The sequence below is a fragment of the Rhodococcus sp. 14-2470-1b genome, from assembly GCF_002259415.1.
In the GTDB taxonomy this organism is placed as follows: Bacteria; Actinomycetota; Actinomycetes; order Mycobacteriales; family Mycobacteriaceae; genus Rhodococcoides.
Window position 1 is genome coordinate 1 of the sequence record NZ_NPFY01000035.1, and the last position, 115,343, is coordinate 115,343.

Sequence of the window (115,343 nt, forward strand, 5' to 3'; positions counted from 1 at the left end):
GGCGGCGTCGCCACCGGTCACCACGACCTGCAGATCGTCCAGTCCAGCGGGATCCACCGAAGCCAACGCCGCAGGCGTCACGAACGCATGGGTCACCGACTCCCCCGACAACACCGCAGCCAACTCGGAGCCGCCGTACACATCCGTCGGCGCAATCACCAGCGTGCCGGCGCCGCCGAACGCCAGCAGCAATTCGAGCACCGAGGCATCGAAGCTCGTCGACGCGAACGCGAGAACACGCGAGTCGGTGGTGACCCGGAAGCGGGTCCGCTCCTCCTCGACGAAGTCGCCGAGTCCGCGGTGCGTGACCACCACGCCCTTCGGCACACCTGTCGATCCCGAGGTGTAGATCAGGTACGCCGCATCGTCCAGCGACGGAACGGGACTCGACTCGGTCGGACCGGAAACATGGTCTACGACAGCGACAGTGGTTTCGTCCGGCACCACCCAGTCCACCGAGGATCCGGCTTCGGTCAGCACGTCGACGTACTCCGTTGTCGACACACCTACCGTGACAGCGGAATCCGACAGCATGTGTGCAAGTCGATCGACCGGGTACGACGGATCCACCGGTACGAATGCACCGCCGGCCTTGGCCACCGCCCACACAGCAACGACGTACTCCACCGACCGACGCAATCCGACGGCCACGAACGAACCGACACCGACACCGCGTGCGACCAACGATTCAGCCAACGCAGACGACCGAGAATCCAGCTCTCCGTAGGTCACGGGTGCACCCGAACCCGCAACCACCAAAGCCTCGGCGCTCACCCCCGCAGCTTCTACCGCGGAGGCGAAGATCTCCGACAACAACTGCCCGTCCACCGACGACACACCCCGGACAGGGACGAGCGCAGCCCGCTCGGCATCCGTGAGAATATCGACGTCGCCGACCGAACCGGCCGGATCGGTAGCCGCACTGCGCAGCAACGTCACGAGCCTGTCGACATGCGCCTGCGCCGTGCTGTCGTCCGCTTCCGAATCATGGACGAACTGGATCGACATACCGGCGGGAACGCCGAGTGCATCGAACGTCTCGTGCGCGGTGATCACGACGTCGACCACATCGAGATCGTCGCCCAGGTCCTCGACTCCGAACGACAGAAGTACGCGGATCAAGTCCGCTTTCGTGGACCCCGCCGAGTTGACCGTCGCACCGACCGACTCCAACGTGGCGCCCGCGTGAGCCAGTGCAGCCGAATCGATGTCACGCAGCCGAGCACCGAGATCGGAGAACGACTCCGCTGCGTCGACCGCCGAGCGGAGGACGACCACGTTGCCGTCGGTCGATCGCGTACGCACGCCGATCGAGATGTCGGCTTCGTCGGCCAGTCGTGACAGCAGCACGGCCAACGCCGAGTGAACAGACACCAGCACGCTGGCGTTCTGGTGGTTGGCCGCCGACAACAGGCCCCGGTGGGTGGCGGCGTCGATCGACGCGGATGCTGTCCTTCGCGTCGGAGCGCCCGTCCGTTCCCCGTCGGATTCTGCGCTGCCGAAACCGGCGAAGCCGACGGGGCTGGGCGCGTCGGAGAGAACCGAGGTCCAGTAGTCGAGTTCGGAACGCTCGGCGCGCCGAATCCTTCCCACGTCCGCACTCGGCTGATGAACGGTATCGACCGCGTCGTGCGGGCTCGCTTCGACGAACGCGTCGACGACCTCGACGAACGTCCGGTGGTGACGGACGAGGTCCTCGTCGACGTAGCGATTCGGGTTTCCGCGAAAGTCCACGAACGTCTTTGCCGGGCTACCACTCTGGTAGATGTTGACCAGGAGGTCCTCGACCGGACCGGAGGTGACGATATTGAATTCGCCTGCAATGGAACCGAGTTGGATCTGCTGGTGGAACAGCATCACATTGACCATCGGACCCGTGAGGTCGGCGTCCCGGCCGCGCGTCGCGAGTTCGCGCCGAATGTCTTCGAGGCTGAATCTCTGGTGGCGCAACGCACCCATCAGTTCCAGCTGCACCTGCTGGACGAGGTCGCCCACGGTGCCGTCGGGATCCACGCGAATCGACAACGGTGCAACGTTGACGAGCATGCCGCCCGAGCGACGGAGCAACGCCGTGGTTCTCGCCGACACTGGAATGTTGACGAGGACCTCCTCGCGGCCGGTGACCCTGGCGAGGTAGCACGCGAACGCGGCGATGACGACGGCCGCGGACGTCGCGCCCTTGGTCGCGTCCGATGCTTCGAGAGCGTCGACGATCTCGGTGCGCAACGCTTCGCTCGACAGTGTGCTTGCCGCGACAGTCGCGCCGGGGGTGTTGGCGAGGGAAGCACCACCACGCGCATGACCGACGTGTTCGATCCAGTAATCGCGATCCGATTCGAATCGACCGGAGGAACGGTACTCCTGGTCGAGCTGGTACAGCTTCTGCAGCTCGGCCGCTTTTGCCGGTGGTGGCTGCCTGCCTTCCTGCTCCGCGGTGTAGAGCTCCGCCGTCCGGTTCACCATCGTCATGGCGCCGTAGCCGTCGAGCGCAACGTGGTGGATCTTGCTGTACCAGAGGTACCGGTCGTCCTCGACGTGGAGAATCCAGACGTCCACCAGGCGATCGGTGGTCACGTCGACCGGAGCGGTGTAGTTGCGATCGATCCACGTCTTCGCCGCGGTCATGGGATCGTCCTCGGACCGCAGATCGAGGTAGTCGACCGAGTCGTCGATGCTGTGATCGATCACCTGCATCGGTTCGCCATCGACCTCGAACAGACGGATGAAGGCGGATTGAAACTCGTGACCGGCCTGACGCGTCGACTTCCTCAACAACTCCAGGTCGAGGTCGCCCCGCAAGTCCACGTACTGGGCGATGCAGACGGGCACCGACGGCGCCAACTGCTGCGCGAACCACATTCCACGCTGAGCCGACGACAACGGGAACGGCTCCGACGCACCTCCCTCGGGAGGAAGTGATCCATGGGACTCGCCTGAGACCGCGGCGCGCATTCAGACACCTTTCCGAGTCGACGTCGAAAGAGACGACGAACGCAGCGAAGAATTGTCGGGGACAGTTGCCGAGGCACTAGCAGTCAACAGTCATTTCCGTTCCGAGCGTGGTTCAGCAACTGGGCCCTGGTCGAGTACAGGTCTATCGGTACGGCTATCCGCCTGCCCGACCGTTCACAGTTGGTTCGTTGCGCGCTACGGTCGGGATTGGGTGCGGAAAGAAGTCGAAAAAAGGCTCGATGACGGTTTTCGAGGCTCTCGACGAGCCTGAGGATCGATTCGGAACAATTAGTTGAATTCGATAGTCGAGCAACGCACACACCATCGACGACCCCTCCCGTACGTACACGTCACCGACCGCGCAATTGTGGGGAATTGCGCGCCAACGATCAGTTGCGATCCAGGGACCACAGCGGTCTACAAACATACAATAAGAACCCGCCGGTTTTGTAGCGGATCACTATTGAAGAATCGAGCCTACGTCACGATTCGTTACACGAATCGCGCTCTCGAACAGGCCGACCACGAATCCTCCGTCCGAATGACAGTTCAACATTCTCGAGAACTGTTTACGTGCGAGTATCAGAATTCAAGCCTGTTTATCGTGCATTTTCGGACATCGAGTTCTTTTTTCGGTTGACCACTGCAGCGCCGATCACGAACACCCCGGCCAGCACGCTCAGCAGATATTCCGGCCACTGCCCTACTGCGGTGGCAACCGTCGTGTCGGTCCGAAGAGCAACACGTTGAACGAGAACCTCCGGTACGAACAGATCGCTCGCTTGTTGGACGTCGCCCCGGGGAGACACTGTCGCACTGATTCCGCTCGTCGCGGCGACAACGACCTCCCGGCCGTGCTCGACCGCGCGAATGCGGGACATCGCCAACTGCTGATACGTCATCTCGGTGTCACCGAAGGTCGCGTTGTTCGTGGGGATTGCGATGAACTCCGCACCCGATCGAACGGACTCGGTCAACGCTCGGTCGAACGCCACCTCGTAACAGGTCGCGATTCCGACCGCCACGTCTGCGGCATGGACGACACCGTTGCCTGTGCCGGGCACGAAATACCCGGCACGATCGGCATATTCGGAGAACAAACGAAAGAAACTTCGGTAGGGCAAGTACTCACCGAAAGGTTGAATGATCTTCTTGTCGTGACGTTCACCCGGACCGTCGGCGCCGTCCCAGGCGATGACCGAATTGGTGGTGGTCCGGTCATCGTTGACCAGAACGGAACCGACCAGAATCGGAGCACCGACGGCCTCCGACGCCTCGGTGATCAGTGCCGCCGCGTCCGCGTTTCGCAACGGATCTATGTCCGAAGCGTTCTCGGGCCACACGACGATGTCCGGTGCGGCCGCTCTGCCCGCCGCCACGTCGTCGGCCAGGCGTAACGTCTCGCGGACATGGTTGTCCAACACCGCTCGTCGCTGCGCGTTGAAGTCCAGGCCCAACCGAGGAACACTCCCCTGCACGGCCGCTACGGTGATGGATCGTTCGTCACCGGACTCCTGAGCAGGCGCCAGAGTCGGTAACAGTGCGAGCGCGGCAACCGACGCGACCACGGTGGTAGCCGTGGCGGTCGCCCATCGGCCACGCGAACGTGGCCCGAGGATGCACGCCACGAGCGCTGCGATTCCGCACCCTGTCAGCGCCACACCGAAACTCAGCAGCGGCGCTCCACCGACACTCGCCAATGGAAGCAGAAATCCGTCCGGCTGGCCGAACGCGAGCCTGCCCCAAGGAAATCCGCCGAACGGAAACGACGATCGCGCCCACTCGACGAGACTCCACGCCAGCGCAATCGACAACGGCCACCACCGAGACCTCGCGAGGACAGCTGCCAGGACGCCGAAGATTCCGATGAACACGGACTCGGCGACGGCGAGAGCCAACCACGGTAACGGCCCGACGTACACCCCGATCCAGGGAAGCAGCGGGACGAAGAAGCCGAGGCCCGCCACGAACCCGTACCCGAAGCCGGCCTTCTTCGACTGGCGATGCGGTGATCCGATGCCCAGCACGACCCCGACGAGGATCGCGATCCCGACCGGGGCGAGGAACCACAGGTGCCGAGGCGGAAAGCTCGCGAACAGCAGTAGGCCGGCCCCGGCGGCGATGACGGTGGAAACACCGACGCGCAGGATCGCGCGCGGATCACGCTTCATGGATCACTCGTCCGCGATGCACCGTGCGCAGGCACCGAGGACTCGGCGACAGCGGATCGAGCGCCGGCAGCGGGGGTACTCCGGCCCTCGGATCGGTCGACCACCGCGCAACCGAATCGGCGGGTGCTCGTACCACCAGCTCGTCGGCATCCCAGACGGCGTAGCTCGCGGGGGCGCCAGGAAGCAACGTGCCTGCCAGACCGTCGCGCACTCCGCCTGCTCGCCACGCACCTCTGGTGGCGGCCGAGAATGCCGCCCGTGGTGACACCGCGCTCCCGGGTGTGCGATGTCCGACTGCGCATCGGAGAACGCCCCACGGATCGACGGTCGTCACCGGGGCGTCCGATCCGAACGCGAGGGACACACCTCTCGATGCGAGCGACGCGAACGGGTTGAGCGCCCGCGCCCGGTCCACACCGAGTCTGGATGCATACAAAGCATCGTCACCACCCCACAACCCGTCGAAGGCCGGTTGCATGCTGGCGATGACCCCGAGGGATGCGAGAACGTCCGCCTGAGCGTCCGACACCATCTCGAGATGCTCGATCCGGTGCCCGAGCGCAGCTACCGCCGGACCGCCGAACACCTCGGCGGTCCGGAGCAACGCCGAGGTGACTGCGGCGACGGCGCCGTCTCCGATCGCATGGAATCCTGCCTGAATGCCGGCTTCCGTGCACGCGGACAGATGCGCGGTGATGGACTCGACGTCCTGAAAGGCGATGCCGGTGCCGGTGTGATCGGCGTAGGGCTCGGTCAGCCACGCAGTGTGGGAGCCGATGGATCCATCGACGAACAGGTCTCCACCCAGCGCGGCCGCGCCCGTCGACGAAAGCAGGTCGCGGGCGTGCTCGGCGCTGGTGGCCAGTTCGCCCCAGTAGCCGCGCACCTCGACTCCGTGTTCCGTAGCCGACAACTCGGCGAAGTCGGTCGAGCCCGAGATGTCCGGGCCGGCACACTCGTGGACCGCGCAGACACCCTGGGCCGCATACAGATTCAACGCCGCAAGCCGGGCCCGGGCGCGCAGGGGCGATCCGATCAACGCCCGCGCCGTGGACCGGACCGCGTGGTGGGCGTCTGCCGTCACGGGCTGCTGCGGGTGGAACCCCAACTGCGAGCCGGTGATGCCGCTCGCAGCTCGAAGTGGCGTCGAGCAGGCGGCCGAATGTGCATCGATCCGCGACAGATACACGTTCCTGCCCGGCGCGATCGCATCCAGATCGGCAGTCGTCAGAGCACCACCATCGCTCCACGCGGAATCATCCCAACCTTGTCCCCACACGACGTCGTCGGACGTCCGCTCGACATACCGACGGATTCGATCCAGGCAGTCCGCCCGGGACACAGCTTCCGTCAGATCCAGTCCGACGACGGACAACCCGAGCGCCGTCGTGTGCACGTGCGAATCGACGAACGCAGGCGCGACGAACGCGCCTGCGAGATCGATTTCCTCGGCTCCCGGATGCAGAGCTCTGCCGGTGCGATCCTCGCCGGTCCATGTCACGACACCGTCGGTGACGGCCATCGCCGTTGCGTCGGGTGCCGTCGGGCTGTAGATCCGTCCACCGAGGAGCAGTTGGGTACTCACGACAGACCAGTCTGCCCTCAGCGAGTCGGCTTCTGGAAATCCTGGGGCTGCGCTTCGATGATCAAACCGGACGGCCGCGGGCTCGTCGATTCCGGGACGACCTCGCCGTCGATGACCGTCGGTCGCATCCGCGCCGTGGTCGCGGCGACAGTGGGCATCCACCGTGCGGCGGCGAGCAGGACCAACGGCCGCAGCGCCCACCTCGTGAACGGCAACAGGAGCAGGATGCCGAAGAGCGACGTCACCAGACCGGGCACGAACATAGCCACTGCACCTATGGCGAACAGCACACCGTCCGCGACTGCGACACCGGGCGCGCGCTCACCACGTCCGGCGGCGCGCAAGCCGTCCATCACCCGTCGACCCTGAGACCGGACCAGAATCAGGCCGACAGCCGATCCCGCCAGCAACAGCAGCACGGTCCACAGCACACCGATGGCGCTTCCTACTGCGACCAGGGCCGCTACCTCCACGATCACGTACAGAAGAAAGAGAGCAAACACCGTCGTTCCTTTCGTTGCCTGTAGCGACAACGAACGAAGTGGTCTGGAATACTCCCGAACCCTGCGAGATCTTCGTCTTTTATCAGAAACCGGGGCGCCTCTACGACCCCGGACGAACGAGTCCGGTCTCGTAGGCGAGGACCACAGCCTGCACCCGGTCACGCAGACCGAGTTTCGTGAACATGCGACCGACGTGGGTCTTGACCGTCGCCTCGGACAAGCTGAGTCGCTGCGCGATCTCGGCGTTCGACAATCCCGTCGCCAGCAGCTCGAGGACTTCGCGCTCGCGGTCCGTCAGAGCGTCGAGCATCGCGGGATCACGTAACGGGGTGGCCTCGTCTGCGACCAATCTCGTCAGCAACCGCTTGGTGACCTTGGGCGAGACGACGGCATCGCCCCCGGCGATGCTGCGAATGGCGGACACCAGATCGTCCGGTGGAGTGTCCTTGAGAAGGAACCCGCTGGCACCGGCACGGATCGCGCCCAGCACATGCTCGTCCAGATCGAAAGTCGTCATCACCAGCACCCGCGAATGCGACGCCGAGGACGTGATCTGCTCGGTGGCCTCCACACCGTCGATGCCGGGCATCCGAACGTCCATGAGAACGACGTCGGGCTGCAAGTCGGCCACCGCCTCCAACGCCGCTGTGCCGTCGGCGGCCTCACCGACGACGTCGATATCGTCCTGCGCGTCGAGCACCATCGTCAGTCCCATACGCATGAGTTCCTGGTCGTCGACGATGAGAACGGAAATCGGCACCTGCACAACCTATCTTCACTCGAGCGGTAGCTCCGCTCGAACTCGCCACCGACCGTCCGAAATCCTGCCCGCCTCCAGCGTTCCCTGCAGAACTGCGACGCGCTCCCGCATACCCAGCAAGCCGTTTCCGGTCCCTTCGACGGCGATGGGCTGGGCACCGACACCACTGTTGAGAATCTCGACGAGCACGTCCTCGTCGCGACGGACCACCGACACCGACGCCTTCGGGGCATGTCCACCGTGCCGAAGCACGTTCGTCAGCGATTCCTGGACCAGCCGGTGGACACCCAGGCTGATCGCCGGACTGATGTCGTCGAGATTGCCGGTCTGTTCCAGCTCCACGTTCAAGCCGGCCCTCGACATCATGTCCACCACCTTCGCCAGGCCCGCAGTGCCGTACATCGGCATGTCGTCCGCATGCGGGTTGGTGCGCAGCAGCGCAACCGTGCGCCGCAGTTCGGCGAGAGCAGCGCGCCCCGTCGCGGAAATGTTCGCCACTGCCTGCTCGGCACGCTCGGGGTCCTTGCGGATCGCATACGACGCACCGTCCGCTTGGACGACCATCACGCTCACTCCGTGGGCGATCACGTCGTGTAACTCTCGGGCGATCCGTGTGCGCTCCATCGCCACCGCGTCCTCCGCGCGTCGATCACGGTCGTACTCCGCAACGGCGAGCCTCGCCTCGACCGCCTCGTCGTAGGCCCGCCGCGCGCCGAGGAACTCTGCCGCCAGCCAGGCCAGCGCATACATCAGCACCGTGAACAGAATCGATGTGAACGGGTCCTGATCCAGGAAGACCAACGACACCACCCCGTCGATCGCCACGGCAACGAGGTAGATCGCACCGTCGCGCCGACCGACATACGCCACCAGCGTGTACAGCATGATCGGAAGCGCGAGCAGCGACGGATGCAGACTGGTTGTGTCCCCCACCGCATGCCCGGTCAGAACACTCAGGATGGACACGATCAGTACTGCTCCGGACACCGTTCGCGGGTGACGCCTGCGCCACGCCACCGGAGCCGACACGGCCACTGCTACCAGCACGAACAACGGCCACTGCACATCGGTGGCCGAGCCGACGAACACGATGGCGTCCATCAGGAACAACGCGCAGGCCAGGAGAGAATCCGCGACGAAGGGCTTGCCCCTGAGCCACAGGCTGAATCTGCGCATGTGATTGAGTTTGCCGTATGACGGCTGCCGACTGGGGATTGCTCATGGTCGCCGCGTTCAGCGCCGGGTGGGTCGATGCCGTCGTCGGAGGCGGCGGCCTCATTCTGCTTCCGGCACTGCTCGTCGTCGCCCCTGGATTGTCCGCACAAGCCGCTTTGGCGACGAACAAGATGACCGCAGTGTTCGGAACGTGCGCAGCCGTCGTCACCTTCGCTCGCAAGATAAAGATCGAATGGCGAGTGATGGCGCCTGCAGGCCTTGCCGCAGCCGTCACGTCGGCATGCGGTGCGGCCGCAGTCTCTCTCATCGACCGCGACCTGTTCATTCCGATCATCATGGTCGTCCTCGTGGGAGTCGCCATCCTGGTGACGGCGCGGCCGACGATCGGCACTGTGGCAGCCCACAATCCACCGAGTCGACGCAAGTTTCTCGTGGTGGTCTTCCTGGCGGCGGGTGCATTCGGCTTCTACGACGGAATCCTCGGACCGGGCACCGGCACGTTCTTCATCATCGCGTTCGCCACCCTGCTCGGTACCGAGTTCGTCCGCAGTGCGGCGATGGCGAAAGTGCTGAACCTCGGTTCCAACGTCGGCGCTTTGGCCTTCTTCGCGATCACTGGCCACGTGCTGTGGCAATTGGGTGCTGCGATGGCCGTGTGCAATGTGATCGGCGCGCTGCTCGGGTCGAGGACCGCACTGTCGAGGGGATCGGGTTTCGTCCGAATCGTGCTGTTGGTGGTGGTGATCGGCATGGTTGTCCGCCTGGGATGGCAACAGTTCGGCTAATCTCCATCCCTGTGACCCTGCCTCCGCACACGCACGCACGCACCGTCGATGCGGATTTTCTCGAACTCCCTCTGAAAGCACTGGCCGGTGCCGCACTGGACGCGGCGAGGCGAGCCGGGGCATCCCACGCGGACTTCCGAGTCCACCGGTTGGTCACCCAGTCACTGAACATGCGCGACAGCATCGTTCAGTCGGCGGTGGACAGTTCGGAGATCGGTCTTGCGGTCCGTGTGGTCGTCGACGGAACGTGGGGGTTCGCTTCCGAATCCGAGCTGTCGGAAGCGTCTGCCGCACACGCAGCGCAGTCCGCAGTCTCGGTGGCACGGGCACTGCGCTCGCTCAACCGCGAATCCGTCGAACTGGCCGACGAACCTGTGTACCGCGACGCGGCGTGGGTGTCCCCCTACACCGTCGATCCGTTCTCGGTCCCGACGACGGAGAAAGTAGAGCTTCTCGCCGCCTACTCGGATTCCCTCCGCACCGCCGAGGGCATCGATCACGTCACCGCGTCCGTCCTGCAGGTCAAGGAGCAGACGTTCTACGCCGATCTCGCCGGCAGCTCCATCACCCAGCAGCGGATTCGCCTGCACCCACAGTTCGAGGCCACCACGGTCGACCACGAGGCAGGCGCGTTCGAGACGATGCGTACGTTGGCACCTCCCACCAGTCGCGGATGGGAGTATCTCGGCGCCGGCAGCACATGGGACTGGTCCGACGAACTGGAGCGGATTCCTTACTGGTTGTCGGAGAAAGTGAAGTCTCCGACGGTCACCCCCGGCAATCTGGACCTGGTCATCGACCCGACCAACCTGTGGCTCACCATCCACGAATCGATCGGCCATGCAACCGAATACGATCGTGCCATCGGATACGAGGCCGCCTACGCGGGCACTTCGTTCGCCACGCCGGACAAGTTGGGGACGCTGAAGTACGGCAGTGACCACATGCACGTCACTGCGGATCGCACCGAACAGCACGGACTCGCAAGCATCGGATACGACGACGACGGCGTCGCCGCGCAGCAGTGGGACCTGGTCAAGGACGGCGTACTCGTCGGCTACCAGCTCGACCGCGTGTTCGCCCCCAGGCTCGGCCTGCCTCGTTCGAACGGCTGCTCGTACGCCGACTCGCCGCACCACGTACCGATCCAACGCATGGCCAACGTGTCGCTTCGACCGGACCCCGACATCGACCGCACAGTCGACGATCTCGTAGCCGAAGTCGAGGACGGCATCTACATCGTCGGCGACAAGTCCTGGTCCATCGACATGCAGCGGTACAACTTCCAGTTCACCGGCCAACGCTTCTTCAGGATCCGGAACGGCCGGCTCGACGGCCAGGTTCGCGACGTCGCGTATCAGGCGACGACAACCGACTTCTGGGGTTCGATGGAACTGGTCGGCGGCAAATCCACGAGGCGGCTCGGCGGTGCGTTCAACTGCGGCAAGGCACAACCCGGGCAAGTGGCGGCGGTCAGCCACGGATGTCCGGCTGCACTGTTCCGCGGAGTCAACGTGCTCAACACTCGATCGGAGGCAGGCCGATGATCGCCGGACACGAGGTTATCGAACGTGCACTGACCGCGGCGACGGTCGACGAGACGATCGTGATCGTCACCGATTCCAGCGAAGCCTCGCTTCGCTGGGCAGGCAACTCGATGACCACCAACGGCATCTCGACGCTTCGACGCTGGACTGTTGTCTCGATCGTCCGCACCGACGCAGGCGCCCGCGTCGCGACCGTGTCCTCCACGTCGGTCGAACCCGCGGACATCGCAGGCGTCGTCGCCGCATCGGAACGAGCAGCACGCGCGGCCGGTGTCGCCGAGGATTCGATGCCGCTTCTGACGGGCACGAGCGTGCCGGACGGCTGGGAGGCACCGTCGCAGCGAACGAACATCGATGTGTTCGGTTCGCTCACCGGGGACCTGTCGACGGGGTTCGACGGCACGGACCAGCTCTACGGATTCGCACACCACCAGGTGGAGACGGTGTGGCTGGGAAGTTCGACCGGGCTTCGCAACCGATACACCCAACCGACAGGATCGGTCGAGATCAACGGCAAACGGGGTGACGCCAGCGCGTGGGTCGGCACCGGAACCACGCGATTCGACGACGTCGCGGTGGACTCACTGCTGGCCGATCTCTCCACGCGCCTCGACTGGGCCGAGACGCGCGTCGACCTCCCCGCAGGGCGGTACGAGACGATCCTTCCCCCGTCGGCAGTCGCAGATCTGATGATCTATCTGATGTGGACGATGGAGGGGCGGGGCGCGCAGGAAGGACGAACCGCCTTGTCGCGAGCGGGTGGCACTCGGATCGGCGAGAAACTGGGCACTCTCGACCTGACGTTGTTCTCCGATCCAGCTGTACAGGGACTCGAGTACTCGCCGTTTCTGGCAACTGGATCGTCCAACGACTCGGTGTCCCTGTTCGACAACGGTCTCCCGACCTCACGCGTCGACTGGATCGATCACGGCGTCATCAACGCCCTCGCCTATCCGCGCTTCGCAGCCGAGGAGTATTCGGCTCCGGTGACCGTGCCCGGCGACAACTTGATCCTGACCGGTGGCGTCACGTCCATGGAGGACATGATCGCCGACACCGAACGTGGCCTGCTTCTGACGACTCTGTGGTACATCCGCGAAGTCGATCCCACGTCGTTGCTGCTGACCGGCTTGACACGAGACGGCGTGTACCTCGTCGAGGACGGCGAAGTCGTCGGATCGACGAACAACTTCCGTTTCAACGAAAGCCCGCTCGACCTGCTCCGACGAGCAAGCCAAGCGGGCATCAGTTCGCCGACACTACCTCGGGAATGGAAGGACTGGTTCACGCGAACGGCGATGCCGCCGTTGCGCATTCCGGACTTTCACATGTCCTCGGTCAGCGCTGCTCAGTAGTATCAGCGCGGCCCAGTAGTCGTCGACACCTACTCGGCCGGTCCCGAGACCTCGAGTGCGATGTTGTCGGGGTCGCGGAACTCGAGGATCGCGAGGCCGGGGCCTCCGCTCTTGATTCCCTCGTGCGCGATACCCAATCGGTCGAGAGTGTCCACCGCATCCTGCAGCGCCTGACGACTGTCCACGCCGAAACTCAGGTGATCGAGCCCTGCACGATCCGCGTCGAAGTTGTCGTCGTCCGGTGCGACGGGACGGAGACCGAACAATCCGCCGGGAAACTGATAGATGACTCCACCGAACAGAAACCACAGGGATTTCTTGGTCTCCTCATCGGCATTCGGGTCGTACTCGAACGCCACATCGAAACCGAACACGTCGTCGTAGAACTTTCGCGAGACGTCGATGTCGCTGACCGTGAGTCGGACATGGTGGAAATCCGTAGCTGCAATAGGCACGGTGCTTCTCCGCTCTGGTGGCCTCTGCCACCCGTTGTTCGTCCTCTATCCGACACCGCCCTGCCTTGTCGTCCGCAGGCCGCCGATCTACATGTACCCACTTGCGCATATCGGAATCAGACAGAATCCGACCGAATGACAACGCGTCACGCGGACCCGTCGTACACCTGCACACCGCCCAGATAGGTCGCGAGAACGTCCAGGTCCGCGATGGTCTCCGGTGGGACGTCACGGGGGTCGGCGGACAGAACGACGAAGTCCGCGTACTTGCCGACCTCGATCGATCCGATGACGTCGTCGGAGAACAACTGCCAGGCGGCATCGATGGTCTGCGCGCGGATGGCCTGATCGACCGTCAGGCACTCTTCCGGGGCGGACACCGATCCGCTGGGCGTCGTTCTGGTCACCGCCACGGCGATGTTGCGCAGCGGTTCCTCTGGTGTGACCGGCGGGTCGTTGTGCAGCGAAATCCTCATGCCTGCTGCGACGGCAGACCCGGCAGGCATCCAACGGCTACCGTGCTCGGGACCGAACAGTCCGTCCACCAGGACGTCTCCCCAATAGTGGATCTGATCGACGAACAGACTGCACGTGACACCGAGAGCCACAGCACGCCTCAACTGATCCTGCCGGATCGCGCCGACGTGTTCGAGCCGCAGCCGGTGATCGGAACGAGGATGACGGCGAAGCACACTGTCGTAGACATCGAGAATCGTGTCGATCCCGTTGTCTCCCATCACGTGACACGCGATCGGCCAGCCGCGCGGGAAGTAGGCGTCGACGATCTCGGTCAGTTGTGCGCGGGTGTAGTTGGCGTGTCCGCAGGACCCGGGTTCGACGCCGATGCTGCGGGTCGCGTCGGTGTCCAGGTACGGGAACGACAGATCTATGTTGCCGATCCACGGCGAGCCGTCCACCCAGATCTTGATTCCGGTGTGCCTGATCATGTCGTCCCCAGCCCCAGGATCGGTGCTCGCCGTCATCGCCGGATTCGACATCTCGTAGGTCCGGAGCCGGACGGTCAACGCTCCGGATTCCTCGAACCCGGCCACCAGCGGCCCGAATTTCGGGTCGTACGCCATCTCGGAACACGTCGTCAGGCCGGCACGGTTCAGCCGTGCACATTCAGCGGCAAGCATGGCCGGATAACCCCCTGCGGTCATCGCACCCGCGACGAGCGGAAACACCGCTCCGGTCTCCCGCGCGGTCCCGTCCAGCTCGCCGTCGACGTCTCGGCCGTACGCCGCGCCTTTGGGGTCGGGGGTGTCTCGATCCAGACCCAGGCTCCGTGCTGCTGCCGAATTGAAGAACGCGAGATGCCCGGAATTGTGCAGAACGACCAGAGGTGTTGCCGGCGCGATCGAGTCCAGCCAGTCCAGTGTTGGATCGGGAAGTCCGTGCTGCAACAGTGCATCCCAGCCGCTGAGGAACGCTCCGTCGTCACCGCGTCTGACGACTTCGCTCCGTATCGCGTCCAGGATTTGCGTCGGATCGGTCATCGTCACCGGGCGGATGTCGACCATCCGATCCGAGAGCACCAACGCTTCCATGAGCGGATGACCGTGGGCCTCGACCAACCCCGGCAGCACGCATCCGTCGCCGACGTCGATCACCCGGGTGGCGGGCCCGACGAGACGTTCTGTTTCGGACCGAGAGCCGACGGCCACGATTCGGCCGCCTCTCACACCGACGGCTTCGGCGGTGGGACAGGACGGATCGACCGTCAGAATGCGGCCGAGAAGTACCAGGTCTGCGTCACCGAAGTCCGACATGAGCGCCAGTATCGCTCCCGACCGGGCCGGTCAGCGTGGAATCAGCGCGACGGCGCCCCATGACCACCGCATCTCACCCGATCATGATGGGACGACGGAAATGCCGACCGTCCCCGATTTGCCACGACGCAGTGAACTGCCCTTCACCGTCAGCCACCCGAGGATGCCGTACTTCGACGCGATCGCCGCACGTGCCTGCTCGGTACCTGCCGCATCGAGGATCTCGGCGACGCCGTCCACCGCCGCACCTTCGACCTTGCCACGCGCAGTGCACGGCGCAACCGTCACCTTCGCGTTTCTCTTGATCCGCTTGACCTTCCACGAGTCCGTCGTCGTCCACACCAGCAGCCGGTCGCCGTCGCGCGCCCCCCACAGCGGCGTCGCGACGGGCGTGCCGTCCTTCTTGAACGTGGTGAGCGACACGTACTTGCCGTCGGCGATCTCCTGGAACGTGGCCATGCCGACCAGGATACGGCTATTCGCCCTCGAGGTCGCCTTCCGTTTCCAGGTAGACCTGGCGCAACCCATCGAGGATGTGCTGGTCCGGTTCCGCCCACATCTTGCGTTCCACGGCCTCGAGCAGCCTTTCGGCGATACCGTGCAGCGCCCACGGGTTGGACTGCTGCATGAACTTCTGATTCTGCTCGTCCAACACGTACGTCTCGGCCAGCTTCTCGTACATCCAGTCCGCGACGACGTCGGTGGTGGCGTCGTACCCGAACAGATAATCGACGGTCGCCGCCATTTCGAATGCGCCCTTGTATCCGTGCCGACGCATCGCCTCCAGCCACCGCGGGTTGACGACGCGTGCACGGAACACGCGTGCCGTCTCCTCCGACAACGTGCGGGTCCGCACCGATTCCGGCCGCGTGCTGTCGCCGATGTATGCCTCGGGCGACTTCCCCGTCAGCGCGCGGACGGTGGCGACCATGCCGCCGTGGTACTGGAAGTAGTCGTCGGAATCGGCGATGTCGTGCTCACGCGTGTCGGTGTTCTTGGCAGCGACGGCAATTCGTTTGTACGCCGTACGCATGTCGTCCGACGCAGGAACGCCGTCGAGTCCGCGTCCGTACGCGAACCCACCCCAGGTCGTGTAGACCTGGGCCAGATCCTCGTCGCTCCGCCAGGTCTTGCTGTCGATCAGCTGTAGCAGCCCTGCACCGTAGGTGCCCGGCTTCGAACCGAAAATGCGCGTCGTGGAACGACGTTCGTCACCGTGCTCGGCGAGGTCCGCCTGCGCGTGCGCACGTACGTAGTTCTGCTCCGCCGGCTCGTCCAACGCAGCCACCAGACGAACCGCGTCGTCGAGCAACGCCAGAACGTGTGGGAAGGCGTCACGGAAGAACCCACTGATGCGAACGGTCACGTCGATGCGCGGCCTACCGAGTTCTTCGAGGTCGATGACCGCAAGCGTGGTGACACGCCGCGACGCTTCGTCCCACACCGGCGACACACCGAGGAGCGCGAAGACCTCGGCCACATCGTCGCCCGACGTGCGCATCGCCGACGTGCCCCACACCGACAACCCGACCGATTTCGGCCACTCGCCGTGATCCTTCCGGTACCGAGCCAGCAGCGACTCCGCCATCGCCTGCCCGGTTTCCCAGGCCAGCTTCGACGGCACGGCCTTGGGGTCGACCGAATAGAAGTTGCGCCCGGTGGGGAGCACGTTGATCAAGCCGCGCAACGGCGAACCGCTGGGGCCCGCAGGGATGAATCCACCGTCGAGGGCGTGCAGAACCTGCTCGATCTCGCGCGAGGTACCGCGCAGACGCGGGACCACCTCGGCCGCGGCGAACTTGAGGATCTCGGCGACCGTGTGGCCGTGCTCCCCGGCGACTTCCTCGGCTCGGGAGGGATCCCACTGCGTGAGCTGCATCGCCGCGACCAAACCGTGAGCGATCGCCTCGACCTCGTCGACCCGGACGCGCTCCTCGTCGCCGTCCTCGCTGAGGCCGAGAGCCTCGCGCAAGCCGGGAACCGACTGCTCACCGCCCCACATCTGACGGGCGCGGAGCATGGCCAGCACGAGCTCGACCTCGGCGTCGCCGACGGGTTCGGAACCGAGCACGTGGAGACCGTCGCGAATCTGCACGTCCTTGATCTCGCACAGCCACCCATCGACATGCAGGAGCATGTCGTCGAACACTTCTTCGTCGGGTCGTTCCTCGAGCCCCAGATCGTGGTGCATCTGAGCGGCCGTCATGAGCGTCCAGATCTGCTGGCGAATCGCAGGCAACTTCGCTGGATCCAGCGCCGAGATGTTCGCGTGCTCGTCGAGCAGTTGCTCGAGACGTGAGATGTCGCCGTAGCTTTCCGCGCGGGCCATCGGAGGAATCAGATGGTCGACGAGGGTGGCGTGCGCACGCCGCTTCGCCTGAGTGCCCTCGCCCGGATCGTTGACGAGAAAGGGGTAGATCAGCGGGAGGTCGCCGAGAGCTGCGTCGGTTCCGCAGGAGGCGGACATGCCGAGTGTCTTCCCGGGTAGCCATTCGAGGTTGCCGTGCTTGCCGAGGTGCACCATCGCGTCGGCTCCGAATCCGCCGTTCTCCGCGGAGGCCTGAATCCAGCGATACGCCGCCAGATAGTGATGGCTCGGAGGCAGGTCCGGGTCGTGGTAGATGGCAACAGGCTTCTCCCCGAATCCACGAGGCGGCTGAACCATGATGACGACGTTGCCGAACTGCATTGCGGCAATGACGATCTCGCCTTCGGGATCGACCGACCGGTCCACGTACATCTCGCCCGGAGCGGGACCCCAATGTTCCTCGACTGCCGACGTGAGATCCTCGGGTAGTTCCTCGAACCACGTCCGGTACTGCGCGGCCGAGATACGGATGGGGTTGCCCTCGAGCTGCTCGGAGGTGAGCCAGTCCGGATCCTGACCGCCGCGCGCGATCAGCGCGTGGATCAGAGCGTCACCGTCACGCGCTGCGAGACCCGGAATGGAGTCGGGACCGTCCAGTGGACCCAGATCGTAACCTGCGGTCCGCATCTCGGACATCAAGGCGATCGCACTGGCCGGAGTGTCGAGGCCGACGGCATTGCCGATCCGGGCGTGCTTGGTCGGGTACGCCGAGAACATCAGCGCGATCCGCCGGTCCGCCGCCGGGATATGGCGAAGCCTCGCGTGACGTACGGCGATACCCGCGACGCGCGCCGCTCGTTCGTGATCGGGAACGTACGTGGTGAGCCCGTCGTCGTCGATCTCCTTGAACGAGAACGGAACGGTGATGAGTCGGCCGTCGAACTCGGGAACGGCCACCTGGGTGGCGACGTCGAGCGGCGAGAGGCCGTCGTCGTTCTCCTCCCACGTCGCGCGACTGCTCGTCAGACACAGTCCTTGCAGAATGGGAACGTCGAGGGCGGCGAGTTTGGCGACGTCCCACGCCTCGTCGTCTCCGCCTGCCGACGCACCTGCGGGTTTGGTGCCGCCGGCCGCCAACACGGTCACGATCATCGCGTCGGCGGACTTCAGAGTGTCGAGCAGCGCGGGGGCGGCGGTGCGCAACGACGCGCAGAAGATGGGAAGCGCGCGGCCACCCTTGGCTTCGACAGCCGCGCTCAGAGCTTCGATGTACGCCGTGTTCCCGGCGAGATGCTGGGCGCGGTAGTACAAGATCGCAACGACAGGAGCGGAGCCTGCGGAGTGACCAGGAGAGACAGGAGCGGAGCCTGCGGAGTGACCAGGAGAGACAGGACTTGAATTTGTGTCGTGGCTGGGTTGCCGGTCGAGGGTGCCCCAGGTGGGGGTGTGCATCGGCGCCGCGAATCCGTGTCCGGTCAGCAGCACGGTGTCGGAGAGAAATGCGAAGAGCTGTGCGAGGTTGTCCCGCCCGCCTTCGGCGAGGTAGTTGTGGGCCTGCGCGGCGACGTTGCCGGGAACGGTGGACAGTTCCATGAGTTCGGCGTCGGGTGCCTGTTCGCCGCCGAGAACGACGACCGGGAGTCCAGTCGCGAGGACTGCGTCCACGCCTTCTTCCCACGATCTCTTCGATCCGAGGATGCGGAGCACGATCAGATCTGCGCCGTCGGCCAGGATCGGGACGTCGCCGGCGAGGAGCCGTGACGGGTTGCCCCACCGGTAGTCGACCCCGCTGGCGCGCGCCGACAGCAGATCGGTATCCGACGTGGACAGCAACAAGATCACGGGTAACACCCTCCTGGGGTTTTCGCGCCCCTGGTCGTTCTACGTGGCAGCTTCGGAGAGGGTCTGGCTGTGACAGTGGCGCGACCGCACCGGACTTGCACCGGATTTCCTCTCGGCCGAAGCCTTCTGGTGGGGAATGCTACCGAAGTGAATCCGCTGCCGTGTCCACCCGTTCGCTCGTAGCATCGAACGATGGATGCACGGGACATACGCAGCGCGTACCTGCAGTTCTTCGCCGACCGTGGCCATCGGGCGATCGAACGAGCGTCGCTGGTGCCCGTGGGCGACCCGACGACCCTGTTCAACGGCAGCGGTATGCAGCAGCTACTCCCCTATCTACTGGGGGCCGAGCACCCCGAGGGGACGCGTCTGACCGACAGTCAGCCGTGCGTTCGCGTGCAGGACATCGAAGAGGTCGGCGACAACCGGCACACGACGTTCTTCGAGATGCTCGGCAACTGGAGTCTCGGCGACTACTTCAAGGAACAGCAGATTCCGTGGTTCTGGGAGTTCCTCACCGGTGTCGTCGGCCTCGATCCCGCCCGGATCTTCGTGTCGTGTTTCGCCGGCGACGAGCGGTATTCGATACCGAAGGACACCGAGAGCGCCGACGTGTGGATGTCGATGTTCGCCGCAGCGGGCATCGACGCGGGTCGTGTCGATCTCGGCACGGAGGAACACGGCGGCCGAGTCGGTAGCAACGGGGCCAGGATCGCGTTCTACGGCGCGAAGAACTGGTGGTGCCGCGCGGGCTCGGCCGATGCGATGCCGGTCGGGGAACCCGGCGGCCCGGATTCCGAGGTGTTCTACCTCTATCCCGACGTTCCTCACGACACTGCATACGGCGAGTTCTGCCACCAGAACTGCGATTGCGGGCGCTACATCGAACTCGGCAACTCGGTGTTCATGCAGTACGTGCGGACCCCGGACGGATTCGACACGCTGCCGCGCCGCAACGTCGATTACGGAGGTGGACTCGAACGCATCGCGGCCGCGGCGATCGACAGTCCCGACGTGTTCCGTAGCTCTCTGCTGTGGCCGATAGTCGAAAAATTGGAAGCTCTGACCGGTGCGACGTACGCCTCCCACACCGCGGCCATGCGGGTGGTGGCCGATCACCTGCGCGGTGCCGTGTTTCTCGCAGTGGACGGCGTGCGTCCCGGCAACAAGGAGCAGGGGTACGTGATGCGCCGGTTGATTCGGCGCGCCGTTCGATTCGCTTTCGACCTCGGCGTGGAGCAGAACTTCGTGCAGGACGTGGTCCCGACGATCGCCGGGTTGTACCGCAGTGCGTATCCCGAGGTGGACCGGCGTCACGACGAGATCATCGCAGTGCTCGTCAAGGAGGAGAAGGCCTTTCGGCAGACACTGCGTCGGGGGCTGCGGGAACTGGCCAGAATGGCAGACGGACCCGTCACCGGGGAGGAACTGTTCGTCCTCTACGACACCTACGGGTTTCCGGTCGAACTCGGCGTCGAGGAAGCCAGGACGCGTGGTCTGACCGTCAGTGCTCGGTGGCGTACGGAGTTCGACGCGAAGATGCGCGAGCAGCGCGAACGCTCCCGCGCCGCCAACAAGATGCACTTGTAGCCTGAAGAAGTGAGTTCGACCGATCCCCGAGCCGTCCCGGACAAATGCCCGGGCGCCCTGTCCATGCACCAGGCTGCCGACGGTTCGCTGGCTCGCGTGCGCCTACCGGGCGGAATGGTCACTCCAGCGCAGATGCTCGTTCTGGCCGGCGCTGCGACCGATCTGGGCAACGGCTCGATGGAGTTGACGTCGAGAGGCAACGTTCAATTTCGCGCTGTGTCCGACGGAGACGAGCTCGCACGCCGGCTGTCCGATGCGGGTCTGTTGCCGTCGCCGACGCACGAACGAGTGCGCAACATCCTCGCATCGCCACTGACCGGTCGAGTCGGGGGAATCGCAGACGTACGCGACTCGATCGGCCGACTCGACGCCGCCCTGTGTGCGCGGCCGGCACTGGCCGAACTTCCGGGCCGCACACTGTTCGCACTGGACGACGGCCGAGGCGACGTTCTCACGGCGCGCCCGGATTTCGCGGCAGCAGCCGTATCCCCCGAACACCACCTTCCCGGCGATCCAGCGGACGAGGAAGCCCACTACGCGCTGGTTCTCGCGGGTCGGGACACGGGTGTACGCATTGGCGAAGGCGATGTCGTCGACGTACTGCTGGCGTCAGCTCAGGCGTTCGTGGACCTGCGAACTTCCGAATGGCGGTTGAGCGAGCTCGACGACGGACCCGAACGAGTGCTTGCGGCACTCGGCTCGACTCCGACGGACGCGAACCGCCTCGAGGTGGGGACGTCCTCGACTCCCCCCGTCGGTTGGCTACCGCAGGACGACGGCCGGGTAGCGCTCGGCGGAGCGCTCGCCCTCGGTACGTTGGACGGCCGACTCGCCGAGTTCTTGGCGGCGATCGACAGACCATTGGTCCTCACCCCCTGGCGCAGCGTCGTGGTGTGCGATCTGGACGAGGGCATGGCCGACACCGTGGTGCGTGTTCTCGCACCGTTGGGTCTGATCTTCGACGAGAACTCACCCTGGATCGATGCCAGTGCCTGCACCGGCTCTCCCGGATGCGAGAAGTCGAATGCCGACGTCCGCGCCGATCTCACCGACGCGATCGACGCAGGCACGGTCGTGCGCGGACACCGACAGCACTGGTCCGGATGCGACCGTCGGTGCGGTGCGCCGAAAGGAGATGTGCTGAACGTGATCGCCGGACCGACCGGATACCGGGTGTCCTGACCGGTTACCGGCCTGACCTATCGTGAACGCCATGCACGACTACATCCGCGACGGCGCGGAGATCTACCGACAGTCCTTTGCGACCATCAGGGCCGAGGCGGATCTGTCGGCATTCTCCGCGGACATCGCGCAGGTCGTCGTACGGATGATCCACGCAAGCGGCGAGGTCGACCTGACCGAGGTCATCGGCGCCACGGCGAACGTCGTCCGCGACGCGCGCGCAGCGTTGAACTCCGGCGCCCCGATTCTGTGTGATGCCAACATGGTTGCCGCCGGCGTCACCCGTCGGAGGTTGCCCGCGGACAACGAGGTTCTCTGCACGCTGTCCGACCCGCGGGTTCGCGACCTGGCGGACACACTGGGGACCACCAGGACTGCCGCGGCGCTGGAGTTGTGGGGAGACCGACTCGAGGGCGCCGTTGTCGCGATCGGCAACGCCCCGACCGCGCTGTTCCATTTGATGGAAATGCTCGCAGCCGGCGCCCCCGCGCCTGCCGCCATCGTCGGAGGTCCGGTCGGCTTCATCGGCGCGGCCGAATCGAAGGAAGACCTCATCGCATCCGGACTCGGCGTCGAGTATCTCGTCGTTCGTGGCCGCCGCGGTGGAAGTGCGATCACCGCTGCAGCCGTCAATGCCATTGCGAGCGAAGAAGAATGAGCATCGCTCCAGGCAAGCTGTGGGGTGTCGGCATCGGCCCGGGTGACTCGGAACTCGTCACCGTCAAAGCCGCCCGCATCATCGAGGCAGCCGATGTCGTCGCGTTCCACAGCGCGCGTCACGGCCGAAGCATCTCCAGAGGCGTCGCAGCACCGTACATGCGTGACGGTCAGATCGAGGAGCACCTGGTGTACCCGGTCACGACGGAGACCACCGATCACCCGGGCGGATATCAGGGTGCAATCGACGAGTTCTACGAGGAAGCCGCGGCGCGATTGGCGGCCCACCTCTCTGCCGGTCGGGACGTCGCGTTGCTCGCCGAGGGCGATCCGCTGTTCTACAGCTCGTACATGCACATGCACAAACGACTCGTCGGCACCTTCGACGTCGAGGTGATACCCGGCGTGACATCGGTCAGTGCGGCATCTGCGGCGTTGAAGACTCCCCTCGTCGAACGTGACGAGGTGTTCACGGTCCTGCCTGGAACCTTGCCTGCGGAGGAACTGACGCGGCGGCTGGCCGCCACCGACGCAGCAGCGATCATGAAGCTCGGTCGCACCTTCCCCACTGTCGTGCAGGCACTGACCGACGCAGGCAGGCTGGACGAAGCGAGATATGTCGAACGCGCGAGTACGGAGGGCCAGCGCGTCTCGAACGTTGCCGACGTCGACCCGGCAGCGGTTCCGTACTTCTCGATGGTCGTCGTGCCGAGCCCGGCCAACAACGTCGTGTCCCACACTCCCCTGGACGGAAATGGTCGAGTCGGTGAAGTCACCGTCGTGGGCCTCGGTCCGGGTGCGGACAGCTGGACGACCGAGGAGGTGCGTCGAGAACTCGCCCGCGCCACGGATCTCGTCGGATATGTCACCTACCTCGACCGAGTAACGATGCGGCCCGCGCAGATTCGGCACGCGAGCGACAACAAGGTGGAGTCCGAGCGTGCAGCATTCGCACTCGACCTCGCCAAACGCGGCAAGCGTGTGGTTGTCGTCTCGTCCGGTGACCCCGGGGTGTTCGCGATGGCGTCGGCAGTGATCGAGGTAGCGGCCGAACCGCAGTGGGCCGACGTTCCGGTGCGGGTGGTCCCCGGCATGACGGCCGCGAACGCGGTCGCGAGCCGGGTGGGCGCGCCGCTCGGACACGATTATGCGGTCATCTCGCTGTCCGACCGCCTCAAGCCGTGGGACGTGGTCGCGAACAGGATCACTGCTGCCGCGGCCGCCGACATGGTCATCGCCGTCTACAACCCCGCGTCGAAGTCCAGGACGTGGCAGGTCGAGAAGATGCGAGATCTGCTGTTGCAACACCGTAGCCCGCAGACTCCGGTCGTCGTAGGACGCGCGGTGGGCAGCGACGAAGAGTCTGTACACGTCGTCGAACTGGGCGATCTCGACCCGAGTCGAATCGACATGAGGTGCCTGCTGATAATCGGCTCATCGCAGACGCAACTCGTGGAGACCGGAACGGGCCGGCAGGTGTTCACCTCGCGTCGTTACCCCTGACGTGGGCGTGCGCTCGAAGCCAGTCCACGACGGCACCGACGGTGCCTGCAGAGAAGTCCGCCCCCGCTTCCCGAGGTCGGTCGATCATCACCACGGGGACACCCAGGCGACGGGCTGCGGCCAACTTCGCGTCCGTCATCGCTCCACCGCTGTTCTTCGTGACCATCGTGTCGATGCGATGAGCCTTCATCAACTCGATTTCGTCGGCCTCTGCGAAGGGTCCGCGCGCGAGCAGCACCTCGTGATGCGGCGGTAGTGCGCCGGTCGGCGGATCGATGCTCCGGACGAGAAACCAGGTGCGCTCGATCCACGCGAAGGCACCGACGTTCTGGCGTCCGATCGTCAGAAACGACCGACGGGACAGGCGCTCGACGGTCTCGGCTGCCTGGGAGACCGATCGGACACGAACCCACCGGTCTTCGGTGGACGGCGTCCATGCAGGGCGTACGAGCCTGACCAGCGGTGTCCCGGTGGCGCGCGACGCCTGGTGCGCGTTGGCCGAGATCGACGTCGCGAACGGGTGCGTCGCGTCGACGACGACATCGACACACTCGCGTTCGAGCCACTGCGTCAGTCCCGTCGCACCACCGAACCCTCCGACCCGCGTTGCACCAGCGGGCAGCTGTGGGTCGTGCACACGCCCCGCCAACGAGGAGACGACATCGAGGAGCGGATCGTCCGCGACGTCCGCGGCGAGCGAACGAGCCTCCGAAGTTCCGCCCAGCAGAAGGATTTTCACCGTTTGACGGCTGTCCATTGCGTGACGGGCATCTGGGGCCTCCAACCGGTGAAGGATCCCAGCGGTTCGGCCCGGTAGATCTGAAATCTGCGCAGTGAACCGCCGAATCTCGAAAGACACTGCAGAAGCAATGATTCCGACTCGGCGGTGACCGCGTTGGCAACCAGTCGCCCACCCACGCGAAGCCGGTCCCAGCAGGCGTCGATCATGGCGTCGTTGGTCAGACCGCCACCGATGAACACGGCGTCGGGCACATCGTCGGGTACGTCCTCGAACGCATGGGGTGCACGACCGAGTACTCGAAGGCCTGGCACTCCCAACGTCGATGCGTTGGCAATTATCTGCGCTCGTCTGGGGACCGCGGATTCGAAAGCAACTGCCCGGCATCGTGGGTGAATTCGCATCCACTCGATGGAGATGGAACCCGAACCGCCTCCGACGTCCCACAGCAACTCACCGGGCGCGGGAGCGAGTGCACTCACGGTCAAGGCACGGACCTCGGCTTTGGTCAACTGCCCGTCCCCGGAGTAGGCCTCGTCGGGTAGACCCGGAACACGGGTGAGGCGGCCCGACCCGTCGTCGGCGACACAGTCGATTGCGACGACGTTGAGCGGGTCTCCGGCCGGGTGGGTCCACGAGCCGGCCTCACCCGCCACGGACCGCTCGGAGGATCCACCCAGTTGTTCGAGCACGATCATCGGCGACGCGGAATAGCCTGCCTCGCAGAGCCTTTCGGCGACCGCTGCTGGCGTGTCCTGATCCCGCGACAGAACGACGATGCGTGCACGGTGGGCCAGCGCCGCGACGAGTGCGCTGGACGGCGTGTTGACCAGATTCACGGTGGCCACCTCGTTCACCGCCCAACCGAGTCTGGCACAGGCGAGCGACACCGAGGACGGAGCGGGGACGACATGCAGTCTCGCTGCCCCGAATTCCCGCGCGAGCGTTACCCCGATGCCGTGGAACATCGGATCGCCGCTCGCGAGAACGCAGATTTTTCGGCCGTCCCATTCCGAGAACGAGGTGTGCAGGCTGGGGACGAGCGGGGTCGGCCACCGGCGAGCCTTCTCCGACGGAACCGGTGTCGAGTCGAGTTGACGCCTGGACCCGAAGACGACGTCGGCCTCCGACACGAGGGCCCGTGCCGACTCGGCGAGTCCGTCCCACCCGTCGGCACCGATCCCGACGACGGAGATGGGTTGCACCTGCGGCGACATCACCGAGGTGCCTTCCGCCACAACCACTGTGGTACGAACCTGATTGCGAAGTAGATCGGCGCGAGGATGCCGGGAATCCAGACGCTCGACTTGTCGGCAGCCAGCGCCGAGTCGACCGCGTCGGCTACTTGCACTGGAGTGCTCGAGAACGGAGCCGGAGACATGCCCTTCGTCATCGAGCCGATGACGAATCCGGGGCGAACGAGCAACAGGCTGACGCCCGACCCTCGCAGTGCGTCGGACAACCCCGTCGCGAATCCGTCCAGACCGGCCTTGGCCGATCCGTACACGTAGTTCGCCTTCCGCACACGCACTCCCGCGACGGACGAGAACACGACGATTCGGCCAGTCCCCTGGGCGCGGAGAAGGGTGGCGACGCGAGTCAAGACTGCGGCCTGTGCAACGAAGTCGGTGTGCAGAATCGCCGCTGTGTGAGCAGCATCCTTCTCGGCACGTGCCTGATCGCCGAGGATCCCGAACGCAAGCACAACGGTGGACAGGGGTCCGTGCTCGGCGACAACCGACTCGAGGACGGCGCCGTGCGACCCGAGATCGTCGGCGTCGAACTCGACCGTCGCCACTGTCGTCGCACCTGCGGCCACGACCGCGGCGACTTGTTCGGTCAGATCTGTGCTTCGGCGTGCGGCAAGCACGACGGTCCGGCCGGACGCCAGACGTGTGGCGAGTTCGAGCCCTATCTCGCTACGTCCGCCGAGAACGAGAACCGTGCCTTCGGGTGCAGTGGTCGTCACGACGGTCATTGTGGCCGATTACCGTGTGCATCATGGTCACCACCCCCGCATCCCTGACACCCGACGCCGCGGAGTTCCTCACCGAACGCCATCTCGCGACGCTGACCACCCTGCGCAGCGACGGTACTCCGCACGTCGTCGCCGTCGGATTCACGTGGGATCCCGACGGTGGGTTCGCCCGGGTGATCACCGGACGCGCAACACAGAAGGCACTGAACGCCTCCCGCGGCGGATACGCGGCCGTGAGCCAGATCGACGGCGCTCGGTGGTTGACGCTGGAGGGCACGTCGGAGGTGTTGACCGATCGCGCCGACGTGGTCGACGCCGAGAATCGTTACGCCGCGCGGTACCGAGTCCCTCGGGAGAACCCCGAGCGCGTGGTCATCCGCATCACGGTCCGGCGTGTGCTCGGTTCACGGTCGCTGCTCACGGCAACGGCAACACAGTGAGTCCGTGTGGGCGGAGATTGACCGACTCACAGCCGTCGGCGGTGACGATCACGATGTCCTCGATCCGGGCTCCCCACTGTCCGCGGAAGTAGATTCCCGGTTCGATGCTGAACGCCATCCCCTCGGTGAGTTCGATGTCGTTGCCGGACACGATGTACGGCTCCTCGTGGACCGACAGGCCGATTCCGTGGCCGGTGCGGTGGAGGAACGCCTCGCCCAGCCCTTCCGCCGCCAGGACCTCCCGGGCTGCGGCATCGACGGACTCGGCCGAGACACCAGGACGCACTCGGTCCACGGCGGCCTGTTGCGCGCGTTCGAGGACGGCGTACTGCGCCGCCACGTCGTCGGAGGGCTCGCCGAGGACGTACGTGCGAGTCGAGTCGGAGTTGTAACCCGGCGTCACAGGTCCACCGATGTCGATGACCACGACGTCGCCTGCTTCGATGGCACGATCGGACACCTCGTGGTGCGGATCGGCGCCGTGTGGACCGGACCCGACGATGATGAACGCTGCTTCTGTGTGTCCCTCCTCCAAGATGGCGGCTGCGATGTCCTCCGCGACGTCGGCTTCGGTTCGTCCGACTTTCAGAAAATCACCCATGCGGGCATGGACTCGGTCGATGGCCTGGCCCGCGCGACGCAACGCATCGATCTCCGCCTCGTCCTTGACCATACGGAGACGGCGCAGAACGTCGGTAGCCAGAACCGGTACTACACCGAGCCGGTTCGCCACCGGAACGAAATGCAGCGCGGGCATCGCGTCGTCGACCGCGGTCGTGGCGCCCGCGGGCAGCGCCGCTGCGATGATCTCGTACGGACTCACTCCGTCCACCCAATCGGCGAGCTCGAGCCCGAGATCGGCAATCGCCGAGTCCTTCAGCGCGGCAAGTTCCATCCTCGGGACCACCACCGTCGGTGTCGCACCACTCGACGGCACGACGAGACAGAGAAGACGCTCGAACGAACTCGCCCGCGAACCCAGCAGATACTGGAAGTCCGGTCCTGGTGAGATCAGCAGTGCGTCGAGGCCGGCCTCGGAGGCGAATTCGGCCGCACGTGCAAGTCGCGACGCGTAGGTCTCCGACGGGAATCTGGCTGCAGACTGTGTGGAAGTGGAACTCATGACCTACAGGCTATCGACGTTTTGGCAAGATGATCCACATGACCGCCCCTGGATCGTCGCCTCTGCTCCTTCTCGACGGAGCCAGCCTGTGGTTTCGCGCTTACTACGCTCTGCCCGAATCGATTACAGCACCCGACGGAACACCGGTGAACGCCGTACGTGGTTTCATCGACATGGTGTCGGCGCTGATGGCCCGCACCGAGCCGAGTCGCCTTGCGGTCTGCCTCGATCTGAACTGGCGACCGCAATTCCGCGTCGATCTGGTGCCGTCGTACAAAGCCCACCGCGTTGCCGAGGCTGCACCCGGTACGCCCGAGAGCGAAGAGGTGCCGGACAGCCTGTCACCGCAGGTCGACCTGATCATGGAGGTGCTCGCCGCGGCGGGCATCGCCACCGCAGGCGCCGAAGGGCTGGAGGCGGACGACGTGCTGGGAACCCTCGCGGGGCGGGAGCGGACCGACCCTGTCGTAGTCGTCAGCGGAGATCGGGACCTCCTTCAGGTCGCAGCCGACGAACCCAACCAGGTGAAAGTCCTCTACGTGGGACGGGGTCTGGCGAAAGCCGAACTGTTCGGGCCCGCCGAAGTGGCCGAGAAGTACGGAGTGCCCCTGGATCGTGCAGGTGACGCCTACGCCGAGCTGGCACTGCTACGCGGAGACAGCTCGGACGGTCTGCCGGGAGTCAAAGGCGTCGGCGAGAAAACGGCGTCCACACTCATGCTGAGGTACGGCTCGGTGACCGCGCTACGTGAGGCTGCCCTCGACCCGTCGTCGGACATGGCGCAGGGTGTTCGAGCCAAACTGGCTGCTGCTGCCGACTATCTCGATGCGGCGCTACCGGTGGTTCGCGTCGTCCGTGACGCCGACGTGGTCTTCTCCCGGTCGGACGTCATTCCGGCCGTCCCCGCCGACGCGGACAAGCTGGCCGAACTCGCCGCTCGACTGGGAATCGAGAACGCCGTGGGCAGACTCACTGCGGCCCTGTCGGTCCACGGGTCCTGAGCGTGGGGCCGGCCGGCCCCACGTGTCTGACGGGCGTTCGACGTCAACGCGGGCGTGACACCTCGTACGTGCCGTCGTCGTCGGTGAACGTCAGCGTCACCGTGCGCTCGAAACCGTCTACCTGAAGAGAGCACTCGAACGATGCTCCCTTCTCGATCTTCTTGCCCTCCGGGCACGAGACGTTGCTTACCGACGATGCACCGTAGGTTCCGGTCACGATGTCCTCGACACCGGCTTCGGCAGCTGCGGGATCGAGATTCTTGGAACCTCCGAATGTCAACGCCGCTCCGCCGATCACGACGATGGCAGCCACCAGACCACCGATCACGAAATACGGCGTCGTCGACTTGGTACCGCCGGGTGTCTGCTGCGCGGAATTCCACTGATTGCCCGGACCCTGCGGCTGACCGGGGAATTGCCCCTGCCCCCACTGCGGTTGTCCCGGATACTGACCGGGCTGCTGGCCAGGCTGCTGACCGTACGGTTGTCCCGGATACTGAGCATTCGGCTGACCGGGCTGACCATAAGGCTGGCCTGGATACTGCCCCGGCTGCGGACTGTGCTGCCCCGGCTGGCCGTACTGCTGCCCTGGATACTGAGTGTTGGGCTGGCCCGGATACTGGCTCGGCTGAGCAGGCTGACCGGGGTATACCGGTTGTTGACCCGGTTGCTGACCGTACGGCTGGGCCGGGTACTGCCCCTGCGGGTATCCGTACTGCCCGTACGCCTGCGGCGGATACTGCCCCTGCGAACCCTGCGGATGCGAGCTCGACGTGTCCGGATACGCCTGAGTCGGGTAGGCCGGGGTGGCTCCGCCATCCTGGGTCTGGCCCCACTGCTCCGTGTCCGGGGTGGCACCTTCCGGCTTCCCTTGTTCCCGCGACCACTGGTCGTCGGGGTTGTTCGGACCGTACGGGCCGCTCATCTCGCCTCCACGTGAATTCGATTGACCGGCAGCAACCATATCGGACACGGTTACGCAGCGTCGACTGCTACGACTCCTCGGCGTAATGCCGCGATCGCCCGCGCCGCTGCCTTCGACAACGCGGGATCCGGCGACGCCAGTCGGACCTGATCCAGCAGATCGATCACCTGTCGACACCACCGAACGAAGTCGCCGCCCGACAGTGCTTTTCCGCGATCGCCCGCGGCCATCAACGCGTCGGCGAGCGTGTGGTTGCTTGCCCAGCGGTAGACCGCCTTCACGAATCCCATGTCCGGTTCGCGGGTCTGTGGCAGCTTGTGCCGGATCTCGTCGGAACGCAGCTCGCCCCACACGCGGACCGTTTCTCCCAGCGCATGACGGATCGGCCCGGTCGGGCCCTGCGGGACGGTGTCGCCGACTTCCTGGCGAGACTCGAACACCACGGCGGACACCACCGCGGCCAGTTCGGCCGGAGCGAGCCCTGTCCAGAGACCCTGTCTCAGGCACTCGGACACCAGCAGGTCCGACTCGGAGTAGATGCGGCCGAGCCGCGCCCCGTGTTCGGTCACCGTGGGAGCCGTACCGGAGGTGATGTAGTCGCGCTCCGCGAGGAGGGCCAGAATGCGGTCGAAGGTTCGCGCGAGCGAATTGGTTGTCGCGGATACCTTCTGACGCATCGATTCGGTGTCACGAGCCAGCTTGTTGTAGCGCTCACCGACGCGGCCGAGTTCGTCCCGGTCCGAGCGTGAATGCACCGGGTGCGATCGAAGACTCCTACGTAGCGTGGCGAGTTCACTGTCGTCCGCTGCGGTCGACTTGCGCCGACGCCGATCCGACGGAGCCGAGATGCCTGTCGACCGCAACGCCGCCGACAGGTCGCGCCGCGTGCGAGCCGTGCGGTGGTCGATGAACTTCGGCAGACGCATACGACCGAGTGCGTACGCGGCGGACGGGAAATCTGCGGCCGACAGTCGTCCGGCCCACGCGTCTTCGGTCAACACCAGAGGTCGTGGATCGATTCGGTCGTCGTCGGATTCCAACACCACGGCCAATCCGCTGCGCTTGCCGCTGGGTACCGAGACCACGTCGCCGCGTTTGAGCTCGAGCAGAGACTCGACCGCCTGATCTCGGCGGTCCTGCCTGCCCTGACGCTCGAGCAGTCGCTCGCGCTCGGTGAGTCGCTCACGTAGTTTCGCGTACTCGAAATATTCGCCGTCGACGCCGCCGAGCCGTTCCAACAGACCGGCGAGAGTCTTGCCGTTGCGGTCGATGCCACGGACCAGACCGACGACCGATCGATCTGCCTGGAATTGTGCGAACGACCGTTCCAACAGCGTCCGTGATTCGGCGGCACCGAACTGCTCGATCAGATTGATCGACATGTTGTATCCCGGGCGGAACGAGCTGCGCAGCGGGAACGTACGAGTGGATGCGAGACCGGCGACCTCCGTCGGCTCGGTTCCTGGCTGCCACAGCACGACAGCGTGTCCTTCTACGTCGATTCCGCGTCGACCGGCACGGCCGGTGAGCTGGGTGTACTCCCCCGGGGTCAACTCCGCGTGAGATTCACCGTTGTACTTGACCAGCTTCTCGAGGACCACGGTGCGCGCGGGCATGTTGATGCCGAGGGCCAGGGTCTCGGTGGCGAACACGGCGCGAACCAGGCCCTTGACGAACAGTTCCTCCACCGTGTGGCGGAACACCGGGAGCATGCCCGCGTGATGGGCCGCGAGGCCGCGCTCGAGGGCTTCACGCCACTCCCAGTATCCGAGAACCTCGAGATCCTCCCTCGGCAGCTCGGCGGTGTGTTTGTCGACGATGTCGCGAATCTCTTCGGCCTGCTCAGGGGTGGTCAACACCAGCCGAGACCGGAGGCACTGCGTCAGCGCGCCGTCGCACCCGGCCCGACTGAAGATGAACGTGATCGCAGGAAGAAGTCCTTCCTCGTCGAGCTTGGAAATGACCTCCGGTCGCGGGAGCGGACGGTTCGCCATGCTCGAACCGCCGGCACGTCCACGGCCCCGTCCCCTGCCGTGCGGCGGTTGCCACCGGTCCACGTGGTCGAGCGACTGACGCTGTTTGACGTAGCGAACGAGGTCCTTGTCGACAACGAGCCTCGCCGATCCTTCTCCGCTCTGGGCACGGCTGTCGAACAGGTCGAACAGCCGCCTCCCCACCATGATGTGCTGAGACAGTGGAACCGGCCTGTTTTCGTCGACCACCACGGTGGTGTCACCGCGTACGGTTTCCATCCACGCGCCGAACTCCTCGGCGTTGCTGACGGTCGCGGACAGACTGACGAGCCGAACATCCTGCGACAGGTGCAGGATCACTTCCTCCCACACCGCGCCGCGGAAGCGATCGGCGAGGTAATGGACTTCATCCATCACGACATGCGAGAGGCCACGCAGCGCGTCCGACGACGCGTACAGCATGTTCCGTAGGACCTCAGTAGTCATCACCACGATGGGAGCATCGGCGTTCACGCTGGAGTCGCCCGTCAGCAGACCCACCGTGTCACGTCCGTAGCGAGCGGTGAGCTCGGCAAACTTCTGATTGCTCAGTGCCTTGATCGGTGTGGTGTAGAAGCACTTTCGACCTGCGGCAAGCGCGAGGTGGACAGCGAACTCGCCGATGATCGTCTTGCCCGCACCCGTCGGGGCGCAGACCAAGACCCCGTGCCCCGACTCGAGCGCGGTACACGCGTCCACCTGGAAACGATCCAACGGAAAATCGAGGTGCCCCGCGAATCGCTGAAGTTCGGACGTCGACACAGTCACACGATCACGTCAGATCGTGTCTGTGAAATCCCGCTCGGGTTGCTTCGGAGGAGTGACCGAAATCGGGGATGCAAGCGGACCAGCGGACTCGATCGACGATGCTTCGTCATCGGATACATCACCCCAATCATCTTTTCTCTTCCGCAACTTACGCTTGTCGTGAATGCGCGCTACTTGCACCGCCATCTCGAACAGCAGCGTGAGTGCAAGAGCAAGAGCAAGCATCGAGAACGGATCCTGGCCGGGTGTCGCGATCGCCGCGAAGACGAACAGACCCATGATGAGTCCGCGTCGCCACGCCTTGAGACGCTCGTACGTCAGTACACCGACGAAGTTCAGGGCCACGACGAGCAGCGGGATTTCGAAGCTCACGCCGAAGATGATCAGCAGATTGATGACGAAACCGAAGTACTGGGCACCGCTCAATGCGGTGATTTGCACGTTGTCACCGATGGACAGCAGGAAGTGCAGGCCCTTGGAGACGATGAAGTACGCCAACACAGCACCGCCGACGAACAGGATGGCAGCAGAGGTCACGAACGAGATCGCGTAGCGACGCTCCTGCTTGTAGAGACCGGGGGTGACGAACGCCCAGATCTGATACAGCCAGACGGGGCACGCAAGTACGACGCCCGCAGTGAAAGCCACCTTGAACCGCAGCAGGAATTGGTCGAACGGCCCGGTCGCGAGCAACCGGCACTCGTCCAGCCCGCTTGTGTTGCCGCTGAGGTCCGCTCGCAGACTCGGATCGAGCGAGCAGTACGGGCCGCGAAGAAGGTCGCCCAGACTTTCGATTCCGAGAATCGTGTGGGAATACCAGAAGAAGCCGAAGGCCGTGGTGACTGCCATGGCGAGTAGCGACCACATGAGGCGCGTGCGCAACTCGTAGAGATGATCGACCAACGACATGGTGCCGTCGGGATTCAAGCGGCGCTTGCTGCGCCTGGGATCGAACGGAATTCGCATACTCTGTCTTCGCTCAGCAGTGAACCGGGGTGCTGGTCAGCACCCCGGTTTGCCACGATGTCGCGTCAGGCGGACTTGGAGTCCGGCTGCGACGTCACGCTACCTGTGGCGCGAATGTCGCTGGCCTGCGAGTCGATCTGTGTCGGTGCCGGTGCCGGAGTAGCAGGCGTCTCGGACTTGCCGTCGTTCTGCATTTCCTTGACTTCACTCTTGAAGATTCGAAGCGAGCGACCGAGACCGCGTGCTGCGTCGGGCAGCTTCTTCGAACCGAACAGAATGACGACTACCAAAGCAACGATGGCCCAGTGCCACGGGCTCATGGCTCCCATGTTCTACCTCCCAAGATCAGATGACCCGAGCCTACCCGACGTTTTGCCACGTGGACTCCCTCGTCGCCGTCCGTTTACGGTGCGTTCACACCGGACTTTCCCGACACGACGTCGTCGTACGCCGCCAAGGCCTCGGCGGCCCTGTCCTCCACGCTTCGCTGCAGCTCCGGCGGACCCAAGACCTGCACACCCTCGCCGAATCCCAGCGTGAGACGCGTCATCCACGCGGGTGTCGCAAATCTCATCGTCACCACTATCGATCCGTCGGCCTCGGTGTCCACCACAGTCATCGGGTAGTAGTCCAGGATCCACGCATGACTCGGCAATACACGCAGACGCGCCTGAGGCAGGGACGGGTCGTCGTTGAAGATCTCGAAGCTGTCGTCCTCGTTCGCGCCTTCCGGCGGTGACGCCGGCACCTCGAGTTCCACAGCTCGGTCGATGCGGTCCAACCGGAACAGGCGCACACCTTCCGCGCTGCGGCACCAGGCTTGCAGATAGCTGTGGTCGTCGATCGACACTGTTCGGATCGGATCCACGACCCGCTCGGACACAGCATCGCGCGACGCGGAGTAGTACGTCAGTTCCAATGCGTGCTTGCTTCGCAGAGCTGAGCGAACGGCGGTCGCGATCGGGCTCTCGGGACGGTCGTCGGCAGGTTCCGCGCTTGCGTTTCCGGGAACGTTCGCGCTCGCCGAGCCTGCTGCTTGTTCGATCTTGGCGATAGCGCTCTGCGCAGCGCTCGGGTCGACCATGCCCGGCATCGACGTGAGCGACCGCAACGCCACGAGCAACGCCGTCGCCTCGGTGGACGTCAGCCGCAGAGGGCGGTCGATGCCCGCCGAGAACGTGACTTCGATGCTCTCCTCCGAGAACGACAGATCGATCAGATCACCCGGTCCGTAACCGGGCAGCCCGCACATCCAGAGCTGATTGAGATCGGTCATCAGCGTCGACGTGGACACCCCGAGCTCACGGGCAGCTTCCGCCGCGCTCAAGCCTGGGTTGGCGAGGAAGAACGGAACCATGTTCAGCAGCCGCGCCAGTCGGACCGACAGTCTCGCGCTCATCGCCCGACCACCGGAGCAACCGAACGCAGGGTCGCGATGACATCCGAGCGGAGCTCGGCGGGTTCGAGCACCACCGCGTCGGACCCGTGTCCGGCGATCGACCGGGCGACCCACTCCCACGAACGGACAGGAATCCGGATCACCGACCCGGGCCGTCCACCGATCATGCGATCCTCCACTGCTGTCCCCATCCGGCGCAGCTCCACCGCTCCGCCCTCGGCTACCCACACCGTCGCCGTTCCGTTGACCTCGGCGGTTCCGGCGACACGCGCGACGATCGATTGAACGTCCACGTCATCGGGTTTGCGGATACTTCCCGCCCGACCGAACGTCGTGACGTCGTCTCCGATACGCGACAACCGGAACGTCCTGGTGTCGTTGCGATCGACGTCGTGTCCGACCAGATACCACCGGCCCCGAAACGTGACCACACCCCAGGGCTCGACAGTGCGGGTCGTGTAGGGATCCGTTGCCGAGCTGCGGTGCTGAAACTTCACCGACCGGCCTGCATCGATTGCCGCGAGCAGTGCCCCGAGCGCAGGTTCCGATCCGCGGGTACGCGCCGGAACCGCCGTTACCGACGCCGCCGAGTCTTCCTGATCGACCTGGATTCCGGCGGCACGCAGCTTCACCAACGCGCTCTGCGCCGCGGAGGTCAACTCCGGAGATTCCCACAACTGCACCGCAACCGCGACCGCAGCCGCTTCCTCACGGGAAAGGTCGATTTCCGGGAGCTCGTACGCATCACGATTGATTCGATAGCCTTCGACTCCGAACGTCCCGGCAGAGACCCCGGTCTCGAGGGGTACACCCAGGTCACGGAGTTCGTTCTTGTCACGCTCGAACATGCGACTGAAGGCTTCGTCGCTGCCCGAGTCGCCGTAGCCCGCGACGCTGTCCCTGATCCGTTCGGCCGTCACGAACTGACGTGTCGACAACAGACAGATGACGAGATTCATCAATCGTTCGACTTTGGTGATCGCCACCCCAAGAACCCTAACCGTCCGAGTCGCTTCGGTCGCATCCCGCGCCTACGACCACTACATCGACGCGATCAACCGCTCCACCCGCTCGTCGACGGAGCGGAACGGGTCTTTGCAGAGGACAGTGCGTTGAGCCTGGTCGTTGAGCTTCAGGTGAACCCAGTCGACCGTGAAGTCGCGGCCTGCGTCCTGCGCGGCGGTGATGAATTCACCGCGGAGCTTTGCGCGTGTCGTCTGAGGAGGAAGATCGACGGCCTCGTCGATCTGCTCGTCCTCGGTCAACCTCTTCGCAAGACCCTTGCGCTGGAGCAGGTCGAACACCCCGCGACCACGTTTGATGTCGTGATAGGCCAGATCGAGCTGCGCGATCTTCGGATCGGACAGCTCCATCGAGTATCGATCCTGGTAGCGCTGGAACAGTTTTCGTTTGATGACCCAGTCGATCTCGGTGTCCACCTTCGCGAAGTCCTGAGCCTCCACCGCGTCGAGCGTCCTACCCCACAGGTCCACGACCTGCTCGATCTGAGTGTTGGGCTCGCGTGTTTTCAGATGCTCGACCGCCCTGGCGTAGTACTCCCGCTGGATCTCGAGCGCACTGGCCTGCCGTCCGCCGGCCAGACGAACGGGTCGTCGACCGGTCAGATCGTGGCTGACCTCGCGGATAGCTCGGATGGGATTGTCCAGCGCGAAGTCCCTGAAGGAGACCCCGGCCTCGATCATCTCGAGTACGAGAGCGGCCGTACCGACCTTGAGCATCGTGGTTGTCTCGGCCATGTTCGAGTCACCGACGATGACGTGCAATCGGCGGTACTTCTCGGCGTCTGCATGGGGTTCGTCGCGTGTGTTGATGATGGGACGTGACCGGGTGGTCGCCGACGACACACCTTCCCAGATGTGTTCGGCGCGCTGCGACAGGCAGAACGTGGCAGCTTTGGGCGTCTGCAGAATCTTCCCGGCGCCGCAGATGAGCTGGCGAGTGACGAGGAACGGCAGCAGCACATCCGAAATCCGCGAGAACTCCCCCGCTCGCTGGACCAGGTAGTTCTCGTGGCAGCCGTATGAATTGCCGGCCGAGTCGGTGTTGTTCTTGAACAGATAGATGTCCCCGCCGATACCTTCCTCGGCGAGTCGCTGTTCGGCGTCGATCAGCAGGTCCTCGAGGACTCGTTCACCCGCCCTGTCGTGAGTGACCAACTGCAGCAGACTGTCGCACTCGGCCGTCGCGTACTCGGGATGCGACCCGACATCGAGGTACAGGCGCGCACCGTTGCGGAGGAACACGTTGGAGCTACGGCCCCAGGACACGACCCGGCGGAAGAGGTAGCGGGCCACCTCGTCCGGGCTCAGCCGCCTGTGACCGTGAAAGGTACAGGTGACACCGAACTCGGTCTCGATGCCCATGATTCGTCGCTGCACACTTCGACAGTACAACGCAGACGCGCCGATGGAGCGTTCGAACGATGCACGGGGAAATGTGTCGGTTCCCGCGGGCTGCCTGCCGGCAGGAACGACCGCCTCTAGGCTGGGGTGGTGACCGAGACATCCCCTTCCTTGCCCGATCGCATCCACGCCTGGGATGTCGGATTGTTCGACCGGACCGCAGCCAGTCGTGCATCCGTCGCCGATCCGATTCTCCGAAACCTGAGTACGGCGGCCAATCACAGCGGCTTGTGGATCGCGGCATCGGGAGTGCTGGCGAGCAAGCGGGGTCCGACTCGTCGCGGAGCGGTACGTGGGTTGATGGCCGTGGCGGTAGCGAGTGCAGTGGCGAACGGTGTCCTCAAGCCTGCGTTTCCCCGAAGCCGTCCTGGTTTCGAGAGGACCCCCTTCGTCCGCCGAGTGTTGTCACCGCCCGTGTCGTCTTCTTTTCCCTCCGGCCACTCCGCGTCGGCGGCTGCCTTCGTCACCGGCGTGGCGCTCGAATCTCCGCTCGCTGCAGCCGCTTTGGCTCCGGTGGCCGCAGCGGTGTGCTACTCGCGCGTGCACACCGGGGTTCACTGGCCGACGGACGTGGTTGCCGGTGCCGCACTCGGTGCCGGAATCGCCTTGTCGACGCGCCGGTGGTGGGCCGTACGCACGGAAGAACCCGCTGAGCTCGGCCGATCCGTAGCCGCGCCGCAGCTTCCGCGCGGCAAGAACATGCTGATCATGATCAACCCCGGATCGGGTTCCGACGACACGATCGAGGACGACATCCGAGGCCTGCTGCCGGACGCCGACCTGTTCCGGCCCGACACCGACGGGGACTTCACCACACAGCTCGAGGACCGTATCGCCTCGACGTCCCCCACGGCACTCGGCGTCTGCGGCGGTGACGGGACAATCGTCAGCGTGGCCGAATCCGCCGCGCGGCACGATCTCCCACTCGCGGTGTTCCCGGGCGGAACGCTCAACCATTTCGCGCACGACGCCGGGGTTGCCGACGTCGACGCCACCGCACGCAGCATCGAGAACGGAACAGCCGACCGTGTCGATCTCGCCTACGTCGTCGTGGACAGCCAGGATCGCATCTCGTTCGTCAACACCGCGACGTTCGGCGGATACCCGGACTCCGTGCGACTGCGGGAGAAACTGCAGGAGCGAATCGGTAAATGGCCCGCTGCGGCCGTCGCGATGATACGAGTTCTCGCCCGCGCCCAACCGATGCAAATCGAATTGGACGGCCGTCGGCAGGCAGTGTGGATGCTGTTCGTCGGCAACGGCCAGTACGAGCCCACCGACCGGGTTCCGATGTCCAGGCCGTCGATAGGTTCCGGCACGCTGGACCTGAGGTACCTACCCTCGACTCCGTTCCTGTCGCGCACCCGACTCGTCCTGGCCGCGCTCACCGGAACGCTCGGATCGTCGTCGACGTACGTCCACTCGTCGGTTCATTCGCTGAAGGTCGAAGTCGAGGGCCCCGACGTTGCGCTTGCCACCGACGGCGAAGTCACCGCGGACGGCCGCACGTTCGAATTCGGAGTCGACGAGAACGGCCTCGCGCTCTACCGAGATCGATAGCGCACGAGGCCGCCGGGCCCGAAGGTGAAGGCAGGCTCCACTCCCGGGTTTACTCAGGTCATTCCGCAGGCTCCACTCCCGGCCGTACCCAGGTCATTCCGCAGGCTCCACTCCCGGCTGCCCGGGCGAGGGTTCCGGGTCGGCGGCATCGCGCCGAGGAAGCATGTCCTGCAACGCTGCTCCGGCGATGCGCCTGAACGCGCGCCTGGGCCGTCCTTGATCCAGGACGGCGACCTCGAGTGCGCTGACCTCGAGCACCTTCTTCTCCGGCTCCGTGCCGCCCTGTGCCGCCGGCGACGTGGCCGGTGCCGCGCCCGCCTCGAGTGCGGCAACCGAGATCTTCACAGCCGACGCCAAGTCGAGCCCGGTCCGGTAGGACTCCTTGAGGGCGGTGACGATCGGCTCGGTCGTGCCGCCCATGACCACGAAGTCCTGCTCGTCGACGATCGATCCGTCGTAGGTGATCCGGTAGAGCTGGCTGGCGACCGGTTCGTCGGAATGGGACACCTCGGCGACGCAGATCTCCACCTCGTAGGGCTTGAGCTGTTCGGTGAAGATGGTTCCGAGCGCCTGGGCGTACGTCTTCGCCAGGGATCGGCCCGTCACGTCGCGTCGGTCGTAGGTGTAGCCCTTGGTGTCCGCGTGGAGAATACCTGCCTTGCGCAGGTTCTCGAACTCGTTGTACTTCCCCACCGCGGCGAACCCGAGGCGGTCGTAGAGCTCACTCACCTTGTGCAGCGCCGAAGACCGGTTCTCCGCGACGAACAGCACCCCGTCCGCGAAGGAGAGCACGATGACGCTTCTACCGCGGGCGATGCCCTTGCGCGCAAGCTCGGAGCGATCGCGCATGATCTGCTCGGCTGACGCGTAGTACGGCATGGTCATGACGCAGTCCCCCCTTCGATCGTGCGGTCGGCGATGACGGCGCGAGCTGCGGCCGAGATGCGATCCTCGGCCACTTCGTCGGCGCCGACGCTGGTGATGGTCACCGCGGTCGGGTAGATACCGCGGGTGACGTCTGGTCCACCCGTCGCGGAGTCGTCGTCCGCCGCGTCGAACAGCGATTCCACGGCCGCCCGCAACGCGTCGTCCTCGCTCAGCCCGGGGGCGTAGAGCTTCTTGAGTGCCGACTTCGCGAACAGCGAACCGGACCCGACCGCGTGATACCCCGACCGTTCTTCGTAACGTCCGCCGACGACGTCGTAGGACACGATGCGACCGGCGCGATCGGGATCGGCAATGTCCACGTCGAAACCGACGAGCAACGGCACCGCGGCCAGACCCTGCATCGCCGCACCGAGGTTGCTTCGCACCATCGACGACAGCTTGTTCGCCTTGCCGTTGAACGTCAGCGGCACGCCCTCGATCTTCTCGTAATGCTCGAGTTCGACCGCGAACAGACGAACGAGTTCGATGGCGATACCCGCCGTTCCGGCAATGCCGGCGGCCGAGAACTCATCCGTGACGAACACCTTCTGCATGTCTCTGTTGGCAATCAAATTGCCTTGCGTGGCACGGCGATCACCGGCGATGAGCACGCCACCGGCGTACGTCACCGCCACGATCGTCGTGCCGTGCGGTGCCAAGTCCGAGTGCACCGGATTTCCTCCGCGGTCGCTCGTGAGGCCCCGCTCGTCCAGACCGCCGGAGAACTGCATCCGGCTCTCGGGGAGGAGATGCGGGGCGTGATCACGCAGATGGTCGGTGAACGAGGAGTGATGCGAGCCGAACGCCGGCAGAAAATCGGCCGCCGAGGGGTTCGCGCTGCGATCCACCGTCACTGGCCGCCCTTCTGAACGTAGGCGCGGACGAAGTCCTCTGCGTTTTCCTCGAGCACATCGTCGATCTCGTCGAGGAGGTCGTCGGTCTCTTCGGCCAACTTCTCGCGTCGTTCCTGACCGCCACCGGCCTCGCCGGGAACCTCGTCGTCGCCGTCACCACCGCCAGAGCGTCGTGTCTGCTCCTGAGCCATAGTCGTCGACCTCCTTACGTCATCGCAGTACCTGCTCGGACCTTCACCCTACCGATCACAGAGCGTCCTGGGGCGTCAAGACGCGACGGCAATCGACTCAGGACGTGAGTTGGTCCACCAGTTCCGCCGCGGTGTCCACGCTTTCCAGCAGTTCGCCGACATGAGATTTGCTTCCACGCAGCGGTTCCAACGTCGGAATTCGCACCAGCGAGTCGCCGCCGAGATCGAAGATCACCGAATCCCAACTCGCAGCCGCGATATCGGCGCCGAACTTACGCAACACCTCGCCTCGGAAGTACGCGCGCGTGTCGGACGGCGGAGTCGAGACGGCGTCGAGCACCTGCTGTTCGGTGACCAGCCGTTCCATCGACCCGCGCGCGACGAGCCGGTTGTACAGCCCCTTGTCCAACCGAACGTCCGAGTACTGGAGGTCGACCAGATGCAGTCGCGGCGCCGACCACCCGAGGCCTTCGCGCTGACGGAACCCTTCGAGCAGGCGCAGTTTGGCGGGCCAGTCCAGCAGGTTCGCGCACTCCATCGGATCGCGTTCGAGGAGGTCGAGAACCATGGCCCACTTGTCCAGGATGTCCGCGACGCGAGGATCGTTCTTGCCCTCGCCTGCAACGAACTTCGCCACCCTCTGGTGATAGATCCGCTGCAACGCGAGGGCGGTCAGCTCCCGTCCGTCCGTCAGTGCGACTGTCTGGCGAAGCGTCGGGTCGTGGCTGATCTGGTGAACCGCGGTGACCGGCCGTGCGAGCTGCAGATCGGACAGATCGACGCCGGCTTCGATGATGTCGAGAACCAGCGCCGTGGTACCCACTTTGAGGTACGTGGCCATCTCCGCGAGGTTGGCGTCGCCGATGATGCAATGCAGCCTGCGGTACTTGTCCGCGTCCGCGTGCGGCTCGTCACGAGTATTGATGATCCCGCGCTTCAGCGTCGTCTCCAGACCGACCTCGACCTCGATGTAGTCCGCTCGTTGCGACAACTGGAACCCGGACTCGTCACCGGACTGGCCGATGCCCACACGACCGGAGCCGGTGATGACCTGGCGGGAGGCGAAGAACGGCGACAGCCCGGCGATGACGGCCGAGAACGGAGTCGCGCGAGACATGAGGTAGTTCTCGTGGGTGCCGTAGGACGCGCCCTTGCCGTCCACGTTGTTCTTGTACAGCTGCAAGCGCGGTGCACCGGGAACACTCGACGCGTGCCGCGCCGCGGCCTCCATCACGCGTTCGCCTGCCTTGTCCCAGATCACCGCGTCGAGCGGGTCGCGAACCTCGGGTGCCGAGTACTCGGGATGCGCGTGGTCGACGTACAGACGGGCGCCGTTGGTGAGGATCATGTTCGCGGCGCCGACCTCGTCGGCGTCGATGACGGGAGCAGGCCCACTGAAACGACCGAGGTCGAATCCGCGCGCATCACGAAGCGGCGACTCGACCTCGTAGTCCCACCGAGTTCGCTTCGCCCGCGGAACTCCCGCGGCCGCCGCGTACGCGAGCACCGCCTGGGTCGAGGTGAGGATCGGGTTGGCCGTGGGTTCGGTCGGGGACGAGATTCCGTACTCGACCTCGATACCGATGATGCGCTCCATGGCCCCGAGCCTAGGTGATCGCGCCGTCCGCCATTGGAACCGACGCTGCCCGCGACCGCCACAGCGGTCGCGGGCAGCGTCGAACGCCTCGAATCCCTACAAGTACTGGCCGGTGTTCGACTCGGTGTCGATGGCCCGCGACGCACTGGCGTTCTTGCCTGTGACCAGCGTCCGGATGTAGACGATGCGCTCGCCCTTCTTGCCCGAGATTCGCGCCCAGTCGTCCGGATTGGTCGTGTTGGGCAGGTCCTCGTTCTCCGCGAACTCGTCGACGATGGAGTCGAACAGGTGTTGAACCCGCAGACCCGGATTACCGGACTCCAGAACCGATTTGATCGCGTACTTCTTGGAGCGGTCGACGATGTTCTGGATCATTGCACCCGAGTTGAAGTCCTTGAAGTACAGAACTTCCTTGTCCCCGTTGGCGTAGGTGACCTCGAGGAACCTGTTGTCCTCGCTCTCGGCGTACATGCGGTCCACGACGCGTTCGATCATCGCGCGGATGCACGAGGTCCGGTCGCCGCCGAACTCGGCAAGATCGTCCGCGTTGACCGGCAACGAGTCCGTCAGGTACTTGGAGAAGATGTCCTGCGCGGACTCGGCGTCCGGACGTTCGATCTTGATCTTGACATCGAGACGCCCCGGGCGAAGGATCGCCGGATCGATCATGTCCTCGCGGTTGGACGCACCGATCACGATGACGTTCTCCAGCCCTTCCACACCGTCGATCTCGGCGAGAAGCTGCGGGACGACCGTCGTCTCGACGTCCGAGGACACACCGGAACCACGCGTACGGAAGATCGAGTCCATCTCGTCGAAGAACACGATCACCGGCGTGCCCTCGGAGGCCTTCTCGCGCGCACGCTGGAAGATCAACCGAATGTGCCGTTCGGTCTCGCCGACGAACTTGTTGAGCAGCTCGGGGCCCTTGATGTTGAGAAAGAACGACTTGGCTTCCTTGGCATCCTGACCGCGCGCCTCGGCGATCTTCTTCGCGAGCGAGTTGGCGACGGCCTTGGCGATCAGAGTCTTGCCGCAGCCGGGCGGGCCGTACAGCAGAACGCCTTTCGGAGGCCTGAGCGAGTACTCGCGGAAGAGGTCCTTGTGCAGAAACGGCAACTCGACGGCGTCTCGGATCTGCTCGATCTGGCGACCGAGACCACCGATGTCCTCGTAGCCGACGTCCGGAACCTCCTCGAGCACCAAGTCCTCGACCTCGGCCTTGGGGACCCGCTCGAAGGCGTATCCGGCCTTCGTGTCGACGAGCAGCGAGTCACCGGGACGCAGCTTGCGCGACGGTTCGTCGGGGTCGTCGATGCCCTCGTCGTTCGCCATGTCGACGAGCGGCTTGGCGAGCCACACCACGCGTTCCTCGTCGGCATGACCGACGACCAATGCCCGCGAACCGTCTCCGAGAAGTTCACGGAGCGTGCTGATCTCGCCGACCTGTTCGAAGGAACCGGCCTCGACGATGGTGAGTGCCTCGTTGAGCCGTACCGTCTGACCCGCTGCCAACGACGACGACTCGACGTTGGGTGAGCACGCAAGGCGCATCTTCCGGCCGGATGTGAAGACGTCGACGGTGTCGTCCTCGTGAACAGCCATGAGAATGCCGTAGCCGCTGGGCGGTTGACCCAGCCGGTCGACTTCCTCACGCAGTGCGATCAACTGCTGACGAGCTTCCTTGAGCGTGTCCATCAATTTGGAGTTGCGCAGCGACAGCGAGTCGATGCGGGACTCCAGTTCACGGACGCGCTCCGGCGATTCTCCGAGCCCACCGAGCTGACGCCTCAGCGACGCCGCCTCGGCACGTAGCTCCTCGAGTTCCGCCCGGGCCGCAGCCGAATCCGGATTGTCTGTTGAGCTCATGAGCGACTCCTCCCAGTGAAGATCAGTCAACGCTACCGGCAGTTTCACGAATGTGCGTGTGGACACGTTCGAGCGCCCCGCACTTGTGACCGATCGGTTGCACCCCGGACAGGCGAATCGGCCATGTTAGCCTCACCTGACCGACCCGGTCCGACGCTATCTCGAAATGGGGCTTCACCAGTGAACAAGCGCATCACCTCGGCGTTCGCGGCTGCTGCTGCCACCGCGCTGCTCGTCACCGGCTGCGGTGGAAGCGATGATTCCGATCACGCCGATCCCAGTTCGGAATCCGCCGCTGCGTCGACCACCGACGCGGCAACGACGACGGCCGGCGCCGCGGCCGCTGCTCCGACGACGGCGGAACTCACCGACTCGTTGACCCTCATCGTCGCTCCCGATGTCGACGCCGCCACCAAGGCCGCGGAGATCGAGAACGGGCAGGAGCGGATCGCGAACCTGGAACAGATGACGGCTGCGCTCGCGAACTACGGCGAGATCACGTTCGACGTGTCGGAGCCGACGGTGGAGGGCGAAACTGCCACCGCGGCCGTTGCCATCGCGACGCCGCGAGGAACAGCGGCACCCTCGCCCAACACCTGGGTTCTGATCGACGGCAAGTGGAAGGTCTCCGACGCATCCGCGTGCGCGCTGCTCGCCATGGGACAGGCGCCCTGCGTCTAGCGCGTCAGCCCTTGCCGGAGCGACGCTGAGGCTTCGGAGTCACCGTGCCCGCCGCAAGTTTGCGTGCACTGACGAGAAACGCGGTGTGCCCCTGCATCCGATGTTCGGGGCGCACCGCCAAGCCGACGACGTGCCACCCTCGCACGATCGACTCCCATGATCTGGGCTCGGTCCAGCATTCCTGCCCGCGGAGGGTCTCGACGACCTTCGACAACTGCGTGACCGTCGCGACGTACACGATCAGCACTCCCCCGGGCACGAGCGCGTCGGCGACGGCAGGGAGCGCATCCCATGGCGCGAGCATGTCCAGAACGACCCGGTCCACCGTCTCCCCGGGGTGGTCCGCCCCGAAACGGTCGATGTCCGCGACGGTCAGTTCCCAGTTGGGCGGACGCTCACCGAAGAAGGTCTCGACGTTCTTCACCGCGTAGTCGGCGTGGTCCTGACGGATCTCGTAGGAGATGACCTTGCCCTCCGCACCGACGGCGCGCAGCAGCGAGCACGTCAGCGCACCGGAACCGGCCCCAGCCTCGAGCACTCGCGCACCGGGAAACACGTCTCCCTCGTGCACTATCTGCGCAGCGTCCTTCGGATAGATCACCTGCGCGCCGCGCGGCATCGACAGAACGTAATCGGTGAGCAGCGGTCGCAGCGCCAGGTACGGGGTGCCGTTTACCGAGGTGACGACGCTTCCCTCGTCCGCACCGATGAGTGCGTCGTGGGTGATTCCGCCGCGGTGCGTGTGGAATTCCTTGCCCGCGTCGAGAACGACGGTGTAGTGCCTGCCCTTGCCGTCGGTGAGCTGGACGCGGTCGCCGACGCGGAACGGACCGCTGCGCGCCGGTCCCGTGGACAGCGCCTGGGTGTCGTCTGTCTCCGACTGCGCCCCTGTCTCCGACTGCGCCCTTGTCTCCGACTGCGCCTCTGTCTCCGACTGAGTCTCGGGAGCCTGTGTCGACGGTCCAGCAGTCCCGAACACGCTTTCGTCCGAAGACTCCGAAAACCCGGAAGACACAGCAGACTACCTCTTTCGTATTGCAGAACAGATCCGGTGGGCCCGGCGGGCCGACACTCGGCCGCCTAAGACTACGGCCTTGCGTGAATCTGTCGGTCCACGGGCTTAGTCTGCAGAGCGTGAGTATCACCGATGTGCCTGCACCACCCGTCCGAACCGGCTCCACCAGCTCGACCCGACGGAGCGCACCGGCCCTGTCACCGTCCCGCGCGGGTGACTACAAGCAGTGCCCGCTGTTGTACCGCTTCCGTGCGATAGATCGGATACCGGAGAGATCGACGACGGCGCAGGTCAAGGGGACGGTGGTGCACGCCGCACTGGAGGCGCTCTACGGAATGCCCAGCGAGAGAAGACATTCGAAGACAGCTGTCGGTCTCGTCGACGCCGCGTGGGATCGTGTGTGCGCCGAATCTCCTGATGTCGCGGACACGGTCGTCGGTGACGAGCGCAGCGCTCTACTGGACCAGGCTCGGAACCTGGTCGCCGGGTATTACGAGATGGAAGATCCCACTCGATTCGATCCGGAGTCCTGCGAGCAACGGGTCGAGATCGACCTGGAGGACGGTACTCCGCTTCGAGGTTTCATCGACCGAATCGATGTCGCGCCCAACGGAATGGTTCGCGTCGTGGACTACAAGACGGGTAAGGCCCCTCGGGAGTTCACCGAGGCGAAGGCGCTGTTCCAGATGAAGTTCTATGCGCTCGTGGTCATGCGTCTGCGCGGAATCGTCCCGGCGCAACTGAAGCTGATGTATCTGGCGGACAAGCAATCACTCACCTATACCCCGGACGAGGGTGAGTTGATCAGGTTCGAGCGGATGCTCTCGGCGATCTGGAAAGCCATCGTCGCCGCAGGCAAGTCGGGCGATTTCCAGCCCAAACGCGGAAAGCTGTGCGGCTGGTGCGATCACCAAGCGCTGTGTCCTGAATTCGGCGGCACTCCCCCTGCGTATCCGGGCTGGCCGGAGGCCCGGTCGTGACCGGGATTCCCGACGCGTTCTTCGTGCCGGTCGGAGAAACTGAACCGGGCACCGAACGGTTCTCGAGTACCGAGCGGACGACGAGTCTCTGGGCGCCGACCATGCAGCACGGCGCTCCGCCGTCGGCTCTTCTGCTGCGAGCTCTCGAGCGCGTAGCTGCTCGGTCCGACGTTCGGGTGACGCGGGTGGTGGTCGAACTGCTCGGCCCCGTTCCCATCACGGACATCGTCGTGAAGTCCTGGGTCGAGCGACCAGGTAAGAACATCGAACTCGTCGCTGCCGAGCTGTGGGCAACCACCGCAACCGGGGTGGAGCGGGCAGTCGCGCGCGGAACAGCGTGGCGGATGACGACGGAAGACACCGCCGCCGTCACTCATGCGGCGGACCAGCGGCTGGCGCCGTTGTCGGACGCCTCGTTGCATTCGTGGGGAGGGCGATGGAAGTCCGGGTACCTAGACAACATCGAGGTCCAGGCACTCGGAAACTTCGGCGCCGACGGACCGGGCCTCGTCTGGGCGCGCCCGAAGACCGCTCTGATCCTCGGTGAAACCATGACCCCGCTCGAGCGTCTGTTCTCCATCGCCGACATCGCCAACGGGGTCGGTGCATCACTGGACCTCGACCAGTGGACGTTCCTGAACACGGACCTCACAGTGCACGTGTTCAGGATCCCGGAGGGAGAGTGGGTAGGTGTCGCGGCCGAGACCTCCGTGGGTCCGGACGGGGTGGCCATGTCCGCCGGCGTTCTTCACGACGAGCACGGACCGGTCGGGCGCATCGCCCAGACCGTGCTGGTCCGTCCCCGTTCCTGACCGTACCGGTCAGAACGCCCTGCAGGACCGAATGTCCGACGCGAGAATGGCTTTCGCGCCGAGGTCGGCAAGATCATCCATGACGGTGTTGTGAACCTTGCGAGAGACCATGGCACGCACGGCAATCCAGTTCTCGTCAGCCATGGGCGACAGCGTCGGGGACTCGATTCCGGGCGTGATCTTGACGGCCTCGTCGAGAATTGCCTTGGGGCAGTCGTAGTCCAGCATCAGATACTGCTGCGCGAACACGACGCCCTGGACGCGAGCGATGAGCTGCTTGCGTGTCTTGTCGGATCGATCGCTGCCCTCACGTTCGATGAGCACGCCCTCGGAATCGCAGAGCGATTCGCCGAATGCCACGAGATTGTTCTGGTGAAGGGAGCGGCCGGATTCCACGACGTCGGCGATGGCGTCGGCGACGCCGAGTTGGATCGAGATCTCCACGGCACCGTCGAGGCGGATGACCGTTGCTTCCAACCCTCGAGCCGCCAGGTCGGCCTTGACGAGGTTCGGGTACGACGTGGCGATACGCAGACCGTTCAGGTCTGCCGTGGACCACTCCTTTCCCTGTGGTCCCGCGTACCGAAAGGTAGAGCGGCCGAATCCGAGGCCGAGCAATTCTTCCACCGGCGCTCCGGAATCGAGCGCGAGGTCGCGGCCGGTGATGCCCAGGTCGAGTTGACCCGATCCGACGTAGATCGCGATGTCCTTGGGACGGAGAAAGAAGAATTCGACGCCGTTCGCATTGTCGAGGACGGTCAGGTCCTTCGAGTCGCTGCGGCGACGATAGCCGGCCTCCTTGAGGATTTCGGCTGCTGACTCGGAGAGGGCGCCCTTGTTGGGAACTGCTACACGCAACATTGCGAGGTCCTTAGATCGGAAAAGTCAGACGGTGAACGTGTGCACACGGTTCACAGATGTCGGTAGACATCGTCGAGCGTCAGGCCCCGACCCACCATCAGCACCTGGACCCAGTACAGCAGCTGCGAAATCTCCTCGGCGAGCGCTTCGTCGCCTTCGTGCTCGGCGGCGATCCAGACCTCACCTGCTTCTTCGATGATCTTCTTGCCCTGGGCATGCACGCCCGCATCCAACGCAGCGACGGTGCCGGAGCCCTCGGGGCGGGTGGCAGCGCGGTCGGTCAGCTCGGCGAACAGGGAATCGAAGGTCTTCACGGTGAAAGATTCTTTCATGACGACGCGGGCCGCCGTGCATCGCACCATGCCGAGCGGAGGTCGTCGGCCGTGAGACCGACGAGCGATTGGCGCACGACGTAGCCCGGAGACGCCGCCACCGCGACCTCCGACGGCACGAGGAGTACGGAGCAGCCCGCCCGGTGAGCCGACAGCGATCCGGTCGGAGAATCCTCGACTGCGAGGCACTGCGACGGGTCGAGGCCGAGCAGCGCGGCCCCCTTCAGATAAGGCGCCGGATGCGGCTTGCCTTCCTCGACCTCGTCGCCGCTGACGGTGAAGTCGAAGTACTCACGCCCGATGGTCTCCAATGCGTTCTCGACGAGTCCGCGTTCGGTGTTGGTGACCAGCGCGGTCCCCAGCCCGATCTCGCGGGCGAGCGCCAGCGCATCCTTGGCGCCGGGACGCCACGGGATACCTTCGGCGAACAGTTCGGACACGCGGGCGGTCAGCCAGTCGCGTCCGGCGGCGAGCGATTCCTCGGTCACTTCGGTCCCGGCGTGCACGAAGACCTTGGTCAGCGCCCCGCGCATGGAATTACCGAGCGTGCTCTCGCGAACCTCGGGGGTGAGCTCGCGTCCGTGGGTCGCGGACAGTTCCGCAACTGCGACGTCCCAGATCTTCTCCGAGTCGAGCAGTGTGCCGTCCATGTCCCACAGGACGCCCTGCAGAGAAGAGTTGTCAGACATTGAAGTACTTGGCCTCCGGGTGGTGAAGAACGAATGCGTCGGTGGATTGCTCGGGATGCAGCTGCAGTTCCTCCGAGAGCTTGACGCCGATACGTTCCGGTTCGAGCAGTGCCGCGAGCTTGACGCGATCCTCGAGGTCCGGGCATGCGCCGTAGCCGAACGAGTAACGAGCGCCCCGATATTCGAGCTTGAAGAAGCCCTCCGCGTCCTCCGGATCGTCCTCGGCGACGCTTCGGCCGCCTGTGAGTTTCAGCTCCTCGCGGACGCGGCGATGCCAGTACTCGGCGAGTGCCTCGGTCAGCTGCACACCGATACCGTGCACCTCGAGGTAATCGCGGTAGGAATCCGCTGCGAACAGCTCGTTGGCGAAGTCCGCGATGGGTTGGCCCATCGTCACCAGGTTCATCGGCAACACGTCGACCTGACCGGTGTCGCGGGCACGGTCGCGAGATCGAACGAAGTCCGCGATGCACAGGAAACGGTCCCGTTGCTGCCTCGGGAACGTGAACCGGAAGCGTTCGGGCGCATCAGGACTCGGCTCGGTGAGGACGATGACGTCGTCGCCTTCGGACACCGCGGGGAAGTAGCCGTACACGAGTGCCGCGTGGGCGAGGATGCCGTCGGTGCTGAGGCGGTCCAGCCAGTATCGCAGCCGCGGCTTGCCCTCCGACTCCACGAGATCCTCGTATGTCGCGCCCTCACCCTTACGAGCGCCGCGCAGGCCCCACTGTCCGAGGAAGAGCGCGCGCTCGTCGAGCAGACCCGAGTATTCCGACAACGACACGCCCTTGACGATGCGAGTGCCCCAGAACGGCGGTACAGGAGTCTCGACGTCGATCGCCACGTCGGACCGTTCCGGAACGACGACGAGGACCTCGGCTGCTTTGCGCTGCTCCGCGATTCGGCGCGAGCGCTCGTGGCGCGCCTTCCGTTCCTCGGCCTTCGCCTTGGCTTCGAGCGCCTCCGGACTGTCCGGAGCCGGACCCCCGCCCCGTTTGGTCGTCATGATGGTGTCCATCAGCCGCAGACCCTCGAACGCGTCGCGGGCGTAGTGGACATCGCCCTGATAGACGTCCTGAAGATCGTTCTCCACGTAGGACCGCGTCAACGCGGCGCCACCGAGCAGAACCGGGAACTGCTCGGCCACACCCTTGTTGTTGAGCTCGATCAGGTTGTCCTTCATGACGACCGTGGACTTCACGAGTAACCCGGACATGCCGATGACGTCGGCGCGCTTGTCGATCGCCGCTTCCAGAATAGTGGCGATCGGTTGTTTGATGCCCAGATTGACGACCTCGTATCCGTTGTTGCTCAGGATGATGTCGACCAGGTTCTTGCCGATGTCGTGAACGTCGCCCTTGACGGTTCCGAGCACGATGCGCCCCTTGCCGTCGTCGTCGGTGGCCTCCATATGCGGCTCCAGGTACGCCACGGCGGCTTTCATTACCTCGGCGGAGGCGAGCACGAACGGCAACTGCATCTGCCCCGACCCGAACAACTCGCCCACGGTCTTCATGCCGGACAACAGTGTCTCGTTGATGATCTCGAGCGGTGGCTTCTCCTCCATCGCGGCATCGAGATCGGCGTCGAGGCCGTTTCGCTCACCGTCGACGATGCGGCGCTCGAGTCGCTCGAACAGAGGCAGACGCGCCAGCTCCTCGGCCCTGGACTCGCGCGCGGACGCAGCCGAGACGCCCTCGAAGAGTTGCATCAGCTTCTGCAGCGGGTCGTACCCCTCGGATCTGCGGTCGTACACCAGATCGAGCGCAGTTTCGCGTTGCTCGTCCGGAATCTTGTTCATCGGCAGGATCTTCGACGCATGGACGATCGCAGTGTCCAACCCGGCCTCGGTGCACTCGTGCAGGAACACCGAGTTCAAGACCTGACGCGCTGCTGGGTTGAGCCCGAACGAGATGTTGGACAGACCGAGCGTGGTGTGCACCTTCGGGTACTTGGCCTTGAGCTGTCGAATTGCCTCGATGGTCTCGATGCCGTCTCGCCGGACCTCCTCCTGACCGGTGGAGATGGGGAACGTCAACGTGTCGACGATGATGTCCTCGTGGGACAGGCCCCAGTTGGTGGTGATGTCCTCGATCAACCGATCGGCGACGCGCACCTTCCACTCGGCCGTGCGAGCCTGACCTTCCTCGTCGATCGTCAGTGCGACGACTGCCGCGCCGTGCTCCTTGACCAGCTTCATGATCTTCTGGAAGCGCGAATCCGGTCCGTCGCCGTCCTCGTAGTTGACGGAGTTGACGGCGCTACGGCCGCCGAGGTGTTCGAGGCCTGCCTCCAGAACTGCAGGTTCGGTGGAGTCCAGCATGATCGGAAGTGTCGACGCCGTCGCCAGTCGTGATGCGAGCGCGGACATGTCGGCCGCGCCGTCGCGTCCGACGTAGTCGACGTTGAGATCGAGCATGTGTGCACCGTCGCGCGTCTGATCCTTGGCGATGTCGAGGCACTTCTCGTAGTCCTCGGCGATCATCGCATCGCGAAATGCCTTGGACCCGTTGGAGTTCGTCCGCTCGCCGATCATCAGGATGCTGGCATCCTGCTCGAACGGCACAGCCGAGTAGAGCGATGCCACACCGGGCTCGGGTGCAGGCGCCCGGTCGGCCTTCGCGACACCGTGCACGAGGTCCGCGACCTGACGGATGTGCTCCGGCGTGGTTCCGCAGCACCCACCGACGAGCGACAGGCCGTACTCCGACACGAAACCCCCGAGCGCGTCGGCGAGTTCCGGCGCCGTCAACGGGTATTCGGCTCCGCGAGGACCGAGCGTCGGCAAGCCGGCATTCGGCATGACCGACACCGGGAGTGTCGAATGCTTCGACAGGTGACGCAGGTGCTCGCTCATCTCGGCAGGACCCGTCGCGCAGTTCAGACCGATCATGTCGATCCCCAGTGGTTCGAGCGCCGTCAATGCAGCACCGATCTCGCTACCGAGGAGCATCGCGCCGGTCGTCTCGACGGTCACGTGCGTGATGATCGGGATACGCACGCCGAGCTTGTCCATCGCGTGCTGGCTGCCGATGATCGCAGCTTTCACCTGAAGCAGGTCCTGGCACGTCTCGACCAGGATGGCGTCGGCGCCGCCGTCGATCATGCCCAGCGCTGCCTCGACGTACGCGTCCCTCAACACGGCGAACGGCGCATGCCCCAACGTCGGAAGCTTCGTTCCAGGACCCATCGATCCCAGGACGAACCGATCCATCCCGTCGCGGCCCGGTCCCATCTCGTCGGCCGTTTCGCGGGCGAGGCGCGTTCCCTTCTCGGCCAGCTCACGGATTCGATCCGAGATCTCGTAGTCGGCGAGGTTGGGGAGGTTGCAACCGAACGTGTTGGTCTCGACCGCGTCCGCACCGGCATCGAAGTATGCGCGGTGGATCTCCCGTAGAACGTCCGGGCGCGTGTCGTTCAGGATTTCGTTGCAGCCCTCGAGTCCGAGGAAATCGTCGAGCGTCAGGTTCGCATCCTGCAGCATCGTGCCCATTGCCCCGTCGCCGATGACAACACGACTCCGAATCGCATCGAGCAGGCTGGTTCTATGTAGCGCAGGCATCCCTACAGAGTAATGGGCGCGTGGCTGTGCCCATCACGGCGCAGCCTGGTCGTAGGCTGTCGTGGTGAGTCCCCGAAACCTCGACGGCAACCAACCCGCCGACAACGACGATACAGAACACGACAATCCGGACAGTGCGGCCGAAGCGCTACTGGAAGCGGTGTCCTCGGCTGTGTCGAACGCAACACCGGTGCCGACGGCCTCCGAACTCGTCGACGACGAGGATCTTCCACTCCCCACCCTCCGCGACCCGATTCTCGTCGCCGCGTTCGAGGGGTGGAACGACGCAGGCGACGCCGCGAGCGGAGCCGTCGAACATCTGGAGTTGATCTGGGATGCGACGCCTCTCGCCGAGCTCGACTCGGAGGACTACTACGACTATCAGGTCAACAGGCCGACCATTCGGCAAGTAGACGGTGTGACCCGGGAAATTCAGTGGCCGTCGACGAGGTTGTCGGTGTGCTCTCCGCCTGGAAGCGCCAGGGATGTGGTGTTGCTTCGTGGTATCGAACCGAACATGCGGTGGAGAAGCTTCTGCGACGATCTGCTGGAGTTCGTCGACCAGCTCGGTGTCGACACCGTCGTGATCCTGGGTGCCCTGCTCGCGGACACCCCGCACACCCGCCCTGTTCCGGTGACGGGAAGCGCGTACAGCGTCGAAGCGGCGGAACGCTTCAACCTGGAGCAGACGCGCTACGAGGGTCCGACGGGTATCACCGGCGTGTTGCAGGACGAGTGTGTCAAAGCAGGTGTTCCGGCCGTCTCGTTCTGGGCTGCAGTGCCCCACTACGTCTCGCAACCGCCGAACCCGAAGGCGACCGTTGCGTTGCTTCAGCGTGTCGAAGACGTTCTCGACATCGAGGTCCCGCTCGGTGAACTACCCACTCAGGCCGAGGAATGGGAGGAGGCCGTCACCGACATGACGAAGGAAGACGAGGAAATCAGCGAATACGTGCGCACCCTGGAGGAGCGAGGAGACGCCGAGGTCGACATCTCCGAGGCGATCTCCAAGATCGACGGGGACGCCATCGCCGCCGAGTTCGAGCGCTACCTGCGTCGACGAGGGCCGGGCAACTTCGGGCTGTAACCGGGTCACTCCTGCCGCCATCGCCCTGAATCCGCCCTGGATCCGCCCCGGATCACCAGCCCTGACATCCGGGTTGCCGTCCATGTGAGCAATTCATGACCCCGACGTAACCCGGACGCATCCATCACGTCACCGTTCGGCGCGACAGTCGTGCCATGGCAAGCACACCGCGGTTCCTGCAGGGCGTCTTCCCGTTCACCGGACACGGACTCGACAAGCCGGAGAACGTCGACCCGACCACCACCTTCGTCGTACCGTCGGGATCGATCGCGCAGCCGCTGTACTTCAGGGGCGGAAACTCCAGCGACGAACTCGTCGTGGTCTCGTTGCTCCGGGACGGCCAGCCGATGCGTCTGTTCCCCATGGGAGCCAGGAGTGGCGTCAACATCCCGTTGCGCGTGGTCGAGGACGTCGATCCGGACTCCGTGCTGGAACTGGTCGTCGCGGCCCCCGAGGGAACGACGGGCGAAGTCGTCGTCGACTTCGGTCTGGTGTTGATCTGATGCCGGGAACCGAAACGGGCAGGACCCGCCTGCTCGTGGTCGGCAACGGAATGGCAGGCGCCAGAACGGTCGAGGAGATCCTGAAACGGAGCGCCGATCGGTTCGACGTCACGATGATCGGCGACGAACCGTACGGCAACTACAACCGCATCATGCTCTCGCACGTGCTCGCTGGCGAGACCGGCGTCGACGACGAGGATCTCCTCCTGAACCCGATGAGTTGGTACCGGGAGAACGGAGTGACTCTGTACGCGGGCGACCGAGCAGTGTCCCTCGATCGGTTCGCGAAATCGGTGCGATGCGAAAGCGGTCGCGACGTGCCCTACGACATCTTGATCATTGCGACGGGAAGCAACACCTTCTTCCCCAACATGGACGGACTCCGTGAACCCGACGGCCGACTTGCCCGCGGCGTGTTCGGGTTTCGGACCATCGAGGACACGAACGGGATGTTGCAGATGGCGGCATCGCAGGACGACCTACGCGCAGTGGTCATCGGCGGTGGCCTGCTGGGTCTCGAGGCAGCGTACGGTCTTCGCACGCAGGGCCTCGATGTGGACGTCGTGCACTCCCCCGGCCATCTCATGAACCAGCAGCTCGACGAACGCGGCGGCAAGCTGCTGCGCAACAAGATCGAATCGCTGGGTGTGGGAGTGCACACGTCCAAACGCACGACCTCCGTTCTGCGCACCGAGACCGGTGCAGTGGCCGGTGTCGGTTTCGGCGACGGCACGTCGCTGCCGGCGGACATGATCGTCGTCACCGCGGGAATCCGCCCGAATGTCGAGTTCGCACGAGGGGGCGGCCTCGTCATCGAACGCGGAATCGTGGTCGACGACCAATTGCGCTGCGAGGACGAAGGATCGATCTTCGCGGTCGGTGAATGCTGCCAGCACCGAGGCGAGGTGTACGGCCTCGTCGCACCGCTGTGGGAGCAGGCCGTGGTACTTGCCGAGCACCTGACGGGCACGGATCCCGCTGCCGCATACCACGGTTCGAGGCTGACGACCAAGCTCAAGGTCGCAGGCGTGGACGTCGCCGCAATGGGCGTGAAGGGACCCGAACGTGAGGACGACGAGTTCGTCCAGTTCTACGAGCCCAGAAGCGGCACCTACAAGAGCGTCGTCGTACGCGACGGAAAGCTGATCGGCGCAACACTTCTGGGCGACATCAGCAAAGCGAACTTCTTGACGCAGGCATTCGACGAGAAGGTACCGCTGCCCGACGAGCGAATCAGCATGCTCTTCGACATGGGCACCCCTACCGCGGCAACCGGGGCCGCCGAACTGGCCGACGACGTTCAGGTGTGCAACTGCAACGGGGTGACGAAGGGCGCGATCGTTGCCTGTGTCCACGCAGGCGCCAAGTCGATGGGCGACGTCACAGCCGCGACGCGCGCCGGCAAAGGATGCGGATCGTGCAAGGGGTTGGTCGCCGACATCCTGGCCTGTGCCGCCGGCGGCGCCGTCGAAGCCGACCCGGCTGCGGACTGGTACGTCCCGTGCATTCCGTTGTCCAAGCCCGCCCTCATCGACGTGATCCGCGAGCGTGATCTGAGGTCGGTGTCGCAGGTGTTCACCGAGCTGGCGACCGGCGGCCGCGAGGACGTGCCGTCGAAGATGCCGTTGGCGTCCTTGCTCCGCACCGTGTGGGGACCGGACTGGGTGGACGAGCGCGGAGCACTGTTCATCAACGACCGCGTCCACGCCAACATCCAACGCGACGGCACGTTCTCGGTGGTTCCACAGATGAAAGGCGGCGTCACCACCCCGGACCAACTGCGCAAGATCGCCGATGTCGCGGACAAGTACCGGGTGCCGCTCGTCAAGGTCACCGGCGGACAACGCATCGATCTGCTCGGCATCAAGAAGGAAGACCTCCCCAAGGTATGGGGCGATCTCGACATGCCGTCCGGTTTCGCCTACGGCAAGAGCATGCGAACTGTCAAAACCTGCGTGGGCAGCGACTTCTGCCGGTTCGGTCTCGGCGATTCGACCGCGCTCGGCATCGCGCTCGAAGACCGGTTCCAGGGGCTGGAGACCCCGGCGAAGCTGAAACTCGCCGTCGCCGGCTGCCCCCGCAACTGCTCCGAAGCGCTGTGCAAGGACCTCGGTGTCGTATCCGTCGGCGAGGACAAGTGGGAGATCTACGTGGGAGGAGCGGCGGGAGCGCACATCAGGAAGGGCGATCTGCTCGCCACCGTGGTCGGCGCGGATGAAGTGATCCGTGTCGCGGCAATCTTCATCCAGCACTATCGGGAGACCGCCCAGTGGCTCGAGCGGACCTACGCCTGGGTTCCCCGTATCGGCCTGGAAGCACTCCAGCAGATCTTGATCGAGGACGCCGACGGGATCGTCGCGGGATTGGAGCAACGAATGCAGACGTCCGTCGACGGTTACCGCGACCCGTGGCAGGACCGGGTCGAGCAGAAGTCGCCTGCACAGTTCGCACCGTCGCTCCCCCTGCTTCCGCTGCCTCGGGTCCCGGTCCGATGAGCATCCCCGTCGGTGCCGTGGAGGACCTGACACCCGGGGAAGGCCGCGCCTACGTGGTCGACGGCAAGCAGGTTGCCGTCTTCTTGCTCGGTGACGGCACCGTACGCGCGATGGACGCCGTCTGTCCGCACAAGGGAGGCCCGCTCGCCGACGGCCAGATCGACGGCTCGGTGGTGATGTGCCCGCTGCACCAGTACACGTTCTCGCTCGACACGGGTGTGTGCCCCAGCGGCATCGATTCCGTCAGGACATACCCGGCGGCGGTGGTGGACGGGAAGGTCACCGTCGACGTCTGAATCGCACCCTTCGGCGTGTTTTTCACTCCTGGGCAGTGGACGCCTACCCTGTTGCAGTGAGCGAATCAGGAGCGGAGCCGGTGGTCGACGACATCCGGCACAGTACTGCGACTGCTTTTCTGCAGGAAGAACGGCTGAAGCTGTTCGCGTTCACGGTGGCAGAGAAGCGGGCCGAGTACCTCTGGGTGCTGCGTGCGTTCGACATCGCACGCGCCAACTACGTCGTGTTGTTGCATGCCGCCGATGTCGCGGACACTCTGGCCAGGAATGCGCCGGCGGATCTGCAGCTCGGTGCGGCGGAGATCGCGCCCCTGCTCGAACAACTGCACGCGTGGGAATTGCTCGAGCGCAGCTACGACGGATCTCGTGCGGCGACACTCGCGGAGTATCGGAACCGACATTTCGTCTATCAATTCAGCGGCGCCGGATACAAGGCATTCCGCGCCGTCGAGGACGTGCTCGGCGCACGGCTCGACGACGCCTCTCTGTCCCGGCTCGTTCTGCCCGAGCTACTCGCCGACATGCACGAGCTAGCCGAGGCCAATCGGCAAGCGGACGGTGATCGCATCTACCGGAAGCTGAGCCGCCTGGACTCCACGCTGTCCGAGATGGCAACGCGTGCAGCCCATTTCTATCTCGTTCTCGGTGATCTGGTGCGGACCACGGAGATCACTCCCGAGACGTTTCTGGTGCACAAGGATGCGCTGTTGACGCACATGCGCGAGTTCAGCTCGGATCTGACGCGGTACGCACCCAAGCTCGCCGAGGCCATCGCAACGGTCGAATCGACCGGTATCTCCGAGTTGATACACCGCGCGGCGGTCAGCGACGAGCGCGTGTTCCTCACCGTCGAGGAACGCAGGGCGGACTGGCGGGCACGCTGGTCCGGTCTGTCGCACTGGTTCGTCGCAGCAGACGCCGAGCTCAGTGAATCCGAACGCCTCCGCGAGGGCACCATGAGCGCGATCGCGGCCGTTCTGTCTCTGCTCCGGCGCGTCACGGAGACCCGCAAGGGTGGAGTCAGCCGAGAAAGTCAGCTCCGTCACCTGGCGGGGTGGTTCGCGAACACGTCCAGCGAAGACAGCGCCCATGCCCTGTTCCACGCCGTGTTCGGGCTCGGCCGCCCGCGCCACCTGTCGATGGTGCATCCGGACGCCGACATCATCCCCACCTCTCGCTCCTGGTGGGAGGCACCACCGGTGGAGATCTCACGGACGCTGGCGGAGACCGGCCGGGCGCCGTCGCCCGGGCTTCCCGGCCGGGTGCAACGCAACGACGGCGGAATCAGGAGGCTCCGCGAGCAGCAACTCGAAGCCCAACGAGTCCGTAGTGCAGCCGCACGATCACTGGCGTCCGGCGGCGTCTACGAACGGACCCTCGACGAAGAGGAAACCGAGGTGCTGCTCGGTCTCCTCAACGCCGCACTGACCGCGCGAGTTCGGGTCAGTGGACGAACGTCGGGATCCACCGGATCCGACAGCGGGGTGAAGCTCACGTTGACCACATCCGAAACCTCGACCGTCGTGCACACGGCGCGCGGGCGACTGCACCTGGACCGTCTGCAGTTGGACGTGGCCGAGGTGGCCGGTCGATGAGAGCACGTGAAATACCCTCTCTCGCACTCGATTCCTACCAGCGCGCAGCGAGAGTGGCATTGGCGAACCACTTGGTCACCAGGGAGTACCCGGACCGCATTGCGCTGCCATTGCTGCGCCGGTGGGCGACCGAACTGCGCGAGGATCTTCTGGAACTCTTCGGGTACCGACTAGAGGTCACCGAGACCACGGCCCGCGTGTACCCGGTGGTCGACTCGCTCGACCCGAGCCAACCCGCTCGCACGGCCTCGGACCGCATCTTCGATCGCCGCCGATACGCGTATCTTGCGTTGGCGATGGCCGCATTGGGACGGGCGGGCAACCAGATCACTCTGTCCGAGCTGGCCGACCACGTCGCCGCCGAGGCCGGTCAGGTCGACGGCGTCGAATTGGAGGCGGATCGGGCGTCCGACCGGGATGCGTTCGTCGACGCGGTCGGCTGGTTGGCCGCGCGCGGCGCCATCTCTCTTGCCGACGGGGACGCATCGGGCTGGGCGAGCAATCCGTCCTCGGGCGAGGCGTTGTACGACATCGAGCGCTCGGTGGTCGTCGCGTTGTTCCGGCCGCCGCGAGCAGTGCAGCATCTGCGTTCGGTCACCGGCCTGCTCGTCGGATCCGACTTCCCGGTCGACGAGGATTCGGACGACGACGACGCTGCGCGCCCCACGGATCCGAAGGAGACGTTGCGCAAGGTCAGACGCGCTCTGGTCGAACGCCCCGTCGTGTACTTCGAGGATCTGGATCAGGACGGGCGCACCGCACTCGCGGCGGACAGAACCGTCGCCGACGTGGAACTGCTCACCGGCTTGGTGTCCGAACGCCGCGCCGAGGGTGTCACGCTGATCGACACCGCGGGCAGGATGTCCGACGTCCGGTTCCCGAGTACCGGCACCATCGCCCAGGTCGCACTGCTCCTGGCCGGCGAGATCTCCGACCGTGTCGTCGACCCGGACGCCGACGCCCTGGCACACCATGCCCTCACGCACCACGCGATCGTGGCGGCTGACGACTTGGTGACGCGGCTGGATGCGGCCATCCCCGGCGGCGGAATCTTCGACGACCTGGCCGAATTCGGATCGCCGACGGGCCCTGTCCCCGATACCGGCGCCCCACCGGTCACCTATCCGTTCGTGGAGAACAGTTGGCTCGCGCACACCGTCGCCGATCTGGTCGAGCGTTTCGGCCGCACGTTCGCCGCCCAATGGCAAGCCGACCCCGACGGGCTGCGCGAGCGAGCGGTGCAGATGCTGCACCGACTTCGGTTGGTGCACATCATGTCCGGCGGAGTTCTCGTGCTTCCCGTCATCGCCCGGTATCGCGATGTGATGGTGAGCGTGCGAGACCGGGTACCGCAGGACTCCTTGTTCGACAGCCGTTCCACGGACACAGAAATCGAGGCGCAGTAGATGACCGCACACTCCGAGCGCTTCCGCCCGACGCGAGCAGGAATCGTCAACCTGTGGGACTACCGTGACCAAGAGTTCTCGTTCGCCGACGGACGGCTCGTCCTCCGCGGTCCGAACGGTTCGGGTAAGACCAAAGCCCTCGAAGTTCTGTTCCCCTTCGTCCTCGACGGGCGCATCGAACCGCGCCGGCTCAACCCGTTCGCGGGTGAGGAACGGACGATGAAGTCCAACCTGCTCTATCGCGGTCAGGAGAGCGCGCACTCCTACGTCTGGATGGAGTTCTCGCGCGGCACTCACGAGGACCCCGAGTCGGTCACCGTCGGAATCGGAATGCGTGCCAGCAGGCAGAACGACAAGGTCACTCGCTGGTACTTCGTCGCCGACGGTCGCGCCGGGGTGGATTTTTCGTTGCTGGGCTCCGACGACCGCCCGCTGACCAAGAAGCAACTCGCCGAGCAGTTGGGCACCGACGCATTGACCGATCGGCCCGTGGACTATCGGGCTGCAATCGACGCCCGCATGTTCGGACTCGGCGCGGAGCGGTACGACCAGCTGATCAATCTCATTCTGACGCTTCGCCGTCCGCAGCTCGCGAAGAACCTTGACCCGAAGGGGTTGTCGCAGGCGCTGACCGACGGGCTGCGTCCCCTCGACGATCAGTTGGTGCTCGAAGCTGCGCGCTCGTTCAGCGACATGGAAGAGGTGGGGCGGGCCCTCGAAGGTCTCGCCCAGGCGGACCAGGCTGCGAAGAATTTCGTCGGGGTCTACTCGAAGTATCTCCGTGTGCAGGCTCGCTCGGATGTCGAACAGGTCTCCCGCAGGCTCGAAGCGGTGACCCACGCGACGACGGCGCACTTCGCCGCAGCCGCACTGAAGGAACGTCGGTTGCAGGAGCGTCTGGCTGCCGAGAAACGATTCGACGACGCCGAACGCGCCCTCGACCAGGCACTCGCCGATCGCGAGACGCTGCGGCGTTCGAGCGCCTACGAGGGCAAGCAGCAGCTCGACGACTTGGCGGAATCGGCTGCGAAACTGAAGGTCTCGGCCGCCCAACAGTCCGACCGTGCACGAGGTGCACAGGCCGAGCTGGAGAAGCGCACCACCGAATCCGCGAGGGCGGACACCGCGCTGAAGGATGCGACGACAGCGCTCGCTCGCGCCGAGGAGGATTTGCAGGCCGCTGCCGAGGACGCGGGTATCGCGTGGGCATCGATGCCCGCGGGCGCACGCACCGACCAGTTCAGCACGGCTTTGCGTGGTCACGCCGAGGAGCGTGACGGCGACGTGCGCGCCGTGCGTGAGGCGCTCGGAACAGCGGAGAAGGCGAGCACCGAACGTGCGCGCGCAGACCGCAGTGCCACCAGGGCTCACGAGCTGCTGGACGCCGCGCGTGCAGCCGTGACGGAAGCCGAGGCATCGGTGGAACTCGCACGGGCGCAGTACACGTCGGCACTGCGGTCGTGGTGGTCCGAGCATTCGTCCACCTACCAGCTCGCCGGCATCACGTCGTCGGCGTTCGAGGCTCTCGATGCCGCCGTTCCGCGCATCGGCGAGGACGACGGGCCGAGCCTGGACACCGTGCTCGCCGACGCCTCGGCCGACGGACTCGATACCGTTCGGGCTCGGCGAACGCACGCACAGCTCAGTGCTGCCGCGCTCACCGAAGAACTGTCGTCGATGCGTGCCGAGCGGGACCTCGTCAGCGCCGAACACGACGACGCACCTCCACCCTTCGCGGCGCGCACGTCCTCGCGTGACGGTCTGCTCGGCGCGCCGCTGTGGCAGCTCGTGCGGTTCGCCGAGGGCGTCGATCCGTCCGAGGCGGCAGGTGTCGAATCCGCACTGCAGGCAGCGAACCTGCTCGACGGCTGGGTCTCGCCGACAGCCGTCCCCGACTCGCTCGAGTCCGAGCAGTACCTCGTTCCCGCTCCCGTGGAGTCTCGCCCGACCGGTCCCACCTTGGTGGACGTCCTCGTTCCCGAGTCAGGGACGGACGTGCCGGAGGAACTGATTCGAGACATCCTGTCCTCGATCTCGTTGGGACTGGTCGACGGCGTGACGTGTGTCGGTGTCGACGGCCGGTTCCGTCAAGGACTTCAGTGGGGACGGCACCGTAAACAGGACGCCGAGTACATCGGAGCGACGGCCCGCGCAGCCCGGCGCGCTACCCGCATCGCCGAGCTGGACAAATCCATCGCCGGATCCGAAGCGTCGCTGAACGCCACCCGAGACGAGGAACGCTCGGCCGCCGACCTCCTTCGCGGACTCGCCGCGGCAGCCAAGCAGCTGCCCAAGGCGTCGGCGATCATCAAGTCGCAGAAGGCCGTGACGGAATCCGCCGGGGCCCTGCGGACATCACAGGCCGGGGCGGCTGCCGCAGACGCCGAACTCGACCAGGCCATCGCGGAACTGTCCGCCCGAGAGAAGCATCTACGTTCCACGGCGGTCGCACACCGCACACCGCACACCGCACGGGAAATCGACTCGCTGGCCGCGGCCATTCGACATTTCGAGAATCAAGGCGAGCTGGTCCTACGCCGACGCGGCGACCGCGTGCGCGAGGCCGAACGCGGTCGCGAAGCGTTGAACAGGTTGGAGGAGCAGACCGGCCTGGCCGAGGAACTCGCCGAGGAAGCGGCCATCGCCGAGGAGAGTCATCTTCAACAGGTTCAGAAGCTCGAGATTCTCAGCGAGAAGCTCGGGTCGACCGCCGATCAGATAAACGCCGACCTGGAACGTGCGCGCGAGAAGATCGAGGCGTGCAAGGTCGAGCAGCGCGCCGCCCGTAAGGCCGACAAGGACGCAGGCGAGGCCATCGGTAAGGCCGAGGGTGCGTGCAACACCGCACAGGAGGGCCTGCGCGCTGCACTCACCGAAGGCATCGACGACGCCAAGCGCCTCGCTCCCTATGCACGCAAGGACCTGCTCGCCATCCTCGGTGTGCACGACCCGTACGCGTGGCCGTCGAGCGACTCCGCCTGGCTCGGCGTCGAACAGATCCTCTACCGCATCCAGCATGCGGCGTCGCCGGACGACGACTTCCAGGTGCTCCCGGTCGCAGTCGCCGGACTGCACGCGGCGCTCGACGAGGCCACGGCATCGGTCAAAGCCAGCGAGTCCTACCGCAAGAGCACGCGCACGTCGCTGACCACCGCGCTGCAGGAGTTCGACTCGCAGCTCGCCTCGTCCGGTCAGGACTACCGACTTCAGTGGGACGCCCCGGACGGGTTGACTGTGGTTCGCGTCCAGGACGAACAGGGTTACTCCTCCATCGGCGACTTCGCCGACCGCATCGGCGACGCACGATCCAACCAGGAGACGCTCCTCACCGAGCACGAACGTAGGATTCTCGAGGATGCTCTCCTGACCGGGCTTGCACAACAGATCCACGAACGCACCGTCGACGCGCGTGAGCTCATCGGACAGATGGCCAGCGAAATGAAGCAGCGAAAGATGTCCTCCGGCAACACCATCGGTGTCCACTGGGTGCTGGCGGACAATCTCGACGACGGTGCCCGCGAAATCTCCAAGCTGCTCGACCGGGACGCATCGGCATTGAGCTCGGACGATCTCGCGAAGATGCGCGCGCACTTCGCATCCGAGATCAGAATTGCCCGAGCTGCGCATCCCGAGCGCTCGTATCCCGAAATCCTGGCTTCGACGCTGGATTACCGACGCTGGCGTGTGTTCTCGTTCAGTCTGATTCGGGGTGACGGCACCGAGGATCGGCTCACCGTCGCCAAGCACAGCGCCTTGTCCGGAGGCGAACAGTCGGTGTCGCTTCACCTACCGTTGTTCGCCGCAGCGCATGTGATGCTGTCCTCCGCCGATCCTCATTGCCCACGACTCCTCGCGCTCGACGAAGCGTTCGCAGGCGTCGACGACAACGGCCGCAGCGAGTTGCTCGGCCTGAGCGTTCAGTTCGATCTCGACTTGTTCATGACCGGATTCGACCTCTGGATCACCTACGCCGACGTCCCGGGCTGTGCGCACTACGACCTGGCGCACTCGGCGGCGGAGAACACCGTCAGCGCAGCATTGATGGTGTGGGCGAACGGCGAGCTGCTCCAGGAACACGACGGCGGTGACCTGGCGTCCGCGCTCGGATCACCGCTGACGAGGCGGGTTCCGACCCGAGCGGAAGGCGGGCTCGAATTTGTCCGATGATCACGATGCTCGCTGGCGCGGTACACCCGAACTCGACGTACTTCTGGCCGCTGCGCGTAAGAAGCTGGAGTCCAACTGGCTGAAAGTCGAGGGCAGCGTCACCGTACAGCTCGATGCCGCGCCGGACCTGTCGAGGCTCATGAGCGGAGTGAACGGATCGTCGTCTCAACTGAGCCGAGCGAGGTCGTCACGACTCGATCTTGCCCGGTTCGACGCCTGGCTCGGCCACTCCGTCAACGGCGGTGTCGGATTGCTGGACACACTGCGAGAGCGTGCACCGCTGCAGGACAAGAAACGTATCGCCGCTAACAAGGCCGACGTCAAGGCACGGGCGCTCGACAACGCTCGCACTCTGCTCGCGACAACCGATCACGGCGACTGGTTGGATCGCTGGCTCTCGTCTCTGTTGAATCAGGACGGAACCCTCGGCGGCCGCGTCGCCGTCGATGCTCTGGCAGTCGCGACCAAGGTCCTCTCAGTCCTTCCCGCGGACGGTCTTTCCTTGACGGAAGTGGCGGAACTGGCCTGTGGTGACACGAAGGCTCTCTCCTCCGGCGGTGCACCCAAGCTGGTCCTGGAAGCGTTGTCTCTCAAGGAGGGTATCCCGCGGCCGGTCGATCCTGTCGGCATTCGACTGTTGTGGGAAACCGCGGGCGTCTCGGTCGATGCGCTGTCCAGCCGTGTCGTCGTGCTGGGGTACCGGGTCTCCGAGGACCACGTGGTGGCCCGGTGGTCGAACGAAGCCGCGGATGCGGGCATTCCCTTTCCTCTGACCCTCGACATGATCACTCGGGGACCACTGACCAACACCGCGGACCGAATCTTCGTGTGCGAGAACATCGCCGTGATCGCCGCTGCAGGGCGAACATTGGGTGGTGAGTCCGGGGCGATCGTCTGTACCGACGGACAACCGTCCGCTGCGGTGCACAAACTGCTCGCCGGGCGCCGGTCGGGGACCGAAATCCACTGGCGCAACGACTTCGACTGGGCAGGGTTGCGCATGACGGGTCGTGCTCTCACCCGCTACGACGCCGTCCCCTGGCGAATGGATCTGCAGTCCTACGAGCAGGCGCTGGATACGAGAAACTCGGAGCCCCTCAAAGGTTTTCCTGCGGAGAGCCCATGGGACCCCGAGTTGGCACATGCGATGCACCGGTCCGGCCGGGCGGTGATGGAGGAACGGACCATCCCCGATCTTCTGCTGGACTTGAGCTGAGCCGAGCGCCCCCGACCCGGACGGCCGGAGGTCTCAGCGCAACGAAACCCCGAGCAATGCATCGACTGCGTCCGCGAATGCAGCCGGAGCGGACGTGTCCGCTCCCCCGCGTTCCACGGCAAAGCTCGCCCATGCGTCGAGCGCGTCGAGCGCCTTGGGGGTATCGAGGTCGTCGGCGATGTGCTGACGCAACCGGACGATGACATCGTCTGCGCTCGTGGCCGATTCGAGAGCGGCCGCCGCGCGCCACAATGCGAGACGAGTTGTCGCGCGCTCCAGCACCTCGTCCGTCCAGGCCCTGTCCTGCCGATAGTGCCCGGACAGCAGGCCGAGGCGGATTGCCGCCGGGTCGACGCCGGCGAGACGGAGTTTGGACACGAACACGAGATTGCCGCGGCTCTTGGACATCTTCTCACCGTCCAGACCGATCATGCCGGTGTGCACGTAGTGCCGGGCGAACCGACCGCCTCCGACGGCTGCTTCACCGTGCGCGGCCGAGAACTCGTGGTGCGGGAAGATCAGATCGCTTCCACCGCCCTGGATGTCGAAACCGGTCCCGATGCGGTTCAGTGCGATTGCGGCGCACTCGATGTGCCATCCCGGACGTCCCGGTCCGAACGGGGACGGCCAGAACGGCTCGCCTTCGCGGTGGGCGCGCCACAACAGAGCGTCGAGCGGGTCATGCTTGCCCGCCCGCTCCGGGTCGCCACCACGTTCGGCGAAGAATCGGTCCATCGTCGCCCGGTCGTAGCCCGACTCGTATCCGAACTCCGTGGTCGCGTCGGCTCGGAAGTAGACATCGGGGAACTCGGGATCGTCCACGACGTACGCCGCACCCGAAGCCACCAGCTTCTCGACCAACTCGATGACCTCGTCGATGGACTCGACCGCTCCGACGTAGTCGCGGGGCGGAAGAACCCGGAGCGCCTCCATGTCCTCACGGAAGAGCTGAATCTCCCGGGTGCCCAGGTCGATCCAGTTCTCACCGTATCGGTCCGCACGTTCGAACAGCGGATCGTCGACGTCGGTCACGTTCTGGACGTAGTGCACGTCGTGTCCGGCGTCCCGCCAGATGCGGTTCACCAGATCGAATGTGAGATACGTCGCGGCGTGCCCGAGGTGTGTGGCGTCGTACGGGGTGATTCCACAGACGTACATCTTTGCTTCGGAACCCGGCGTGACCGGCCGGACCTGACGATCCGCCGTGTCGTACAACCGAAGCGGCGGCCCCTGACCAGGGATCGACGGTACGGCAGTATCGGACCAAGATTGCATGCGTACAAGCCTATCCGAGACGGATCGGAGCGCGGGCAGGGCGTCAGAAGGCCGGCCAGGGTATCGGCCTGCTCGAGCGCGGCTCCGGCATGACCGGGTCGGCCACCAACGCGCACGCGCGGGCCAGCAGGGCATCGACCTCGGCCTCGGTGATCTGCCCGCGAATGCGGGGCTCCACCGCGTCGGCGAAGGTGTCGACGAAGGTCACCACGTCGGCCATCAACGCATCGTCGACGGTGGTGCCCGCCCAACCCCACAGCACGGTCCGCAGTTTGTCCTCCGAATGCAGGCATATTCCGTGGTCGACGCCGTAGACGTAACCGTCGAGTCCTTCGAGCGCATGACCGCCCTTGCGGTCCGCGTTGTTGAGCAGTACGTCCAGGACGGCCATCCGCTGGAGGCGAGGGTCGTCCGCGTGAACGAGCGCGACTTCCTCCCCCTCACCGTCGTACGCCTGCAGTACCGGTATCCACCCGGACGGGACCAGATCGGGCCTGCAGATGTCGATCAGATCCACTCGGTCGCCCCGGTCTCCGTGTGGTTCGGGGGTGTCGATCCAGCGTTGCACCATGCCGGGTCCGAAGGGACCGTCCCGCAGCACGGTCGGGGGCACGACGTCCCAGCCGAGGGCGTCGGATATCTCGAACGAGGCGACCTCGCGTCCGGCGAGGGTCCCGTCGGGGAAGTCCCACAACGGGACCTCGCCACGAATCGGCTTGTAGACGCACCGCACGGGTTCACCGCCCGCAGCGTCGGCCGCATCGCACACCAGCGTCGCGTTGCTGGCCGTGACGACCCGTCCGACGACGGTGAGCTCACCGTCGATCATGGACTGCAGGCCCTCGAACGGCGGCCGAGTGTCGGTCAAAGCTCGTCACCGAGTTCCGACGCGGATCCGAAGGTGGCGTCGCGACGGTACCCGTTCGTTCGGATGCAGATGTGGCCCTCCTGCGTGAGTGGTTGTCCGCACAGGGGGCACGGAGCACGTCCGGCGGCGATCACGCGCTCTGATCGAAGGGCGAATTCTCGCGCCTGCACCGGAGTGAGAAACACGCGGACGGCGTCGGGACCGTCCTCGGTGTCGTCGAGCACGACGGACTCGTCGATCTCCGATTCGCTCACGGCGAGGAGTTCCACGACGACGGCGCCTGCGTCCGCATCCCACCCCAGGCCCATGGTCCCGACTCGGAACTCGGTGTCGATCGGTGTCAGCAGCGGGCTGGTGTCCCCGACCTCGGTTTCCTCGGGCGGGATCTCGGCGCCGAAACGACGATGCACTTCGTCGAGCAGCAATCCCATACGGTCCGCCAGGACCTGCACCTGCTGCTTCTCCAGTGCAACGGACACCACGCGGTGCTCGTGCACGGCCTGAAGAAAGAACGATCGGTCGCCCGGTTCACCCACGGTTCCGGCGACGAATCGATCAGGGGTGCGGAAAACATGTATTGCGCGTGGCATTGCACCTCCTGCGTCTAGATCTTGTCGACAATCCTGTCTCGTGATTCTTCACCGACGAAGGATCACAGCTCTCCATTATCCGCCCCTGCGGGCCGTGCCCATTATCCGCCGTCGAGGGAGCGAAGCTCCCGAACCTATCCGCCATCGAGGGAGCGAAGCTCCCGAACCTATCCGCCATCGAGGGAGCGAAGGCCCTGAACCTATCCCCCACTGTGGGCAGCGGGCCCGGAGCCGCCGCCGGGGACAGCGTCGGAATCCGACGGCGAACCGGCTGCGGACTCCGCGTGCGGCGCCTTCTCGGCCGCGACGACGAGGCCCGACAGATCGGCTCCCGTGTCGTTGGTTCGAAGGACGAAAGCACGGGTCTCGGTGTACCGGATGACGCTGATCGAGGCCGGATCGGCCACGATGCGCTGGAACGCATCGAGGTGGCAGCCGACCGCGTCCGCCAGGATCGACTTGATGACGTCACCGTGGGAGCAGGCCACCCACAGCACATCGCGACCGTACTCGGCGGCGAGCCTGCGGTCGTGTTCACGCACCGCCGTCACCGCCCGGGCCTGGACCTGAGCCAAACCCTCACCGCCGGGGAACACTGCCGCCGACGGATGCTGCTGGACCACCTTCCACAACGGCTCGGCGAGCAACTCCTTGATGCTGCGGCCGGTCCACGTGCCGTAATCGACCTCTTCGAGACGATCGTCGACGACCGCAGTCAGGCCTCGGCGCTCGAGCAGCGGCTCGACCGTCTGCTCGCACCGCTGCAACGGAGAGCGGACGACCTCTTCGACGGGCAGGCCGCCGAGACGTTCGGCGACGCGCTGCGCCTGCTCGCGCCCCTTGTCGTCGAGGTCTATCCCGGGTGACCTACCCGCGAGCGTCCCTGCGGTGTTGGAGGTAGAGCGGCCGTGCCGCAACAAGATCACCGTCATGACACCACACTAGTATCCGCTGCGCAGCTGTCAGGTCGCGGAGACGACGCCCGCCGACAACAACGCCATGACACCGATGCCGAGAACGATGCGGTAACCGACGAACCAGTACAGCGAGTGGTTCGCCACGAACTTCAGCAGCCACGCGATCGACGCGTAGCCCAGCGCGAACGCGATGATCGTCGCCACCACCAACTGCGCACCCGACGCGTTCAGCCCTTCCCCGGCCGGCTCGAACGCGTCGGGCAGCGAGAACAGGCCGGATGCAGTGACGGCGGGGATCGCCAGCAGGAACGAGAATCGCACGGCGGCCTCGCGCTCCAGACCGAGGAACAAGCCTGCACTGGTCGTCGCTCCGGAACGCGACACGCCTGGAATGAGCGCGAGGCATTGAGCCGCACCCATGACGAGACCGTCACGCGTGGTGATCTTCTCGATGGGACGACGCTTGGTGCCGACGTACTCGGCCACCGCGATGACGATCGCGAACACGATGAGCATGGTCGCGATGAGCCACAGGTTCCGCGCGCCGGTCCGGATCTGGTCCTTGAACAGAATGCCGAGGACACCGATGGGAACGGTAGCGATGATGACGTACCAGCCGAGCCGGTAATCGAGATCTCGCTTCGCCTTGTCCAGCAACCCGGCGAACCACGCCTTGACGATGCGAACGATGTCGCGCCAGAAGAAGAGGAGCACCGCAGCTTCCGTGCCGAGCTGGCTCACGGCAGTGAACGACGCGCCTGCGTCGTCGCCGAAGAACACCTCCGACACGATTCTCAGGTGCCCCGACGACGAGATCGGGAGAAACTCGGTCAGCCCCTGGACAGCTCCGAGAATGATCGCCTGCAACCAGGTCATCGACTCGCCGATCACTGGCGCACCCCCGCACGACCCGATTCCCCGAGCACGTCGAAACCTGGTCCCTCTACACATTTCACGGCCACGACGGTACCCGGCAGCGCACTGCCGCACAGGCCGACACACGAGGACGAGCCGCGGCAAGCTCGCATCGACGGGGCGGGCGCACTACTGTGCTCATCTGGCGCCGGACACAACGTGAGGAATCTCGAGAACACCATGAAGCAGAGATCTGTCGGATCCAGTGGCCTGCGCGTATCCCGACTCGGTCTCGGAACTCTCGGCTGGGGTAGCGGAACGGACGGCGACGACGCCGCCGCGCAGCTGTCGGCATTCGCCGAGGCCGGTGGAACACTCGTCGACTCGTCTCCGTCCTACGGCGAAGGCCGCGCGCAACGCGTACTCGCCGAGGTACTCGACGACGTCGTTCCCCGGCGCGAACTGATCGTGAGCAGCGCAGCGGGAGTAATCACCACCGGTGGGCGCTACCGCGTCGACTGCTCACGCCGATCGTTGCTCGACCAACTCGAGAACACGCTGCGCGAACTCGGCACCGAGTACCTGGACCTGTGGCAGGTCGGGGCTTGGGACGAACACACCCCCGTCGACGAGATCGCCTCGACCTTGGATTACGCGGTGACGAGCGGAAAGGTGCGGTACGTCGGCGCCCGCGGTTATCTCGGTTGGCAGTTGGCGACGGCGGCGGGCGCGGCCGGTGCAGGACGAATCGTCGCGACGCAGGCCGAGTACTCGCTGCTCGCACGCGGGATCGAGGACGAACTTCTGCCCGCCGCGCAGCACCACGGTGTCGGCGTGCTGGCAGCAATTCCGCTTGCGGGAGGGGTGCTGACGGGAAAGTACAGCCACGGCACGCCTGCCGATTCGCGCGGCGCCGACGACGCCTATGCCGAGTCGATCGCCGGGTACTTGACCGACAGCGCCGCGAACGTCGTCGAAGCCGCAGTCACGGCTGCGAGCGGCTTGAAGACATCCCCGCTCACCGTGGCCCTCGCCTGGGCACGCGACAGGCCAGGGGTGGCGTCGGCGATCGTCGGTGCGCGTGATCTTGCGCAGCTCACCGGCATCCTGGTCGTCGAGGACCTGGAACTCCCCCGCGCAATCACGTCCGCACTCGACGACGTCAGCAGCTGAGTCAACTCAGGCTAACCTTGTCTGCGTGAACTTCTCGTCGACACCGCAACGATTTCTGCGTCGCTCGGCCGTGGGTGCTGTCGTGGCGGCTACCGTGTTCGCCTCGGTAGCGTGCTCCGGCCCCGACCAGCAGGCGGACTCCACAGCGGGTTCCATCGGTCCGCGTACCGCCGTGATCGCCGATCCCGATCCGGAACCCGTCGACGCCCAGCAGCAGCCGACTCTGCCGGTGACGGTCCGCGGTGTCGACGGAACCGACGTCACGATCACAGACGCCAGCCGCATCGTCGCAGCCGATCAATACGGAACGCTCACCACCACGGTCTATGCGCTCGGGCTCGGCGACAACCTCGTCGGTCGGGACACGTCCGCAGAGTTCCCGGCCGTCGCCGGTGTTGCCGATGTCACGCCGAACGGCCATTCGCTCAGCGCCGAATCCATCCTCGCGCTCGCCCCGACGGTAGTTCTCACCGATACCAGTGTCGGCCCACGCGGAGTGCAGGATCAGCTCCGTGCGGCCGGTATCCCCGTCGTCTTCTTCGATCCGACCCGAACGATGGACACGGTCGGGGACCAGATCGTGTCCGTGGCGAACGCTCTGGGGGTACCCGAGCGCGGCGCAGCCCTCGCACAGCGCACCGAGGCCGAAATCGCCGAGGCATCGTCGAGTGCACCCAGCGGCGGTGAGCCGGTGAAGATCGCGTTCCTCTACATGCGCGGCCCGGCGATCAAGATGCTCGCCGGGCCCGGGTCAGGAGCCGACGCACTCATCGCCGGTCTCGGCGCGGAAGACGCAGGCACCGCATCGGGTCTGACCGAACAGTTCGTCCCGATCACCAGCGAAGCCCTCATCGCCGCCGCACCGGACGTCATCCTCATGATGTCCGGTGGACTCGACTCGATCGGCGGGATCGACGGCCTCGCACAGGTACCCGGCATCGCACAGACACCGGCGGGGCAGGCCGAGCGCATCGTCGACATGGCCGACGGTGTCGTTCTCAGCTTCGGCCCCAACACCGGCAAAGTTCTGAGCGCGCTGGCCGAGGCCGTCTACGCGCCCGCTTGATGGACACATCGACTGCAGCCGCGCCGACACGCGCTCGGCTCCGTACCACCGTCGTCTTCGCTGTCCTGGCGATCCTCGCCGTCGGACTCGCGGTGTATTCGGCGTGCGTCGGTCAGGTTCCGACGACGCCACTCGAAGTGGTGGGCAGCGTCCTGCATCGGATCGGCCTCGACGTCGGGCCCATGCCCGCCCACCCCAGCGGGGAAGTCACCCTGTGGCAGGTTCGCTTTCCCCGCATCGTTCTCGGTGCCGTCGTCGGAGCCTGCCTCGGCACGGCCGGTGCCCTGTTGCAGGGAGTGTTCGCCAATCCGCTCGCCGAACCAGGAGTGATCGGCGTGTCCTCGGGCGCAGCTGTCGGAGCGTCCTCGGTGTTCGTTCTCGGAGGAGCGTTCGCCGGGGTGTGGTCGGTCGCCACCGCCGCATTCCTCGGCGGGTTGATCACAACGGTGCTCGTGTACGTGTTGGCCCGAGGCGGTGGCCGGACGGAGGTGGTCACGCTGATCCTCACCGGCGTTGCGATCAACGCGTTCGCCGGCGGACTCATCGCGTTCTTCACGTTCGTCGCCTCACCCGCAGCGCGCGATCAGATCGTCTTCTGGCAACTCGGATCGCTCTCGGGCGCGACGTGGCAGGCCGTCGGCGTCGTGGCGCCGCTCGCCGTCGTCGGAATCGGAGCGTCCCTCGCCCTGTCACGACGACTGGACCTGCTCTCACTCGGTGAGAACGTCGCCCGGCACCTCGGCGTGAACGTGGAACGACTGCGACAGACCGCCATCGTCATCGTGGCCGTTCTGGTCGCCTCCGGGGTTGCGTTCACCGGAATCATTCTGTTCGTCGGCCTCGTCGTCCCACATCTGATGCGCATGCTGCTCGGTCCGGCCCATCGAACGCTGGTTCCGGCGAGCGCACTGTGCGGTGCCGTCGTTCTTCTCGCGTCGGATCTGCTCGCACGAACGCTCGTCGACAACGTGGACATGCCCCTCGGCATGATCACGTCACTGATCGGCGCACCGTTCTTCTTCTGGATGCTGCGTAGAACTCGCGCCAAGCAAGGCGGATGGGCATGACACTGTTTCGACGGAACCGGGACCTTCCCGACGACGTGACGGCCGGAACCGTGACCATGAGCACCGCCGGAGTCACCGCCGTCCGTTCCGGTAGGGAAGTCCTCGGCGGCGTCGATATCGACGTCGTCGCCGGCGAAGTTCTGACACTGGTCGGGCCGAACGGCGCAGGCAAATCCACACTGCTGGCCGTACTCACCGGCGAACTCCGACCTGTCGCCGGGTCGGTCGAACTGCACGGACGATCGCTCGCCCACTGGTCGGATCTCGACGCCGCGAGACGCCGTGCGGTTCTCCCTCAGCAGCACACCGTCGGGTTCTCCTTCACCGCGCACCAGGTCGTCCGCATGGGCAGGGCACCGTGGACGGGCACGGACGAAGCAGAGAACGACGATGCCGCGGTCGCCCTCGCCATGAAGCACTGCGATGTTTCGGAATTCGCGGATCGCCCGTTCGCCGGTCTGTCCGGCGGCGAGCGCGCCCGTGTATCACTGGCGCGGGTGCTGGCGCAGAGAACCTCTACGCTGTTGCTCGACGAACCGACCGCCGCGTTGGACATCGGCCACCAGGAAACCGTCATGTCCGTGGCACGTGACGGTGCTCGCCGCGGAGACGCAGTCGTCGTAGTCCTGCACGATCTCGCGCTGGCAGCCGCCTACTCCGACCGAATCGCGATCCTCGACCGCGGCGCCCTGGTCGCGGTCGGATCTCCGCGGTCGACTCTGAACGAGGAGCTTCTGACCCGCGTGTACGGCCACCGCGTGGAGGTGTTCGACCATCCGCGAACCGGCGGGCTGCTGGTGCTACCCGTCCGCGGCGATCGAGCGGAGGGTTCGCCGCGAGTTGGGAACTAGATGGACGCCATCACCGAACCGACTCGGCCCAGAAACGATCGGACGGCCGAGGATTCCTTTGCGTCCGCGCCGAGCGAATCGGCGGAACCGACCGCGTCTCTGACCGCCGCGACGATGCTTCGTTCGTCGGTCAGATCGATCTCGGTGACCGACTGCTCCGCGACTGCCGTCACGTCGGAGCGGTCCGGAACCGGCGACGGAAGATCCGCTCGATAAATCTCGAGGTACAGCGTCCTCTTGTACACGCGAAACGCGAACGGCCTGTTGTCCTCGGTGCTGCCGAACCCACTCGCCTGAGCACCCGTGCTGACCTGCTCCACCTGGAACGTCGCGACACCCACCGCGTCGCTGTCGTTTTCGGTCGCCAACTCCACTCCTCGTATTTTCGACGGTCCTGGCTCTTGACGGTCCTGGGTCTCGACGGTCCTGGGTCTCGACGGTCCTGGGTCTCGACGGTCCTGGGTCTCGACGGAACAGGGTGCCGAATCACGGTACCGCCGAGGTGTCCACGCTCGGTCACCGGAGGTCCGGCGAACACCGCTCATCGATCGTCAGGCAAGGTGAACGGGTGCACCGACGGTGCTGACAGCGCCCCGAGAGAAGGATTTGCGGATCGATGAACGCTCGACACACCCCGTGGCATCTACTAGCCGCGGTCGCATCCGCATGTCTGCTGGTGGCCGGATGCTCGGACTCCGGGTCCGGCTCGTCGGACGAACCGGACGCGGTCGACCTCGAACCCCTCACCGGCATAACGTCGCCCGAAACGTCGACTCCCCCGAGCGGTTCGGTCGTTCTTTCCCCCTCCGGACTGCATTCCACCACATTCGAACCGGCGACGCGCAGCATCGTCGCGCTCGACGATGCGCGCACCGCTCTGACGGTCTTCGATGCCGACGAAGCAGCCGTCCCGCCGCGGTCGGTTCCGCTTCCCGGTGAGGCGGCCGATGTGGTCCCCGGTTCCGACGGCATCGTGCTTGCCCCCATGAACGGCGGCCTCGCCGCGATCGATCTCCGCAGCTCGGAGATTCGAAACGTGGACATCGGCAGCAACCTTCTCAGCGCAGCCACTCTCTCGGACGGCACCGTCGTCGCGGGCGACGACAGTGGCAGTATTCATATCGTCGACTTCGACGCGAACCGATCACAGTCCATCGGTGGCCTCACATCGGTCGACGCGCTTGCCTCCACCGAGCACGGGTTGGCCGCTCTGGACCGTCACCAGACCTCGTTGACCGAGGTGGACGTCGACGACCGATCCCTCGGCCTCGCCCTCAGAGCGGGCACCGGCGCAGCTCACCTCGATACCGACGAGTACGGACGGATTCTCGTCACGGATGCCGCAGGCGGAGAACTGCTGGTGTACTCGTCCGACGATCTTCTGCTTCGTCAGCGTTTTCCGGTCGGTGCGCAGCCGTGGGCCGTCGCCTACGATGACAAGTCCGACACGGTGTGGGTGACCACTCCAGCGGACAACGAGGTGGTCGGTTACACGTTGGACACAGGAATTCCCGTCGAGTCGCACAGGTTCTCCACGGTGAGACAACCGGACTCCATCACGGTCGACCCGCAAACGGGCGATCTCTACGTGGGGTCCGCTACCGGAGAAGGTCTGCAGCGAATCGACACCGCCGAACAGGGCTGAGCCTGTAAAACGCTCACGGCGGGTCGACGGCGCACGGCACGTAGAAGGGCGCAGCGTTTGAAGAACAACAGCACACGCAGCAGAATGCCTGCGGAGTGGGAGTCCGGGTCCGACGACTGGGAGTACATTCCGTTGCGTCTGCCGCCTGATGTCACACGGGTGACCGCATCCATGAGACTGGCGATCCAAGCCGAGTTCGGCGGCTGGGAACTCTCCCGTGTGCGCCTGTACACCGACGGCAGCCGCAAGGTACTGCTCAAACGTAAGAAAACTGCACACCACATCCCGGACCCGGGAATCTAGGTCGAAAGAAGGCTCGTGTACCGCGCTCTGCTTCGCTTGATGTTCCTTGTCTCCCCGGAACGCATTCACCATCTCGCGTTCTTCGCGATGCGCGCAGCAACGGCGTGGTCACCGATCCGCGCGCTCGTGGCGAAGGTCCTCGTCGTGAACGATCCCGCCCTGAAGAGCACCGCGTTCGGCGTCGACTTCGCAACTCCACTCGGACTTGCCGCAGGTTTCGACAAGAACGCCGACGGAGTCGACGTGTGGGGTCCGCTCGGATTCGGCTTCGCCGAGATCGGCACGGTGACCGCACAGGGACAACCGGGCAACCCGCAGCCACGACTGTTCAGGCTGCCCGCCGACCGCGCACTGATCAACCGCATGGGCTTCAACAACCACGGCGCCGGCCACGCGGCGAACGCTCTGCGTCATCGCCGTGGGGGCATTCCCATCGGGGCGAACATCGGCAAGACGAAGGTGACTCCCGCGTCCGAAGCCGCAGCGGACTACACCGCCAGTGCGACTCTCCTCGGGCCACTCGCGGACTTCGTCGTGGTGAACGTCAGTTCCCCCAACACTCCAGGTCTTCGCGACCTTCAAGCAGTGGAATCGTTGCGTCCGATCCTGTCGGCCGTCCAAGCGGTCGTATCGGTACCGGTGCTGGTCAAGATCGCACCGGACCTTCTCGACGAGGACATCGACGCGGTCGCCGACCTCGCCGTCGAACTCGGTCTCGACGGAATCGTGGCTACCAACACGACGATCGGCCGCTCCGGGTTGCGGACGCCGGCCGACGCGGTGGACACCATCGGGGCCGGCGGACTGTCCGGTGCACCACTGGCCGATCGGTCCTTGGATGTCCTCAGGAAGCTGTACACCCGTGTCGGAGGATCCATCGCACTGGTATCGGTCGGAGGAATCGAGACACCCGATCAGGCATGGGAACGCATCACGGCCGGCGCGTCACTGGTTCAGGGCTATACCGGTTTCATCTATGGCGGGCCGTTCTGGATGCGGTCGATCAACCGAGGGATCGCGAAGCGACTCCGTGCCGAAGGATTCGACACTCTCGCCGACGCGGTGGGCTCTGCACACAGATAAATCCGGACATCTGCCAAATCCGAACATCTGCGAAATCGGACGACGGCACTGGGAACTGCGCCCGTTCCGCCCGCACCACAGCGGGCGGAACGGGCGCAGTCGTACGCTCAGGCTTCGTAGGTCGCGGTCAGCAGTGCCCTGCCGATCGCATGTGAGAACAGGTTGAATCCTAGGTAGGCCGGCGTCGCTGTCTCGTCGACCTCCAGTCTTTCCACATCGACGGCGTGCACCGCGAAGATGTAGCGGTGAGGTCCGTGACCGGCGGGGGGTGCAGCGCCGATGTAGCGGAACAGCCCCGCGTCGTTCTTCAGCGTCAGCGCTGTACTCGGGATGCCGGTGCCGCCGTCATCTCCTGCACCGGACACGAGCGACGTCGTCGATACCGGGATGTTCGCCACTGCCCAATGCCAGAATCCGGAGGCGGTGGGCGCGTCCGGGTCGTAGGCGGTGACGACGAAGCTCTTGGTCTCGTCGGGGAATCCGGACCACGACAACTGAGGTGAATTGTCGTGGCCGCCTGCACCCATGATGCCGCTGACCTGCTGCGTCGCCAAAGTTCCACCATCGGTGACGTCTTCTGACGTCAGCTCGAACGTGGCAAGCGACGGGAGTGATGCATAGGGGTCGTACGTCACGTGATCAGCCCTCTCGATGTATTTCTTTTCAGCTGTGGAGCAAGAAGTGTTCCAATACCTGTGTACCGAACTCGAGCGAACTGACGGGTACCCGCTCGTCCACGCCGTGGAAAAGTGCCGCGAAATCCAGTTCGGGTGGCAGTTTCAGCGGTGCGAAACCGAAGCACCTGATACCCAGCTTTGCGAACGCTTTCGCATCGGTGCCACCGGACAGCATGTAGGGGACGGTTCGACCGTTCTCGTCGTGGGCAAGCACGGCATCGTTCATCGCGTCGACGAGGTGCCCGTCGAACGTCGTCTCGTAGGAGTCGAGTTTGGTCACCCATTCCCGCTCGACGTTGGGCCCGATCAGCTCGTCGACCTCGCGTTCGAACTCGGCCTGCCTGCCGGGAACGACACGGCAGTCGACCATGGCTTCTGCGGTCTGGGGGATGACGTTGGCCTTGTAACCGGCCTTCAGCATCGTCGGGTTGGCGGTGTCCCGAAGCGTGGCACCGACGATCCGCGCGATGCTTCCGAGCTTCTGTAGCGTGCCGTCGAGGTCGGGCGAGGTCGGGTCGAAGTCGAGCCCCGTTTCCTCGGCTACCGCGGACAGGAACTCCGCGACGGAGTCGGAGATGACCAGCGGAAAGGTGTGGTTGCCCAACTTCGCGACCGCTTCCGCGAGGTAGGTGACGGCGTTCTCGTCGTGCAGGAACGATCCGTGGCCGGCGCGAGCTTTGGCGGTCAGCTTCATCCACCCGAGACCTTTCTCCGCCGTCTCGACCATGTAGAGCCGCTTCTCGGTGCCGTCCGGTCTGGCGACGGTCAGAGAGAACCCTCCTACCTCGCCGACGGCTTCGGTGACGCCTTCGAACAGGTCGGGACGATGCTCGACGAGCCACTGCGAACCCCACCGTCCGCCGTTCTCCTCGTCGGCGAGAAACGCGAACATGATGTTGCGCGGTGGCACCGTGCCGTTGGATTTGAACTGCCGTGCCAACGCGAGCGCCATACCGACCATGTCCTTCATGTCCACGGCACCGCGGCCCCAGACGTATCCGTCCTCGACGGCGCCGGAGAACGGATGAACGCTCCAGTCGGCCGGTTCGGCCGGAACGACGTCGAGGTGACCATGAATCAGCAACGTCCCTCTGCTGGGGTCCGCGCCCGGCAGCGTCGCGAAGACGTTGCCGCGACCGGGTGCGCCGGACTCGACGTATTCGGTGTCGTATCCCACTTCCTGAAGCTTGTGCGCAACCCACTCGGCGCACTCCTTCTCGCCCTTGGTCGTCGCGAGTTCCCCGGTGTTCGACGTGTCGAATCTGATCAGCGAACTGACGAGATCCACGACCTCGTCGAGCGCGGTGGTGTGTACGGGACTGGCAGGTGAATTATCGGAAGAAGACACATCACTTTCCTACCACCAGTCTTCGGGCGTCGGGCGAACTGACGTGCGGATTTGGGCGATCGGGCACCCTTGCTATATCTTTGTCGAGCACGCAGCGAGCGGGTGTGCGAACAACTGAACAACATCTGAAGAACATCTGGTCCGAGTGGCGGAATGGCAGACGCGCTAGCTTGAGGTGCTAGTGTCCTATTAACGGACGTGGGGGTTCAAGTCCCCCCTCGGACACCAGGGATCGAGAAGATCCGAGATTTCTGAGTTGAGACAGACGACATAGACCCCGATTCCAGCGGAATCGGGGTCTATGTCGTTGTGTGGGCCTGCGTTGACGACGGTGCGGGCGCAGTGCGAAAGGACAAACCGATGACCGATCCCGAGTTCGACGCCCGGTCCGACACCGATGCCGATGCCGAATTCGATGCCGAATTCGACGCTGTTTCGACCGCCGCGGAGGGAATCGATCCCGCGGATCTCGAAGCGTGCCTACGGGTGCTGAGGCAGGCGGGATCGTTGGATAAGAATCATCCTGATTCCATTGTCGTGCAAAGGGCCTCGGGTCAGCTTTTCAAGGATTTGAAGCGCTCGCGGCGTATCGCCGCGCGCAACGCGAAGTCGGAAGCCGACCGAGCCGTCGTCGCCTCGACTGCGACCGGTTCGCCGGATCGTATCGACGACGAGACGGCCGGACTGTCGCTGACTGCACGCGCGTCGGGCGAGTACGCGGGAACGCTGATCCGCGCGCGGCCGTGCTACATCTGCAAGCAGCGGTACACCCTCGTCGACGCGTTCTATCACCAACTCTGCCCGGAGTGCGCGGCGTTCAATCGCGGAAAACGTAATGCGCGTACCGATTTGACTGGCCGACGTGCACTGCTCACCGGTGGACGCGCCAAAATCGGTATGTACATCGCTCTGCGACTGTTGCGCGACGGTGCGCACACCACGATCACGACCCGCTTTCCGAACGACGCGGTTCGTCGATTCTCGGCTATGGAGGACAGCGCCGACTGGCTGCATCGCCTTCGGGTCGTCGGCATCGATCTCCGCGATCCGGCGCAGGTGGTGGCGTTGGCGGATTCGGTGGCCGCAGAGGGCCCGTTGGACATTCTCGTCAACAACGCCGCGCAGACGGTGAAGCGCTCCCCCGGTTCCTACAGCGCACTGATCGACGCGGAATCCGAAGCGCTTCCCGCAGGTTCCGACGTCGCGACCATCTCGTTCGGTAAAACCAGCGAAGCGCATCCGGCATCACTCGCGAAATCACTGCCGCACAGCGACGACGGCGCCGTGACCGGCGAGGCGTTGTCGGCCGAGGCGGTCAGTTCCCTTGCGCTGATCGCAGGTTCGGCCACCGCGGAGCGCATCGAGAAGGGAATCGCGATCGACGCCGGTGGCCTGGTGCCGGATCTGGCGGGGACCAACAGCTGGATTCACACGGTCGAGCAGGTCGACCCTGTCGAGTTACTCGAAGTGCAACTGTGCAATTCGGTGGCTCCGTTCATTCTGGTGTCGAGGTTGCGTGCGTCGATGCAGGCGTCGACTGCCCGGCGTAAGTACGTCGTCAACGTCTCCGCGATGGAAGGGCAGTTCAGCCGCGCCTACAAGGGTCCCGGCCATCCGCACACCAACATGGCGAAGGCAGCGCTGAACATGCTGACGCGCACCAGTGCCAAGGAGATGCTCGAGCACGGCATTCTCATGAGCGCTGTGGACACCGGCTGGATCACCGACGAACGACCCCATCCGACGAAAATGCGTCTGGCCGACGAAGGCTTCCACGCACCGTTGGATTTGGTCGACGGTGCGGCTCGCGTCTACGACCCGATCGTGCAGGGCGAGCTCGGCGTGGACCTCTACGGCAAGTTCCTCAAGGACTACCAGCCGTCGCCCTGGTAGTACCCGATCGTCGACGTTTGCCCTGTCATACTCACGGATATACGAGATCCTCGGGGTACGACACGACGGGACGGTGGTCTGCGATGGGTGACGATGTCGAGCAGCGCAAGTTCACCCGGCAGGACCGGCATCGATTCCGACAGAAGGTGCAGGACTGTCTCGACGCACTCGCGATCATGCTCGCGGACGAGACGTTCGACGTCGGTGAGCCACAGATCGGCATGGAAGTCGAGCTCAACCTCGTCGACGAGAACATGGCTCCGTCCATGGCCAACGCCCAAGTGCTCGACGCCATCGCCGATCCCGATTATCAGACCGAGCTCGGGCAGTTCAACATCGAGATCAACGTGGCTCCCAGGCCGTTGTCCGGCAGCAGCATCTCGAATCTCGAGGCCGACCTTCGCCGCTCGCTGAACGAGGCGGACCGACGCGCCCGTGAATCGGGAAGCCGCCTGGTGATGATCGGGATGCTGCCGACGTTGGCGGAGAAGCACTTCGAGCATCGTTGGCTGTCCGCGAACCCCCGCTACGACCTGCTGAACCAGCAAATCTTCGCCGCCCGCGGCGAAGACATCGAATTGCACATCGGTGGAGTCCGGTTGCCCGGCGCGGACGAGCCGGAGGAACTGAAATCGATAACGGACACCATCCTGCCCGAGGCCGCGTGCACGTCCGTCCAACTCCACCTCCAGGTTGCACCCGACGACTTCGCTGCCTACTGGAATGCCGCCCAGGCTCTTGCTGGTGTGCAGGTAGCACTTGCTGCCAACTCACCGTTCCTCGCCGGACGAGCCTTGTGGCACGAGACGCGAATACCGTTGTTCGAACAGGCGACCGACACCAGGCCGCAGGAACTCAAGAATCAGGGCGTGCGCCCCCGGGTCTGGTTCGGCGAACGGTGGATCACCTCGATCTTCGACCTGTTCGAGGAGAACTCGCGCTACTTTCCTGCCCTCCTCCCCGTCTGCAGCGACGAGGACCCCGGAGCTGTTCTCGCCGACGGAGGCACGCCGTCGCTGTCGGAGCTGCGCATGCACAACGGCACCGTGTACCGGTGGAATCGGCCGATCTACGACCGATCCGGTGGAGGTCACCACATTCGCCTCGAGAACCGCGTGCTGCCCGCCGGTCCGTCCGTCGTCGACACCCTCGCCGACGCTGCGTTCTACTACGGCACGGTGCGCGCACTCGCTGACGCCGATCGCCCCTTGTGGAGCCAGATGTCGTACGACGCCGCTGCCGAGAACCTGCATTCGGCCGCGCGCGGGGGCTTCGACTCTCGGCTGTACTGGCCCGAGGTCGGTTGGGTCAGCCCGCAGGAGTTGATCCTGCGCCGGCTGCTCCCCATGGCCGACGCAGGGCTTGCGGCATACGGCGTCGGGGCCGACGTCCGCGACCGCTATCTGGGCGTGGTCGAAGCCCGCTGCCTGAGCCGACGGTCCGGCTCCGTCTGGCAGCGCGACGCCGTCGTCGCGCGGGAGAAGGCCGGACAGACACGCGAGGCAGCACTCGCGGGCATGTTGTCGGACTACGTGGCCCTGATGGGCGAGGGCGATCCCGTCCACACCTGGGCGCTCTGAGGCATACCATTCCCTCATGCTGTATCGGGCGATCGCCGACGTCACCGTGGTGGTCCACCTTGCCTTCATCGCCTATGTCGTGGTGGGCGGATTCTTCGCGTGGAAGTGGCCGCGGACGATATGGCTGCATGCTTGCGCCGCGGGCTGGGGGTTGGCGTCCGTCGCCGTCGGGATCGACTGCCCGCTGACCGCGCTGGAAAACTGGGCGCGCGTGAACTCCGGGGGCGCAGCGCTGGTGTCGACCGGTTTCATCGACCAGTACCTCACCGGAGTGATCTATCCGGACAGCGCACTCGCCGCGGTCCGAGTTGCGGTCGCGGTCACCGTGGTGGCGTCCTGGGCAGGGTTCGTGGTGCTCCGCACCCGCTCACGGGCGGTTCTTCGACTCGGTCAGTGATACGCGTTACTGTCCAGTACATGACCTCGACCGAGCCGACCGATCAACCGTCCACCGACCGCACCTACGACATCGTGGTCTACGGAGCCACCGGATTCGTCGGCCGCCTCACCGCCAAGTACCTCGCCGAGCACGCACCGAGCGGCACCAGAATTGCCCTCGCGGGACGTTCGCGGCAGAAGCTGGAGGCAACGCGGCGATCACTGCCGGGTGCCGCCACCGAGTGGCCGCTCGTCGAAGCCGACTCGACCGACCCCGACGCGCTGCGCTCACTCGCCGAGAGCACCCGCGTCGTGATCACCACGGTCGGCCCGTACGCCAAGTACGGCCTACCTCTGACGACGGTGTGCGCCGAGGCCGGGACCGACTACGTGGACCTCACCGGCGAGGTGTTGTTCGCACGCAAGAGCATCGATGCCAATCACGAGATCGCGCGACGCACCGGTGCACGCATCGTCCACTCCTGTGGGTTCGATTCGGTCCCTTCGGATCTCGGCGTGCACGTGCTCCACGCTGCCGTCGCAGCAGACGACGCAGGCGACCTGACCGACACCACGCTGGTCGTCACGTCGATGCGCGGTGGAGTCAGCGGTGGCACCGTGGATTCGCTGCGAACACAGATCGAGGAAGTCAAGAAGGACGGCTCACTGCGGCGCCTCGCAGCACGGCCGTACTCGCTGAGCCCCGACCGATCGACAGAACCGGACCTCGGCCGCCAGTCCGACGTGGTTCTGGTCAACGGCAAGGACATCGCGCCGGGCGTACGCGGATGGAAGGCGCCGTTCGTCATGGCGTCGTACAACACCCGAGTCGTACGGCGCAGCAACGCACTGCGGAACTGGGCCTACGGCACCGCGTTTCGATACCGCGAGGTCATGTCGGTCGGATCCTCCATCGCGTCGCCCGTCATCGCCGGCGCGGTATCCGCCGGGCTCGGCGCCATGGTGCTCGGTATGACGTTCCTGCCCAAGCCCGTCCTCGACCGCATTCTGCCCAAGCCGGGTGACGGGCCGAGCCCCTCCGCGCAGGAGAACGGTCACTTCACGATCGATGTCTACACCACCACGACCACCGGCGCGCACTACCGGTCGCGGGTCAAGGCGTCGGGCGACCCCGGATACAAGGCCACCTCGGTGATGCTGGGCGAATCCGCTCTCGCGCTGGTCCACGACAGGGCCGACCTGCCCGGCGGCGGGGGCGTTCTCACCCCGGCGACCGGCCTCGGTGACGCACTGGTGAACCGGCTACGTGCTGCCGGATTCGAGATCTGGGCCAAGAAGGTCTAGACGGACCGTGTGGCCGGCGTTCGCCTCAGGCGGCGGGCGCCGGCAGCGCGGAAGCCTCGGAGTACAGCTCCTTGGCCTCGTTCGGCGAATCGACCTGGGGCGGGGATCCTTCCAGAGGTTGAGTGGCGGACTCCCTCAAGAACCCGACCGCGATCAGACCGATCACGCCGGTCAGGATCAGATAGAACGCCGGAATCATCGTGTTTCCCGTCGCGGTCACCAACGCGGAGGTCACCAGCGGTGTAGTGCCGCCGAAGAGCGACACCGACAGATTGAAGCCGATCGACAGGGCCGCATAGCGGACGCGCGTCGGGAAGAGCGCAGGAAGCGTCGAGGCACTCGGCGCGGCGAAGCACGCAAGCACGACACCGAGAACGAGACATCCCACGAGCGGGCCGAACCACCCGCTCTGCTGAACGAGCAGGAAACACGGTATCGCCAGGACGATCTGGGCCACCGCCCCGAACACGAACACCGGTTTGCGGCCGATCCAGTCCGTGAGTCGACCGACGCCGACGATGATCGACACCACGATCACCATCGCGGACAGCACGAGCAGATCGGCGCTGAGTTGGCTGCGACCGACGACCTCGGTGAAGTAGGTCGGCAGGTAGCTCGTCACCATGTAGTTGGTGACGTTGTACAGCAACACGATTCCCATGCAGATCAGCAGTGCACGCCAGTGCGTGGTGAAGATCTTGCCGATCTCGCGCGCTCCGCTCTCCTGCTGCTTGACCTTGTTGTCGTGATCGTCGAGTTGCTTGCGGAAAGCCGGGGTGTCTTCCAACTTCAGCCGCAGGTACAGCCCGATGATTCCCATGGGACCCGCGATGAAGAACGGTATGCGCCAACCCCATTCGACCATCGTGGCGTCGCCGAGGACGGCGTTGAGGATCGTCACCAGACCCGACCCCATGGCGTATCCCACGAAGGTTCCGAAATCGAGCCAGCTGCCCAGGAATCCGCGTCTCTTGTCCGGCGAGTACTCGGCGATGAACGTCGTCGCTCCCCCGTACTCGCCCCCCGTCGAGAAGCCCTGAACGAGTCGAGCAACGAGCAACAGGATCGGAGCCCAGATGCCGATGGACGCGTAACTCGGAATGAGGCCGACGGCGAGTGTGCCGATCGCCATCATGATCATGGTCGCCGCGAGGACCTTCTGGCGACCGATCCTGTCGCCCAAAGGCCCGAAGAACAGGCCACCGAGCGGACGGACCACGAACGCTGCGGCGAAGGTCGCAAACGTGCTGATCAGCTGGACTCCAGGCGACGCGTCCGGGTAGAACACCTTGCCCAGCGTGGCGGCGAGGTAGCCGTAGACACCGAAGTCGAACCATTCCATCGTGTTGCCGAGCGCCGCCGCGGAGACCGCACGCTTGAGCATCGGCTGGTCGACGACGGTGATCCCGTCCTCGGTCAGTCTCGGTTTACGGTGCATGAGTTTGGCGAACACACCGCGCCTGAGATGTTGAATGTGGTCGTGTCCCCACCGCGGATGCTCGACTGTCATTTACACAACGTTAGCCAGAGCAACAACCAGTCTTCAAACCGCGAACCGTGCGCTCGGCTCGATTTCCGGACGTATCGCCAGGTCAATGACCGATTCCGCCAATTTTGTTGCCGCCAGGGACAATTGAGATCTATCGGGCAGACCGGACATCGTCCGATCTCGTGTCGTCGACCCCGGCTCGACCGGTTCGCGTCCGAGGAAGGCACGATGACACCGTGCCTGAATCCTTACCCGACATCCGCCCGACCGTTCCCCTGATCGTCGACGTCGACACCGGTATCGACGATTCGCTCGCTCTGCTCTATCTGCTGGCAAGTCCGGAAGCGGACATTCTGTCCATCGCGTCCACAGCAGGGAACGTCCCGGTCGATCAGGTTGCCGCGAACAACCTCGCGTGGCTCGACCTGTGCCGCGCGACGGACATCGAGGTGACGCTGGGGGCACAGGCGCCCCTCGTCGCACCGTTGATGACCACGGAGGACACGCACGGACCTCAGGGCATCGGATACGCCGAGCTTCCCGTGTCGACGCGGTCTCTCTCCGCCAGAGACGCCACGACGGCCTGGGTGGAACTCGTGCGCGACCGACCGGGTGAGATCACCGGCCTGGTCACCGGACCGCTGACTAACCTGGCGACGGCCATTCGTGTCGAGCCCGACCTGCCCCGGCTTCTGAAGCGTCTGGTCGTGATGGGCGGCACCTTCTGGCATCCGGGAAACACGACACCGACCAGTGAGTGGAACATCGCCGTCGACCCGGAAGCCGCGGCGGAGGTGTTCGCTGCGTTCTCCGGTCTACCCGCAGATCGCCTCCCGATCGTCTGCCCGCTCGACGTGACCGAGACCATCGAGATGTATCCCTCGCACGTCGAGCGACTCGCGGCACGCGCCGCAAGCACACCGCGGGAGATCATCTCGGAATCGGACGCGCCCTTCACGAGATCGGCCGCATCGAACCCCGTCGTGCGTCACTTCGCCGATGCCGTCCGTTTCTACATGGAATTCCACCGCGAGCACGATCAAGGATTCCTGGCCCACATGCACGATCCGTTCGCAGCCGCCGTGGCACTGAAACCCTCGATCATCGACGTCGTTCCCGCCGTTGTGGACGTGGAACTGACCGGAACGCTGACTCGCGGAACCACCGTGGCCGATCGACGCGGGATGTGGGGCAGACCGAACAATGCGTTGATCGCGACGTCCACCGACCCGGAGGCCTTCTTCGATCAGTTGATCGACCGTGTCGGCGCACTTGCGGAACGCCTGTACCCGCGCTGACCGACAGGTCAGACGCCGTCGAACGCGTCGACGATCTCCTTCGCCGCCAGGGCGGCCGTGAGCGAACCGTCGCGAACCTGTCGTTCGACATCGCCTCGTATCGCCCGGACTGCCGGATTGGATGCCAGTCGTCGCAGCAACTGATCGTTGACCATGGTCCAGGTCCAGTCGACCTGCTGGGTGCGTCGCTTCTCCGCGAACTGACCCGCGTCCGACAACACCTGCTGATGTTTCAGCACTGTGTTCCAGAAGTCGTCGAGGCCGATCTTCTCGAGGGCACTCATCGTCAGGACCGGCGGATGCCAGATCGCGTCGTGCGGGTAGATCATCCGTAGCGCCCCCGACAGCTCGCGCGCCGCGCTCTTCGCCTCGATCGCGTGTTTGCCGTCGGCCTTGTTGACGGCCACGAGGTCGGCGAGTTCGAGAACGCCCTTCTTGATGCCCTGCAGCTGATCGCCGGTGCGCGCGAGGGTCAGAAACGCGAAGCAGTCCACCATGTTGGCCACCGTGACCTCGGACTGCCCGACACCGACGGTCTCGACGAGGATGACGTCGAAACCTGCCGCCTCGAGGAGCACGATCGTCTCGCGTGTCGCCCGTGCCACTCCTCCGAGCGTTCCCGACGTCGGGGACGGCCGGATGTACGCGTCCTTCTGAACCGCCAGGTTCGCCATTCGAGTCTTGTCACCGAGGATCGACCCACCGGTCCTCGTCGACGACGGATCCACCGCCAGCACCGCGACTCGATGCCCCTTGCCGATCAGGTACATCCCGAGTGCGTCGATGAACGTGGATTTGCCCACCCCGGGAACGCCGGTGATTCCGACGCGGTGTGAGCCACCGGCCCTGGGCAGCAACTGCAGCAGCAGCTGCTGAGCCAGGTCTCGGTGGTCGTCTCGCGTCGACTCCACCAGAGTGATCGCGCGAGCCAACCCCGACCGTTCGCCGGACAGTACCGACCTCGCGACCGCATCGATGTCGATCGTGCGACCACCTCTGTTGGGAGAACTCATGTTCAGGCAGATGCCTCGCGCGGCGCATCGGGCGGAGTGTGACCCAGCTGCACCGACAGTTTCTCCACGAGCCCGATCGCGGCGTCCGCGATCACCGTTCCCGGCGGGAAGATCGCCGCGGCGCCTGCCGCGTAGAGCTCGTCGAAGTCACCCGGAGGGATGACACCGCCGACGACGATCATGATGTCGGGGCGGTCCACCGCCGCGAGCGCTTCCCGCAGCGCGGGAACCAACGTCAGGTGGCCTGCAGCCAACGAGGACACTCCGACGACGTGAACGTCGTTGTCGGCCGCCTGACGTGCGACCTCCTCCGGAGTCTGGAACAGCGGGCCGACGTCGACGTCGAATCCGATGTCCGCGAACGCCGTCGCGATGACCTTCTGACCACGGTCGTGACCGTCCTGGCCCATCTTGCAGACCAGGACTCGCGGTCGGCGTCCCTCGTCCTCGGCGAACTGCTCGACCAGCTCGGTGGCCTTGGTCAGATTCTTCGCTTTGCCGGCTTCGTCGCGATACACACCACTGATTGTCCGGATTTCCGCCTGATGGCGCCCATAGACCTTCTCCAGCGCGTCGGAGATCTCCCCGACGGTGGCCATCTTGCGCGCTGCGTCGATGGCCAGGTGCAGCAGATTGTTCTCGAGCCCGCTCTCCGACGTCGCTGCCGCCCTGGTCAGGTTGGCCAGCGCCTCTTCGACGGCCGCGTTGTCTCGCTCGGTGCGCAGACGTGTCAGCTTCTCGATCTGTTCCGTGCGGACCTTCGAGTTCTCGACCTTGAGAACCTCGATGGTGTCGGGCTCGTCCGGGACGTACTTGTTGACGCCCACCAGCGGCTGCCGACCGGAGTCGATGCGAGCCTGGGTCCGCGCCGCGGCCTCTTCGATGCGAAGTTTCGGAATACCCTCGCCGATAGCTCGAGCCATGCCGCCCGCGGCCTCGACCTCTGCGATGTGTGCACGCGCACGATCGGCCAACTGGTGGGTGAGCCATTCGACGTAATGCGAGCCGCCCCACGGATCGATGGGGCGCACGGTGTTGGATTCCTGCTGAATCAGCAACTGAGTGTTGCGGGCGATGCGAGCGGAGAAGTCCGTGGGCAGCGCCAACGCCTCGTCGAGTGCGTTGGTGTGCAACGACTGTGTGTGGCCCTGTGTCGCCGCCATCGCCTCCACACAGGTGCGCGCGACGTTGTTGAACACGTCCTGAGCGGTGAGCGACCACCCCGAGGTCTGCGAATGTGTGCGCAAGGAACGCGATTTCGCGCTCTTCGGTTCGAACTTCTGCACCAGCTCCGACCACAGAAGGCGACCCGCGCGGAGCTTGGCGACCTCCATGAAGAAGTTCATGCCGATGGCCCAGAAGAACGACAGACGCGGCGCGAACGTGTCGATGTCCATACCCGCGTCGAGCCCGGCGCGGATGTATTCGACACCGTCGGCCAGGGTGTACGCCAGCTCCAGATCTGCTGTCGCGCCGGCTTCCTGGATGTGGTAGCCGGAGATGGAGATCGAGTTGTACTTGGGCATCTTCGCGCTCGTGTACGCGAAGATGTCCGAGATGATCCGCATCGACGGCTTCGGCGGATAGATGTAGGTGTTGCGCACCATGAACTCTTTGAGGATGTCGTTCTGGATGGTGCCCGCAAGCTTCTCGGGCGGCACACCTTGTTCCTCGGCTGCGGCGACGTACAACGCCAGAATCGGCAGGACCGCACCGTTCATCGTCATCGACACCGACACGCTGCCGAGGTCGATGCCGTCGAACAGCTGGCGCATGTCGTAGATGGAATCGATGGCAACACCCGCCATTCCGACGTCGCCCTGCACGCGTGGATGATCCGAGTCGTACCCACGGTGCGTCGCGAGGTCGAACGCGACGGACAGACCTTTCTGACCGGCGGCGAGATTACGGCGATAGAACGCATTGGATTCCGCCGCCGTCGAGAAGCCGGCGTACTGCCGAATGGTCCACGGCTGGTTGACGTACATCGTCGGGTACGGTCCGCGCACGAACGGCGGGGTTCCGGGATAGCTGCCCAGCGGGTACCCCTGCGCCTCCACCTCGTCGCGATCGACCTTGGTGTACACCGGTTTCACATCGATACCCTCGGGAGTGGACCACACGACCTGCTCGGCGGTGTAGTTGTTCGCTGCCGCACCGGCCTCGATGTGTGCTGTCACGTCTTCGGCCGTCGGCGCGGCGTCAGCACGTGTCGACGGATCCTTCAGCGGCACATCGGCGAAACTGCCGATGACGTGCGACGTACGAGAGTCATGAGTGGTCATCGTCAGGCTCCCAGGTAATCGAGAAGATCGGTCAACACGGCAACAGCGTCGACCTTGGCGGTGAGGAAGTCGTCAGGGCGGCTCGCATCGTCGACACCGGAATCAGCGTCGGGGCGGCCGAAGACCTTCTCGGGCCCGGCGAGAAGAACACGCTCGATTCCCGCTCGACGCAATGCAAGTACCGCCGGTCCCGCTTCGTCGACGTACCGCTGGTCGGTACCGCACAGCACCGCCACCCGTGCTCCGGAACTGTGCACCGCGTCCGCGATCGTATCGGTGGTCAGTGGCCCCGGGTTCTCGGTGTGGATTCCACCGGATGCAAGGAGGTTGGCCGCGAAGGTCGTTCGCACGTTGTGCTCGGCAACCGATCCGATCGGTGCCAGAAGCGCAAGTGGACGCACATCGTGTTGGAGCAGGTAGGCATCCGACCGGTCTCGCAGCGCCTCGAACGCAGCGCCGTACCGGGCGACGGTGGCGGCAGGTTGGGGCGGTATCGGCGCCTCGGCCAGGTTCGGGAACTCGTTCACTCCGGTCAACGGCGTACGCCGGTGCGCGACGTCGGAATCGCGCTGCGCCTTCGTCTGGTCTATGGCAACCGCCATCGACCCCGAGTCGAGCGCGGCGAGATACCCTCCGTCGGATTCGATGCTCTGGGTGAACTCCCACGCTCTCGCCGCAAGGTCGTCGGTGAGCTTCTCGATGTACCAGGACCCGGCACCCGGATCGAGCACCCTCCCCAAATGCGATTCCTCGAGCAACAGCAGCTGCGTGTTGCGAGCGATCCTGGCCGCAAAGGTCTTCGACACTCCGGCAGCGCCACCGTCGAGGGCAGCGTCGAAGGGCAGCACGGTCACCGCGTCTGCCCCACCGATGCCTGCACCGAACGTAGCAAGCGTGGTACGCAGCATGTTCACCCACGGATCACGCTGGCTCATCATCGCCTCGGAGGTGACGGCGTGTTGCGGGGCGCCGCCCGCGTCCGGCGCGCCGATGACCTGAGCCACCCGCGCCCACGCCATTCGAGCTGCACGGAACTTTGCGATCGTCTGGAATTGGTCGTCCGTGGCGGCGAAACGGAACTCGATCTGCCCCAGAGCCTGCTCGGCCGTCAACCCTGCTGCGGTCAGCGCACGCAGGTATTCCAATCCGGCCGCGACCGATGCACCCACCTCCTGGGTATCGCTCGCTCCGGCATTGTGAAACACGGTGCCGTCCACCGTGATCGCGCGCACGGTCTCGGGACGAGCCTCGGAGCGAACGGCGAGCGCGACCGCATCGTCGACGCTCACAGCGCCGACACCGGCGAATCGGGCCGTCAGCGGCGCAGCGCCCAAGCGGATGTCGACAGCGGCACGGTCTTCGAGCTTCGAGGAATCCGCCACCGCGAAGATCGCGTCGGCTGCCGCGGCGACGTCCGACCCGGCGTCGACGACCACCGGAGCCAGATCCAACAGAACACCGTCCAGCGCACGCGCTACCCCGGTCGCCGGAAGTCCGGATCCACCGATCGAGAGCCACACTCCACTGATTCCGTTGTTCAACCCGTCCAGAATGGACTCGTTGATGGACTCCGGGTCGGAGTTCCCTGCACCGAACTTCGCACTGACAGTCCAGCCGGCGTTCACGTCGCGAGTACGGTCACGGCCACGAACGAACGGGTGGACGCCCGGCAGCGGATGTTCCGGTTGCTCGTCGCGCACACCGTAGAGCGGCGCGATCGAGACTCCGTCGTAGGTCACTGCGTCGAGCATGTGCTCCGCATCGACCGGAAGGTCCGCGACGTCCACTCGTCTCGACTTCGCGAGGACGCCCGCGACGGCCTTCTGCCACACGACATACGCACTGATGGAAGCGTCATCTTGCGAAGCGCTCTCTGGTGAAGCAACGGACACAGTGACTGCTCCCTCGACTCGATCGGCACGCAGATCGACAAATTACGACGTCTGTGATGTTAACCGCGATTGTTGGAAGACTATCGTGAGGATCACCTCATGCCTGCGCGGGCATCGGGTTCGGCAAGCGTCGCTGCCGGGCGGTTGCCGGTACTGTCGGCGAATGTGAAGAGGCGCTTTCGAGACCCCCGGCTCATCGGCCTCGTTCTCCTTCTCCTGGTCCTCGCTCTCGCTGCAGCTTTCACGCCACATCCGTCCGTCGCTCAGATCCGCGAGTGGTCGCATTCGATCGGTCCCGCGTTCCCACTCGTGTTCTTCGCCGTGCACGCACTGGTCACGGTTGCCCCGATCCCTCGTACGCTCTTCACCCTTGCCGCGGGCGTCTTGTTCGGGTCGGTGACCGGCATCGTGGTCACCGTCGGCGCGTCCACGGTCAGCGCGGTGATCGCGCTGCTCATGGTCCGGGCAGTAGGTCGGGAATGGTTCGCAACCAGGATGACCCACCCGGCGGTCAAGGCCATCGACGACAGCCTGGCTCGCCGAGGCTGGCTCGCGGTGGGCTCGCTGCGGTTGATCGCGCCCGTTCCGTTCTCGGTGGTCAACTACTGCTGCGGGGTGTCGTCGATTCGCATCGCCCCGTTCGCGTTGGCCACTGCCGTCGGGGTCGTGCCCGGAACAGTGGGCATCGTGGTGCTGGGCGATGCGCTGGGCGGGAACGCCGATCCGGTGATGCTCGCGTTGTCGGCGTCCTGCATTGCACTGGGCGTGCTGGGCCTGATCGTGGACTGGCGCCTGACGACGCGCGGTCGAACCCGGGCACGTCAAGCCGTGGAGCTTGATATTCAGGAGTCAAGTCAAAAACGTTGACTTGCATATTTCAAGGCACTAGCCTTGACGAATGTTTGTCATGACGATCGATCAGCGTGGAAGCCGACGCGAACGCGATCGCGTCGAAGACCTACTCGAGGCCATGCACGGCGTGCCGCTCCTCCGTCCGTTCGACCGAACCGCGGGCGACGAGGTTCAGGCCGTCGTGGAGAACTCGCCCACCGGAGCGCGCACCGTCGTCGACGTCGCACTACGCCTCGCCCGCGAACAGCACTGGAGTATCGGCATCGGAGTCGGCGCCGTCGAACTCCCGCTCCCCACCACCACCCGGGCCGGACGAGGACACGCGTTCGAAGCAGCCCGTGACGCCGTGACCCGAGCCAAGAACGCACCGGGTGGCGTCGCAGTCGCCAGCGCACGCGACGATCTCGCCGCCGCCGCAGCGGACGCCGAGACAGCACTGATACTGGTCGCACTGCTCGTCACCGACCGAACCGAGCAAGGCCACGCCGCAGTGGACCTCATGACTGCCGGCCACACGCAGACCAGCGCCGCCGAGATACTCGGCATCAGCAAGCAAGCGATGTCACAGAGATTGTCGGTGGCGAGGTGGAGTATCGAATCGGGCGGGCGAACACTGGCCGAACATCTACTGAGCGACCTGTCCGGTCACGAGGACCGACTGTGACGGCTCGGCACGGCAGGCACATTCGAGGGAGAAACCGATGTCCGTTTCGGCACTGACGACCGTCATGACGCAGATACTTCTGGTCGCCTCGGCCACGGCGTCGATCGCCCCGTCAACAGGCCGACTGCCCACCCGGCTGCCGACGTGGGTGCCTGCAGTCACGTCCGTGGGTCTGCTCGCGATCGCTGCCGTCTGCGCGTCTCTGACCGACCCGGTACACGGATTCATGTTGGCCACCACGTACGTGGTCACGGTCGCCGTAGCCGCTGTAGGCGGTTCCGGCATCGTTCCGGCGGTCTTCGCAGTTGCCCGGCGGAGCGGCACGCCCGGACCCGACGATTCGCCGGGACCACTGCACGGCGGACGCACCATCGGAGTCCTCGAGCGCACGGCGGTCGCGGCATCCATCCTGTCCGGTTGGCCCGAGGGCATCGCGATCGTCTTGGCCGTCAAAGGGCTTGCCCGCTATCCGGAACTGCGTGCCAGCGAGCCGTCAGCCCAGTCGCCTGCCGCGACGTCGGCCTCCGAGCAGTTCATCATCGGCACCTTCGCGAGTGTCATGTGGGCCGTCGCCGTCTGCGGAGTCGGCCTCGCCCTGACCACCTGACCGATCGACCACCTGACCGATCGACCACCTGACCGATCGACCACCTGACCGTCCGACCGGCAGCGCGAACTGCGACGACCCGCGTCGCTTCTTACCGCTCCGGTTCAGCCTGAGGCGCAGTCCACTGCTGATGCGCCGGCCCCGCCGACAGCTCGCCTACGTCGAGCCCTTTCGTCAGACTGGGATCGGGAGCAAGGGAGGTGTCGACGGGCGTGCGCGCAACGGCTTCCGCAGCCGCCACGGCCTCCGCGACAGCCGGATCGCTCTTCGTCTCGAACCAATCCGCGACTTCTTCCGAGTCGTCCTCGGGTTTGGTGTCCGTACCCGAGGTGTCGCTCGGCTGGAACCGGAACACACCGTCTTCCCCTGGTGCGCCGAGGGTCTTGGCGAATCCCTTCAACGCATCTCCGAAGTCGCTGGGGATCATCCAGACCTTGTTGGCGTCACCCTGCGCCATCTGAGGCAGCGTCTGCATGTACTGGTAGGCCAAGAGTTCGGGCGTCGGCTTGCCCGCTTTGATGGCCGCGAAGACCTTTTCGATTGCCTTGGCCTGTCCCTGCGCCTGAAGGTACTTCGCAGCCCGATCGCCTTGGGCCCGAAGAATTCTGGACTGACGCTCACCCTCGGCCGTGAGAATCGACGCCTGCTTGGCGCCCTCGGCTGCAAGGATCCGACTCTGCTTGTCACCCTCGGCCGTCTTGATCGCGGACTCGCGGTGTCCCTCCGCCGTCAGAATCGTCGCTCGTTTCTCACGGTCGGCCTTCATCTGCTTCTCCATCGACTCCTGGATCGACGGCGGCGGATCGATGCTCTTCAGTTCCACACGTGCCACGCGCAGGCCCCATCGCCCGGTCGCCTCGTCCAGGACCCCGCGCAATTGGCCGTTGATGGAGTCGCGAGACGTGAGCGTCTCCTCCAAGGTCATGCCACCGACGACGTTGCGCAGCGTGGTCGTCGTCAACTGCTCCACGCCCACGATGTAGTTGTTGATCTCGTAGACGGCGGCCTGAGGATTGGTGACCTGGAAGTACACGACAGTGTCGATCGACACCGTCAAGTTGTCCTTCGTGATCACCGGCTGCGGTGGAAAGGACACAACCCGTTCCCGCAGATCGACTTTCGCGCGAACCCGATCGACGAACGGAACGAGGAACGTCAGCTGCCCCGACACAGTCTTCGAATACCTACCGAGCCGCTCGATCACCGCGGCCTCGGCCTGCGGTACCAGCGCAACCGATTTGGCCACCAGAACGACGACAAGAAGGACGATCACGCCCAGAACGATGAGTGCTGCCATGTTCGACTACGGTCCTCTCCACACGAGCGCAGTTGCGCCGTCTATTTCCATCACGGTCACTGTGGTCCCCGGCGCGTACACCTCGGTGGAATCCAGAGGACGCGCCGTCCACACCTCACCGCCGATCTTCACCTGACCTTCGGTGGCCGACACCTGTTCGAGCACCAGCGCACTCTTGCCCGACAACGCCTCGATTCCGGTCGGCAGGACAGGCGGTTTCGCGAACTTGCGCAGCAGAATCGGACGCACCCCGAGAACGAGGGCCAACGACACGACGGCGAACACCACGGCATCGACCCACACCGGAAAATCTGTTATCGACGACACTCCGGCCGTTGCCAGGGCCCCTCCGGCGATCATCAGCAGGAAGAAATCACCCGTCAGTGCCTCGGCCGCCGCAAGGAGGACGCCCGCGATGAGCCAGATAATCGCTGCCACACCCCCAGTGAACCACAAATCGGACATCTGCCGGTGAGGGCGAGGTGACAACTCACTACAGCAACCGATCGGTTACTGCAGCGCGGTTACTGCACTGCGATTACCGGCGCCGAGTCAACGGGGGGCTCGGTCACTGGGGCTCGGTGACGAAATCGACCAGCTGCTCGACCGCACCGATCAACGGCGCCTCGAGATCGCGGAAACTGGACACCGATTCGTACACACGTCGCCAACCGTCGCGCGGAGATCCCCACCCCAGCTCCCGGCAGATACCGGTCTTCCAATCCTCGCCGCGCGGAATCCGCGGCCATGCAGCAATACCAACTGCCTTGGGACGCACCGCTTCCCAGACATCGATGTACGGATGGCCCGTCACGAGCACATGCGGACCCAAGGACGTGGTCAGTTTCGACTCCTTCGAACCCGTCACGAGATGGTCGACGAGCACACCGACACGGCGCCCAGGACCAGGCTCGAACTCCGCGAGACGCTCACCGAGATTGTCGAGACCCTCGAGGTGCTCGACCACAACTCCTTCGACACGCAGATCGTGACCCCACACCCGCTCGACCAGAGCGGCGTCGTGGACACCCTCGACCCAGATGCGGCTCGCACGAGCCGTACGAGCACGCAGCCCTTCGACACGGGTGGAACCCGACGCCGACCGAGAGGGGCCCGCCTTCGGAGCCACAGCGGCACGTACCAACGTCACCCGCTTTCCGTCGATCAGGAACGCAGCCTCCCGCAACGCGAACAGACGTGTGGTTCGTGCCGCGTCCTCCAGGCGCACGAAATCACCGTCGTACGTTCGCTCGAACCCCACGACAGCGCCGCAGTACCCGGTCGCCGCGTCCTCGACCACGAGCCCACGCTCGGCCGGAACCTGCGGCGCAGGCACCTTCCGCATCCGACTGTGCCCCGCAAGAATGTCCGACCCGTACATATCCGCCACGGCCGAACACGCTAGCCGAACCCACAGCACCCGAGCCGAACGCCACGCCGTTCGAAAGCCTCGACTCACGGGTCATTTCTGCAGGCTCCACTCCCGGCTTCTCCCGGGTCATTTCTGCAGGCTCCACTCCCGGCTTCTCCCGGGTCATTTCTGCAGGCTCCACTCCCGGCCTAAACTGGTGAGCCGTGAGTTCTCCCAGTGCAAGCCTCGCCGTATGGGCGAGTTCGTGGTTGGCCGGCGTGAGCGCACCGGACGACGTGATCGACGCCATGGCCGAATGGGCGCCGATGCATCTGGTCGTGGCTGCGGACGAGGCAACTGCAGCCTCCGCGTCGCTGGCGTGGCCGAGCCCGCGTGCCGACGGCATCGCAGCGTTGTTGACGCTCGTGCGTGCGACGTCGGGCCGCGCGCCGGGCGGTGCCCGACAGCCGGGGAACCCAGGAATCGAACTGCTTCTTCCCTCGCCTGGATCTGCGCAGAATCTCACGCCCGGTACCGCGTTCTCCCGTGCGGCACTGGTCACCGGTCAGGCTGTTCTCGTCGGCGCTCCCGGAGCCGACGGAATCGGTCTGGTACCTGCCGTCGAGGGCCCGGACGTGATGCGCTGGACGGTGCACACCGTCCGGGTTCCCGATCACTTCGTACGCGACTTCTCACTGGGTGAGGCGGAATACGCGATGCGCGACGCCGTGCGCGGTGCCGCCGAGGCTCTCGGAACCATGTCGGCACTGCCGACGCGCACTCCGAACGGTGACCCCCGCACTCGGATTGCCGCCGAGTTGGAATCGCTTGCGCGACATCGCTATCCGATCGACACTCCCGAACGAGCGCTTCGTGTGCTGGAGTCGGCCGACCGGGTGTCCGCGATACTGTCCGTTGCTCAGCACGATTCACCCACCGAGGCTCCTACCGCTGCAGCAGAGGCAGCGAGGGAGAACCTCATACGGCCTCTGTGGTCGGCCGTGCGGGCTGCGCGACTCAGCGCTGTGGCGCGCAGCATCGAAGAGGGAGCGCCTCGGGCCTGAGCGGAGCCGAGTCGGGGCCGACGAGTGTGCGTTGCGTCAGCGAGGTGCGCCGACCGGACGACGACGCGCAGGTTGCTCGCAGCAGTTGAGTGCGCAGCGATCACCGTTTGCCGTCGAACCGTAACGGGGGACGCTACCGATCCCGCGGGGAGAGGTGTCGCCGACGTACTCCCCCACCAACTCGACGATCATCTTCGCGAACCGTGGATCCGTGCCTGGCGTTGCTACGCGCGCGAAAGCCATGGACAGTTCGGCCGCCTTGTCGCGTGCCTCGGTGTCGAGATCCCACACCACCTCGAGGTGATCGGACACGAACCCGACCGGGCACACGAGAACCGCGTCGACACCCTTGTCCGACAGAAGTTCGAGATGGTCGCAGATGTCGGGCTCGAGCCACGGAACCTGAGGTGGTCCGGAACGCGACTGCCACACCAGGTCGTAGTCCTCGAAACCTGCTCGCTCGGCAGCCAGCCGGGATGCGTCGGCGACTTGTCTGCTGTACAGGTGCCCGCCGTCCTTAGGCGGCCCCGCGTTCGCGTCGGCCGCGCTGGGAATGGAATGTGCAGTGAACACGAGTCGCGCTCCGGCACGTTTGTCGGCAGGCAACTGTTCCAATGCGGCGGTGATCGCGTCGGCGAAGGAGTCGATCATCAGGGGGTGGTCGTAGAACTGCCGGATCTTGACCAACTCGGGTGCGCCGTCACCTACCGATTCACGAGCACGTGCGATGTCCTCGTGGTATTGCCTGCACCCGGAATAACCACCCCAAGCTGACGTCGGAAACACCAGCGCGCGGCGAACACCGTCCTCGGTCATCCGGGCGACCGTGTCCTCGACCATCGGATGCCAGTTCCGGTTACCGAAGTACACCGGTAGGGAGATCGACGCCGATGCCAACTCGGATTCGACCGTCGCGATGATGTCGCGGTTGAGTCCATTGATGGGCGAGACTCCACCGAAGTGCATGTAGTGCTCGACGACCGCGTCGAGCCGCTCGGGCGGCACACCGCGTCCACGGGTGACGTTCTCGAGGAACGGCCGAACGTGTGACGGGTCTTCGGGGCCACCGAAGGACAGGAACAGCAACGCATCGAAACCATCGACACCACGAGAGTCGGTCATCGGTCCATTGTGCGCCCGAGGAGGATGTGACCGAACACGCCCCTCCCCGGGCGGACGGAGAAGAGAATCAGACGTTGTCCGGGAGGTACGTGTTGTGGCTCGCGCCGCCGTCCACGTAGATGATCGAGCCGGTGGTGCCCGGCAGCCAATCGGACAGAAGCGCAACGATCGACTTGGCAACGGCCGTCGGGTCGTCGTAGTTCCAACCGATGGGCGATGCACCGTCCCAGTACTCGTTGAGCTGCTGCATCTTGGCGGCATCGCCCGTCGCTGTGCCTGCGATGGCCTTGGCTGCTAAAGTGCGGATAGGGCCTGCGGCAACGAGGTTCGAGCGAACGCGCTTGGCCTGACCGACCTCGCGGGCGACGTACCGGTTGACCGACTCGAGCGCGGCCTTGGCAACGCCCATCCAGTTGTAGTACGGCATGGCGGTGCGCGGGTCGAAGTCCATTCCGACGATCGATCCGCCCTCGTTCATGACGGGGAGCACGGCGCGCGCCAGCGAGGCGTAGCTCCATGCGGAGATCTCGAACGCACGCGAAGCGTCGGGGCCCGGACCGTCCAGGAACGGCTTCGCGTCCGGTCCCATCAGAGTGCGCGGCGCGAAAGCGATGGAGTGCAGTACGCCGTCGACACCCTCGGGTGCGAGTTCGCGAACGCGGTCGGCCAGAGCGGCCAGGTGCTCCTCGTTGGTTGCGTCCAGTTCGATCGCCGGGGGCACCGGCTGCGGGAGCCGCTGCGCGATGCGGTCGATCAGGCGGAGCCTGTCGAAGCCGGTGATGATGACCTTCGCGCCCTGGTTCTGCGCCATTGCGGCGGCGTGGAACGCGATCGAGGCATCGGTGATGATGCCGGTCACGAGAATTGTCTTGCCTTCGAGCAGTCCGCCCATGTGTATTCCTTACAGATCGAATCGAAAAGAGAAAACGAAGAAAATCAGTGACCCATGCCCATGCCACCGTCGACCGGGATGACTGCACCCGACACGTACGCGGAGTCCGGGCCGGCCAGGAAACTCACGACGGCCGCCACATCCTCCGGTTGGCCGAGCCGCTGCAGCGGAATGAACTCCTTCGCCTTGCTGCGAAGGTCGTCGGGAAGCTCGGCAGTCATGTCCGTTTCGATGAAACCGGGCGAGACGACGTTGGCGGTGATCGACCGCGACCCGAGTTCACGCGTAATGGACCGTGCCATACCGATGACGCCCGCCTTGGACGCGGCGTAGTTGATCTGACCAGGTCCACCGCCCAGTGCGACGACGGAACTGAGAAACACCATTCGGCCCCATCGGGCGCGCAACATCGCGCGGTTGGCACGCTTGGCAACGCGGAATGCACCGGTGAGGTTCGCATCGAGAACTCTCTCGAACTGCTCCTCCGTCATGCGCATCAACAACGTGTCGTCGGTGATCCCCGCGTTGGCCACCAGCACCTCGACAGGCCCCTGCTTCTCCTCGACCTCTTTGAACGCAGCGTCGACGGATGCAGAATCGGTGACGTCGCACACGACGCCGAGCAGACCTTCCGGCGCGCCCGAGCCACGGTGAGTGACGGCGACCTTGTGGCCGTCGGCGGCGAGCCGCTGAGCGATGGCAAGGCCGATGCCTCTGTTACCTCCGGTGACAAGTACGGAACGTGCGATGAAGTCGGGTGTGGACATGCCTGCAACCTATCTGTTCGTGCTGGAATGACAAAGCAGTGTTACTCATGAGTAATAACAGTGAATCGGTACGAATTCGGTAAATCAGGGCAAACGCTGTCGAAGCACCAAGGCCGTACCGAGCCCCGCCGCGGTGAACAAGACGCCGAGAATCAGCCACGGTCTACTCGCGTCGCCCCGCGTCATCTCGAAACCGATCTGCTCCTCGAGAGTGTCGTAGACGGCCCGTAGTTCCTCCAACGACGAGGCCGTGAAGAAACTGCCGCCGGACAATGTGGCGATTTCCTTGAGCGACGGGTCGTCGACCGGCACCGGCACTCTCTCCGAACCCGATTCGCTCTCGATGTCGACGGTGCCGTAGCTCGTTCCGAACGAGATGGTCGATATCGGCACGTCCTTCTCGGCAGCAGCACGCGCCGCGGTGTAACCGCCTCTCGGGTCGTCCGGGTTCTCCGGCACCGTCTGCTTGCCGTCCGACAGAAGCACGATGCGGGCAGGTGGGGCAGCATCTCCGCCGCCGAGTACCGCGCCCAGAGTGTCGATCGACTGCAATGACGTGAAGATCGCTTCTCCGGTTGCTGTGCGCTCGCTGAGCTGGAGTTTGTCGATCGCCGCTTTGGTCGCTTCACGATTCGCGGTGGGCGACACCAGCACCGAAGCAGTGCCGGCGAACGCCACCAGTCCCAAGTTGATGCCGGGAGTCAAGCCGTCGGCGAACGATTTGCCGGCTTCCTGCGCTGCCGCCAGACGTGACGGTTCGACGTCGGTCGCTTCCATGGACAGCGACACGTCGATCACGAGCATGACGGTTGCGCGGTTGCGCGGAACCCGTTGATCCGACGTCGGTCCGGCCAGCGCAACGGTGAGCAGAAGCAGGCCCACGAGCACCAGAGCCGTCGGTACGTGCCGCCAATACCCGGGCCGGTTGGGAGCTACCTTCTCCAGCAACTCCATGTTGGAGAACAGCAGAGTGTTCTTCTGACGGCGACGCTGGACGACGACGTATCCGGCGACGAGAGCGCCGACGACCAACAGAAACAGCAGCCACCACGGAGAGGTGAAGTCGGACAAGCTCACCGGCGACCCGCCCGTGCAGTGTTGGCAGCGCTTGCCCCGAGCGTGTGCCTCCGCGAGGACACGAATCGAACCACGTCGGCGATCCAGTCACCGTCGGTCCGCAAGGTAAGACGCGGCGCCCCACATCGGCGCAACACACGCTCGACGTCGCTCCGGTGCGCTGCTGCTGCCTCGGCGAAATCCGCCCGCAACCGCGGCGTGGTGCTGAACTCTCGGGTGCGCCCTGATTCGGGGTCGTGCAGCACCACATCTCCTATGTCGGGAAGTTCGAGGTCGCGCGGATCGAGTACTTCGACGGCGAGGACATCGTGCCGCGCCGCGATTGCTCGCAGCGACCGTTCCCAGTCGATCGGCCCGAGGAAATCGCTGATGATCACCGCCATCCCGCGCCTGCGCTGCGGCCGTCGAAGCGACTCGATCGCGCCCACCAGATCACCTCGGACACCGTCTACTGCGCTGGGAGTGGTCGCGATCGTTCGCAGCATCGACTGTGCGTGAATCTGCCCACCGCGCGCGGGAATTCGCGTCAGTGTGGAGCCGTTGGCAACGACCGCTCCGATCCGGTTACCGCCTCCCCCGGTCAAATGCGTGATCGCGGCGGCCGCGGCAACGGCGAGGTCGCGCTTCTCGCATCCGGTGGTTCCGAAGTCGAGGCTTGCCGACAGGTCGAGAACCATCCACGTTTCCAGCTCCCGATCCGCCACCGACTGGCGCACGTGCGGATGAGTCGTGCGTGCCGTCACCGACCAGTCCATCTGACGCACGTCGTCGCCCGGCTGATACTCGCGAGCATCCCCCGGCTCGGACCCGGGGCCTGGAATCAACCCGAGGTGATCGCCGTGAAGCACACCGTCGAGCCGACGCCGAACCGTCAGTTCGAGCGTTCGGAGCGCCGCGGCGAGCGACGGGTCCCGTAGTTCCCCGCTCCGGAACGACGGTGGGCGAGCCTCGTGCCGCCGAACGGCACCTTCGGCCGGTCCCCTCACTGCTTCTGGCTACCCGCGGCCGACTCGTTGCCGGCCGGTTGTGCCCCCTGCTGACCCTGGGGAACCTGATGACCCTGCTGACCCTGGGGTGCACCGATGCCCGGTCCTGGTCCCTGCCCGCCCGGTACCGGGAACTGACCCGACTGCGGATGCGGTTGCTGCTGGTGAGGTGGCTGATGAGGCGTGTGGGGAACCTGTGCATTCGGCGTCTGCTGTGCAAACGGTGGCTGCTGTGCAAACGGTGGCTGCTGCGCAAAAGGTGGCTGCTGAGGGTTGGGGCCCTGCTGCTGGTTCGGAACCGGCGGCTGCGGCCCACCTCCGACGGCTTGCGGTGCAACCTGTGGAAGCCCCACGGTCTGCAGGACGCGAGTGATGACGTCCTCCGGCGTGACTTCGTCGGCGAGAGCGTCGTAGGACAGGACGAGCCGGTGCCGGAGCACGTCGGGAATGACCTCGAGGACATCCTGCGGAACTACGTAGTCACGTCCGCGGAGCAGTGCAAGTGCACGAGACGCCGAGATGATGCCGAGCGTCGCACGAGGGGATGCACCGTAAGCGATCCAACTGGCGACGTCGTCGAGACCGAGCTGCTCCGGTGTTCGAGTTGCCGCGATGACTCGGACGACGTAATCGACGAGAGCGTGGTGCACGAAGACGTTGCTCGCGACTTTCTGCAAGCGGACGAGCTCAGCCGGGTCGAGTATCTGCTTCGGCGTGGGGACCGCGGTTCCCATCCGGTAGACGATCTCCCGCTCCTCCTCGACCGACGGGTAATCCACCACGATCTTGAACAGGAAGCGGTCCCGCTGGGCTTCCGGAAGCGGGTACACGCCTTCGTTCTCGATCGGGTTCTGTGTGGCCATCACCAAGAACGGATCGGGCATCGGGAACGTCTTGCCGCCGATGGAGACGTGCCGTTCGGCCATCACCTCGAGAAGCGCGGACTGGACCTTGGCCGGGGCACGGTTGATCTCGTCCGCCAGTACGAAATTGGCGACGACAGGGCCCAGTTCGGTGTCGAACTCCTCGCGTCCCTGTCGGTAGATGCGGGTACCGATCAAGTCCGTCGGCACCAGGTCCGGGGTGAACTGCACACGAGAGAACGAACCGCCGACCACCTTGGCGAACGTCTCCACGGCGAGCGTCTTGGCCACTCCGGGAACGCCCTCGAGCAGAACGTGTCCGCGGGCGAGCAAGCCGACAAGAATACGCTCGACAAGCCGATCCTGGCCGACGATGACGCGCTTGACCTCGTACACGGCCTTTTCGAGAATGCGTACGTCCTGCTGCAGATCGTTCACGGCATCCACCGAAGCGTTCCGGTCCGTGGTCTTCGGCTCCGTACCGTGCGAAGCACTTACGTTCGACACTCCCCCGTTCGATCCGTCGCCCTTCGATCCGTCGCCCCTCGATCCGTCGCCCTTCGACAGGTCGGCCTTCGATGCGTCACCGTTCGACACGCCGTCACGTGATGCCACCAACAATCCACCGCTTCCACTCGACATTTCGCGGGCACGTTCCTCCATGTCCGCCACCAACTATTGCAGGTGACGACGGAACGCGCCGACGGTCCCGCCCCAGGCTACCGGCGCGCACGGGCGAGCCTATCGGTACCGCGGTCAGGAGACCATGCACACCGATTCAGGAGACCATGCGCACTGCGTACGGGGTCATGCCGTCGTACCGGACCGGCGAGACCTTCACGACGCTGCCCGATTGAGGGGCCTCGAGCATTTTTCCGTCACCGAGGTACAACGCGACGTGCTGGCTCGCGTTCGGACCGTAGAACAGCATGTCTCCGCGCTTCATGTCCGAGGACGGAACCTGCTTGCCCGCGGTGTACTGGTAACCCGTGTAGTGCGGGAGTGAGATCCCCAGGCCGGCGAACGCATAGATCATCAATCCGGAGCAGTCGAAACCAACCTTGTTGTAGTCCCCGTAACTGTCGGCGACACCTCCGTCACGAATTCCTTTGGTCGGCCCGTTCTCGTCTCCGCCACCCCACGAGTAGGGCACACCCAACTGCGACATGCCGCGGTCGATGACGAGTTCCACGGCGGCACTGCCGGTCAGAGAAGGATTGCTCTGACCACTGCTGCGTGGCTTCTTCGTCGTCGACGTGGACGGTGACGGGCTGGAGTCCGAATCGTCGATGGCGGTGTGCGAGCGTTGTCCGGCTGCTGCCGCCGCCGCTGCCGCGGACGCGGCCTGATTCGCGGCGACACGGGCCGCCGCCTGGACGGCAGCATCGCGTGCGGCGGCTGCTGCCGCCGCGATTGCTGCGTCCTCGGCAGCCTTCTGCTGTTCCCAGGCGGAGTACGCATCGCGTTGACCCTCGAGTCCCGCAACCTCGGATCGTGCGGAGTCCAGTTGCGATTGCGCGGAATCGCGTTGCGCCTCGATTGCTGTCTTCTGCTCGGCCTGGGCTGCGAGGGCCGCCCGCGCAGTGGCAATGGCGTCTTCCGCGGCAGCCTTCTTGCTCTCCGCGTCGCTGGCAGCGGCGTCGGCCTGCTGCTTCGACTCGCGGGCGGCGGAGTCCTTGTTCGCCTGCTCGGTACGCGCACGTTGCAGTCCGTCGAGAACAGCATTCTGACTGGAGGACAGCACCTTCAGCACCTGCGCTCGATCGAGTACGTCGTCCGGCCCGGTCGACCCGAGGAACGACGAGATCGATGCCACGCCTGTGCCCTGTGTGTAGCTCGACACCGCGAAATCGTTGAACTTGGTTTGAGCAGCCTGAATCTGCGTGCCTGCGTCGGCAAGTGCCTGCTGTGCGACGCCGACCAGTTGCGCGGCGACGTCGGCAGCATCGCGGGCGTTCTGCAGGTCGACGAGTGCCCTGTTCACGTCTTCGCGCTTGATCGCGACGTCGGCGTCGAGCTGCGCCAGTTGTTGATTGGCTGCGGCAACCTGATTGATCAACTGGCCGACAGCGCCGAGCTGCTGCTCCACCCGTGAACCGGCCGCAGCGATGTCCGAGTCGGACGGATTCGGCGGAGGTGGTGGCACGGCCGCAGCGGTGCCGGACACGGCACCGAGCAGCGCTATCACCAGTCCGGACCCGACCAGTAGTCGTGCAGTGGCAGAGAACGCTCCACGGCGAATGCCGCGATCAGCTCGACGCCTCACAAAAAGTCTCCCTCGGTCCCGGCGCTCGCGACCGCTTCACGAGGAAGCTGTCGACGCCGGACGGACCGCTGGACAGCCTTCCCCAAGATGTCCTCGTCGATCCGCCGGGCAGGGAGAGAGCACGCAGCAACACGTCAGATGCAGACCACGCCGGTCACACCCGAAGCATCGGCCTCCCGAGACAACTCGGATACACCTCTGCCCTCTGCGACACTCCTTCCCCAGCAGTGCCAAAGGCACCGTACGACACTTTGAGCACTGAGGAAACTCCAGTCACAAATGACACATTTGTCATTCGACCGGTGAAAACGCGCTGAACTCGGGTGTTCGCCCGAAACATTTTTTTGGACTTTTTCGCGCGATGCGCAGGCAACCCTCGGAGAGAGAATCCTTCAGGCTCGGGGAACCCTCGACGAGGGTGCGTCGGCCTTCGTTCGCCGCCGTTTGATCTTGACCCACGCGGTGGCCGCGGACGCTCCGGCGACCACGACGAGAATCACGGCCGTGATTGCGGTCCAGGGAGCACTCGGCTCGATCAAAGTGTCGACGAAATTGTCCGCGGCGACCACCGGATCCCCGGTGTAGGTGCGGTCCTGCCCGGCTTCCAGAACAACTCGGCTGACGCTGTCGCTGAACGACCCCACCTGATTCGGGCTCAGCACCAAGACGGTCCCGCCGTCCTCTGCGCCGACAGCCGTGGCCAGATCGCGCAACTGGGAGTCGTGCCGCGGGTTGTCCTCCACCACGACGATGGACAGATCGATGCCGTGTTCCTCGGCGCGGTCCACCGCGGACTCGAGTTGGCTCTCGATCGAGGCCGGTGCACTGACGCCGGTCGCCGAGACCTCCGCGACGATCGTGTCGACGTCGACACCGGGAGGTACGTCGGCCGACATCGGCGTGAAAGCAAGACCGGGTACAGGCATCAGAAAGGTTCCAGTTCACTAGCTGCATCGGGACGGTCGAGCACTCGCCCTTTCGGCATCACGGGTGTACCGGACGTCGTCGATGTTCGGACCGTGCTCGACGAACGAACACTACGTGACGCCGCGACCGACGGGTTCGCGACTTACCGGGCTACCCGCCTGCGAGTGAGGTTCCCCTGCATTGCGTAGCCAGGTTCGCTGGACGAAGATCGACAGTCGAGGGCCGTCGACCTGCAATGTAGGCTGCCCTTCGTTTCAACAGGACAAGCGTACTGTTAGACTCGACCGCGAGACGAACAAGCCAGCGGCACCAGCCTGCGAGGTGCGTCTCGCTTCAACCGTCGACACAGCCCCGTCGGCGGTGTGCCTCAAGACGAGTGGAGCTGAAGTGACCGCCAGTAATGATTCGTTCGGTGCAAAGGGCACCCTCGAAGTCGGAGACAACTCCTACGAGATCTTCCGCCTGTCAGCCCTCCCTGGCGCCGAGAAGTTGCCCTACGCACTGAAGGTTCTCGCGGAGAACCTCCTCCGCACCGAAGACGGTGCCAACATCACCGCCGACCACATCCGTTCGATCGCGTCGTGGGACCCCTCGGCCGACCCGAGCATCGAAATCCAGTTCACCCCCGCACGAGTCATCATGCAGGACTTCACCGGCGTCCCTTGCGTCGTCGACCTTGCGACCATGCGCGAAGCAGTCACCACTCTCGGCGGCGACCCGAACAAGGTCAACCCGCTCTCTCCCGCCGACATGGTCATCGATCACTCGGTCATCCTGGATGTCTTCGGTCGCGCCGACGCGCTCGAGCGCAACGTCGACCTCGAGTACGAACGGAACGGCGAGCGCTACCAGTTCCTTCGCTGGGGCCAGGGCGCGTTCGACGACTTCAAGGTCGCCCCCCCGGGCATGGGCATCGTCCACCAGGTCAACATCGAGTACCTCGCACCCACCGTCATGACCCGTAAGGGCCAGGCATACCCCGACACGTGTGTCGGCACCGACTCGCACACGACGATGGTCAACGGCCTCGGTGTTCTCGGGTGGGGCGTCGGCGGTATCGAGGCAGAGGCAGCCATGCTCGGCCAGCCCGTCTCGATGCTCATCCCCCGCGTCGTCGGCTTCAAGCTCTCCGGTGAGATCCAGCCCGGCGTCACCGCAACCGACGTGGTGTTGACCGCCACCGAAATGCTTCGCAAGCACGGTGTCGTCGGCAAGTTCGTCGAGTTCTACGGTAAGGGCGTGGCCGAGGTCCCCCTCGCGAACCGCGCGACCCTGGGCAACATGAGCCCCGAGTTCGGTTCCACCGCAGCGATCTTCCCGATCGACGAGGAGACCATCAACTACCTGCGGCTGACCGGCCGCAGCGACGAGCAGCTGGCGCTCGTCGAGGCATACGCCAAAGAGCAGGGCATGTGGCACGACCCCGAGAACGAGGCCGTCTACTCCGAGTACATCGAACTCGACCTCAACACCGTCGTACCGTCCATCGCCGGACCGAAGCGTCCGCAGGACCGAATCCTGCTGTCGGAATCGAAGATCGCTTTCCGCAAGGACATCCACAACTACGTCGAGGAAAACCACCCCGCGCACGAGGGCGACAGCAAGCTGGACGAAGCACTCAACGAGTCCTTCCCTGCCAGCGATCCCGCATCGCTGAGCTTCGCCGAAGACGACGCCGTCGACGTTCGTTCGGCCGCCTACGGTTCCGAAGGACGCCCGAGCAAGCCCGTTCGCGTAGTCACCGACGAGGCCGGTGAATTCGTATTGGACCACGGTGCCGTCGTCGTTGCAGGAATCACGTCCTGCACCAACACGTCCAACCCGTCGGTCATGCTCGGCGCGGCGCTGCTCGCTCGAAACGCCGTCGAGAAGGGCCTGTCCACCAAGCCGTGGGTCAAGACCAACATGGCCCCCGGATCTCAGGTCGTCACCGACTACTACGAGAAGGCAGGCCTGTGGCCGTACCTCGAGAAGCTCGGGTACTACCTCGGCGGCTACGGATGCACCACGTGCATCGGTAACACCGGCCCTCTGCTCGAGCCGATCTCCAAGGCGATCAACGACAACGACCTCTCGGTCACCGCCGTGTTGTCCGGAAACCGCAACTTCGAGGGGCGCATCTCCCCCGACGTGAAGATGAACTACTTGGCTTCGCCTCCCCTCGTCATCGCATACGGCCTCGCAGGCACGATGGACTTCGACTTCGAGAACGATTCCCTCGGAACCGATCACGAGGGTAACCCCGTGTACCTCAAGGACATCTGGCCGTCCTCGCAGGAAATCGAGGAGACCATCCAGTCCTCGATCAGCCGGGACATGTTCAGCAAGTCCTACGAGACAATCTTCGCCGGTGACAGCCGCTGGCAGAACTTGTCGACCCCGGAGGGCGACACCTTCGACTGGGACCCCAAGTCCACGTACGTGCGGAAGCCCCCGTACTTCGACGGCATGGAGATGGAACCGGCTCCGGTCAAGGACATCAAGGGCGCTCGCGTCCTCGCCCTGCTCGGCGATTCGGTCACCACCGACCACATCAGCCCGGCCGGACCGATCAAGGCCGGTACGCCTGCAGCCCAGTACCTCGACTCGCACGGCGTCGAGCGCAAGGATTACAACTCGCTCGGTTCGCGTCGCGGTAACCACGAGGTCATGATTCGCGGAACGTTCGCGAACATCCGGTTGAAGAACCAACTCCTCGACGACGTCTCGGGTGGATACACCCGTGACTTCACCCAGGACGGTGGACCGCAGTCGTTCATCTACGACGCCTCGCAGAACTACCAGGCCGCCGGCATTCCTCTCGTCGTCCTCGGCGGCAAGGAGTACGGCTCGGGATCCTCGCGTGACTGGGCAGCAAAGGGCACCTCTCTGCTCGGCGTCAAGGCCGTCATCACCGAATCGTTCGAGCGGATCCACCGCTCCAACCTCATCGGCATGGGCGTCGTGCCGCTGCAGTTCCCGGCGGGCGAGAGCGCGAAGTCGCTGAAGCTCGACGGCACCGAGACCTTCGACATCGTCGGTATCGAGAAGCTGAACGAGGGCGTGACGCCGAAGACCATGGCCGTCACCGCCACCAAGACCGACGGAACCAAGGTCGAGTTCGACGCAGTGGTGCGCATCGATACCCCCGGTGAGGCGGATTACTACCGCAACGGTGGCATCCTGCAGTACGTGCTGCGCAACATGATCCGCGGCTAGACGCCACTGGATTTCGGTCCCTGGATGGTGACACCATCACCGACCAGGACAGCAGAACGCGCACGACCACCACACGTCGGGCTCAGGCCTCGGCGGTTGCGGTGCTCGTGCGCGTTCTGCGCTTGCCAGCAGGTCCCTGGAGTGCGCCGACCGTGCGCACCGGCAGTCCGACGAAGGAGGCGTGCACGTGCCCAAGGTCAGTGAAGACCAGTTGGCCGCGCGGCGCAGTGAGATTCTCGACGGCGCACGCAGATGCTTCGGTGAGTTCGGCTACGAAGGCGCCACCGTTCGCCGCCTCGAAGAGGCCACCGGCCTGTCTCGCGGGGCCATCTTCCATCACTTCAAGGACAAGGACGGCCTGTTCTTGGCACTCGCCCGAGAAGACGCTCGCCGCATGGCTGAAGTCGCGGCGGGCCAGGGTCTGGTCCAGGTCATGCGCGACATCCTCGAGGAGCCGGATCGCTTCGAATGGCTGGGTACGAGGCTCGAGATCGCCCGACGCCTGCGCACCGACCCCGAGTTCAGAAACAGCTGGTCCCAGCAGTCCGCCGAATTGACGGATGCAACACTGGCCCGACTGGAACGGCAGAAAACCGCGGGACGCCTGCGGGACGACGTCGCACCGGACGTCATGGTCGAGTATCTCGATCTTGTTCTCGACGGCCTGGTCGCACGGATTGCATCAGGCCAGGACGGTCACAACCTTGCTGCAGTGCTCGACCTCGTCGAGGAGTCGGTCCGAAAGCCCGACGCGACCAGCTAGCGAATCACGTCGTCACCGCTCTGCAGTCGTCAGCGTGCTGCGGGTTTTCGGTTGGGTCCGCCGCGTGACCTGAGAACTGTGCCGGACTCCCCCAGCACCTTGTGCACGAAACCGTACGACCTACCCGTTCGCACGGCCAAGGACCGGATACTCGCTCCGGCCTCGTATTGCTCCTTCAGCGAGGATTGCAGGCGATCACGCGAATCACCGGTTATACGAGCACCTTTCATGTACGTCGACTTTCGGGCTCGCTCCTTGGCCATGGGATCCTCCAGTCAGCTACGAATGTGTTCGCTCACCGAAATTCCCCCGCGGATTCAGGGTAGAGGACAGAGGCCACGCGGCATGGCCGAACGCGACGAACTCGATCACGCGAGCTGAATCAGCTCCAGGTATTCCTGGGACCAGTGGTCCTCGGTGCCGTCGGGAAGGAGGATGACGCGTTCCGGTGACAGCGCTTCAGCGGCACCGGGATCGTGCGTGACGAGCACGACGGCACCCTTGTAGCTGCGCAAGGCGTCGAGCACCTGCTCGCGGGAGATCGGATCGAGGTTGTTGGTGGGCTCGTCCAACAGAAGCACGTTCGCCGCCGAGGAGACCAGACCGGCGAGCGCCAGACGGGTCTTCTCACCGCCGGACAGAGTCCCGGCGGGCTGCTCGAGTTGAGGTCCGGTGAACATGAACGCACCGAGGAGCGAACGAAGTTCCTGCTCCCCCGTGTCCGGAGCCGCGTGCCGGATGTTCTCCCACACCGACGCGTTGTCGTCGAGGGTGTCGTGTTCCTGAGCGAAGTATCCGACGCGCATGCCGTGGCCCGGTTCGATGTCGCCCGTGTCGGCTTTCTCCGTGCCGGCGAGGATACGGAGGAGAGTCGTCTTGCCTGCGCCGTTGAGCCCGAGCACCACCACCCGGCTTCCTCGGTCGATGGCGAGATCGACGCCGGCGAAGATTTCGAGGGATCCGTACATCTTCGTCAGGTTCTTCGCCATCAGCGGGGTCTTCCCGCACGGCGCTGGTTCGGGGAAGCGAATGTGCGCAACCTTGTCCGACACCCGCTCGGCGTCCAGGTTGGCCAACAGTTTGTCGGCGCGCTTCGCCATGTTCTGTGCTGCAACGGCTTTCGTCGCCTTGGCACCCATTTTCGCGGCCTGTACGCGCAGAGCGCCCGCCTTCTTCTCCGCATTTGCGCGCTCGCGGCGACGACGCTGTTCGTCCGTCGCCCTCGCATCGAGGTACTTCTTCCAGTTCATGTTGTAGATGTCCGCCTCGCCGCGGACAGCGTCGAGGAACCACACACGGTTGACTACGTCGCCGAGCAGCTCGACGTCGTGACTGATCACGATCAGCCCGCCCTCGTGGTTCTGCAGAAATCCTCGCAGCCAGGTGATCGAATCGGCGTCGAGGTGGTTGGTGGGCTCGTCGAGCAGAAGCGTGGTGGTGGAGCGGCCGCCGCTGCCGTCCGACGCGGCGAACAGAATGCGAGCGAGCTCCACGCGACGGCGTTGTCCACCGGACAGCGTGCGAAGCGGCTGGCCGAGGATGCGATCCGGCAATCCCAGGCTGTTGGAGATCCGAGCAGCTTCGCTCTCGGCCTCGTAGCCGCCGAGAGACGCGAATCGCTCCTCCAGCTCGCCGTATTTGCGTACCGCACGGTCCAGGCGATCTTCGTCGGCGGTCTCGGCCATCAGCGCCTGTTGCTTCTCCATTTTGTGCAGCAACGTGTCGAGGCCGCGCGCGGACAACACCCGATCCTTCGCGAGAACGTCGAGGTCTCCCTCTTTCGGGTCCTGCGGAAGATAACCCAGCTCACCGGTTCGCACGACCGAGCCTGCGTACGGCTCGCCTTCGCCGGCCAGAATGCGGAGGGTCGTGGTCTTGCCTGCACCGTTACGGCCGACGAGCCCGATCCTGTCGCCGGCCTGTACGCGGAGGGCAGGTCCTGGCGACGAGAGCAACGTGCGGACACCGGCACGAACTTCGAGGTCGGTGGCGGTGATCACGCGTAGGCTCCTTGGACTGGGAAGACAACAGGGCATGCATCTCGATCGATTGTTCCTCGCACCACGTGCGCGGCGAGGAGTCGAAGACAGAGCAACCACTCATTTTAGACCGTCGAACGGCGTGCTCCGACCACCCGCGCCAGTGACACCGGTAACGTCACGCCCATGACAGCCGCGAACACTGCACCACGCAAGGATCTGACCGGAAGAACCGCTCTGGTGACCGGCGCCAGCCGGGGAATCGGCAAGGCGATAGCCGCCGAGTTGCTCGGGCGCGGCGCGAACGTTGCCATCACCGCCCGCAAGCCGGAACCGCTCGCCGACGCTGCCGGTGAACTGCAGGCTGCGGCACCAGAAGGCGCGAAGGTCCTGACCATCGCCGGTAACGCAGGTGACGCAGAGTCTCGTCGCGAAGCGGTCGATCGAACGGTTGCCGAACTCGGGTCTCTGGACATTCTGGTCAACAACACGGGCATCAACCCGGTGTACGGGTCGCTGATGGAAGCAGACCTCGCCGGCGTGAAGAAGATTTTCGACACCAATGTGGTGGCAACTCTCGGATTCGTGCAGGAGGCATACCGAGGTTGGATGAAGGACCACGGCGGCGCCGTCGTCAACCTCGCCAGCGTTGCAGGCATCCGGTCGACCGGTGTCATCGCGGCGTACGGAGCGTCGAAGGCTGCGCTCATCAGGTTGACGGAGGAACTGGCCTGGCAGCTCGGACCGACGATTCGGGTCAATGCAGTGGCCCCCGGCGTCGTGAAGACCAAATTCGCCGAAGCATTGGTCGCCGCAGGTGAGGACGCGGCCGCGGCGATGTACCCGATGAAGCGATTGGGCGTACCCGAGGACGTCGCCTCCTTGGTCGCGTTTCTCGTATCGGACGAATCATCCTGGCTCACCGGCGAGACCGTTCGGATCGACGGAGGTCTGCTGGCCACCGGAGGGCTGTGAACGCCTCCCGTTCCGCCGATGTCGTGGTGGTCGGACTCGGCCCGGCGGGTCGCGCGCTGAGTGCCAGAGCCTCCGCAGCGGGGATGACGGTGATCGCCGTAGACCCACACCCCGACAGAACTTGGACGCCCACCTACTCCGCGTGGTCGGACGAGCTACCGGCTTGGCTCTCCCCCGATGTCGTGGCCACGCGAACCTCCAGCCCCACCGTCTTCACCACGGCTCGACGA

At 65.1% G+C, this 115,343-nt stretch carries 97 protein-coding genes, 1 tRNA gene and 1 riboswitch (1 of these 99 running past the window's edge); of the genes, 42 read left to right on the plus strand and 56 right to left on the minus strand.

Annotated features, from left to right (window positions below; genetic code table 11):
* The 6 genes from CH293_RS23235 to CH293_RS23260 form a co-directional block, all read right to left on the minus strand.
* The coding region (locus CH293_RS23235) for a condensation domain-containing protein (RefSeq protein ID WP_141217214.1) at positions 1-2,952 on the minus strand (2,952 nt) is incomplete at its 3' end.
* Positions 2,953-3,551: 599 nt separating this feature from the next.
* Positions 3,552-5,123 carry an apolipoprotein N-acyltransferase gene (gene lnt / locus CH293_RS23240; RefSeq protein WP_094721619.1) on the minus strand — a complete coding sequence of 524 codons (1,572 nt, stop codon included), beginning with the start codon at positions 5,121-5,123 and terminating at the stop codon, positions 3,552-3,554.
* Positions 5,113-6,708 (minus strand): amidohydrolase, encoded by a 1,596-nt coding sequence (locus CH293_RS23245; RefSeq protein WP_094721620.1) that lies wholly within the window; start codon positions 6,706-6,708, stop codon positions 5,113-5,115. The genes lnt and CH293_RS23245 overlap by 11 nt, the downstream gene beginning before the upstream one ends.
* 17 nt (positions 6,709-6,725) lie before the next feature.
* Positions 6,726-7,211: an FxsA family protein gene (locus CH293_RS23250; RefSeq protein ID WP_217900784.1), complete on the minus strand. Its 486-nt coding sequence runs from the start codon at positions 7,209-7,211 to the stop codon at positions 6,726-6,728.
* A 100-nt stretch (positions 7,212-7,311) separates the two neighbouring features.
* The gene (locus tag CH293_RS23255; protein WP_037113452.1) at positions 7,312-7,971 is read right to left on the minus strand and encodes a response regulator transcription factor; all 660 of its coding nucleotides are present in this window, start codon (positions 7,969-7,971) and stop codon (positions 7,312-7,314) included.
* 15 nt (positions 7,972-7,986) lie between these two features.
* Positions 7,987-9,147, minus strand: a complete 1,161-nt coding sequence (locus CH293_RS23260; protein ID WP_094721621.1) for a sensor histidine kinase — start codon at positions 9,145-9,147, stop codon at positions 7,987-7,989.
* Positions 9,148-9,164: 17 nt separating this feature from the next.
* Here CH293_RS23260 and CH293_RS23265 point away from each other — a divergent pair, with 17 nt between their 5' ends.
* The 3 genes from CH293_RS23265 to CH293_RS23275 are packed head-to-tail and all read left to right on the plus strand — an operon-like array spanning position 9,165 to position 12,834.
* Entirely contained in the window at positions 9,165-9,932 is a 768-nt protein-coding gene (locus CH293_RS23265) for a TSUP family transporter (protein WP_020110051.1), read from the plus strand.
* A complete protein-coding gene (locus CH293_RS23270; protein ID WP_052059545.1) occupies positions 9,914-11,479 on the plus strand; it encodes a TldD/PmbA family protein in 1,566 nt (521 codons plus the stop codon). The genes CH293_RS23265 and CH293_RS23270 overlap by 19 nt, the downstream gene beginning before the upstream one ends.
* Positions 11,476-12,834, plus strand: a complete 1,359-nt coding sequence (locus CH293_RS23275) for a metallopeptidase TldD-related protein (protein WP_094721622.1) — start codon at positions 11,476-11,478, stop codon at positions 12,832-12,834. The genes CH293_RS23270 and CH293_RS23275 overlap by 4 nt, the downstream gene beginning before the upstream one ends.
* Positions 12,835-12,863: 29 nt before the next feature.
* Here the strand turns inward: CH293_RS23275 and CH293_RS23280 are convergent, their stop codons facing one another.
* From CH293_RS23280 to cobN, 4 genes are all read right to left on the minus strand, one after another.
* Positions 12,864-13,289, minus strand: coding sequence for a VOC family protein (locus tag CH293_RS23280; protein WP_019666244.1), 426 nt, complete (start codon positions 13,287-13,289; stop codon positions 12,864-12,866).
* 146 nt (positions 13,290-13,435) lie between these two features.
* Positions 13,436-15,061: an amidohydrolase gene (locus tag CH293_RS23285; protein ID WP_037113450.1), complete on the minus strand. Its 1,626-nt coding sequence runs from the start codon at positions 15,059-15,061 to the stop codon at positions 13,436-13,438.
* Between the two features lie 81 nt (positions 15,062-15,142).
* Positions 15,143-15,520, minus strand: coding sequence for a PPOX class F420-dependent oxidoreductase (locus CH293_RS23290; RefSeq protein WP_020110055.1), 378 nt, complete (start codon positions 15,518-15,520; stop codon positions 15,143-15,145).
* A 16-nt stretch (positions 15,521-15,536) separates the two neighbouring features.
* Entirely contained in the window at positions 15,537-19,211 is a 3,675-nt protein-coding gene (cobN, locus tag CH293_RS23295) for a cobaltochelatase subunit CobN (protein ID WP_094721623.1), read from the minus strand.
* 1 nt (position 19,212) lies between these two features.
* Positions 19,213-19,334, minus strand: a riboswitch (adenosylcobalamin-variant (AdoCbl-variant) riboswitch).
* A gap of 69 nt (positions 19,335-19,403) precedes the next feature.
* On the opposite strand from cobN, the gene CH293_RS23300 reads away from it, so the two are divergent.
* The 4 genes from CH293_RS23300 to cobJ are packed head-to-tail and all read left to right on the plus strand — an operon-like array spanning position 19,404 to position 24,143.
* Positions 19,404-20,801: an alanine--tRNA ligase-related protein gene (locus tag CH293_RS23300; RefSeq protein ID WP_094721624.1), complete on the plus strand. Its 1,398-nt coding sequence runs from the start codon at positions 19,404-19,406 to the stop codon at positions 20,799-20,801.
* Between the two features lie 9 nt (positions 20,802-20,810).
* Positions 20,811-21,983 (plus strand): precorrin-3B synthase, encoded by a 1,173-nt coding sequence (gene cobG, locus CH293_RS23305; RefSeq protein WP_255122965.1) that lies wholly within the window; start codon positions 20,811-20,813, stop codon positions 21,981-21,983.
* A gap of 31 nt (positions 21,984-22,014) precedes the next feature.
* On the plus strand, positions 22,015-22,641 hold the full coding sequence (locus CH293_RS23310; RefSeq protein WP_094721626.1) for a precorrin-8X methylmutase: 627 nt from the start codon (positions 22,015-22,017) through the stop codon (positions 22,639-22,641).
* Entirely contained in the window at positions 22,638-24,143 is a 1,506-nt protein-coding gene (cobJ, locus tag CH293_RS23315; protein WP_094721627.1) for a precorrin-3B C(17)-methyltransferase, read from the plus strand. Before CH293_RS23310 ends, cobJ begins: the two co-directional genes overlap by 4 nt.
* On the opposite strand, the gene CH293_RS23320 is transcribed toward cobJ, so the two are convergent.
* The 3 genes from CH293_RS23320 to CH293_RS23330 are packed head-to-tail and all read right to left on the minus strand — an operon-like array spanning position 24,121 to position 26,860.
* Positions 24,121-24,882 (minus strand): cobalt-precorrin-6A reductase, encoded by a 762-nt coding sequence (locus tag CH293_RS23320; RefSeq protein ID WP_255122966.1) that lies wholly within the window; start codon positions 24,880-24,882, stop codon positions 24,121-24,123. The two genes, cobJ and CH293_RS23320, sit on opposite strands and share 23 nt — an antisense overlap.
* Positions 24,879-26,099 (minus strand): precorrin-6y C5,15-methyltransferase (decarboxylating) subunit CbiE, encoded by a 1,221-nt coding sequence (gene cbiE / locus CH293_RS23325; protein WP_176460105.1) that lies wholly within the window; start codon positions 26,097-26,099, stop codon positions 24,879-24,881. The genes CH293_RS23320 and cbiE overlap by 4 nt, the downstream gene beginning before the upstream one ends.
* Positions 26,099-26,860 carry an SDR family NAD(P)-dependent oxidoreductase gene (locus CH293_RS23330; protein ID WP_094721630.1) on the minus strand — a complete coding sequence of 254 codons (762 nt, stop codon included), beginning with the start codon at positions 26,858-26,860 and terminating at the stop codon, positions 26,099-26,101. The genes cbiE and CH293_RS23330 overlap by 1 nt, the downstream gene beginning before the upstream one ends.
* 23 nt (positions 26,861-26,883) lie before the next feature.
* Here CH293_RS23330 and CH293_RS23335 point away from each other — a divergent pair, with 23 nt between their 5' ends.
* Positions 26,884-27,300, plus strand: a complete 417-nt coding sequence (locus tag CH293_RS23335; protein WP_037113301.1) for a PPOX class F420-dependent oxidoreductase — start codon at positions 26,884-26,886, stop codon at positions 27,298-27,300.
* On the opposite strand, the gene CH293_RS23340 is transcribed toward CH293_RS23335, so the two are convergent.
* A complete protein-coding gene (locus CH293_RS23340; RefSeq protein WP_037113299.1) occupies positions 27,278-28,423 on the minus strand; it encodes a Xaa-Pro peptidase family protein in 1,146 nt (381 codons plus the stop codon). The two genes, CH293_RS23335 and CH293_RS23340, sit on opposite strands and share 23 nt — an antisense overlap.
* Before the next feature lie 29 nt (positions 28,424-28,452).
* On the opposite strand from CH293_RS23340, the gene CH293_RS23345 reads away from it, so the two are divergent.
* Complete coding sequence (locus CH293_RS23345; protein ID WP_094721631.1) at positions 28,453-29,424, plus strand: 5'-3' exonuclease; 972 nt, start codon at positions 28,453-28,455, stop codon at positions 29,422-29,424.
* A 43-nt stretch (positions 29,425-29,467) separates the two neighbouring features.
* On the opposite strand, the gene CH293_RS23350 is transcribed toward CH293_RS23345, so the two are convergent.
* From CH293_RS23350 to pafA, 7 genes are all read right to left on the minus strand, one after another.
* Positions 29,468-30,349 carry a DUF4333 domain-containing protein gene (locus tag CH293_RS23350; protein WP_094721632.1) on the minus strand — a complete coding sequence of 294 codons (882 nt, stop codon included), beginning with the start codon at positions 30,347-30,349 and terminating at the stop codon, positions 29,468-29,470.
* A 50-nt stretch (positions 30,350-30,399) separates the two neighbouring features.
* Positions 30,400-33,129, minus strand: coding sequence for an RNA helicase (locus CH293_RS23355; protein ID WP_094721633.1), 2,730 nt, complete (start codon positions 33,127-33,129; stop codon positions 30,400-30,402).
* 9 nt (positions 33,130-33,138) lie between these two features.
* Positions 33,139-34,095 (minus strand): twin-arginine translocase subunit TatC, encoded by a 957-nt coding sequence (gene tatC, locus CH293_RS23360; protein WP_037113293.1) that lies wholly within the window; start codon positions 34,093-34,095, stop codon positions 33,139-33,141.
* A 65-nt stretch (positions 34,096-34,160) separates the two neighbouring features.
* Positions 34,161-34,424, minus strand: coding sequence for a Sec-independent protein translocase subunit TatA (tatA, locus tag CH293_RS23365; protein WP_094721634.1), 264 nt, complete (start codon positions 34,422-34,424; stop codon positions 34,161-34,163).
* A gap of 74 nt (positions 34,425-34,498) precedes the next feature.
* Positions 34,499-35,494, minus strand: coding sequence for a YafY family protein (locus tag CH293_RS23370; RefSeq protein ID WP_037113290.1), 996 nt, complete (start codon positions 35,492-35,494; stop codon positions 34,499-34,501).
* The gene (locus tag CH293_RS23375) at positions 35,491-36,480 is read right to left on the minus strand and encodes a YafY family protein (protein WP_094721635.1); all 990 of its coding nucleotides are present in this window, start codon (positions 36,478-36,480) and stop codon (positions 35,491-35,493) included. The genes CH293_RS23370 and CH293_RS23375 overlap by 4 nt, the downstream gene beginning before the upstream one ends.
* A 54-nt stretch (positions 36,481-36,534) precedes the next feature.
* Positions 36,535-37,893, minus strand: a complete 1,359-nt coding sequence (gene pafA, locus CH293_RS23380; RefSeq protein ID WP_026347980.1) for a Pup--protein ligase — start codon at positions 37,891-37,893, stop codon at positions 36,535-36,537.
* A gap of 114 nt (positions 37,894-38,007) precedes the next feature.
* Between pafA and CH293_RS23385 the strand changes: the two genes are divergently transcribed.
* Positions 38,008-39,477 carry a bifunctional phosphatase PAP2/diacylglycerol kinase family protein gene (locus CH293_RS23385; protein ID WP_241483921.1) on the plus strand — a complete coding sequence of 490 codons (1,470 nt, stop codon included), beginning with the start codon at positions 38,008-38,010 and terminating at the stop codon, positions 39,475-39,477.
* Between the two features lie 93 nt (positions 39,478-39,570).
* Here the strand turns inward: CH293_RS23385 and prcA are convergent, their stop codons facing one another.
* The 5 genes from prcA to arc form a co-directional block, all read right to left on the minus strand.
* Positions 39,571-40,362, minus strand: a complete 792-nt coding sequence (gene prcA, locus CH293_RS23390) for a proteasome subunit alpha (protein ID WP_037113286.1) — start codon at positions 40,360-40,362, stop codon at positions 39,571-39,573.
* Positions 40,359-41,258: a proteasome subunit beta gene (prcB, locus tag CH293_RS23395; RefSeq protein ID WP_019666268.1), complete on the minus strand. Its 900-nt coding sequence runs from the start codon at positions 41,256-41,258 to the stop codon at positions 40,359-40,361. Before prcB ends, prcA begins: the two co-directional genes overlap by 4 nt.
* Positions 41,255-41,449, minus strand: a complete 195-nt coding sequence (locus tag CH293_RS23400) for a ubiquitin-like protein Pup (protein WP_019666269.1) — start codon at positions 41,447-41,449, stop codon at positions 41,255-41,257. Before CH293_RS23400 ends, prcB begins: the two co-directional genes overlap by 4 nt.
* Positions 41,450-41,546: 97 nt before the next feature.
* Complete coding sequence (gene dop, locus CH293_RS23405; RefSeq protein WP_037113284.1) at positions 41,547-43,046, minus strand: depupylase/deamidase Dop; 1,500 nt, start codon at positions 43,044-43,046, stop codon at positions 41,547-41,549.
* Between the two features lie 96 nt (positions 43,047-43,142).
* Positions 43,143-44,915, minus strand: coding sequence for a proteasome ATPase (gene arc, locus CH293_RS23410; protein ID WP_037113444.1), 1,773 nt, complete (start codon positions 44,913-44,915; stop codon positions 43,143-43,145).
* Between the two features lie 180 nt (positions 44,916-45,095).
* On the opposite strand from arc, the gene CH293_RS23415 reads away from it, so the two are divergent.
* Positions 45,096-45,596: a hypothetical protein gene (locus CH293_RS23415; protein WP_094721636.1), complete on the plus strand. Its 501-nt coding sequence runs from the start codon at positions 45,096-45,098 to the stop codon at positions 45,594-45,596.
* Between the two features lie 4 nt (positions 45,597-45,600).
* Here CH293_RS23415 and CH293_RS23420 read toward each other — a convergent pair whose 3' ends face one another.
* Positions 45,601-46,452 (minus strand): tRNA (adenine-N1)-methyltransferase, encoded by an 852-nt coding sequence (locus CH293_RS23420; protein ID WP_176460106.1) that lies wholly within the window; start codon positions 46,450-46,452, stop codon positions 45,601-45,603.
* Between the two features lie 278 nt (positions 46,453-46,730).
* Between CH293_RS23420 and CH293_RS23425 the strand changes: the two genes are divergently transcribed.
* The gene (locus CH293_RS23425) at positions 46,731-47,591 is read left to right on the plus strand and encodes a RecB family exonuclease (RefSeq protein WP_094721638.1); all 861 of its coding nucleotides are present in this window, start codon (positions 46,731-46,733) and stop codon (positions 47,589-47,591) included.
* 5 nt (positions 47,592-47,596) lie between these two features.
* Positions 47,597-48,403 (plus strand): thioesterase family protein, encoded by an 807-nt coding sequence (locus tag CH293_RS23430; RefSeq protein ID WP_094721737.1) that lies wholly within the window; start codon positions 47,597-47,599, stop codon positions 48,401-48,403.
* A gap of 9 nt (positions 48,404-48,412) precedes the next feature.
* On the opposite strand, the gene hisG is transcribed toward CH293_RS23430, so the two are convergent.
* The 4 genes from hisG to metH are packed head-to-tail and all read right to left on the minus strand — an operon-like array spanning position 48,413 to position 53,847.
* On the minus strand, positions 48,413-49,264 hold the full coding sequence (hisG, locus tag CH293_RS23435; RefSeq protein WP_094721639.1) for an ATP phosphoribosyltransferase: 852 nt from the start codon (positions 49,262-49,264) through the stop codon (positions 48,413-48,415).
* Positions 49,265-49,314: 50 nt separating this feature from the next.
* The gene (locus CH293_RS23440) at positions 49,315-49,596 is read right to left on the minus strand and encodes a phosphoribosyl-ATP diphosphatase (RefSeq protein ID WP_094620656.1); all 282 of its coding nucleotides are present in this window, start codon (positions 49,594-49,596) and stop codon (positions 49,315-49,317) included.
* Complete coding sequence (locus tag CH293_RS23445; RefSeq protein WP_094721640.1) at positions 49,593-50,285, minus strand: HAD family phosphatase; 693 nt, start codon at positions 50,283-50,285, stop codon at positions 49,593-49,595. Before CH293_RS23445 ends, CH293_RS23440 begins: the two co-directional genes overlap by 4 nt.
* Entirely contained in the window at positions 50,278-53,847 is a 3,570-nt protein-coding gene (gene metH / locus CH293_RS23450; protein WP_094721641.1) for a methionine synthase, read from the minus strand. Before metH ends, CH293_RS23445 begins: the two co-directional genes overlap by 8 nt.
* A 172-nt stretch (positions 53,848-54,019) precedes the next feature.
* On the opposite strand from metH, the gene CH293_RS23455 reads away from it, so the two are divergent.
* The 8 genes from CH293_RS23455 to CH293_RS23490 all read left to right on the plus strand — a co-directional run bounded on the left by CH293_RS23455 (position 54,020) and on the right by CH293_RS23490 (position 66,612).
* Entirely contained in the window at positions 54,020-54,934 is a 915-nt protein-coding gene (locus CH293_RS23455; RefSeq protein WP_052059562.1) for a PAC2 family protein, read from the plus strand.
* A gap of 155 nt (positions 54,935-55,089) precedes the next feature.
* Complete coding sequence (locus CH293_RS23460) at positions 55,090-55,437, plus strand: hypothetical protein (RefSeq protein ID WP_037113271.1); 348 nt, start codon at positions 55,090-55,092, stop codon at positions 55,435-55,437.
* Positions 55,437-57,932, plus strand: coding sequence for a nitrite reductase large subunit NirB (nirB, locus tag CH293_RS23465; RefSeq protein ID WP_094721642.1), 2,496 nt, complete (start codon positions 55,437-55,439; stop codon positions 57,930-57,932). Before CH293_RS23460 ends, nirB begins: the two co-directional genes overlap by 1 nt.
* Positions 57,929-58,228, plus strand: a complete 300-nt coding sequence (locus tag CH293_RS23470) for a nitrite reductase (NAD(P)H) small subunit (RefSeq protein WP_019666284.1) — start codon at positions 57,929-57,931, stop codon at positions 58,226-58,228. Before nirB ends, CH293_RS23470 begins: the two co-directional genes overlap by 4 nt.
* Positions 58,229-58,362: 134 nt before the next feature.
* A complete protein-coding gene (locus CH293_RS23475) occupies positions 58,363-59,823 on the plus strand; it encodes a TIGR02677 family protein (RefSeq protein ID WP_176460107.1) in 1,461 nt (486 codons plus the stop codon).
* On the plus strand, positions 59,820-61,229 hold the full coding sequence (locus CH293_RS23480; protein ID WP_176460095.1) for a DUF2398 family protein: 1,410 nt from the start codon (positions 59,820-59,822) through the stop codon (positions 61,227-61,229). Before CH293_RS23475 ends, CH293_RS23480 begins: the two co-directional genes overlap by 4 nt.
* Complete coding sequence (locus tag CH293_RS23485; protein ID WP_094721645.1) at positions 61,230-65,396, plus strand: TIGR02680 family protein; 4,167 nt, start codon at positions 61,230-61,232, stop codon at positions 65,394-65,396.
* Positions 65,386-66,612, plus strand: a complete 1,227-nt coding sequence (locus tag CH293_RS23490; RefSeq protein ID WP_094721646.1) for a DUF2399 domain-containing protein — start codon at positions 65,386-65,388, stop codon at positions 66,610-66,612. Before CH293_RS23485 ends, CH293_RS23490 begins: the two co-directional genes overlap by 11 nt.
* 33 nt (positions 66,613-66,645) lie before the next feature.
* Here the strand turns inward: CH293_RS23490 and mshC are convergent, their stop codons facing one another.
* The 5 genes from mshC to CH293_RS23515 form a co-directional block, all read right to left on the minus strand.
* Positions 66,646-67,887, minus strand: coding sequence for a cysteine--1-D-myo-inosityl 2-amino-2-deoxy-alpha-D-glucopyranoside ligase (mshC, locus tag CH293_RS23495; protein ID WP_094721647.1), 1,242 nt, complete (start codon positions 67,885-67,887; stop codon positions 66,646-66,648).
* A gap of 43 nt (positions 67,888-67,930) precedes the next feature.
* A complete protein-coding gene (locus CH293_RS23500; protein ID WP_176460108.1) occupies positions 67,931-68,716 on the minus strand; it encodes an SCO1664 family protein in 786 nt (261 codons plus the stop codon).
* 35 nt (positions 68,717-68,751) lie between these two features.
* Positions 68,752-69,345 (minus strand): DUF3090 domain-containing protein, encoded by a 594-nt coding sequence (locus CH293_RS23505; RefSeq protein WP_026347991.1) that lies wholly within the window; start codon positions 69,343-69,345, stop codon positions 68,752-68,754.
* A 200-nt stretch (positions 69,346-69,545) separates the two neighbouring features.
* Complete coding sequence (locus tag CH293_RS23510) at positions 69,546-70,277, minus strand: histidine phosphatase family protein (protein WP_094721649.1); 732 nt, start codon at positions 70,275-70,277, stop codon at positions 69,546-69,548.
* Between the two features lie 30 nt (positions 70,278-70,307).
* Positions 70,308-71,150 carry an undecaprenyl-diphosphate phosphatase gene (locus CH293_RS23515; RefSeq protein WP_170945362.1) on the minus strand — a complete coding sequence of 281 codons (843 nt, stop codon included), beginning with the start codon at positions 71,148-71,150 and terminating at the stop codon, positions 70,308-70,310.
* Positions 71,151-71,357: 207 nt separating this feature from the next.
* Between CH293_RS23515 and CH293_RS23520 the strand changes: the two genes are divergently transcribed.
* From CH293_RS23520 to CH293_RS23535, 4 genes are all read left to right on the plus strand, one after another.
* Positions 71,358-72,290: an aldo/keto reductase gene (locus CH293_RS23520; protein WP_037113251.1), complete on the plus strand. Its 933-nt coding sequence runs from the start codon at positions 71,358-71,360 to the stop codon at positions 72,288-72,290.
* An 82-nt stretch (positions 72,291-72,372) separates the two neighbouring features.
* Positions 72,373-73,356: a hemin ABC transporter substrate-binding protein gene (locus CH293_RS23525; RefSeq protein ID WP_241483932.1), complete on the plus strand. Its 984-nt coding sequence runs from the start codon at positions 72,373-72,375 to the stop codon at positions 73,354-73,356.
* A complete protein-coding gene (locus tag CH293_RS23530; protein ID WP_037113248.1) occupies positions 73,356-74,423 on the plus strand; it encodes an iron ABC transporter permease in 1,068 nt (355 codons plus the stop codon). The genes CH293_RS23525 and CH293_RS23530 overlap by 1 nt, the downstream gene beginning before the upstream one ends.
* Positions 74,414-75,274 carry a heme ABC transporter ATP-binding protein gene (locus CH293_RS23535; protein ID WP_094721650.1) on the plus strand — a complete coding sequence of 287 codons (861 nt, stop codon included), beginning with the start codon at positions 74,414-74,416 and terminating at the stop codon, positions 75,272-75,274. The genes CH293_RS23530 and CH293_RS23535 overlap by 10 nt, the downstream gene beginning before the upstream one ends.
* On the opposite strand, the gene CH293_RS23540 is transcribed toward CH293_RS23535, so the two are convergent.
* A complete protein-coding gene (locus CH293_RS23540) occupies positions 75,271-75,648 on the minus strand; it encodes a hypothetical protein (protein ID WP_080733099.1) in 378 nt (125 codons plus the stop codon). The two genes, CH293_RS23535 and CH293_RS23540, sit on opposite strands and share 4 nt — an antisense overlap.
* Positions 75,649-75,890: 242 nt before the next feature.
* Here CH293_RS23540 and CH293_RS23545 point away from each other — a divergent pair, with 242 nt between their 5' ends.
* The 3 genes from CH293_RS23545 (at position 75,891) to CH293_RS23555 (ending at position 78,305) form a co-directional block, all read left to right on the plus strand.
* Positions 75,891-76,919, plus strand: coding sequence for a YncE family protein (locus CH293_RS23545; protein WP_094721651.1), 1,029 nt, complete (start codon positions 75,891-75,893; stop codon positions 76,917-76,919).
* An 84-nt stretch (positions 76,920-77,003) separates the two neighbouring features.
* On the plus strand, positions 77,004-77,222 hold the full coding sequence (locus CH293_RS23550; protein ID WP_037113436.1) for a DUF5703 family protein: 219 nt from the start codon (positions 77,004-77,006) through the stop codon (positions 77,220-77,222).
* Positions 77,223-77,237: 15 nt separating this feature from the next.
* Positions 77,238-78,305, plus strand: a complete 1,068-nt coding sequence (locus tag CH293_RS23555; protein ID WP_094721652.1) for a quinone-dependent dihydroorotate dehydrogenase — start codon at positions 77,238-77,240, stop codon at positions 78,303-78,305.
* A gap of 107 nt (positions 78,306-78,412) precedes the next feature.
* On the opposite strand, the gene CH293_RS23560 is transcribed toward CH293_RS23555, so the two are convergent.
* Positions 78,413-78,940, minus strand: coding sequence for a YbhB/YbcL family Raf kinase inhibitor-like protein (locus CH293_RS23560; RefSeq protein ID WP_037113243.1), 528 nt, complete (start codon positions 78,938-78,940; stop codon positions 78,413-78,415).
* Positions 78,941-78,968: 28 nt separating this feature from the next.
* Positions 78,969-80,330, minus strand: coding sequence for a M20/M25/M40 family metallo-hydrolase (locus tag CH293_RS23565; protein ID WP_080733083.1), 1,362 nt, complete (start codon positions 80,328-80,330; stop codon positions 78,969-78,971).
* A 139-nt stretch (positions 80,331-80,469) separates the two neighbouring features.
* On the opposite strand from CH293_RS23565, the gene CH293_RS23570 reads away from it, so the two are divergent.
* From CH293_RS23570 to CH293_RS23590, 5 genes are all read left to right on the plus strand, one after another.
* Positions 80,470-80,558 (plus strand) — tRNA-Leu (locus CH293_RS23570).
* 132 nt (positions 80,559-80,690) lie between these two features.
* Entirely contained in the window at positions 80,691-82,223 is a 1,533-nt protein-coding gene (locus tag CH293_RS23575; protein ID WP_094721738.1) for an SDR family oxidoreductase, read from the plus strand.
* 83 nt (positions 82,224-82,306) lie between these two features.
* Positions 82,307-83,803, plus strand: coding sequence for a glutamate-cysteine ligase family protein (locus CH293_RS23580; RefSeq protein ID WP_094721653.1), 1,497 nt, complete (start codon positions 82,307-82,309; stop codon positions 83,801-83,803).
* Positions 83,804-83,819: 16 nt separating this feature from the next.
* Positions 83,820-84,200, plus strand: a complete 381-nt coding sequence (locus CH293_RS23585) for a DUF2784 domain-containing protein (RefSeq protein ID WP_037113236.1) — start codon at positions 83,820-83,822, stop codon at positions 84,198-84,200.
* A gap of 20 nt (positions 84,201-84,220) precedes the next feature.
* Complete coding sequence (locus tag CH293_RS23590; protein ID WP_037113235.1) at positions 84,221-85,486, plus strand: trans-acting enoyl reductase family protein; 1,266 nt, start codon at positions 84,221-84,223, stop codon at positions 85,484-85,486.
* A gap of 25 nt (positions 85,487-85,511) precedes the next feature.
* On the opposite strand, the gene proP is transcribed toward CH293_RS23590, so the two are convergent.
* Positions 85,512-86,996 carry a glycine betaine/L-proline transporter ProP gene (proP, locus tag CH293_RS23595; RefSeq protein WP_037113234.1) on the minus strand — a complete coding sequence of 495 codons (1,485 nt, stop codon included), beginning with the start codon at positions 86,994-86,996 and terminating at the stop codon, positions 85,512-85,514.
* Between the two features lie 215 nt (positions 86,997-87,211).
* Between proP and CH293_RS23600 the strand changes: the two genes are divergently transcribed.
* Complete coding sequence (locus tag CH293_RS23600; RefSeq protein WP_176460096.1) at positions 87,212-88,273, plus strand: nucleoside hydrolase; 1,062 nt, start codon at positions 87,212-87,214, stop codon at positions 88,271-88,273.
* Positions 88,274-88,281: 8 nt separating this feature from the next.
* Here the strand turns inward: CH293_RS23600 and meaB are convergent, their stop codons facing one another.
* The 3 genes from meaB to CH293_RS23615 are packed head-to-tail and all read right to left on the minus strand — an operon-like array spanning position 88,282 to position 93,463.
* Positions 88,282-89,286: a methylmalonyl Co-A mutase-associated GTPase MeaB gene (meaB, locus tag CH293_RS23605; protein WP_094721655.1), complete on the minus strand. Its 1,005-nt coding sequence runs from the start codon at positions 89,284-89,286 to the stop codon at positions 88,282-88,284.
* A gap of 2 nt (positions 89,287-89,288) precedes the next feature.
* Positions 89,289-91,571, minus strand: coding sequence for a methylmalonyl-CoA mutase (scpA, locus tag CH293_RS23610; RefSeq protein WP_037113229.1), 2,283 nt, complete (start codon positions 91,569-91,571; stop codon positions 89,289-89,291).
* Positions 91,572-91,573: 2 nt separating this feature from the next.
* Positions 91,574-93,463, minus strand: a complete 1,890-nt coding sequence (locus CH293_RS23615; RefSeq protein ID WP_094721656.1) for a methylmalonyl-CoA mutase family protein — start codon at positions 93,461-93,463, stop codon at positions 91,574-91,576.
* A 99-nt stretch (positions 93,464-93,562) separates the two neighbouring features.
* Here CH293_RS23615 and CH293_RS23620 point away from each other — a divergent pair, with 99 nt between their 5' ends.
* Genes CH293_RS23620 through CH293_RS23630 form a run of 3 tightly spaced genes read left to right on the plus strand, consistent with a single transcriptional unit; the run spans position 93,563 to position 95,586 of the window.
* Positions 93,563-94,330 (plus strand): TVP38/TMEM64 family protein, encoded by a 768-nt coding sequence (locus tag CH293_RS23620; RefSeq protein WP_255122967.1) that lies wholly within the window; start codon positions 93,563-93,565, stop codon positions 94,328-94,330.
* Positions 94,331-94,361: 31 nt separating this feature from the next.
* Positions 94,362-94,979 (plus strand): hypothetical protein, encoded by a 618-nt coding sequence (locus tag CH293_RS23625; protein ID WP_037113227.1) that lies wholly within the window; start codon positions 94,362-94,364, stop codon positions 94,977-94,979.
* Between the two features lie 37 nt (positions 94,980-95,016).
* Positions 95,017-95,586, plus strand: coding sequence for a hypothetical protein (locus tag CH293_RS23630; RefSeq protein ID WP_037113226.1), 570 nt, complete (start codon positions 95,017-95,019; stop codon positions 95,584-95,586).
* Positions 95,587-95,677: 91 nt separating this feature from the next.
* Here CH293_RS23630 and CH293_RS23635 read toward each other — a convergent pair whose 3' ends face one another.
* The 3 genes from CH293_RS23635 to CH293_RS23645 form a co-directional block, all read right to left on the minus strand.
* Positions 95,678-96,883 carry an SPFH domain-containing protein gene (locus tag CH293_RS23635; protein ID WP_037113224.1) on the minus strand — a complete coding sequence of 402 codons (1,206 nt, stop codon included), beginning with the start codon at positions 96,881-96,883 and terminating at the stop codon, positions 95,678-95,680.
* A 6-nt stretch (positions 96,884-96,889) separates the two neighbouring features.
* A complete protein-coding gene (locus tag CH293_RS23640; protein WP_176460097.1) occupies positions 96,890-97,321 on the minus strand; it encodes an NfeD family protein in 432 nt (143 codons plus the stop codon).
* Positions 97,322-97,451: 130 nt separating this feature from the next.
* On the minus strand, positions 97,452-98,264 hold the full coding sequence (locus CH293_RS23645) for a DUF3097 domain-containing protein (RefSeq protein ID WP_037113221.1): 813 nt from the start codon (positions 98,262-98,264) through the stop codon (positions 97,452-97,454).
* 194 nt (positions 98,265-98,458) lie between these two features.
* Between CH293_RS23645 and CH293_RS23655 the strand changes: the two genes are divergently transcribed.
* Positions 98,459-99,298: a hypothetical protein gene (locus CH293_RS23655; RefSeq protein WP_176460098.1), complete on the plus strand. Its 840-nt coding sequence runs from the start codon at positions 98,459-98,461 to the stop codon at positions 99,296-99,298.
* Positions 99,299-99,334: 36 nt separating this feature from the next.
* Here CH293_RS23655 and CH293_RS23660 read toward each other — a convergent pair whose 3' ends face one another.
* The 8 genes from CH293_RS23660 to CH293_RS23695 form a co-directional block, all read right to left on the minus strand.
* Positions 99,335-100,420, minus strand: coding sequence for a ferrochelatase (locus tag CH293_RS23660; RefSeq protein WP_037113220.1), 1,086 nt, complete (start codon positions 100,418-100,420; stop codon positions 99,335-99,337).
* Between the two features lie 67 nt (positions 100,421-100,487).
* Positions 100,488-101,312, minus strand: a complete 825-nt coding sequence (gene inhA, locus CH293_RS23665; RefSeq protein WP_020110096.1) for an NADH-dependent enoyl-ACP reductase InhA — start codon at positions 101,310-101,312, stop codon at positions 100,488-100,490.
* 44 nt (positions 101,313-101,356) lie between these two features.
* Positions 101,357-102,079 carry a 3-oxoacyl-ACP reductase FabG1 gene (fabG1, locus tag CH293_RS23670; RefSeq protein ID WP_019666324.1) on the minus strand — a complete coding sequence of 241 codons (723 nt, stop codon included), beginning with the start codon at positions 102,077-102,079 and terminating at the stop codon, positions 101,357-101,359.
* Between the two features lie 84 nt (positions 102,080-102,163).
* Positions 102,164-103,156 (minus strand): VWA domain-containing protein, encoded by a 993-nt coding sequence (locus CH293_RS23675; protein ID WP_019666325.1) that lies wholly within the window; start codon positions 103,154-103,156, stop codon positions 102,164-102,166.
* Positions 103,153-104,142 (minus strand): DUF58 domain-containing protein, encoded by a 990-nt coding sequence (locus CH293_RS23680; protein WP_094721659.1) that lies wholly within the window; start codon positions 104,140-104,142, stop codon positions 103,153-103,155. The genes CH293_RS23675 and CH293_RS23680 overlap by 4 nt, the downstream gene beginning before the upstream one ends.
* Positions 104,139-105,452 (minus strand): MoxR family ATPase, encoded by a 1,314-nt coding sequence (locus CH293_RS23685; RefSeq protein WP_255122973.1) that lies wholly within the window; start codon positions 105,450-105,452, stop codon positions 104,139-104,141. Before CH293_RS23685 ends, CH293_RS23680 begins: the two co-directional genes overlap by 4 nt.
* 331 nt (positions 105,453-105,783) lie before the next feature.
* Positions 105,784-107,271, minus strand: a complete 1,488-nt coding sequence (locus CH293_RS23690; protein ID WP_094721661.1) for an NlpC/P60 family protein — start codon at positions 107,269-107,271, stop codon at positions 105,784-105,786.
* Positions 107,272-107,663: 392 nt separating this feature from the next.
* Complete coding sequence (locus tag CH293_RS23695; protein WP_037113216.1) at positions 107,664-108,197, minus strand: DUF6676 family protein; 534 nt, start codon at positions 108,195-108,197, stop codon at positions 107,664-107,666.
* Between the two features lie 388 nt (positions 108,198-108,585).
* On the opposite strand from CH293_RS23695, the gene CH293_RS23700 reads away from it, so the two are divergent.
* Positions 108,586-111,396, plus strand: coding sequence for an aconitate hydratase (locus CH293_RS23700; protein ID WP_094721739.1), 2,811 nt, complete (start codon positions 108,586-108,588; stop codon positions 111,394-111,396).
* Between the two features lie 187 nt (positions 111,397-111,583).
* Entirely contained in the window at positions 111,584-112,159 is a 576-nt protein-coding gene (locus CH293_RS23705; RefSeq protein WP_037113215.1) for a TetR/AcrR family transcriptional regulator, read from the plus strand.
* Between the two features lie 29 nt (positions 112,160-112,188).
* Here CH293_RS23705 and CH293_RS23710 read toward each other — a convergent pair whose 3' ends face one another.
* Both CH293_RS23710 and CH293_RS23715 read right to left on the minus strand, forming a co-directional pair.
* Positions 112,189-112,422: a helix-turn-helix domain-containing protein gene (locus CH293_RS23710; protein ID WP_080733081.1), complete on the minus strand. Its 234-nt coding sequence runs from the start codon at positions 112,420-112,422 to the stop codon at positions 112,189-112,191.
* Positions 112,423-112,527: 105 nt separating this feature from the next.
* Positions 112,528-114,159 (minus strand): ABC-F family ATP-binding cassette domain-containing protein, encoded by a 1,632-nt coding sequence (locus tag CH293_RS23715; RefSeq protein ID WP_037113214.1) that lies wholly within the window; start codon positions 114,157-114,159, stop codon positions 112,528-112,530.
* Positions 114,160-114,324: 165 nt separating this feature from the next.
* Here CH293_RS23715 and CH293_RS23720 point away from each other — a divergent pair, with 165 nt between their 5' ends.
* Together CH293_RS23720 and CH293_RS23725 are read left to right on the plus strand one after the other, a co-directional pair.
* A complete protein-coding gene (locus CH293_RS23720; RefSeq protein ID WP_037113212.1) occupies positions 114,325-115,113 on the plus strand; it encodes an SDR family oxidoreductase in 789 nt (262 codons plus the stop codon).
* Positions 115,110-115,343, plus strand: partial view of a lycopene cyclase family protein gene (locus tag CH293_RS23725; RefSeq protein WP_094721662.1) — the start only. It continues 885 nt past the right edge of the window; the window shows 234 of its 1,119 coding nt (coding positions 1-234); it begins with the start codon at positions 115,110-115,112; its stop codon lies off the right edge, out of view. The genes CH293_RS23720 and CH293_RS23725 overlap by 4 nt, the downstream gene beginning before the upstream one ends.

Bases quoted from the DNA above. Each gene is read 5' to 3' on its own strand.
- lnt (WP_094721619.1), bottom strand. From the start codon at position 5,123: ATGAAGCGTGATCCGCGCGCGATCCTGCGCGTCGGTGTTTCCACCGTC.
- CH293_RS23260 (WP_094721621.1), bottom strand. From the start codon at position 9,147: ATGCGCAGATTCAGCCTGTGGCTCAGGGGCAAGCCCTTCGTCGCGGAT.
- CH293_RS23265 (WP_020110051.1), top strand. From the start codon at position 9,165: ATGACGGCTGCCGACTGGGGATTGCTCATGGTCGCCGCGTTCAGCGCC.
- CH293_RS23270 (WP_052059545.1), top strand. From the start codon at position 9,914: ATGGCAACAGTTCGGCTAATCTCCATCCCTGTGACCCTGCCTCCGCAC.
- CH293_RS23275 (WP_094721622.1), top strand. From the start codon at position 11,476: ATGATCGCCGGACACGAGGTTATCGAACGTGCACTGACCGCGGCGACG.
- CH293_RS23285 (WP_037113450.1), bottom strand. From the start codon at position 15,061: ATGTCGGACTTCGGTGACGCAGACCTGGTACTTCTCGGCCGCATTCTG.
- CH293_RS23290 (WP_020110055.1), bottom strand. From the start codon at position 15,520: ATGGCCACGTTCCAGGAGATCGCCGACGGCAAGTACGTGTCGCTCACC.
- CH293_RS23300 (WP_094721624.1), top strand. From the start codon at position 19,404: ATGGATGCACGGGACATACGCAGCGCGTACCTGCAGTTCTTCGCCGAC.
- CH293_RS23310 (WP_094721626.1), top strand. From the start codon at position 22,015: ATGCACGACTACATCCGCGACGGCGCGGAGATCTACCGACAGTCCTTT.
- cobJ (WP_094721627.1), top strand. From the start codon at position 22,638: ATGAGCATCGCTCCAGGCAAGCTGTGGGGTGTCGGCATCGGCCCGGGT.
- cbiE (WP_176460105.1), bottom strand. From the start codon at position 26,099: ATGTCGCCGCAGGTGCAACCCATCTCCGTCGTCGGGATCGGTGCCGAC.
- CH293_RS23330 (WP_094721630.1), bottom strand. From the start codon at position 26,860: ATGACCGTCGTGACGACCACTGCACCCGAAGGCACGGTTCTCGTTCTC.
- CH293_RS23335 (WP_037113301.1), top strand. From the start codon at position 26,884: ATGGTCACCACCCCCGCATCCCTGACACCCGACGCCGCGGAGTTCCTC.
- CH293_RS23340 (WP_037113299.1), bottom strand. From the start codon at position 28,423: ATGAGTTCCACTTCCACACAGTCTGCAGCCAGATTCCCGTCGGAGACC.
- CH293_RS23345 (WP_094721631.1), top strand. From the start codon at position 28,453: ATGATCCACATGACCGCCCCTGGATCGTCGCCTCTGCTCCTTCTCGAC.
- CH293_RS23350 (WP_094721632.1), bottom strand. From the start codon at position 30,349: ATGAGCGGCCCGTACGGTCCGAACAACCCCGACGACCAGTGGTCGCGG.
- tatC (WP_037113293.1), bottom strand. From the start codon at position 34,095: ATGCGAATTCCGTTCGATCCCAGGCGCAGCAAGCGCCGCTTGAATCCC.
- tatA (WP_094721634.1), bottom strand. From the start codon at position 34,424: ATGGGAGCCATGAGCCCGTGGCACTGGGCCATCGTTGCTTTGGTAGTC.
- CH293_RS23370 (WP_037113290.1), bottom strand. From the start codon at position 35,494: ATGAGCGCGAGACTGTCGGTCCGACTGGCGCGGCTGCTGAACATGGTT.
- prcA (WP_037113286.1), bottom strand. From the start codon at position 40,362: ATGACCATGCCGTACTACGCGTCAGCCGAGCAGATCATGCGCGATCGC.
- CH293_RS23400 (WP_019666269.1), bottom strand. From the start codon at position 41,449: ATGGCTCAGGAGCAGACACGACGCTCTGGCGGTGGTGACGGCGACGAC.
- dop (WP_037113284.1), bottom strand. From the start codon at position 43,046: ATGGAGCGCATCATCGGTATCGAGGTCGAGTACGGAATCTCGTCCCCG.
- arc (WP_037113444.1), bottom strand. From the start codon at position 44,915: ATGAGCTCAACAGACAATCCGGATTCGGCTGCGGCCCGGGCGGAACTC.
- hisG (WP_094721639.1), bottom strand. From the start codon at position 49,264: ATGTTGCGTGTAGCAGTTCCCAACAAGGGCGCCCTCTCCGAGTCAGCA.
- CH293_RS23440 (WP_094620656.1), bottom strand. From the start codon at position 49,596: ATGAAAGAATCTTTCACCGTGAAGACCTTCGATTCCCTGTTCGCCGAG.
- CH293_RS23445 (WP_094721640.1), bottom strand. From the start codon at position 50,285: ATGTCTGACAACTCTTCTCTGCAGGGCGTCCTGTGGGACATGGACGGC.
- metH (WP_094721641.1), bottom strand. From the start codon at position 53,847: ATGCCTGCGCTACATAGAACCAGCCTGCTCGATGCGATTCGGAGTCGT.
- CH293_RS23460 (WP_037113271.1), top strand. From the start codon at position 55,090: ATGGCAAGCACACCGCGGTTCCTGCAGGGCGTCTTCCCGTTCACCGGA.
- nirB (WP_094721642.1), top strand. From the start codon at position 55,437: ATGCCGGGAACCGAAACGGGCAGGACCCGCCTGCTCGTGGTCGGCAAC.
- CH293_RS23470 (WP_019666284.1), top strand. From the start codon at position 57,929: ATGAGCATCCCCGTCGGTGCCGTGGAGGACCTGACACCCGGGGAAGGC.
- CH293_RS23480 (WP_176460095.1), top strand. From the start codon at position 59,820: ATGAGAGCACGTGAAATACCCTCTCTCGCACTCGATTCCTACCAGCGC.
- CH293_RS23485 (WP_094721645.1), top strand. From the start codon at position 61,230: ATGACCGCACACTCCGAGCGCTTCCGCCCGACGCGAGCAGGAATCGTC.
- mshC (WP_094721647.1), bottom strand. From the start codon at position 67,887: ATGCAATCTTGGTCCGATACTGCCGTACCGTCGATCCCTGGTCAGGGG.
- CH293_RS23500 (WP_176460108.1), bottom strand. From the start codon at position 68,716: ATGATCGACGGTGAGCTCACCGTCGTCGGACGGGTCGTCACGGCCAGC.
- CH293_RS23505 (WP_026347991.1), bottom strand. From the start codon at position 69,345: ATGCCACGCGCAATACATGTTTTCCGCACCCCTGATCGATTCGTCGCC.
- CH293_RS23510 (WP_094721649.1), bottom strand. From the start codon at position 70,277: ATGACGGTGATCTTGTTGCGGCACGGCCGCTCTACCTCCAACACCGCA.
- CH293_RS23520 (WP_037113251.1), top strand. From the start codon at position 71,358: ATGAAGCAGAGATCTGTCGGATCCAGTGGCCTGCGCGTATCCCGACTC.
- CH293_RS23530 (WP_037113248.1), top strand. From the start codon at position 73,356: ATGGACACATCGACTGCAGCCGCGCCGACACGCGCTCGGCTCCGTACC.
- CH293_RS23535 (WP_094721650.1), top strand. From the start codon at position 74,414: ATGGGCATGACACTGTTTCGACGGAACCGGGACCTTCCCGACGACGTG.
- CH293_RS23545 (WP_094721651.1), top strand. From the start codon at position 75,891: ATGAACGCTCGACACACCCCGTGGCATCTACTAGCCGCGGTCGCATCC.
- CH293_RS23550 (WP_037113436.1), top strand. From the start codon at position 77,004: ATGCCTGCGGAGTGGGAGTCCGGGTCCGACGACTGGGAGTACATTCCG.
- CH293_RS23575 (WP_094721738.1), top strand. From the start codon at position 80,691: ATGACCGATCCCGAGTTCGACGCCCGGTCCGACACCGATGCCGATGCC.
- CH293_RS23580 (WP_094721653.1), top strand. From the start codon at position 82,307: ATGGGTGACGATGTCGAGCAGCGCAAGTTCACCCGGCAGGACCGGCAT.
- CH293_RS23585 (WP_037113236.1), top strand. From the start codon at position 83,820: ATGCTGTATCGGGCGATCGCCGACGTCACCGTGGTGGTCCACCTTGCC.
- CH293_RS23590 (WP_037113235.1), top strand. From the start codon at position 84,221: ATGACCTCGACCGAGCCGACCGATCAACCGTCCACCGACCGCACCTAC.
- proP (WP_037113234.1), bottom strand. From the start codon at position 86,996: ATGACAGTCGAGCATCCGCGGTGGGGACACGACCACATTCAACATCTC.
- meaB (WP_094721655.1), bottom strand. From the start codon at position 89,286: ATGAGTTCTCCCAACAGAGGTGGTCGCACGATCGACATCGATGCGGTC.
- scpA (WP_037113229.1), bottom strand. From the start codon at position 91,571: ATGACCACTCATGACTCTCGTACGTCGCACGTCATCGGCAGTTTCGCC.
- CH293_RS23620 (WP_255122967.1), top strand. From the start codon at position 93,563: ATGCCTGCGCGGGCATCGGGTTCGGCAAGCGTCGCTGCCGGGCGGTTG.
- CH293_RS23625 (WP_037113227.1), top strand. From the start codon at position 94,362: ATGTTTGTCATGACGATCGATCAGCGTGGAAGCCGACGCGAACGCGAT.
- CH293_RS23630 (WP_037113226.1), top strand. From the start codon at position 95,017: ATGTCCGTTTCGGCACTGACGACCGTCATGACGCAGATACTTCTGGTC.
- CH293_RS23635 (WP_037113224.1), bottom strand. From the start codon at position 96,883: ATGGCAGCACTCATCGTTCTGGGCGTGATCGTCCTTCTTGTCGTCGTT.
- CH293_RS23645 (WP_037113221.1), bottom strand. From the start codon at position 98,264: ATGTACGGGTCGGACATTCTTGCGGGGCACAGTCGGATGCGGAAGGTG.
- CH293_RS23660 (WP_037113220.1), bottom strand. From the start codon at position 100,420: ATGACCGACTCTCGTGGTGTCGATGGTTTCGATGCGTTGCTGTTCCTG.
- inhA (WP_020110096.1), bottom strand. From the start codon at position 101,312: ATGGGCGGACTGCTCGAAGGCAAGACAATTCTCGTGACCGGCATCATC.
- fabG1 (WP_019666324.1), bottom strand. From the start codon at position 102,079: ATGTCCACACCCGACTTCATCGCACGTTCCGTACTTGTCACCGGAGGT.
- CH293_RS23695 (WP_037113216.1), bottom strand. From the start codon at position 108,197: ATGCCTGTACCCGGTCTTGCTTTCACGCCGATGTCGGCCGACGTACCT.
- CH293_RS23710 (WP_080733081.1), bottom strand. From the start codon at position 112,422: ATGGCCAAGGAGCGAGCCCGAAAGTCGACGTACATGAAAGGTGCTCGT.
- CH293_RS23720 (WP_037113212.1), top strand. From the start codon at position 114,325: ATGACAGCCGCGAACACTGCACCACGCAAGGATCTGACCGGAAGAACC.